This is a genomic window from Vibrio sonorensis (genome assembly GCF_001854765.1).
GTDB classification, from domain to species: Bacteria; Pseudomonadota; Gammaproteobacteria; order Enterobacterales; family Vibrionaceae; genus Vibrio; species Vibrio sonorensis.
This window is the reverse complement of record NZ_LJJE01000027.1, coordinates 1-88,854: the sequence shown is the minus strand read 5'-3', so window position 1 is coordinate 88,854 and position 88,854 is coordinate 1. Positions and strand designations below refer to the sequence as shown.

General features: G+C 45.1%; 73 protein-coding genes, 6 tRNA genes and 9 pseudogenes. 60 read left to right on the top strand and 28 right to left on the bottom strand.

Translation table 11 applies throughout. From position 1 onward, the window contains the following. The 28 genes and pseudogenes from BLO31_RS25120 to tldD all read left to right on the top strand — a co-directional run. Positions 1 to 104, top strand: a pseudogene (locus tag BLO31_RS25120) (single-stranded DNA-binding protein); the annotation flags it as partial. 337 nt (positions 105 to 441) lie between these two features. Then, a complete protein-coding gene (csrD, locus tag BLO31_RS05270; RefSeq protein WP_070963213.1) occupies positions 442 to 2,454 on the top strand; it encodes an RNase E specificity factor CsrD in 2,013 nt (670 codons plus the stop codon). A gap of 3 nt (positions 2,455 to 2,457) precedes the next feature. Then, positions 2,458 to 3,897 carry a type IV pilus biogenesis protein PilM gene (locus tag BLO31_RS05265; RefSeq protein ID WP_070963211.1) on the top strand — a complete coding sequence of 480 codons (1,440 nt, stop codon included), beginning with the start codon at positions 2,458 to 2,460 and terminating at the stop codon, positions 3,895 to 3,897. After that, positions 3,894 to 4,538, top strand: a complete 645-nt coding sequence (pilO, locus tag BLO31_RS05260) for a type 4a pilus biogenesis protein PilO (RefSeq protein WP_070963209.1) — start codon at positions 3,894 to 3,896, stop codon at positions 4,536 to 4,538. Before BLO31_RS05265 ends, pilO begins: the two co-directional genes overlap by 4 nt. Next, positions 4,531 to 4,845 carry a hypothetical protein gene (locus BLO31_RS05255; protein ID WP_070963206.1) on the top strand — a complete coding sequence of 105 codons (315 nt, stop codon included), beginning with the start codon at positions 4,531 to 4,533 and terminating at the stop codon, positions 4,843 to 4,845. The genes pilO and BLO31_RS05255 overlap by 8 nt, the downstream gene beginning before the upstream one ends. Positions 4,846 to 4,860: 15 nt before the next feature. Continuing rightward, positions 4,861 to 6,534, top strand: coding sequence for a pilus (MSHA type) biogenesis protein MshL (gene mshL, locus BLO31_RS05250; protein ID WP_070963203.1), 1,674 nt, complete (start codon positions 4,861 to 4,863; stop codon positions 6,532 to 6,534). Between the two features lie 2 nt (positions 6,535 to 6,536). Further along, positions 6,537 to 7,385 (top strand): ExeA family protein, encoded by an 849-nt coding sequence (locus BLO31_RS05245; protein ID WP_070963201.1) that lies wholly within the window; start codon positions 6,537 to 6,539, stop codon positions 7,383 to 7,385. After that, the gene (locus BLO31_RS05240; protein WP_070963199.1) at positions 7,382 to 8,584 is read left to right on the top strand and encodes a tetratricopeptide repeat protein; all 1,203 of its coding nucleotides are present in this window, start codon (positions 7,382 to 7,384) and stop codon (positions 8,582 to 8,584) included. Before BLO31_RS05245 ends, BLO31_RS05240 begins: the two co-directional genes overlap by 4 nt. Beyond that, positions 8,574 to 10,298, top strand: a complete 1,725-nt coding sequence (mshE, locus tag BLO31_RS05235; protein WP_070963197.1) for an MSHA fimbrial ATPase MshE — start codon at positions 8,574 to 8,576, stop codon at positions 10,296 to 10,298. Before BLO31_RS05240 ends, mshE begins: the two co-directional genes overlap by 11 nt. A 13-nt stretch (positions 10,299 to 10,311) precedes the next feature. Further along, the gene (locus BLO31_RS05230) at positions 10,312 to 11,532 is read left to right on the top strand and encodes a type II secretion system F family protein (RefSeq protein ID WP_070963195.1); all 1,221 of its coding nucleotides are present in this window, start codon (positions 10,312 to 10,314) and stop codon (positions 11,530 to 11,532) included. Positions 11,533 to 11,620: 88 nt separating this feature from the next. Further along, a complete protein-coding gene (locus BLO31_RS05225) occupies positions 11,621 to 11,992 on the top strand; it encodes an MSHA biogenesis protein MshF (RefSeq protein WP_217495101.1) in 372 nt (123 codons plus the stop codon). A 78-nt stretch (positions 11,993 to 12,070) separates the two neighbouring features. Continuing rightward, complete coding sequence (locus BLO31_RS05220; RefSeq protein WP_070963224.1) at positions 12,071 to 12,643, top strand: prepilin-type N-terminal cleavage/methylation domain-containing protein; 573 nt, start codon at positions 12,071 to 12,073, stop codon at positions 12,641 to 12,643. A 38-nt stretch (positions 12,644 to 12,681) separates the two neighbouring features. Beyond that, positions 12,682 to 13,158, top strand: coding sequence for a type II secretion system protein (locus BLO31_RS05215; RefSeq protein ID WP_070963192.1), 477 nt, complete (start codon positions 12,682 to 12,684; stop codon positions 13,156 to 13,158). 51 nt (positions 13,159 to 13,209) lie between these two features. Then, positions 13,210 to 13,734 carry a type II secretion system protein gene (locus tag BLO31_RS05210; protein ID WP_070963191.1) on the top strand — a complete coding sequence of 175 codons (525 nt, stop codon included), beginning with the start codon at positions 13,210 to 13,212 and terminating at the stop codon, positions 13,732 to 13,734. Positions 13,735 to 13,795: 61 nt separating this feature from the next. After that, entirely contained in the window at positions 13,796 to 14,275 is a 480-nt protein-coding gene (locus BLO31_RS05205; RefSeq protein ID WP_245688394.1) for an MSHA biogenesis protein MshD, read from the top strand. Next, positions 14,275 to 14,982 carry a PilW family protein gene (locus BLO31_RS05200; RefSeq protein WP_070963190.1) on the top strand — a complete coding sequence of 236 codons (708 nt, stop codon included), beginning with the start codon at positions 14,275 to 14,277 and terminating at the stop codon, positions 14,980 to 14,982. Before BLO31_RS05205 ends, BLO31_RS05200 begins: the two co-directional genes overlap by 1 nt. Then, positions 14,972 to 15,388, top strand: coding sequence for an MSHA biogenesis protein MshP (locus BLO31_RS05195; RefSeq protein WP_070963189.1), 417 nt, complete (start codon positions 14,972 to 14,974; stop codon positions 15,386 to 15,388). The genes BLO31_RS05200 and BLO31_RS05195 overlap by 11 nt, the downstream gene beginning before the upstream one ends. Positions 15,389 to 15,390: 2 nt before the next feature. Next, positions 15,391 to 16,131, top strand: a complete 741-nt coding sequence (locus BLO31_RS05190) for a hypothetical protein (protein ID WP_070963188.1) — start codon at positions 15,391 to 15,393, stop codon at positions 16,129 to 16,131. 17 nt (positions 16,132 to 16,148) lie between these two features. Further along, positions 16,149 to 16,421 (top strand): hypothetical protein, encoded by a 273-nt coding sequence (locus tag BLO31_RS05185; protein WP_070963187.1) that lies wholly within the window; start codon positions 16,149 to 16,151, stop codon positions 16,419 to 16,421. 65 nt (positions 16,422 to 16,486) lie between these two features. After that, positions 16,487 to 18,379, top strand: coding sequence for a DUF6701 domain-containing protein (locus tag BLO31_RS05180; RefSeq protein WP_070963186.1), 1,893 nt, complete (start codon positions 16,487 to 16,489; stop codon positions 18,377 to 18,379). Between the two features lie 152 nt (positions 18,380 to 18,531). Then, a pseudogene (locus BLO31_RS05175) lies at positions 18,532 to 19,574 on the top strand (rod shape-determining protein). Positions 19,575 to 19,631: 57 nt separating this feature from the next. Next, entirely contained in the window at positions 19,632 to 20,522 is an 891-nt protein-coding gene (gene mreC, locus BLO31_RS05170; RefSeq protein ID WP_070963185.1) for a rod shape-determining protein MreC, read from the top strand. A 4-nt stretch (positions 20,523 to 20,526) separates the two neighbouring features. Beyond that, positions 20,527 to 21,000 carry a rod shape-determining protein MreD gene (gene mreD / locus BLO31_RS05165; protein ID WP_425425266.1) on the top strand — a complete coding sequence of 158 codons (474 nt, stop codon included), beginning with the start codon at positions 20,527 to 20,529 and terminating at the stop codon, positions 20,998 to 21,000. Between the two features lie 6 nt (positions 21,001 to 21,006). Beyond that, positions 21,007 to 21,564 carry a Maf family protein gene (locus BLO31_RS05160; RefSeq protein ID WP_070963183.1) on the top strand — a complete coding sequence of 186 codons (558 nt, stop codon included), beginning with the start codon at positions 21,007 to 21,009 and terminating at the stop codon, positions 21,562 to 21,564. 20 nt (positions 21,565 to 21,584) lie between these two features. Continuing rightward, positions 21,585 to 23,054: a ribonuclease G gene (rng, locus tag BLO31_RS05155; protein ID WP_070963182.1), complete on the top strand. Its 1,470-nt coding sequence runs from the start codon at positions 21,585 to 21,587 to the stop codon at positions 23,052 to 23,054. A gap of 10 nt (positions 23,055 to 23,064) precedes the next feature. Then, positions 23,065 to 26,939: pseudogene (locus BLO31_RS05150) on the top strand (YhdP family protein). Positions 26,940 to 26,961: 22 nt separating this feature from the next. Continuing rightward, positions 26,962 to 27,786 carry a carbon-nitrogen hydrolase family protein gene (locus tag BLO31_RS05145; protein WP_070963181.1) on the top strand — a complete coding sequence of 275 codons (825 nt, stop codon included), beginning with the start codon at positions 26,962 to 26,964 and terminating at the stop codon, positions 27,784 to 27,786. 2 nt (positions 27,787 to 27,788) lie between these two features. After that, the gene (tldD, locus tag BLO31_RS05140; RefSeq protein WP_070963180.1) at positions 27,789 to 29,234 is read left to right on the top strand and encodes a metalloprotease TldD; all 1,446 of its coding nucleotides are present in this window, start codon (positions 27,789 to 27,791) and stop codon (positions 29,232 to 29,234) included. Positions 29,235 to 29,298: 64 nt separating this feature from the next. On the opposite strand, the gene arcA is transcribed toward tldD, so the two are convergent. Further along, positions 29,299 to 30,522: an arginine deiminase gene (gene arcA / locus BLO31_RS05135; protein ID WP_070963179.1), complete on the bottom strand. Its 1,224-nt coding sequence runs from the start codon at positions 30,520 to 30,522 to the stop codon at positions 29,299 to 29,301. Between the two features lie 563 nt (positions 30,523 to 31,085). Between arcA and rraB the strand changes: the two genes are divergently transcribed. Both rraB and BLO31_RS05125 read left to right on the top strand, forming a co-directional pair. Then, positions 31,086 to 31,496, top strand: coding sequence for a ribonuclease E inhibitor RraB (gene rraB, locus BLO31_RS05130; protein ID WP_070963178.1), 411 nt, complete (start codon positions 31,086 to 31,088; stop codon positions 31,494 to 31,496). Positions 31,497 to 31,601: 105 nt separating this feature from the next. Further along, positions 31,602 to 32,401 (top strand): annotated as a pseudogene (locus BLO31_RS05125) (glycosyl hydrolase 2 galactose-binding domain-containing protein). On the opposite strand, the pseudogene BLO31_RS05120 reads toward BLO31_RS05125, so the two are convergent. The 5 genes and pseudogenes from BLO31_RS05120 to argR all read right to left on the bottom strand — a co-directional run bounded on the left by BLO31_RS05120 (position 32,398) and on the right by argR (position 38,105). Continuing rightward, a pseudogene (locus BLO31_RS05120) lies at positions 32,398 to 32,771 on the bottom strand (DUF2061 domain-containing protein). The pseudogenes BLO31_RS05125 and BLO31_RS05120 sit on opposite strands and share 4 nt — an antisense overlap. Before the next feature lie 144 nt (positions 32,772 to 32,915). Beyond that, entirely contained in the window at positions 32,916 to 33,353 is a 438-nt protein-coding gene (locus BLO31_RS05115) for a universal stress protein (RefSeq protein ID WP_070963177.1), read from the bottom strand. A 138-nt stretch (positions 33,354 to 33,491) separates the two neighbouring features. Beyond that, positions 33,492 to 36,071: a TRAP transporter permease gene (locus tag BLO31_RS05110; protein WP_070963176.1), complete on the bottom strand. Its 2,580-nt coding sequence runs from the start codon at positions 36,069 to 36,071 to the stop codon at positions 33,492 to 33,494. Positions 36,072 to 36,333: 262 nt separating this feature from the next. Continuing rightward, a complete protein-coding gene (locus tag BLO31_RS05105; protein ID WP_070963175.1) occupies positions 36,334 to 37,302 on the bottom strand; it encodes a TAXI family TRAP transporter solute-binding subunit in 969 nt (322 codons plus the stop codon). Positions 37,303 to 37,634: 332 nt separating this feature from the next. Further along, positions 37,635 to 38,105 (bottom strand): transcriptional regulator ArgR, encoded by a 471-nt coding sequence (gene argR, locus BLO31_RS05100; protein WP_070963174.1) that lies wholly within the window; start codon positions 38,103 to 38,105, stop codon positions 37,635 to 37,637. Positions 38,106 to 38,593: 488 nt separating this feature from the next. Here argR and mdh point away from each other — a divergent pair, with 488 nt between their 5' ends. Further along, on the top strand, positions 38,594 to 39,529 hold the full coding sequence (gene mdh, locus BLO31_RS05095; RefSeq protein ID WP_070963173.1) for a malate dehydrogenase: 936 nt from the start codon (positions 38,594 to 38,596) through the stop codon (positions 39,527 to 39,529). A gap of 96 nt (positions 39,530 to 39,625) precedes the next feature. Continuing rightward, entirely contained in the window at positions 39,626 to 39,817 is a 192-nt protein-coding gene (locus BLO31_RS05090) for a hypothetical protein (protein ID WP_070963172.1), read from the top strand. 47 nt (positions 39,818 to 39,864) lie between these two features. On the opposite strand, the gene ispB is transcribed toward BLO31_RS05090, so the two are convergent. Next, positions 39,865 to 40,836 carry an octaprenyl diphosphate synthase gene (gene ispB / locus BLO31_RS05085; protein ID WP_070963171.1) on the bottom strand — a complete coding sequence of 324 codons (972 nt, stop codon included), beginning with the start codon at positions 40,834 to 40,836 and terminating at the stop codon, positions 39,865 to 39,867. A 272-nt stretch (positions 40,837 to 41,108) separates the two neighbouring features. Here ispB and rplU point away from each other — a divergent pair, with 272 nt between their 5' ends. The 6 genes from rplU to folA all read left to right on the top strand — a co-directional run bounded on the left by rplU (position 41,109) and on the right by folA (position 44,925). Beyond that, positions 41,109 to 41,420, top strand: coding sequence for a 50S ribosomal protein L21 (gene rplU / locus BLO31_RS05080; RefSeq protein WP_070963170.1), 312 nt, complete (start codon positions 41,109 to 41,111; stop codon positions 41,418 to 41,420). A gap of 21 nt (positions 41,421 to 41,441) precedes the next feature. Beyond that, the gene (rpmA, locus tag BLO31_RS05075; protein ID WP_004401772.1) at positions 41,442 to 41,699 is read left to right on the top strand and encodes a 50S ribosomal protein L27; all 258 of its coding nucleotides are present in this window, start codon (positions 41,442 to 41,444) and stop codon (positions 41,697 to 41,699) included. A gap of 206 nt (positions 41,700 to 41,905) precedes the next feature. Then, on the top strand, positions 41,906 to 43,078 hold the full coding sequence (gene cgtA, locus BLO31_RS05070) for an Obg family GTPase CgtA (protein WP_070963169.1): 1,173 nt from the start codon (positions 41,906 to 41,908) through the stop codon (positions 43,076 to 43,078). Positions 43,079 to 43,193: 115 nt separating this feature from the next. Continuing rightward, positions 43,194 to 43,961 carry a threonine/serine exporter family protein gene (locus BLO31_RS05065; protein WP_070963168.1) on the top strand — a complete coding sequence of 256 codons (768 nt, stop codon included), beginning with the start codon at positions 43,194 to 43,196 and terminating at the stop codon, positions 43,959 to 43,961. Next, complete coding sequence (locus BLO31_RS05060; protein ID WP_070963167.1) at positions 43,958 to 44,431, top strand: threonine/serine exporter family protein; 474 nt, start codon at positions 43,958 to 43,960, stop codon at positions 44,429 to 44,431. The genes BLO31_RS05065 and BLO31_RS05060 overlap by 4 nt, the downstream gene beginning before the upstream one ends. 14 nt (positions 44,432 to 44,445) lie before the next feature. Next, positions 44,446 to 44,925, top strand: a complete 480-nt coding sequence (gene folA, locus BLO31_RS05055; protein WP_070963166.1) for a type 3 dihydrofolate reductase — start codon at positions 44,446 to 44,448, stop codon at positions 44,923 to 44,925. A 25-nt stretch (positions 44,926 to 44,950) separates the two neighbouring features. Here the strand turns inward: folA and BLO31_RS05050 are convergent, their stop codons facing one another. From BLO31_RS05050 to lptD, 12 genes and pseudogenes are all read right to left on the bottom strand, one after another. Further along, entirely contained in the window at positions 44,951 to 45,235 is a 285-nt protein-coding gene (locus BLO31_RS05050) for a hypothetical protein (RefSeq protein ID WP_070963165.1), read from the bottom strand. After that, positions 45,232 to 45,567: a YidH family protein gene (locus BLO31_RS05045; protein ID WP_070963164.1), complete on the bottom strand. Its 336-nt coding sequence runs from the start codon at positions 45,565 to 45,567 to the stop codon at positions 45,232 to 45,234. Before BLO31_RS05045 ends, BLO31_RS05050 begins: the two co-directional genes overlap by 4 nt. Before the next feature lie 11 nt (positions 45,568 to 45,578). Then, positions 45,579 to 46,244, bottom strand: coding sequence for a MurR/RpiR family transcriptional regulator (locus BLO31_RS05040; protein ID WP_245688392.1), 666 nt, complete (start codon positions 46,242 to 46,244; stop codon positions 45,579 to 45,581). Further along, positions 46,223 to 46,423, bottom strand: a complete 201-nt coding sequence (locus BLO31_RS24260; RefSeq protein WP_245688391.1) for a MurR/RpiR family transcriptional regulator — start codon at positions 46,421 to 46,423, stop codon at positions 46,223 to 46,225. Before BLO31_RS24260 ends, BLO31_RS05040 begins: the two co-directional genes overlap by 22 nt. A gap of 62 nt (positions 46,424 to 46,485) precedes the next feature. Next, on the bottom strand, positions 46,486 to 47,853 hold the full coding sequence (locus tag BLO31_RS05035; protein ID WP_070963163.1) for a PTS transporter subunit EIIC: 1,368 nt from the start codon (positions 47,851 to 47,853) through the stop codon (positions 46,486 to 46,488). Between the two features lies 1 nt (position 47,854). After that, the gene (gene murQ, locus BLO31_RS05030) at positions 47,855 to 48,757 is read right to left on the bottom strand and encodes an N-acetylmuramic acid 6-phosphate etherase (protein ID WP_070963162.1); all 903 of its coding nucleotides are present in this window, start codon (positions 48,755 to 48,757) and stop codon (positions 47,855 to 47,857) included. Positions 48,758 to 48,958: 201 nt separating this feature from the next. Continuing rightward, a complete protein-coding gene (locus tag BLO31_RS05025) occupies positions 48,959 to 49,765 on the bottom strand; it encodes a symmetrical bis(5'-nucleosyl)-tetraphosphatase (RefSeq protein ID WP_070963161.1) in 807 nt (268 codons plus the stop codon). 30 nt (positions 49,766 to 49,795) lie between these two features. Next, positions 49,796 to 50,176 carry a Co2+/Mg2+ efflux protein ApaG gene (apaG, locus tag BLO31_RS05020; RefSeq protein ID WP_070963160.1) on the bottom strand — a complete coding sequence of 127 codons (381 nt, stop codon included), beginning with the start codon at positions 50,174 to 50,176 and terminating at the stop codon, positions 49,796 to 49,798. A gap of 33 nt (positions 50,177 to 50,209) precedes the next feature. Further along, on the bottom strand, positions 50,210 to 51,037 hold the full coding sequence (gene rsmA, locus BLO31_RS05015; RefSeq protein ID WP_070963222.1) for a 16S rRNA (adenine(1518)-N(6)/adenine(1519)-N(6))-dimethyltransferase RsmA: 828 nt from the start codon (positions 51,035 to 51,037) through the stop codon (positions 50,210 to 50,212). A 13-nt stretch (positions 51,038 to 51,050) separates the two neighbouring features. After that, positions 51,051 to 52,043 carry a 4-hydroxythreonine-4-phosphate dehydrogenase PdxA gene (gene pdxA / locus BLO31_RS05010; RefSeq protein ID WP_070963159.1) on the bottom strand — a complete coding sequence of 331 codons (993 nt, stop codon included), beginning with the start codon at positions 52,041 to 52,043 and terminating at the stop codon, positions 51,051 to 51,053. Further along, on the bottom strand, positions 52,033 to 53,328 hold the full coding sequence (surA, locus tag BLO31_RS05005; RefSeq protein ID WP_070963158.1) for a peptidylprolyl isomerase SurA: 1,296 nt from the start codon (positions 53,326 to 53,328) through the stop codon (positions 52,033 to 52,035). Before surA ends, pdxA begins: the two co-directional genes overlap by 11 nt. 42 nt (positions 53,329 to 53,370) lie before the next feature. Beyond that, a pseudogene (gene lptD, locus BLO31_RS05000) lies at positions 53,371 to 55,733 on the bottom strand (LPS assembly protein LptD). A gap of 149 nt (positions 55,734 to 55,882) precedes the next feature. On the opposite strand from lptD, the gene djlA reads away from it, so the two are divergent. Then, entirely contained in the window at positions 55,883 to 56,749 is an 867-nt protein-coding gene (gene djlA / locus BLO31_RS04995) for a co-chaperone DjlA (protein WP_070963157.1), read from the top strand. A gap of 45 nt (positions 56,750 to 56,794) precedes the next feature. On the opposite strand, the gene BLO31_RS04990 is transcribed toward djlA, so the two are convergent. From BLO31_RS04990 to BLO31_RS04970, 5 genes are all read right to left on the bottom strand, one after another. Then, positions 56,795 to 57,184, bottom strand: coding sequence for a RidA family protein (locus BLO31_RS04990; protein WP_070963156.1), 390 nt, complete (start codon positions 57,182 to 57,184; stop codon positions 56,795 to 56,797). A 158-nt stretch (positions 57,185 to 57,342) separates the two neighbouring features. After that, entirely contained in the window at positions 57,343 to 57,804 is a 462-nt protein-coding gene (gene pyrI, locus BLO31_RS04985; protein ID WP_070963155.1) for an aspartate carbamoyltransferase regulatory subunit, read from the bottom strand. A 16-nt stretch (positions 57,805 to 57,820) separates the two neighbouring features. Then, a complete protein-coding gene (pyrB, locus tag BLO31_RS04980; protein WP_070963154.1) occupies positions 57,821 to 58,750 on the bottom strand; it encodes an aspartate carbamoyltransferase in 930 nt (309 codons plus the stop codon). Between the two features lie 251 nt (positions 58,751 to 59,001). After that, positions 59,002 to 60,006 (bottom strand): ornithine carbamoyltransferase, encoded by a 1,005-nt coding sequence (gene argF / locus BLO31_RS04975; protein ID WP_070963153.1) that lies wholly within the window; start codon positions 60,004 to 60,006, stop codon positions 59,002 to 59,004. Between the two features lie 125 nt (positions 60,007 to 60,131). Further along, a complete protein-coding gene (locus BLO31_RS04970; RefSeq protein WP_070963152.1) occupies positions 60,132 to 61,508 on the bottom strand; it encodes a PhoH family protein in 1,377 nt (458 codons plus the stop codon). Positions 61,509 to 61,931: 423 nt separating this feature from the next. Here BLO31_RS04970 and rapA point away from each other — a divergent pair, with 423 nt between their 5' ends. The 5 genes from rapA (at position 61,932) to BLO31_RS04945 (ending at position 69,017) form a co-directional block, all read left to right on the top strand. Beyond that, on the top strand, positions 61,932 to 64,844 hold the full coding sequence (gene rapA, locus BLO31_RS04965) for an RNA polymerase-associated protein RapA (RefSeq protein ID WP_070963151.1): 2,913 nt from the start codon (positions 61,932 to 61,934) through the stop codon (positions 64,842 to 64,844). 43 nt (positions 64,845 to 64,887) lie between these two features. Beyond that, complete coding sequence (rluA, locus tag BLO31_RS04960; protein WP_070963220.1) at positions 64,888 to 65,625, top strand: bifunctional tRNA pseudouridine(32) synthase/23S rRNA pseudouridine(746) synthase RluA; 738 nt, start codon at positions 64,888 to 64,890, stop codon at positions 65,623 to 65,625. Between the two features lie 43 nt (positions 65,626 to 65,668). Further along, complete coding sequence (locus tag BLO31_RS04955; RefSeq protein WP_070963150.1) at positions 65,669 to 66,631, top strand: D-2-hydroxyacid dehydrogenase; 963 nt, start codon at positions 65,669 to 65,671, stop codon at positions 66,629 to 66,631. Between the two features lie 206 nt (positions 66,632 to 66,837). Beyond that, the gene (locus BLO31_RS04950) at positions 66,838 to 68,028 is read left to right on the top strand and encodes a YjgN family protein (protein WP_070963149.1); all 1,191 of its coding nucleotides are present in this window, start codon (positions 66,838 to 66,840) and stop codon (positions 68,026 to 68,028) included. After that, the gene (locus BLO31_RS04945) at positions 68,028 to 69,017 is read left to right on the top strand and encodes a M48 family metallopeptidase (protein ID WP_070963148.1); all 990 of its coding nucleotides are present in this window, start codon (positions 68,028 to 68,030) and stop codon (positions 69,015 to 69,017) included. Before BLO31_RS04950 ends, BLO31_RS04945 begins: the two co-directional genes overlap by 1 nt. 40 nt (positions 69,018 to 69,057) lie before the next feature. Here BLO31_RS04945 and BLO31_RS04940 read toward each other — a convergent pair whose 3' ends face one another. The 3 genes from BLO31_RS04940 to pepA all read right to left on the bottom strand — a co-directional run bounded on the left by BLO31_RS04940 (position 69,058) and on the right by pepA (position 74,042). Then, entirely contained in the window at positions 69,058 to 71,916 is a 2,859-nt protein-coding gene (locus BLO31_RS04940) for a valine--tRNA ligase (RefSeq protein WP_070963147.1), read from the bottom strand. Between the two features lie 108 nt (positions 71,917 to 72,024). Next, positions 72,025 to 72,474, bottom strand: coding sequence for a DNA polymerase III subunit chi (locus BLO31_RS04935; protein WP_070963146.1), 450 nt, complete (start codon positions 72,472 to 72,474; stop codon positions 72,025 to 72,027). A 59-nt stretch (positions 72,475 to 72,533) separates the two neighbouring features. Continuing rightward, positions 72,534 to 74,042 carry a leucyl aminopeptidase gene (gene pepA, locus BLO31_RS04930; protein WP_070963145.1) on the bottom strand — a complete coding sequence of 503 codons (1,509 nt, stop codon included), beginning with the start codon at positions 74,040 to 74,042 and terminating at the stop codon, positions 72,534 to 72,536. 191 nt (positions 74,043 to 74,233) lie between these two features. On the opposite strand from pepA, the pseudogene lptF reads away from it, so the two are divergent. Beyond that, positions 74,234 to 75,333 (top strand): annotated as a pseudogene (lptF, locus tag BLO31_RS04925) (LPS export ABC transporter permease LptF). A gap of 2 nt (positions 75,334 to 75,335) precedes the next feature. Beyond that, a complete protein-coding gene (gene lptG / locus BLO31_RS04920; RefSeq protein WP_070963144.1) occupies positions 75,336 to 76,406 on the top strand; it encodes an LPS export ABC transporter permease LptG in 1,071 nt (356 codons plus the stop codon). A gap of 51 nt (positions 76,407 to 76,457) precedes the next feature. Here the strand turns inward: lptG and mutS are convergent, their stop codons facing one another. Then, complete coding sequence (mutS, locus tag BLO31_RS04915; RefSeq protein WP_070963218.1) at positions 76,458 to 79,019, bottom strand: DNA mismatch repair protein MutS; 2,562 nt, start codon at positions 79,017 to 79,019, stop codon at positions 76,458 to 76,460. Between the two features lie 85 nt (positions 79,020 to 79,104). On the opposite strand from mutS, the gene BLO31_RS04910 reads away from it, so the two are divergent. The 14 genes and pseudogenes from BLO31_RS04910 to oadA form a co-directional block, all read left to right on the top strand. Next, on the top strand, positions 79,105 to 79,590 hold the full coding sequence (locus tag BLO31_RS04910; protein ID WP_070963143.1) for a CinA family protein: 486 nt from the start codon (positions 79,105 to 79,107) through the stop codon (positions 79,588 to 79,590). A gap of 193 nt (positions 79,591 to 79,783) precedes the next feature. Beyond that, positions 79,784 to 80,824, top strand: coding sequence for a recombinase RecA (gene recA / locus BLO31_RS04905; RefSeq protein WP_070963142.1), 1,041 nt, complete (start codon positions 79,784 to 79,786; stop codon positions 80,822 to 80,824). A 71-nt stretch (positions 80,825 to 80,895) separates the two neighbouring features. After that, complete coding sequence (gene recX / locus BLO31_RS04900; protein WP_070963141.1) at positions 80,896 to 81,363, top strand: recombination regulator RecX; 468 nt, start codon at positions 80,896 to 80,898, stop codon at positions 81,361 to 81,363. Between the two features lie 131 nt (positions 81,364 to 81,494). After that, positions 81,495 to 84,076: pseudogene (alaS, locus tag BLO31_RS04895) on the top strand (alanine--tRNA ligase). Between the two features lie 177 nt (positions 84,077 to 84,253). Next, a pseudogene (locus BLO31_RS04890) lies at positions 84,254 to 85,440 on the top strand (aspartate kinase). A 90-nt stretch (positions 85,441 to 85,530) separates the two neighbouring features. Next, positions 85,531 to 85,728, top strand: a complete 198-nt coding sequence (csrA, locus tag BLO31_RS04885; protein ID WP_004415691.1) for a carbon storage regulator CsrA — start codon at positions 85,531 to 85,533, stop codon at positions 85,726 to 85,728. 183 nt (positions 85,729 to 85,911) lie between these two features. Beyond that, positions 85,912 to 86,004, top strand: a tRNA-Ser gene (locus BLO31_RS04880). A gap of 28 nt (positions 86,005 to 86,032) precedes the next feature. Continuing rightward, positions 86,033 to 86,109: transfer RNA gene (locus BLO31_RS04875), tRNA-Arg, on the top strand. Between the two features lie 24 nt (positions 86,110 to 86,133). Further along, a tRNA-Ser gene (locus tag BLO31_RS04870) sits at positions 86,134 to 86,226 on the top strand. Between the two features lie 66 nt (positions 86,227 to 86,292). Further along, positions 86,293 to 86,369, top strand: a tRNA-Arg gene (locus tag BLO31_RS04865). A gap of 68 nt (positions 86,370 to 86,437) precedes the next feature. Further along, a tRNA-Arg gene (locus tag BLO31_RS04860) sits at positions 86,438 to 86,514 on the top strand. Between the two features lie 36 nt (positions 86,515 to 86,550). Next, a tRNA-Arg gene (locus BLO31_RS04855) sits at positions 86,551 to 86,627 on the top strand. 395 nt (positions 86,628 to 87,022) lie between these two features. Then, positions 87,023 to 87,280, top strand: coding sequence for an oxaloacetate decarboxylase subunit gamma (locus BLO31_RS04850; protein ID WP_070963140.1), 258 nt, complete (start codon positions 87,023 to 87,025; stop codon positions 87,278 to 87,280). Between the two features lie 29 nt (positions 87,281 to 87,309). Beyond that, positions 87,310 to 88,854: sodium-extruding oxaloacetate decarboxylase subunit alpha (oadA, locus tag BLO31_RS04845; protein WP_070963139.1), on the top strand; the 1,545-nt coding region annotated here is incomplete at its 3' end.

Genomic DNA, 88,854 nt, shown 5'->3' with positions numbered 1-88,854 from the left:
CTAAGCAGCAAGTCGCTCCGCAGCAGCCAGCACCTGCGCCGCAACAAGCTCAGCCTCAGTACAATGAGCCGCCAATGGATTTTGATGACGATATTCCGTTTTAATAAGCAGAATGTTAAATCCGAAAACCAGCCAAGTCAGGCTGGTTTTTTTGTGTTGAAAGCTAATAGAGCAACGAGAGAGCACAATTTGCTGCGATAATGTTAGTACACTTTAATATGTTATGAGGTGTGGTTAACTATTTAAGAATAATGTTTTCAAAAAATAAACGCAGCATATTGAGGTTTTCTATATAGTTATATTATAGATACCTCGAAATAAGAGCATTTTACTTCACGTGTTTGTTAAATCGCTAAAAAGTGCTTAACGCAGTGAGGGAGTACATCCAACTGATAGTAGAGCTATAGGTTGTTGTCATTAGAGAAAAGGAACGTCCAATCAATGAGGTATACGCCTACCTTAAAACTCAGCACTCGCTTGGTGGCATTTGTTACTATGATTGTTATCAGTGCGATGTTTATCCTTTTCTTGGGAGGTACCCTTTCGTTTAAACGACTTGGACAAGAATATTTGGATCACTCTCTTCAAGGTATTGTGGAAGTGTTGGATAAAGAAATGGAAGATCCCGATGCCGCATACTCTTTGCAGCGCTGGATGCCGAAAATGCTTCAATCTTCAAATATCGTTGAAATGGAATTACACTCACAAGCCGGCACTGTCTATCGATTTAAAGACACCGGGTCAAAAGTTGATAAAAATCGCCTTTATCAAGCGCGTTTTGATCTGGAAAGGAACCCTGGTTACTCCATTACTTTTAAAGCGATTCCCCCTTATATCGGTTATGGATATTCCATGCAGGCCCTCTGGTCTATCACACTTGCAGTTGTTCTTATTGTTTTCTGCTTAATGCGTGGAGTTCGCTGGTTAAAGTCTCAGCTACACGGTTCTGAGTTGTTAGAAGAGCGAGGGAGAATGATTCTAGCGGGCAGAGTCGAAGAGTATGCTAAGGGCTCTGAGCTAGAGTGGCCTTATACGGCAAGCGAAGCTCTGGACCTTTTAATAGAAGAGCTTCAAGACGCCCGTCAAGAAAGAAGTCGCTTTGATACCTTTATTCGAACGCAGACCTTTCTCGATCAGCTAACGGGCACAGCTAATCGAGTGTTGTTTGATAGCAAACTAGAGTCAGCGCTATCAGAAAGTGGCTCCCGTGGTGGCGTGTTGTTGCTCAAAGTAGACGATTGGGATCAAATAGAAGAAGAACAGGGAAAAAAGGTCGCCAATGACTTTATTGTCGAGGTGGGTGAGGCACTGTCTAATAGTGTCGCGCGCTACCCAGACGTTATCCTTTCTCGTTACTATCAATCTGAGTTTGCTATTTTTGCCCCACACTTGACCAGTAAAGATGTTTCTTCCATTGCTATTCAATGTTTGAAGCAACTATCCCATATCTCACCTCCCGCTCCTTTAGAAAAAGATAATTGGTCACACATCGGCATGACTATGTATCAAGAAGGGGAACGACAAGGTCGTATTATGGATGAAGCTGAAACCGCACTAAAAAGTGCGCAGCTTCAAAAAGTGAATACTTGGAATCGCTTTGAAAAGCAGTCATTAAGGGAGGATGAGCGAGGAAGTGTACGCTGGAGAACCCTGTTTGATCAGGTTCTAAAGCCAGAGAGGCTGCATATTTACCAGCAGAGCTGCTATCTTCTCGACAAGCAGCAAGAAACATTGCTCGATCACTATGAGCTATTCGTTCGTATTGAAGACCCCGACAAGGGAATCATTAAAGCTTCTAGATTCAGCGCCGCTATTGAAACAGTGGGTTATGAACAAGCGTTAGACCGTGCGGTTTTTGTTAATGTTATCAAATTACTAAAAGAATCTACGGATAGGTTATGCTATTCTGTAAATTTGTATGTAACGCCATTTAGCGATAGAGAATATTTTAAATGGATCCGAGATGAGCTTCTTCAGCTAACCGCTGCGCAGCGAAGTTATTTGGTTGTTGAGTTCCCAGAGGCTAGGCTGGTGAAACACCTGGATTATATGAGACCCGTTGTGAAAATGATTGCTGGGTTGGGATGTAAAGTTGCCGTAAGCCAGGCTGGAAGGTCGATAGTTAGCACTCACTATCTAAAAGAGCTTCCAATCAGTTTTGTTAAGTTGCATCGCAGTTTGATTAAGCAAATTCATCAAAGACACGAGAATCAGCTCTTTATCAGAAGCTTGTTAGGTGCCTGCGCTGGTCTCAATACCTCCTTAGTCGCGGTTGGTGTCGATAGCAAGCAAGAGTTAAATACCTTGCTAGAGCTCTCTATTGATGGTGTTCAAGGGCGATACTTCTCCCCCGAGCAAGCGATACAATCAACGCAAGTTGTAAAACTGAGTAGTAAAAAGCCCGTGTCAGCAGTGCAGATTGGACGACGTAATCGTTGGAAGAAAAGTAGGTAAACGATGAAAGTGCAAACTTTGCTAAATAAATTCAAATCAAATAAAAAAGCTGCAAACCGAATTGTCGCTGTCATCCAACCTAAAGCTGTTTATTTTTATAGCGATAACGACCTGAACTTAGAGCAAAGTCTTCCTATTGGTAATCGCTCTTGGCAAGAGACATTAGTTGAAGCTCTGAGCCACATAAGCGCAGGTTCTGCTGAGCTCGACCTTGTGTTGGATCACGATAGCTATCAAATATTCCAAATTGAAAAACCGAACCTACCCGAAGAAGAATGGCCAAGTGCACTGCCGTTTTTACTCAAAGATCTGATAACCGAAAAAGTAACGGATATCGTTGCGCAGGCGGTCGCTCTACCAACGGGAAACAAGATTCAGGCGTTTGTCACCTCAAAAAAAATGATCTTGGACTTAGTGGCAAAGTTAACTGGTCTTCATATCTCGTTAAATCGCATCCTCGTTGAAGATGAAGTTTGGGGGTATTGCAGCAAAGATTTTCCCAACTTTTTAATGTTGCAGCGAGGGACTGGGGGCGCGTTTAAGATAAGCGCTTATGTCAATCAAGTTAACGTTTTTCAGCGTTCTATTCGAGGCGTGGTTCCACCTCTTACTGGTGCAGCTGCAATGGCGCTGCAAATTGATAGTATGGCTCTCGAATTACAGCGTTCTATTGACTATTTATCTTCTCAATATCGCAGTACGCCTATTCATCATCTTTTAGTGTGTTGTGATGAAGAGGAACAAAAAGAGCTTGCGGAACTATTGGGCCAAAGTATCAGTGTATCTGTTGTCGCTCTGGACGAGGCTTCTCGGCTATCAGGGGAGATCCTTGCAGAAATAAGCGCAACAGTTGCACCTTTTATCGACCTCTATCCAGAAGAGCTCAAACCAGTTACGGAAGTAATTACGTTACCGAGAGTGGTTTCAGTTTGGGCTCTGGTAGCAGTTGTTTTTACCGCGACGAGCTTGTATTTAGGCAACCAAGCAACGAACTTACACAATGAACTGACAGGAGTCAGTGGTGTTAGGGCTCGTTTAACTGCTGAAAAAGAAGCCTTGTCTGCTCAATTGCGTCAACACCAACCTTCTCCAGAAAAAGTCGCTGCAATTGAGCGGTTGAAAAAACGAATTCAAGAAATGGAAAGTACTTTAGAAACCGTTGATGAGATTGAAGGTAATCAGGCCTTTGGTTATTCAGGGGTTATGATGGCATTGGCTGAACTCAGTCGAGACGATATTTCTCTAAATTACATTGCAGTAGAACAAGACCTGCTTGATTTAAAAGGACTGGCATCAGAAGCTAGAGCGGTTCCAAATTGGGTTAATCAGTTTAAGCAGGAGTTGAATCTCGTTGGTCGTACTTTTGATAAACTGACTCTGGGCACTGACGATAAAGAACGAGTGACTTTCGAGTTGCTGACGCGTAAGGAGGAAGAGCAGTGAACTTATGGTGGCACAAGCTTTCAGACCGTTTTTCTTCTTTTTCACAACGAGAGAAATTGTTGATATCTCTTTGCGGATTGGTCGCTATAGGCTTTGGTTTATATGTATTTTTGTTAGAGCCACGCGTTCTCTCAATTCGAGATCTCAATCGACAATTACAGATAGTTAAGGCGCAAAATCAACAACTTCAAGGCGAAATTCTGGTATTAACCGCTAAACTGAAGAAAGATCCTGATCGAGATATTGACCTACAGCTAGAAGAGCTTGAAGCTGAAAGTGATGCCATTTCACAACAACTGACACAGAAAGTAGAAAACTTGGTTTCGCCGGAGAAAATGGCAGGTCTTCTAGAGGAAGTTTTGTCAGATATCGATCAGCTCAGACTAAAAACACTGCAGTCGATGCCAGCCAAGCCGATATTAACCAAAGAAGGCAACTCGACGGGTTATTATGTGCACCCAGTTCGAATCGAAATATCAGGTGGTTACTTCGATATTCTCCGCTATTTAGAACAATTAGAGAACGTCTCAGTAAAGTATTATTGGCAGAGGTTTAAGTATGAAGTGACCGATTACCCGCAAGCCGAAGTGGTGTTAGAAGTATATACCTTAGGTTCTGGGCAGGAGTTTATCAGTGGTTAAGTGGATTCCTATTATCGCCGTTTTTATCTCGACCGCAGTGTGGGCTAAACAAGACCCGACGGCACCTTTAGGGTGGAGTAAAATGCAATCGAAGCTCGAAGCTAAAAAAAATGATACGCCGCCGACATTGAATGCAATCACGTGTGGGTTGGCGGATTGTGTTGCTGTTATCAATGGCAAAGTAGTGAAACTTGGCGATTCGGTAGATGGGTTTAAGGTGACTAATATTGGTGATGATCTAGTTAAGGTCACCCGTTCGGGTAAAGTTTGGCAACTTACTCTGTTTTCAAAAGATGTAAAACAATAGGATTCATGGACTAGTATGCGTAATCTAATCTTAGCTTTAGTAGTAGTGAATATAGCAGGATGCTCGCTAGGACATCGTGATCCTGTCGAGGCGAAAAATGCGTTAAATGAAGCCATTAATGACTCAAGTAGTCGCGCCGTTAACGAGCTGCCACCCGAAGTGGAAGCCGACTTGATGCCGAGCTTGGATTCACAATTGGGCAGTGAAGAACAAACCTTAAAGCGCTTTAGAATCCAATCCAAAGATGTCGATGCCAAAGCCTTCTTTACCAGCTTGGTTAAAGGAACGGAGTACAGCGCAGCCATCCATCCTCATGTTGCCGGCCAAATTACCTTGAATCTCACCGATGTCACTCTCGACGAGGTCCTAAGTGTCGTGAGAGATATTTACGGTTTTGAAGTTCAGAAAACAGGTAAGGTTATTCAAGTCTTTCCGGCGGGTTTAAGAACCGTGACAATCCCCGTGGATTACCTTCAGTTTAAACGCTCTGGTCGCTCGTTAACCTCTATTACAACAGGGACAGTGACGAGTACTGATAGCTCTAATCGCACGGTGTCAGAATCTACAAATGGCTCTAACTCTACGACTAGCTCATTGAAGGGTGGAACGGAAATCGAGACGATAAGCGAAAGTGATTTCTGGCCACAGCTTCAACTCGCCGTTGGGCAACTGATAGGAGGCGGAGATGGTCAGTCAGTGGTGGTGACGCCACAAGCGGGTGTGATAACAGTGAGAGCCTTTCCTGATGAGATACGAGAAGTTCGCGACTTTTTAGGAGTATCTAAAGAGCGGATGAATCGTCAGGTCATATTGGAAGCAAAAGTGTTGGAAGTCACTCTAAGTGATGGCTACCAGCAAGGCATTAACTGGTCTAAAGCGTTCACCTCCAACGGTACGGAATACAAATTTGGACAAGGGACCACAAATTTAGCTTCGACTCCTGGTGTTTTGCCTTCTTTGGAGCAGACGGTCGGTACGGTAGTATCGGCACTACCAGGACTCGATGCAATTGGTACCTTGCTACCTAATGGTCAGACTAACTTGGTGATTCAAAGTGGTAGTTTTGAAGCCGTACTCAGCTTTATGGCAACACAAGGCGATTTAAATGTTTTATCCAGCCCAAGAGTGACCGCTTCTAACAACCAAAAAGCCGTGATTAAAGTGGGTACAGATGAGTACTATGTCACTGACTTCTCAAGTGTTACCGGCAACGGTGACAACTCTAATGTGTCACCAGAGGTAGAGCTGACACCATTTTTCTCCGGTATCTCTTTGGATGTGACTCCTCAAATCGATGATGAGGGCAATGTTTTACTCCACGTTCACCCAGCAGTGATTGAAGTTAACGAACAAGTAAAAGAGATTGGTTACGGTAGTGTGAAGATCAGCTTGCCCCTTGCTCGAAGTTCTATTCGCGAATCGGATTCAGTGATCCGTGCTCGTGATGGAGATGTCGTGGTTATAGGGGGGTTAATGAAATCCAATGTTATCGACCAAGTTTCTAAGGTGCCTGTGCTGGGTGATTTACCAGCAATCGGACAGTTGTTTAGGCATGAAACCAAGTTAACGCAAAAAACCGAGTTGGTTATTCTACTAAAGCCTACGATTGTAGGGGTAAACACTTGGCAAAATGAGCTAGAACGTTCGCGAGATTTACTCAATGAATGGTTCCCAGAGGCACAGAAGTAGTTATGTATCTAGAGCATTTTGGTTTTAGACAATATCCATTTCATTTAACACCAGACACTGAGTTATTTTTAGGCCTGTCACCGCATTATGAAGCAATACAAACAGTTTGTGCTGCTCTCGATATGGGAGAAGGTATTGTAAAAGTGACGGGGGAAGTGGGAACGGGTAAAACGATGGTTTGCCGAATGTTGGTTAAGCAGCTGGCAGAAAAGTCCCAGCTTGTTTACTTGCCCAACGCGGCGCTGGGTGCAGAAGAGATGCGACTGGCAGTCGCAAAAGAACTCGATGTGGATACCAGCGATACTGCCGATTCGGTGATTGATATGATTCAACATCGATTGATTGATTTAGCAAAGCAGAATCGACCTGTTATCGTTCTTGTAGATGAAGCGCAGGCGCTGGAGGATGGCGCTTTAGAAGTATTAAGGCTGTTTGGTAACTTAGAAACAGAACAGCAAAAATTGATGCAGATTGTTTTATTTGGACAGCCGGAACTCGATTATCGGCTTCAGCAGCAACACCTTCGCCAGCTTAGGCAGCGTATTACGTTTAGCGCTCAATTAAGGACCCTCAGTTTATCTGAAGTCGTGGCTTACATTGACAACCGCCTGCAAAAAGCCTCGCCGGGAAGTGAGCCTTTTTCACTAGCCCAAAAAAAAGTGATTAGTCGAGCGAGTAATGGTGTACCAAGGTTGATTAACCAAATTTGTCATAAAGCTATGGTATTGGCGTGTGTCAATGGTCAACGGCGAGTCGAAAATCTTCATCTGTTTGAAGCCATCCACGATACATTTGATAGTCGGAAACCTAAGTTTATGCGGCCAGTTATCTGGGGATGGAGCCGAGTATGAGTAAAATTAATAATGCTCTGTCAGAGCTTGCAGATAAGCAACGTTCGATAGCCGAACCTCTAGAGCGAGCCGAGATAAAAGAAGTGAAAAAGACCTCGGTATTACCTTGGGTGATATTACTCGTGACGGCAAGTCTTGCCGTTGGCGGTTGGGCGCTGACGATGGGAAGCGCTAGTGAGTCAAAAAATGAGGCACTTCAAACTCCAGTTACTAACCAAAAGATGGAAAAAACGCCTGTTGTCTCAGACTCTGTTTCTGACATAACGATCGAGGCGGAACTAAGTGTGGCAAGCTCTCCGACCAGTAAAACGACAGTCACACAAGCTAAACTTTATTCTCCAGAACCCAAGGTACAAGAAGCGCCAACAGTTAAGTCTAACGTCGCTAAGCCAAAACCAGTCAAAACGACGGTTGCTGCCGTTCCTAAGCCCGCCCCAATAATACCGAAGAAGGTTGCGGCTAACCCAGCCCCAGTGGCTCAGGAAAGTTCATCAGTTGTTCAAGCTCAACCACTACAAGAACTCGCCCCTTTAAAATTGGCTAAGAGTAGCGCAGTTAAAGAAGTGGTTTCGGAGGCTGGTATCCAAATTGAACAAGTGGAGTTATCTCCGAAAGAGTTAGCCCTTCAAGCACAAGTGCGGGGCAAAAAAGCACTTGAAGCGAATAATTTAGACCTTGCCATTGAAGAGTATCACAAGGCGCTTCGCTACTTTCCTGAGGGAGATAATATTCGCCAACAGTTAGCGGCGCTCTACTACGGAATAGGTGATGTGCGAATGGCGGCAGAGCTTTTGCAAAAAGGTATTCAGAACAACCCAGATGGTGAGACATTGAGAGTTGCCCTTGCCAAGTTACTGTTGCGTGAGAATCAGCAAGAAGCTGCGCTTACAGCATTGGTCCATTTGCCAAATAGTCCGAGCCTAGATTATCTATCGTTAAGAGCGGCACTCGCTCAGAAGGTTGGACAAAATGAACTCGCCTTAGATAGCTATCAAAAGCTGGTTACTATGGATCCTCATAGTGGACGATGGTGGATGGGCTTAGCAATACAACAAGAACGAGCACTTGATTTTAAAGGGGCTCACAAGTCCTATATATCAGCACAAGGAAAGCTAGGCCTCTCTGCTCGTTCCCAACAGTTTATCACAGATAGGTTGCAACTTTTGAAAAGTGTGCAAGGAGTCTCCGATGCAAATTAAGCTGCGTAAGCGTTTGGGTGACTTGCTGGTCGAAGAAGGTATCATCTCAGAAAGTCAGGTTGAACAGGCCTTGGCGGCACAAAAAACAACGGGATTAAAGTTGGGCGCTGCTCTGATAGAACTGGGTTTTCTAACAGAACATCAAATGCTGACCTTCTTGTCTCAGCAGTTGGGACTACCACTTATCGACATTAGCCGCGCCAATGTCGATATGGATGCAGTTCCTTTGTTGCCAGAAGTTCACGCTCGACGTTTAAGAGCGCTGGTTATTGGTCGCTCTGGCGATACGCTAAGAGTGGCGATGAGTGATCCGGCGGATCTTTTTGCTCAGGAAGCCTTGTTCACTCAGCTAGCTCGTTATTCAGTTGAGCTGGTCATCGCTCCTGAAAAACAACTTGTAGATGGGTTTGATCGCTATTATCGACGAACCAAAGAAATTGCGTCATTTGCAGAACAGCTCCAAGCAGAACACCAAGTCACTGAAGCCTTTGACTTTAATATTGAAGGGCAAGATAGTGAAGAAGTTACGGTTGTAAAACTGATTAACTCTCTCTTTGAAGACGCTATTCAGGTTGGAGCATCGGATATCCATATTGAACCCGATGCCAATGTGTTAAGGCTTAGACAGCGTATCGATGGAATACTGCATGAAACGCTACTAAACGAAGTGAACATCGCTTCCGCACTGGTTCTAAGACTCAAGTTGATGGCGAATCTCGATATTTCAGAGAAGCGCATTCCCCAAGATGGCCGATTTAATATTCGCGCTAAAGGTCAGTCCGTCGATATTCGTATGTCGACAATGCCCGTTCAGCACGGTGAATCCGTGGTAATGCGTTTGCTAAATCAATCAGCCGGAGTTAGGCGACTGGAAGAGTCAGGAATACCGCCGCTTTTGTTGGAAAGGTTGCGCAGGCAGCTTAAGCGTCCACACGGAATGATTTTGGTAACCGGACCTACTGGTTCTGGTAAAACCACAACGCTTTATGGTGCACTAAACGAGCTCAATGAACCGTCAAAGAAAATTATTACCGCGGAAGATCCCGTCGAATACCGATTAGAGCGCGTGAATCAGGTACAGGTTAATCCAAAAATCGACTTGGATTTTTCAACAGTACTGAGAACATTTTTACGTCAAGACCCAGATATTATCTTAGTGGGTGAGATGCGTGACCACGAAACGGTTGAAATCGGCTTGCGGGCTGCCCTAACTGGTCATTTAGTATTGAGTACACTCCATACTAATGACGCTGTCGACAGCGCGCTTCGCATGATGGATATGGGGGCTCCCGGTTATCTTGTTGCGAGTGCAGTGCGAGCAGTGGTAGCGCAAAGACTGGTAAGAAAAGTGTGTCCTAACTGTAAAGTTGAAGATGACATCGATGAAGCGAGAAAACAGTGGTTAGCCCAGCGCTTTCCCAATCAAACCGCGTCTACTTTTGTGAAAGGAAGAGGCTGCCAAGACTGCAATTTAACGGGCTATAAGGGCCGAATTGGTGTGTTTGAAATGTTAGAACTCGATCAGGGCATGATGGACGCGCTTAGAGCCAACGATGCCGTCGCTTTTGCGATTGCAGCGAGAAATAGCGAGCAATATAAGCCTCTGCTCGCATCCGCGATGGAGTTGGCGCTCAATGGAACCGTTAGTTTAGACGAAGTGATGCACTTAGGGGAGGGCGATGCCTCTGGTGTGATTCAAGCTATCTATCTGTAAGAATTAATTGCCTATGCCACTATTCTCTTATCAAGGAAGAAGCTTAGACGGAAGTAAAGTTTCTGGTGAAGTTGAGGCTGCGACACCTGAGATCGCGGCCGAATCCTTGATGAACAGAGGGATCATTCCAACGAGTGTATCGGAAGCGAAAAGCAAATCGGCTCTATCGTTTGATATAAAAGCCCTATTAACTCCTTCAGTTCCATTAGAAGTTCTGGTGATCTTCTGTCGTCAAATGTATAGCTTGACCAAAGCGGGTGTACCTCTTCTGCGAGCGATGCGCGGATTGACTCAAAATTGTGATAACAAGGTACTCGCCAAAGCGCTAGAAGAAGTGACACTAGAGTTGACTAATGGACGCAACCTGTCTGGCTCCATGCAGCTTCATCGCAACGTATTTAGTCCGCTTTTTGTCTCAATGATTGCAGTAGGTGAAAATACCGGTCGACTTGATCAGGCCTTGTTACAGCTTGCGAACTACTACGAACAAGAGGTTGAAACGAGAAAACGCATAAAAACAGCGATGCGTTATCCAACTTTTGTCATTAGTTTTATTACCATTGCTATGTTCGTTTTGAATGTGAAAGTAATACCTCAGTTCACAACCATGTTTAGTCGTTTTGGTGTAGACCTGCCCTTGCCAACTCGAATATTGATCGCGACATCAAATTTCTTTGTCAACTATTGGGACCTGATGGCGATTGCACTGGTGATTGCATATTTCGCATTTAAAGGATGGACCAATACCTCGAAAGGGCGTGAAAAGTGGGATCTGTTCAGGCTCCGCATGCCTATAGTGGGTGGTATTATTAATCGTGCTCAACTCGCTCGATTTTCTAGAACGTTTTCATTGATGTTGAAAGCAGGAGTGCCACTAAACCAATCGTTAGCACTGTCCGCCGAAGCGTTAGATAACAAGTTTCTGGAATATAGATTATTAGATATGAAATCTTCAATTGAAGCGGGGGGCACGGTTTCTTCCACAGCTATACAAAGTAAAGTATTTACTCCCTTGGTGATCCAAATGATTTCGGTCGGTGAAGAGACAGGCCGTATAGATGAATTATTGCTAGAAGTAGCAGACTTTTATGACCGAGAAGTGGATTACGATCTTAAAACACTGACGGCGCGGATCGAACCCATTTTGTTGGTTATTGTTGCAGCAATGGTATTAGTACTTGCCTTGGGTATATTCTTACCTATGTGGAGTATGCTTGACGTGATGCGGGGATAGATAGGGATTGATGCGTAAGGGCAATTGGTTTATCTGGTTACTGGTTGTGGTCACGCTTCTCGCCTTGATGTTTTCACACTGGCAGAGAATGGAAAGGCAAGCTTTAATCACCGCGATGGATCTTGCCAAGCAACGCATAGCAGAAAGAACCAGCTTTTATCGGCAAGAGTGGCTGCTAAATGGTCAGCCCGAAACCTTGGATATTGATGGGCAGAGATTGACTTTTACTTCCAATGGTTGGGTTATAGCATTGAATAGAAATAGTGAACTAGATTGCCAATTGTGGTTTCATCAAGTTTACCCTGATAATAAGCTGTTAGGGTTGAGCGTAGAAAAGAGTTTAAACACTTCAGTAGGACAAGATTATCAATGTGACTACAATTATGGTGATGAAGCTCTAATAAAATTAAAACTAATAAACAATAATTTTTCAATTTATGCCGGGTTTAAGGCAGAGTAATCATATTGGTATATATCCTTTGCTGAGAAAGGGTTAGCTAAGTATAATATGCCGTACCGATTAGCAGGTGAAATTAACATGAAAAGCAGACAATCGGGATTTTCTTTAGTTGAGTTAGTGGTCGTCATTGTAGTCGTTGGTTTATTGGCGGTTGCCGCATTACCGCGTTTCCTTGATGTTACTGATGAGGCTAAAAAAGCGAGCATAGAAGGTGTAGCGGGGGGCTATGCTACAGGTGTGCTTTCAGCACGTGCTCAATGGGAGGCTGAAGCGAGACCTTCGGAAACCATAGACAGCGAAACTTATAATCGAGTGAATTACGATGGGGTCGATTTTTGGTTAACGCGCTCTAAGACAAACAGTGGTAGCGATACCACATTTAGAGATGGTTATCCGTTTGGTTTGGTTAGTGGTAGTAGTTTTCCTTCGGCATTAAACGATCAAGCTTGTGTCGATTTGATGAACAATCTATTGCAAAACCCACCTTCTGTAGGAACCGAAACCGAAGCGAGGAACGATAGCAACATCAAGTACTCAGCAACAGCTAATGGATCAGACGCGACTTGTACTTACATACAGCAGGAAGGTGGTACAGCGCACCAGTTTGTCTATGAAGCTAAAACGGGTCGAGTGACGGTAACTTTGCAGTAAGCTGCAGGTATAATTATAGAGCTTAGAGAGAATTAACTATGAAAAGACAAGGTGGTTTCACCCTAATAGAGTTGGTTGTGGTGATTGTTATTTTAGGTATTCTGGCAGTCACGGCAGCACCGCGTTTTTTGAATTTGCAGACGGATGCGCGTAATGCGACTTTAGAAGGATTAAAAGGCGCGATGCAAGGTGCGGCAAGTATTGTATATGCTCGTGCCGCATTAGATGGAAAAGATCCTGATATTAATCAACTCGTTTCCGGTGCTGGTAGTAATATTAAGACAGACCGAGGTTACCCAGAAGCAAGTACCGATGGTATTGGCAAAGCTATTGAAAACGCAGAAAACCCAAATGCGGAGTGGCTTCCCGTAACGGGTAACATGCCTAACAACTATACAATTAGGTATACATTTGCGGGTAAAGAAAGTGATTATACTAGCAACTGTTATGTCCAGTACGTTATGTCAGAGGCTGTGCGCTCTACACCACAAATCAGTGTAGTGGATTGCCAATAGCAACTTAAAAAGGCCGGTATTACCGGCCTTTTTGATCCATTTTAATATGGTATGAAAAACGATAAAGGATTTACCCTCGTTGAACTGATCGTCGTGATTTTACTGTTGGCGATCGTTTCTCTTTACGCTGCTAGCCGATACACGGGGAAAGGCAGCGTGTCAGCTTTTGCTCTGCAAGACCAAATGATCTCTGTGATTCGACAAGTACAAGTCAGTCGTATGCAATCCAATGTTACCAACCTCTACAACTACTGTTCTATCACCCCGAGCAACGATAAACAGCGGGAACTAAAAGCCCTTTGCCTAAAAAGCCGATTGAATCTTAGCTCTGATTGCGTAGGTAGCAGTGAAGCTTGCGGCCTTGCCAATGTCGATGGTATTAGCAGTGGAGTAAGAGGAGATGACGTGAGTTTTTCTTTTTTGCCTAACGGTTTAACTCAAGTAGAGTTCGACCTTTTAGGCAATCCACTTAATGCCGCTAGCAGTGGTGTAACCGTGAATATTTCCGGTACGCAAAGTAGCAGCAGTCTTTGTATAAACTCCCAAGGGTATGTTTCTGCTGGGGCTTGCCTATGAGAAATGGTAAAGGCTTTACCTGATAGAAAGCGTGATTGTTATAGTTGTGATGGGGATTGCGATGATCACCATTACCAACTTTCTCTCTCCTCAAGTTGCGCGTTCTGGCGACCCCCACTATCAATCGCGTGCAACCGCTTTAGGTCAGAGCCTAATGACTCATATCCTTTCAATGGAGTTTGATAGAGAAAGTGCGCAATACAGTGATGGCGGGGGGATTCGTTGCAGTGATACAAGACCGGAAATTACTGCTGTAGCTTGCAGTCCAGAAGATGAGTTTGGGGCAGAAGAATCAGACATCACACTATACAATGACGTTGATGACTTTCTGGGCTGTTGGAATCCAGGTGGAACCGGAGGCTGTAAAAACCTCAATACCTTGCTAAGACAGTCTTCAACGACCTATACAAATTTTAGAATTGATATTGCAGTCACTTATTCATCCGCATTTGCTACCCATACGATTAAAGAAGTGGAGATGACCATTACCGCTTCTAATCAACACCCGATTAAGTTGAGCGCTTATAAGGGGAATTATTGATGAATCATCGTGGTTTTACTCTTGTGGAAATGGTGTTAACACTGATTGTAGGTAGCATATTAGTGTTAGGCATTGCTGGCTTTGTGCAGCTGGGAGCCAAAGGTTACGCTGATACTGTTGACCGCCTGCGCCTACAAATGCAAGCCAAGTTTGTCATTGAAAAAATGGCTCGAGAAGTGAGGCATGCCGTCCCAAACGTATTTACCAACACGACTTCAGGTAGCGAGAAATGCATTGGATTTTATTCGATTAAATACAGTGGCTTTTACTCTGTTTCCGGTTCAGATTTGTCCTTTGTTGTTGGTCAATCGGGCGTTACATCTTCCGCTTTGTCGACACACAAATTGATTATTAACCCCACCAGTGAACTGACTACATCAAATAATGTGTACGATCTGGATTCTCTTGCGGTGTCGGGAGGCGTGTATACCATCACTAATGGTGGCAATAGTCTAGTGGGGGGGTCAGTTTCAAAAAGACATTACATTTACGACCCTTCTGGAGGGGTTAGGTACTGCCTCAATACCAGTAATGGGTTGATGACGCGAAACGATGTTATTGTCGCCGATAGCATAACCAATGGTGCCATGAGTTATTTGAGTGCGACGCTGCAAAGGGGTGGGTTGGTGCATTTGGATCTAACTTTTGAGCAAAACGGTGAATCGACGCGATATAGTCAAGATGTGCAGGTGCTAAATGTCCCATAGAAGAAAGCAAAATGGAAACCTGTTTGTGGTTGTGATCTTTGTTCTTGTGGTGATGGGATTTTTAGCATCGACACTTAACCGTATTAGCTGGTCGAATACCGATAATCTGACCCGTGAGCTTATCGGTACACAAGCGTGGTTACAGGCCCATTCCGCCAACGAATGGGTACTAACACAGATGTATCCACTTTCAACGGATTCTAACGTAGAGAGTTACTGTACATCGGTAAATGGGGCTGAGGTAGGTATGCCATCTACCGTAACCTGTCAGCCAGTAGAAATCAGTTGTACTAAACTGGACGGAGAACTCGAGGGGCAACAGCTGTTCAAGTTGGTTTCGACGGCGACATGCGGTGTAGGCATTAACTTAGTTCAGCGCAGTCAAGAGCTATGGCTTAGGGAGTAGATATGAGGCTGTATAAGTTATTTGTTCTCATTGTCATGAGTGTTTTTCCAACAATGTCATACGCGCTCACTCAGTCAGAGTTGAACGCAAAAATCTGCCAGTACGTGCCTACGGTTGCTCAAACCAATGCTTACAGCAACGGCGTCGTTTATGATGGTCGATTATTGCTTTCCGGCAACTCAAAAAACGTAATAAGAGTGCCCAAAGATGGGCAAGCACTGTCATTTCTAAGCAACGAAGGCGAGTTTCAATGTGAATACCCCACCGACCCTAAACAAGACTGTTTAGTCGACAGAACCATTACCTACCCCGGTTTTCCGTTTAATCTTCCAGAACTCTCTGATAGAGGGAATGACTACGAATGTTCAAAGTCAGCGTGCTCTATTAGTGCTGGTTACTATAAAGACTTAAAAATTGCCAAAAACCAAGCGGTATTAACATTGGGCAGCGGCGTTTATTATGTCAATGAACTTAACTTTGATGCGGTCGGAGCGCGGCTAGAAGTTGAAGGGCCTGTAGAAATTCATTTTAACAAAATCTTTTTTAAAGAAAATAATATTAAGTTAAATATGAATAACACACCTAATAACTTACTGCTGTTAGGCCACGGTGAAGACTCTTTTGTCCGACTGGATGATGTTAACAATGTCATCGTCAATGGATTTATCTATATTAGTGACGAAGCAACCAACCAGGGGGCTTCGCCATTGAAGGTAACAAGAATACTTTTACCGGCGGAGTAACGGCTTATAGCATTCAAGTGACAGGTAACACCAATGTTATTCAACACTATGGCGACTTTTCTTGTGATGCCCCGTCGACGGATATTGCGTCACTAAAAATAGAACCACAAAACTTTCATCTAACCTGCGAAAACAACAGACCTTTCTATGTCGTACCTTACAACAGTGACGGTGAAAGGCTTTACGATGTTGATGGGGCGACCATTACTTTTTCAGAAGTCTCTACCAATAAACTTTCCGTGAGTGGCGGTAGTTTCAACACCACCAATGGGCGCTTCGAATATAGCTAAATAGTAAATCAGATAATGTTTATGAAACGATATCAGTAAAGGCAACACTGGACACGGATAGCTCCGTGACTGATACCAGTGACTTTGTGTTTGTTCCCTTAAAGTTCGAAGTTAACAACGGCAGTACCATTCCGCTAGTGGCAGGGCAGGCGCAAACCGTCAATGTCAAAGCTTTAGCTTGTGACGCAACGGATAAGCCCATTGCGTTGAACTATAGTAAGAGTTTTGATGAAGGTGACGTTACCATCTCCGGATTCATTCCAAGTGCCGGGATATATAATGGACTATTGGACTTTAGTACCAGTATTAGTAACGGACAAGACCCCTCCGCTACCATTCGTTTTGATGAAACCGGCAAGTTTACGGGAAGTTTTAAAGACACAATTTCATGTGATGCATTGAGCGGAGTGCAAGGCTGCCCATCAGGTCAAAGCCAAGATATATTGGGCACTTTTGCCGTAGAAAGCCGGCCTTGGACTTTTGCTATTTGTAGTGGAGATACCATTACAGGAACTTCCTCAAGTGGTGCTGCCTATAAAGCTGCTTCATCAGAGTTTGATTTGCAAGTTTATCCTATCGCATACCAATCAGGGGCGACTGTCCAAGATGGTCGAGTCATAATTACTGAATCGGAATGTGTCGCTCCCCTCAATAATCCATCTTTGGCAGGTGCCTCTGCGTATGAAGTGAAACTAGACCATGAAGTCCACTCTCCAAGTGGTGGGGAGAAAGGTAATTTCTCGAATGTCAGTGGAAGTGAGTTAAAAAGAGAAAATACGGATGTAGATGGCAATAAAAAACATCAGTTTACTCAACTTAAGTGGGATGAAGTAGGCAGTATAAACGTGATTGCAGAGACGAAGTCGTCGGGCTATATGGTGGCAATCATGCCAAGTGAACGAAGTGTTGGACGCTTCTACCCAGCCTATTTCACGATTAACGAGTCCACTTGGGAACCGCCGGATGGGCAAGAAACGACATACCTGGAGCAACCTTATAAGCAAGCTTTAATTGAGGTTGGTGCTTTTAATCTCGACGATAACCCTGTTAAAAATTACCACGGTTTTGCACCAAGCTATCAAGCCAGTTTCAATGTCAAGCAAGATGACAACATTGCTAATGAATTGGTGTTAACCATATCGACGTCTCCCCCTTATCCTTTGAATGGCGCTTGGGGGGCAAAAAGTGTCGCAAACCCTATATCCATCTGGAAACTCGACGACGACGAGAGCACGCTTAAGCGGCATTACCCAAACCCAAGCGCTACTCCGTTAAAGAGTGTGCCTAATGGGCCTTTTAATGCATTAAGTGGAACCGCGACAGAGTTTGGTTTAAAAATGGTTAAAGGATCGAGTAGTGTGGATAGAGAAGCCTCTTTTTCAGCAACGGCGGTGGAAACCACGCAAGATTTTCCAACTCAACCGCCAGCCATCTATGGTCGTATGGTCTTAGACAGTGTAGGTGGAAACAGCGGTACGACTTTTAATGTCCCGCTAAGAATTGAGTATTGGAACGGAAATACGTTTGTATTGAGCGACATAGACAACAACTCCAAAGTCTCTACAGAAATCGTACATGTGTGTAAAGAAACGATTTGGCCATCTGGGGGGACCTCTAATGCCAAGTTATCAACCATGAATGCGGCAGGAGCCGTCAGCCAAGAGTCGAATGCGGTAACTAAAGGTCAACCCGTTTGGAGTGGTACCAATAAAAAAGCTTTGGTTGCCGTGGCAGATGGTACGGCCAATTTTCGAGAGCAAATCAGATTTTGGATGAGGCTTGATACTTCTGCGCCTAGTGGTGTGACCTGCTCCAATAGTCATAGTGATCAACCTTGGTTGCGTTACAATTGGCGTGATCTCGGTGACGAAGATCCTTCAGCAGTGATTACTTTTGGCATTTTCCGTGGAAACGACAAAGTAATTTTCCGCGGCGAATCTGGCATTTTTGGCCAGTGATTTCTGATAATTTCGAGAGTTAAGTAAGGAAACTGTTAGAAATTACAGATTTCAGTTCATGTTTGGATGACAATGCCTTGCTGTAATGGCAAGGCATTGGTACATTTAGTGCAATTTTCTATCTTCTAATTCTTTCAGGACGAGCGAAGAATATGTTCAAAAAACTTCGTGGCATATTTTCTAATGACCTATCAATTGATTTAGGTACTGCCAACACTCTTATTTACGTTAAAGGACAGGGCATTGTTCTCGACGAGCTTCTGTAGTTGCTATTCGCCAAGACCGCAATCGCGCGGGAAAAAGTGTCGCTGCTGTCGGTCATGATGCTAAACAAATGCTAGGACGTACGCCAGGTAACATTTCTGCTATTCGTCCAATGAAAGATGGCGTAATCGCTGACTTTTATGTAACCGAAAAAATGCTACAGCACTTTATCAAACAGGTTCATGATAACAGTGTGTTAAAGCCAAGCCCTCGCGTTCTAGTGTGTGTGCCATGTGGTTCGACACAGGTTGAACGTCGCGCGATTCGCGAGTCAGCACTTGGCGCTGGTGCGCGTGAGGTTTATCTGATTGATGAACCAATGGCAGCGGCAATCGGTGCAGGTTTACGCGTTTCAGAACCAACAGGTTCAATGGTGGTGGATATCGGTGGTGGTACCACTGAAGTTGCCGTCATTTCGCTTAATGGCGTGGTTTACTCTTCATCGGTACGCATCGGTGGCGACCGTTTTGACGAAGCGATCATCAACTACGTGCGCCGTAACTACGGCAGCTTGATCGGTGAAGCCACGGCAGAGAAGATCAAACACGAAATTGGTTCGGCTTATCCGGGTGATGATGTGGAAGAGATCGAAGTTCGTGGTCGCAACCTTGCGGAAGGTGTGCCACGTAGCTTTAGCCTCAATTCAAATGAGATTCTAGAAGCTCTTCAAGAGCCGCTAACAGGTATTGTTTCTGCGGTTATGGTTGCACTAGAACAGTGTCCGCCAGAACTGGCGTCTGACATCTCTGAAAATGGTATGGTGCTCACTGGTGGTGGTGCGCTTCTGAAAGATCTTGATCGCCTTCTAACAGAGGAAACGGGTATTCCAGTTGTGATCGCTGAAGATCCACTGACTTGTGTTGCACGAGGCGGCGGTAAAGCGCTAGAAATGATCGACATGCACGGTGGCGATCTCTTCAGTGACGAATAATCAGAACTCTGAGCTAGTTTTGCTCAGAGATTCCGATATTAAAGGGAACTCACGTTTATGAAGCCGATTTTTGGCCGAGGACCTTCGTTACAACTACGTCTGTTTTTTGCTGTGATCTTATCAGCCAGCCTCATGCTGGCTGATAGTCGTTTAGGCGCATTCGCTCAGGTTCGATATTTGCTGAATAGCTTGGTGTCACCTATTCAGTACTTAGCTGATCTTCCAAGAACCATGTTTGATGGTTTTTACGAAAGTTTTAACTCTCGGCAAGAGTTGATGGAATCAAGCCACAATTTGAAGCGAGAAGTACTCAAACTCAAAAATGATCTTTTACTTCTGGATCAGTACCGCGAAGAAAACCAACGCTTGAGAAAGTTACTGGGTTCCAATTTTGTTCGCGATGAAAAGAAGGTGGTCGCTGAGGTGATGGGCGTCGATAGCTCGCCGTATCGTCATCACGTGGTGATTGATAAAGGTCATGTTGATGGGGTCTATGTAGGCCAACCCGTTGCCAATGAAAACGGTATTGTCGGGCAAGTGACCTTTGTATCGGCCCACAATAGCCGCGTATTACTCCTGACAGATAGCAACAGTGCGATTCCTGTTCAGGTGATTCGCAATGACATTCGCGTTATTGCATCAGGCAATGGGCAAATTGATACCATTCATCTAGAGCACATACCCATCAGTACCGACATCCAAGAAGGCGACCTACTTGTGACGTCTGGGTTAGGCGGTCTTTATCCAGAAGGTTATCCGGTTGCTCATATCACAGTGGTGGAACGCGATAGTCGACGTGAATTCGCTTTAATCGAAGCAGATCCAGTGGTGGATTTTGAACGTCTGCGCTACCTGCTGCTAATTTGGCCAAATGATAGCCGCCAAGAAAAAGTAATGATGGCTTCACCTGAAAAGTTAGAAGAAGAGGAAGCAAGCAGTGGGCAATAGTGTGATGCATGGTAGAACGGTAATTTGGGGATCGTTTTTGATTGCCCTTATTCTTCAGACTATCCCTTGGCCAGGTTTTCTCGATTTACTCAGACCTTCTTGGCTGCTCCTTGTCACTTGCTACTGGGTTTTAGCTTTACCGCATAGAGTGAATGTAGGAACGGCGTTAATACTCGGGCTGTTATGGGATCTACTTATAGGTTCCACATTAGGTATTCGTGGGATGATGATGTCATTAGTTATCTATCTGGTGGCTTTAAACTTTCTCGTTCTACGCAATATGGCGCTGTGGCAACAGGCAACCTTTATCGGCATGTTATCCATAGTGCTCGACGGATTGATCTTTTTTGGCGAATACTTAATACGAGATGTTACTTTTAATCCCATGTCACTTTGGAGCGGTTTGATAAATTGTATATTGTGGCCGTGGTTATTCCTGTTGATGCGTCGATTTAGACGTCACTGGCATGTGAGGTAAACAACAATGAAAAAACTACTTCTCGCCTCTGGCTCACCAAGACGCAAAGAGTTATTAGAGCAACTTGGTTATCCGTTTACCGTTTGTAAAACCGATGTAGAAGAGCAGAAACAAGACGTTGAAAGTGCACGGGACTATGTTGCCCGTCTTTCGCTAGACAAAGCGTTGGCCGGATTGCAGCAACAACCTGACTCGGTAGTTTTGGGCTCAGATACTATAGTGGTAGTAGATGAAGAAGTATTAGAAAAACCAGATAATTTGGAGCATTGCAAAGTTATGCTCAGCAAGCTCTCGGGAAGAGAGCATCAAGTGATTACCGCAGTAAGTGTGGTTTCTAAACAAAGTAAGGAAACGCAAGTAATAGATACAAAAGTGTGGTTCAAACCCTTAGACGAACAAGAAATAGAAGCCTACTGGCAGACAGGGGAACCATGCGATAAAGCTGGCAGTTATGGAATACAAGGGATTGGTGGGCGTTTTGTCACCCGTATCGAAGGCAGTTATCACGCTGTGGTCGGTCTGCCCTTGTATGAAACGGATCAGCTTTTAAAACGATTTTTATAGATTTTTAAACGAGGTGCGCCATGAGTGCTGAATTGCTGATCAACGTAACGCCAAGCGAAACTAGAGTTGCGATGATCGAAGGGGGAGCTCTTCAGGAAATACACGTAGAACGCGAAGCGAAGCGCGGAATTGTCGGTAACATCTACAAAGGTAAAGTGAGCCGAGTTTTACCTGGAATGCAGGCTGCATTCGTTGATATTGGTTTAGAAAAAGCGGCGTTTTTACACGCTTCAGACATCGTTCCTCACACCGAGTGTGTCGCCGAGAATGAAAAACAGCAGTTCCAAGTGAGGGATATTTCTGAGTTGGTTAGGCAAGGGCAAGATATTGTCGTTCAAGTGGTCAAAGATCCACTTGGAACAAAAGGTGCTCGCTTGACCACAGATATTACTTTGCCTTCGCGTTACCTAGTCTTTATGCCGGGTGCGAGTCACGTTGGCGTTTCTCAACGTATCGAAAGTGAAGTGGAGCGCGAAAGGCTAAAGAAAGTCGTTGCTCACTACTGCGATGAGAACGGTGGCTTTATTATCCGAACCGCAGCGGAAGGTGCGGATGAAAAAGAGCTTTCTCAAGATGCCGCGTTTTTAAAGCGACTTTGGTCAAAAGTAATGGACCGCAAAGCGAAATACAAAACACGCTCTACGCTCTACGGCGAACTCGGTTTATCTCAACGAATTCTTCGAGACTTTGTCGGTACAGAGCTGACTAAGATCTTGGTCGATTCAAGACTAGAGTATGAAAATCTCGCGGAGTTCACCTCTGAGTATGTACCTGAATTAACGGAAAAGTTAGATCTATACGAAGGTGACAAACCCATCTTCGATATGTATGACACCGAGAATGAAATACAGCGCTCGCTAGAGAGAAAGGTTGACCTCAAGTCTGGTGGCTATTTGATTATTGATCAAACCGAAGCCATGACGACTGTTGATATCAATACCGGGGCTTTTGTTGGCCGCCGCAATCTCGAAGAGACAATTTTTAATACCAATATCGAAGCTACCCAAGCGATAGCTCGCCAGCTCAGACTGAGAAACCTTGGTGGGATTATTATTATCGACTTTATCGATATGTCTTCAGATGAACACCGGAATCGAGTGCTCTCTTCGCTTGAGGCGGCATTGGATAAAGATAGGGTAAAAACCAACATCAATGGGTTCACTCAGCTCGGTTTAGTTGAGATGACTCGCAAACGAACTCGCGAAAGCATTGAACATATTCTCTGTTCTACTTGTCCAACTTGTGAAGGACGTGGAAGTGTGAAGACCGTGGAGAGTGTGTGCTACGAAATTCTGCGAGAAATTACCCGAGTTAACCGTGCGTATGACGCAGATAAGTTTGTGGTATATGCCTCACCAGCAGTGGCTGATACTCTGCAAGGTGAAGAGTCTCACGCGTTGGCTGAATTAGAAGTCTTTATTGGAAAAGAAGTTCGAATTCAAGCGGAACCACTTTATATCCAAGAGCAGTTTGACGTCGTAATGATGTAGTAGGAACCCGGTGAATCCAAACTTAGAAAACATTGTTAAGTGGTTGCTATGGCTGGTGGCCAGTGCTTTCGTTTTGGTAGCGATAGCTGTGACTACCTTGCGTGTCACTCTGCCAAATCTCAACCATTTTCAACCAGAGATACACCAGTGGATCAATAAAAGCGCTGGTGTTGAGGTTGAGTTTGGTGAACTTGGCGGCTTTTGGCGCAACACACACCCTTCCCTTTATCTTCAAGATGTCAAAACTAAGGTGGTTGATGACAGTTCAATATCAGTCGGTGCTGAAAGGGTAGAAATTGAATTTGATTTGATTCAGTCCATACTGCAAAGACAACCCGTCGTTGCAGACCTTACTGTACACAAGCTGGCTCTAGACCTCAGTGATATCGATTTTTTTGCCACTGAGGATACCGATAGTAGCCAAACGATTTCGCCTTCAAACGACAATCAACCTGTTATTGATCAAATCAACCAAATCTTGCTCAGACAACTCGACGAGTTTGCTGTGTTAGATTCTCAGATTGTTTACCGCGGTATTGACCAAGAGGTTAGACGTCTTGATGTAGAGAGACTTCGCTGGCGTAATAACGAACGCTTTCACGAAGCAGAAGGGGTGGTTAGTGTTGCGGGAACGACATTGAACTCCTTACTGATCAAATCAAAGTTTGTCGATCACGGTTCGCTGAGAGATATCAGTGGTGAGATTTTTGTATCGGCGGAAAACGTAGAAGTTACCCATTGGGTAAAGAGCTTTCTCGCTCAAGATACCGGAATTCAGAAAGGCCAAGTGAGCTTTAACGGTTGGTTAACCCTTTCTCGCAACCAGCCTACCGACGCCTATTTGGAACTCTTGCCATCTGAGTTATCTTGGAAACGATCAGAAGAGCACGAGTTGCTGCTTGAGTCTGGGATATTACAACTTAATCCCAAAAAAGAGGGGTGGGTTGTCAGTGCTCACTCAATTAACTTGCGAACCGATGACATCCCTTGGCCTGAGTTAGATATCGGCTTTGAATGGCTTAAAGAGGGGTGGCAACTCAATGTATCTCAACTGGATCTAGAAGCCATTCTGCCTTTAGTGCGTTTAGTTCCTGATATTCAGTCGACCAAGAGTTACTTGATCAGCTAGAGCCTGCTGGGCGGGTCGAAGATTTGCGCATTGGCATGGGGAAAGAGATCGAGTCGCTGCAATACTCTGGCAGTATTGAAAATGGTAAAATTTCTCAGTGGGAGTTATTGCCGGGTTTACACAAATTGCAGGCAGAGATTTCTGGCAGCTATGAACAGGCGAGAGCCAAAGTTCACTTGATCGACGACGTACTCCCCTACGGTGAGGTCTTCCAAGCACCACTCAACATACGACAAGCTGAAGTCGATGTGATTTGGGAGCAGTATGATGCCGGATGGCGGATGTGGGCGGATAAAGTCACCGCAGCCACGCCCGATCTTCAAGTACTTGGCGCCTTTCGTTTAGATGTTCCTGCAGAGCAAAGTCCTTTGCTCTCATTTTACGCAGAAGCAGACCTGTATAATGCCGGGGAGACATGGCGTTACCTACCAACACTTGCGTTGGGACGAACCTTAACTGATTACCTTTCCACTGCGATTCAAGCGGGAAAAGTCAATACCGCTAAACTGCTATGGTATGGTGAACTTGCTGATTTCCCTTACCGAAAGAACGATGGAATGTTTCAAGCTTGGGTTGGGTTAAAAGGCGGAAAGTTCAGTTTTGATACGGCGTGGCCGCCAATTACTGATTTACAGTTGGATCTTCTATTTCAGAACGATGCCATGTATCTCGATTCTCGCCAAGCGACGTTAAAAGACGTAAAAGCGAAGCGAATTACTGGGCGCATTCCAGAAATGGCTGAAAATGGTCATATTGAAATCGAGGCGAGCGCGACCGCTGAAGGTAAAGCGGTTCGCGATTATATGACGGCATCTCCACTGGTTGATTCGGTTGGTGCGGCATTGACGGCAATCGATATTAGCGGGCCAGTAAGTTCTGAATTTCAGTTGAAGATCCCATTTGATGAGACAGAAGCAAGAGCTTGGGGTTATGCAGACCTAAAGAACAATCATGTAGAGATAGACGCCCCCCCAATGACGTTAGAAAAAGTGTCAGGGCGTGTCGAGTTTGACAATGATGTAGTAAAAGCGGCGGGCTTGTCAGCCCAGCTACTTGAACAATTAGTGGCGATAGATTTTGCAGGCGAAAGTGAAGGTCTCGGTTACGATGTGGGTATAGACGTACTCGGTGATTGGGAGATTGAACCGCTCTATCCGTATGTCGGTGAACACTGGCTAGGTGATCTTAAAGGACATGCTCCATGGACGTCGAAAGTGGATATTCAGCTCAATGATGTCGGTTTTACTTATCAGATTGATACGGCCGCCGACCTGAGAATGATAGCCAGCACACTACCATATCCTCTTGGTAAAGCCATTGGAGAAAGTGGTAAAGCAAGAATGCAGGCGTCGGGCAATCAAGAGTCCATTACCGCCAGATTACAATTACCCAAGTTAAAGTACCAAACTGAAATTGATATTCGGCCAGACGTGCCTGTATTGAAAGCAACCTATTTATTGGTTGGGAACGGCAGCTTTAAAATGAGTCCAGTGGCGGGTCATCATGTTCAAGTTCGCACGGATAAGTTTGATTTAGACAGTTGGATTTCAGTACTTTCTCAACCAGAGCCGCAAACAAAAACCAAACTGTCAGAAATGAAAACACCAGAAATACCGTTGGCACAAAGAGTTGATTTGGATGTCAAAACCGCCACATTAGCCGGTATCGAATGGGATGACTTAAAGTTTAATGCTCGTCGAAAGAATTTGGGTTGGTACATGACGCTCGATAGCGATCAAGCAAGCGGTGAAGCCAGCTATATTGAGCCTTATGATCTTTCTGTGTCGTTGGACAAACTGCACATCTATCTGCCATCGCTGGATGAAGAATACAAAGACCGCTCTCTATTTGAACCAGATAAAGAAGATTTACCCTTAATTTCTGAATTTGATCGCGCTTTTCACAAATACGTACCCAATATGACAGTGGCGGTTGACGATTTTTGGCTGCAAGGTTATCGCGTCGGTAAAAGTAACTTAGATATGCAACGTCAAGGTACTAAACTTGAATGGAAGCGACTGAGTTTTCGCAGTGGTACGAGTGAAGTTGAGATGAAGGGATCTTGGACATTGGATGAGAATCTGAGTCATACGGAACTCGACATCAAAGTACAAGGTGAAAACAACAGCGATATCATGGAGCGATTTGGGGTTTCTACTGGTATTCAACAAGCACCCTTCGCGATGGAAGGTAAAGTAGACTGGCATGGCGCACCCTGGGCGATGAAGGTGTCTACATTAGAAGGAACGATGAACACTAAGTTGGGTAAAGGTGTCGTATCTGATGTCAGTGGTGCCGCTAAGTTATTGGGCTTGTTTAGTCTCGATTCCATCATTCGCAAGATGCAGCTCGATTTCTCGGATGTGTTTGATAAAGGTATGGCCTTTAACAGTATTACAGGTAGCGGAGAGATCCGTAATGGTATTTTCCTTACTAACGACATTAAGATGGATGCGGTTGCAGGGGAAATGACGATTAAAGGAATAGCGAACTTAAACACTCGTTATGTCGATGCCGAAGTGAACTTTGTTCCAGATATCACCTCGGGAATTCCGGTGTTGAGTGCCTTTGCCGTTACGCCACAAACGGCGCTTTACGTGCTGGCCATCACTACGGTTATTTCTCCGGTGGTAGAAGTATTTACTCAAGTGAACTACCAAGTAAAAGGGCCAATCGACGCACCTGAAGTACGAGAAATTTCTCGGAGTAAAGGGGAGTTTACTCTACCTAAATCGATGAAAGAAACGCTGGAGTAGTCAGATTAGTTAAGGGGTAGATATGGAAAGGATAGCCATTATTCAAATGACCTCGGGGGCGGACCCCGTAGAGAACCTCGATTACATCAGCCAACAGCTCTCGCTCGCAGCAGAGCAGAATGCAGATCTTGTCCTCATTCCGGAAAATGCATTGGTGTTTGGCAGTAAAGCGGATTATTACCGTCATGCGGAAGTATTCGAACAAGGTATTTTGCAAACGAGATTGAGTTTATTGGCTCAGCAGCATCAGGTGTATTTAGTGGTTGGAAGTATGCCAATTAAACGCGAGGATAAAGTCAGTACCAGTTCGATTGTGTTTGATGATACTGGAAAGACTTTAGCCATCTATGACAAACTGCATATGTTTGACGTTGATGTTTCGGATGGGCATCGACATTATCGGGAGTCTGAAACCTTTGTCGCGGGAAACGAAGTTGTGGTCTCACAAGGACCTGACTGCCGACTGGGGCTAACAATATGCTATGATCTTCGCTTTCCAGCCTTATACAGTGAACTAGTAAGGTTAGGAGCCAATGTCATTTTAGTACCAGCCGCGTTTACCGCTGTTACTGGTAAGGCACATTGGCTGCCACTACTGCGCGCAAGAGCAATCGAAACTCAAAGTTGGGTGGTTGCGGCCAATCAAACAGGTAAACACCCTTGTGGCAGAGAAACTTGGGGACATTCTATGGTGATAGACCCATGGGGTGAGGTAGTCGCCTCTCTTGACCAAGAGAAAGGTTTACTTCTCGCAGATATAGATTTAAAACAAGTGGATAAGGTAAGGCAGAGCATGCCAGTCTTAAACCATAATCGCTTTACAGCACAATTAATAAACAAGAGCTAACTATGACCATTAACCAAGTTGAACAAGCGCTATTAACTCCGTCGGGATTGACCGAGCAAGATATCGCTCAAACGCTTGAGAGCATTGCCACTCGTCAGATTGATTATGCAGATATCTACTTTCAATCTAGCTGGCATGAATCACTGGTGCTTGAAGACAGCATTATTAAAGACGGCTCATTCAATATCGATTGTGGTGTAGGTGTTCGAGCCGTAAGCGGTGAAAAAACAGGCTTTGCATATTCTGATCAGATCCAACTTGATGGCTTGAAGCAGAGTGCGATAGCGGCCCGTGGCATTGCACAGCAAGGTGCAAATGGTAAAGTTCAAGCGTTTAAACGCAGTGATAACCAAGTTCAATATGCGGCAGTCAACCCCCTTGAAAGTTGGGAAAAGAAGCAAAAAACGGAGCTCCTTCAAGCTCTAGACGCTTATATTCGTACTAAAGAGCCTTTGATTAAAGAAGTTTCCATTAGTTTGAGTGGCGTTCACGAACAGATGTTAGTTGCGGCGAGCGATGGTACCTATGCTGGAGATATTCGTCCCCTAGTTAGGTTGTCTATTAGTGTCTTGGCTCAGCGTGGTGACAGACGAGAGCGCGGTAGCTCTGGTGGTGGAGGTCGTTTTTCTTATGACTATTTCCTATCTGACAGCGATGGCACACAAGTCGCTTACCAATTTGCTGATGAAGCGATCCGCATGGCTTTGGTGAACTTAGAAGCGGATGCCGCACCTGCAGGGGCTATGCCGGTAGTTCTGGGGGCTGGATGGCCGGGTGTGCTTCTTCACGAAGCCGTTGGTCACGGTTTAGAAGGTGACTTTAACCGCAAAGAATCATCGGTATTCAGTGGTAAAGTTGGTGAGAAAGTGACCTCGGATGTGTGCACCATTGTCGATGACGGCACACTTAAAGACCTGCGAGGTTCGTTAAATATTGATGATGAAGGTGTAGCTGGTCAGTACAATACACTGATAGAGAATGGTGTGTTGAAAGGCTATATGCAGGATAAGTTGAATGCTCGCCTAATGGGTGTTAATCCTACGGGTAATGGCCGTCGAGAGTCTTATGCACACCTGCCAATGCCTCGTATGACTAATACTTACATGCTACCAGGTGAGCACACTCAAGAAGAAATTATCTCTACCGTCAAGAAAGGGCTTTATGCCCCTAACTTTGGTGGTGGTCAAGTTGATATTACCTCAGGAAAATTTGTTTTCTCTGCTTCAGAAGCCTACTTAATTGAAGACGGAAAAATCACACGTCCAGTAAAAGGGGCGACGTTGATCGGCTCAGGTATTGAGGCAATGCAGCAAGTGTCTATGGTAGGTAACGATCTTGCAATAGATAAAGGCGTAGGTGTTTGTGGTAAAGCAGGGCAAAGCGTGCCAGTAGGCGTTGGTCAGCCCAGCCTCAAACTTGACTCACTAACCGTTGGTGGTACAGAGTAGTAAACTCTACTGCAACGAAAAAGCAGCGCTAAGGCGCTGCTTTTTGCTTAGGGGAACGAGATACTTACTCAATCCCGTCTCTTTCTATTGGGCAGCTCATACAGCGAGCACCACCTCTACCACGACCAAGTTCGTTACCCGGAATTGTCAGTACCTCAATGCCCGCTTTATCGTACTTTTCATTGGTGTAGACATTGCGTTCGTAACCGATGACCACACCCGGTTTTACGGTAAGAACATTGTTGGCATCGTTCCACTGTTCACGTTCAGCTTCATAGCTGTCGCCACCGGTTGTGATGATTTTTAAATAGTCGACGCCTAGCGCCTCTTCTATCGCGTGAACATAGCTTTTCACATGATCAACTTGCATGGTGCCATCTTTCCGTGGCGAAAGACGCCAAGTCTCAAGATCTTTACGCATGATCTCTGGATACACTGAAAAAGTGTCCACATCCATATGGGTCATTACCGTATCTAAATGCATGCAAGACCTGTGTTTAGGAAGGTTAATGGCTATGACCTCTTTGGCCTGTCCATGTTTAAACAAGTTCGCCGCTAGATTCTCTACTCCTTGAGGTGAGGTACGCTCAGACATGCCCACCAGAACCGAACCTTTGCCAATCACTAATACGTCACCCCCTTCGATGTTGGCGTTGTCGTAATGAAGATCTTCATCACCAAAGTACTTGATAAAGTCTTGGCCGGCGAAGACTGGGTGCCAACGGTAGATCGCACGTAGGTGATTGGTCTCTCTTTGGCGGGCAGGCTTCATCATAGGGTTAAGTGAAACTCCACCATAAACCCAGCACGAGGTATCGCGAGTAAATAGGTGGTTGGGAAGCGGTTCAATCACAAAGTCGAGTGGTCGGTGCATGCTAGGAAGCATGGATGACGACTTGATTGGAAGTTCTGAGTAGGCAAGGCCGCCGAGAAGCACGGTTGCTAAGTGTTCATTGTCCATATCCGCTAAATAGCAGCGCAGGTCATTGGCGAATGTTGGGCCGTAGCGAAAATCAGAAATTTGTGTTTCTAACAACCACTGCTTGGCTTCTGCTATTGCTAACGTTTCTACCAGCATATCGTGTAAAAGTAACACTTCCACGCCTTGTTCACGCAACGTAGTGGCAAATTTATCATGTTCTTCACCCGCGGCTTCTACCGCTAATACATCGTCAAACAGCAACTCATGGCAGTTTGATGGTGTTAGGTGAGTCAATGCTCTTTCTGGGCGATTTAACAATACTCGCCTTAGTTGGCCGACTTCTGATCCTACGTACAGCTTACTCATAGTGTGTCCTTACTCTTATTCCAGCCCCTATTTATGGCAAGCTTGTAAACAAGTTTCAAGTTACCGCATTGGATATAAAGCCTGTTGATGAAGGGTTTGATAGCCTAATAGGCTTAAAAACTAGTTTTTTTGGATTAATGTTTCGATACGGGTCAGTGTTAGTCAATTTGCTTGAGTGAGCATCTATGCCTGATACAGTGGCCAAATTAGTGCAAACAAAGTGGTAAAAGTCGAATAGACATGCACAAATTAGTCGCTTTGCTTGTTTCTTCACCATTATTATTCAAGACAGAGCGAGAATGCTCTATGCACTCAACCACCATAAAAACGCACCTTATAATGAATTTGAGTATTGTGGGGTGGGAAAATAAAACTCTGAATATGGAAAATGAAAATAAAATGTTAAGTTTCTAGCGCTGTGATCGCGATCGGATCGACCTAGTGTCATTTAGAAGTAGAAAGCATGGATTTGATCGACTTTGCTAGTAGCAATTTTTAACGATCCATGCCATATTTCGTCGCGACAACCATAGATCAAACTTTTCAAATTTGGAGCGCCAACTATGTCTCATGAAGATGATTATCTTTCTGTAGAAGAACTAATTGAAATTCAAAAAGAAGACACACGAGATATTGTTCAGGCTCTGCTTGAAGATGGCAGTGATCCAGATGCTTTGTATGAAATCGAGCACCACCTTTTTGCTGAAGACTTTGCAACACTGGAAAAAGCGGTCGTAGAAGCATTCAAAATGGGCTTCGAGGTTTTAGAAGCAGAAGAGACAGAAGATGAAGACGGCAACAAGCTACTGTGCTGTGATGCTACGATGCAATCTGCTTTAAATCCAGAAGTCATCGATGAGCAAGTTGAGAAGCTGGTTCACCTCGCAGAAAAGTACGACATCATTTATGACGGTTGGGGTACCTACTACGAAGGTGAAGATGCCCTCTATCCAGAAGAAGATGACGAAGAATAAATCGCTATAATTCAAAATAATACCAGCTACCGTGCTGGTATTTTTCTATTCAATTGGTATCAGTTTCACTATAATGGGTCAACTTTGATCTAGCTCAATTTTTGTATGACCTATTCACTAGCAGGCCAGTGGCAACTTTCTCCCCTCACGGATCTTTCGATCCCCCAAGACGACATAACTTTTCCCGCTCCTCTAAGCGAGATTTTACCTGACGAGCTTTCTGAGGAATGCATTGCCGAACAAGAGTGGCATCTCATGCACGACATCGAAGTGGATCAAGCGATGTTGAACTTTCCCGCCGTAGATTTGGTGATTGGTGGTATTGATTATCACGCGGAAGTTCGAGTAAATGGAGTGGCAGTGTTTGATTGTGATGCCAGTCAGAGTGAGTATAGAAAAGATATACGTCCATACCTACAGCTAGGTCGAAATCGTTTTGAAATTTTGTTTTTGGAGGAAGAGGAAGATTTACTAATTTCTGATGAGCCTAAACAAATATGCCATTTAGGTGAAAGTGATTACACACTAACGGATAAGCGAATTGGTATTTGGAAAGAACCTTACTTACAGTTTATTCGCCATGTAAGACTCGAACACATCACAACAGAGCAAATCTGGCACCACGGTGGTGGGTGTGAGTTTTTAGTGGATATCCACTATCAAACTTATGCGGCGGGCTTAGTGTCTGCAATGGTCAAATTTAATGGTATGACTTATCATCTTCCATTGATGTTCGCAGCAACGAAGTCAGTGCGCTTTTTCAAGTTGAAGCTCCGATCTACTACGATCTCAACGACCCTGAACCAAGTAAGCTCTATCCATTGGAAGTGAGTCTAGATGGTCAAGCGCAGAAGTTTAATGTCGCTTTAACAGAAGGGAATTGTGTTTCTCATTACCCTATTTAAACGGGTTGAACGGCATGCTTTTTTTGCCAACTCAACTCGTGAAAGTAGTACGCTAAGGTATTAATACTAGGCTCTATGGCAGCAACAAGCCCACCGATAAAAATGCTTCCCGATAAAAGGTAAGCGACGCTAAACGCAACACTAAAATGGACAACGGCGAAGCTGGTGGTCTTTACTTTTGCACTTTTCCCCAACACCCGCAGCCGTGGGTGATTAGCCCAAACTTTCTCATGTACATAAAAGGCCACGGTATTGACCATTGGTTCTGTCATGGCAATCAAGCTACCAATCAAAACGTCGCCGGTTAATAAAAAAGCCACGCTGAATGCATGGTAAAATGAATAGCAGCAAAGCTTAGGGTCTTTTTCATAACACAGTCTCTTTAGTCACTTGGTATAGAGACAGTATTAAGATTATTTAAGCGTAAATAAAATGGGTATTGCAGATTTAATCAATAGGTAGTACCTATAAAAAAAGCACCGGCGAAGCGGTGCTTTATCCCAAAGCAAAGTCGTTAACCTTGCGGCTTAACAACCATTACGTTGACGGGCGAGTTCTGTACAACTTTACTCGCTACTGAACCTAGTACCACTTTGTCGATTTTTGAACGCTTGTGGCTTGGCATAATGATCAAGTCGGCGCCGAGCTTGTCGGCAAAGTCTAGAATCGTCGCATATGGTTTTCCTTCTGCAACGTGGACTTTGTAGACAACATCTTCACTAATATGCTCATTCGCAAACTGCTTTAATTGAGAAGCGACATCTTGCTTCATTTTGTTTGCCGCATCTTTTGGAAAGTAAGTAGCAACCATGGACATATGGATACCGGGCAATACATTGAGTAGGTGTACTTCTGCATTTGAGTGTTTAGCGTGCCAAACGGCAAGCTCAACTGCTTTATGAGAAAAGCCTTTTTCGTTTAGATCAACTGGAACAAGGATCTGCTTATACATTTTTATATTCTCTTTTAATGAAAAGATGCGTCCGTTGCGCTGCCTACTATTTTTAGTAGGTTTCTAATAAATCTTAGCCCCACCTTAGAGATGGGGCTAGGGAATGTCGGCTTTAAATTAAATCCAACACCCCCTTTACTATACGCTCAGTTGTTCCTTTTGAGCGCGTCGTCTCTGGTTCATGCCTAACAAGAACAGAATCAAGAGTGTTGGTACAAATACCCACTCTTTCATCGGTCGGTCTGCATCTTGAACAATGGTTTTAATTTCCCAATCGAAATCGACACCAGCGGCTTCAGCAGGGCTACCGAACTCAACCATGTCGACGATCATTTTGCCTTCGTTTTCAGTTAGCATTAAACCCATGGAAGAGAGTCGGTCGTCAGCACCGACAGCTTCATCATCAAACGGAAGTCGGACGGTTTTTTCAACCATATCTCCTTCCAAGTTTTCACCTGCGACACGAAGCTCTAATGATTCTCCAACATTAAGAGATTCCGTGATTTGCGCTATCTCAATACCTGGTGAAAGATCTTTTGCCGGATAGATCATATCCCACCAGAAACCTGGTCTAAAGAAGGAGAAGGTTAGTACCAATAGAAGAACAGTTTCCCACCATTTGTTACGCGTGAACCACCAACCTTGAGTGGCTGCCGAGAAGATCAACATGGCAATAATTGACGATACTACCGTTAGGAGAAGGTGCCACCAACTGTCGATGCCCATCATCAATAACTGAGTATTGAAGATAAACATAAATGGCAATATGGCCGTTCGAATATCGTAGGTAAAACCTTGAATACCTGTTCTGATAGGGTCAGATTTAGCAATAGCGGCCGCGGCAAAAGCAGCTAAACCAACAGGTGGTGTATCGTCAGCCAAGATACCGAAGTAGAAAACAAACAGGTGAACGGCAATCAATGGGATGATAAGTCCGTGTTGAGCTCCCAGTGTTACGATAACTGGAGCCATCAGTGTAGATACAACGATATAGTTTGCCGTTGTCGGTAGGCCCATCCCCAGAATTAAACTGATCACTGCGGTAAACAAAAGCATCAGGATAATATTACCACCGGAGATAAACTCGACGAAGTCTGTCATGACCAGACCGATACCTGTCAGGGTCACTACGCCAACAACAGTACCCGCTGCTGCGGTGGCAACACCGATACCAATCATGTTGCGAGCGCCGTTGACCAAACTCTCGGCAAGATCAACAAAGCCAGCTTTAGTTTGCTCAATCACATCACCTTGTTTAGAAAGCAGGGTGATAAGTGGTCGTTGCGTGATTAGGATAAAGATCATAAAGACCGTTGCCCAAAACGCGGACAGACCAGGAGAGAAGCGTTCAACGGTAAGACACCAAACCAGAACGACAATAGGTAGCAAGTAGTGTAAACCTGACTTGATAGTCGGGCCAGGATCTGGGACTTCGGTGATTTCAGAATCAATCTCGATAGCACCGTCTTCAATATGATTTGAAGAGACTTTCACCAGTAATACGTAAGCGATCAGGAGGGCTGCGGTCACGATCGATGTGGCTGCGTCGCCAAACACGTCTTTAGTCCAACCGACACCGTAGTATACCGCGGCACTGATTACACACAGGCCAAGGATAGTACCGGTAAATGACAATAAACCTTGGATCACGGTTGGGTTGTGGCGACGAGGAAGGCCAGTCATACCCGCCTTACAAGCTTCAAGGTGGACAATGTAGATAAGAGCAATGTAAGAAATCAACGCTGGAAGCAGTGCCGCTTTGATCACTTCCACATAAGAGATACCCACGTACTCAACCATCAGGAATGCCGCTGCACCCATAATTGGTGGTGTAAGCTGACCATTGGTCGAGGCGGCTACTTCTACTGCCCCCGCTTTGGTGCCGGGGAAGCCTACGCGTTTCATTAGTGGAATGGTAAAGGTTCCCGTCGTTACTACGTTAGCAATAGATGAGCCAGATACGAGACCAGATAAGCCAGAAGCGACAACCGCCGCTTTTGCAGGACCGCCTTTCATATGGCCAAGCAGTGAGAAAGCAACTTTAATAAAATAGGCACCAGCGCCTGCCCTTTCTAGCATTGCACCAAAGAGTACAAATAGGAATACAAAGGAGGTGGAAACACCCAGTGCAACCCCAAATACCCCTTCAGTGGTCAACCAAAGGTGAGACATAGCTTTGTTTAAGCTCGCACCTTTGTGGGCAATGACGTCTGGCATATGTGGGCCAGCGAAAGTGTATAGCAGGAATACCGCTGCTACCGCCATAAGTGGTGGCCCTAAAGCTCGACGCGTCGCTTCTAGTAGCAAAACCATACCTGCTACAGCGATAACGATGTCAAAAGAGGCTGGGGCTCCGGAGCGGTCTGCCAACTCGGTATAAAAAATATAGATATAGGCGGCGGAAAAACTACCCGCTAAGGCAAGTAACCAATCCAATGCCGGAATGTGGTCTCTTGGTGAATTTTTCATCGCCGGATAAGCGGTAAACGCGAGGAAAACGGCAAAAGTAAGATGGATTGCACGTGCTTCAGTGTCGTTTAGTACGCCAAAATTAAAAATGAACGGCAGGGGGGATGCGTACCAAAGTTGAAATAAAGACCAACAAAGTGGCACAAACCAAAGGATACGACCCGGAATACCACTAGGGTTTCGCGCGCCAGTATCTGCTTGTGCGACCATATCTTGCACATCTTGAGACGGTGATGTTGTCTGCGTCATGTACTTTATCCTTGTTATGTTCAGATCCATAGCTTGGATCTAATTTCGCATCTTACAGTTTAGTGCAGATGAGAAATTGCTCAATTGTTGAATAATTCTTAGGGTGTTTAAAAGAGTGGCTTCGAAATGGTAGAAGCCAAATTTGATATATGGCCAAAAAGTATTGGGCCATATGATTAGAAGGAGGAGCATTGCTCCTCCGTTCTTTACCTCGTGAACACCAAAATATTTGATGAGTGAGGCGATATGTCTATAGAAAAGGTTACTTAAGTAGACCGATTTCTTTGTAGTATTTTTCTGCGCCTGGGTGAAGAGGTACAGACAGACCTGCTGATACCATATCTTCTTTCTTCAGGTTAGCAAACGCAGGGTGTAGGCGTTTGAAAGTATCGAAGTTTTCGAATACAGACTTAGCGACGTTGTAAGCAACATCATCAGATACGTCCGAATTTGTTACTAGCGTTGCTGCCACACCGAAGCTGTTTACGTCACCATCTGTACCTCGGTACATGCCTGCCGGAACAGTGCTGTATGCGTAGTAAGGGTTATCCGCAACAATCTTGTCGATTTGAGCACCAGTAGCAGAAACTAGCTTAGCATCACATGAAGTGGTTGCTTCTTTGATAGATCCGTTCGGATGACCAACAACGTAGACAAATGCGTCGATTTTGTTGTCACAAAGAGCTTGTGAACGCTCAGAACCTTTAAGCTGAGAAGCCAGTTTAAAGTCTTCGTTGGTCCAACCCATTGCTTCCATTACCACACCCATAGTCGCAAGGTCACCAGAACCTGGGTTACCGATGTTAACGCGCTTGCCTTTAAGGTCGGTTACGTTTTCGATGCCAGAATCAGCACGAGCGATGATGTTGAATGGTTCGGTGTGCAAAGAGAATACAGCGCGTAGTTTGCTGTACGGACCTTGCTCTTCAAACTTACTTGTACCGTTGTAACCGTGGTACTGCCAGTCTGACTGAACGATACCGAAGTCTAGCTCGCCAGAGCGCATGGTATTCACGTTGTAGATAGAACCGCCGGTAGACTCTACAGAACAGCGGATGTTGTGTTCTTTACGGCCTTTGTTAACCAGCTTACAGATCGCACCACCAGTTGGGTAGTAAACACCAGTAACAGAACCGGTACCAATAGTAACGAACTCTTGTGCGTTAACAGCGCCAGCGCCCATTACAGCAGCGGCAATAGCACCGACTTTGATAAGTTTGTTTAATGCCATGAATTTCCCTTCCTTATTCATTATTAGCCCCTTTGCAAGTGTAGTTGCTCAGGGGGTTTCCTATATTGGAAACGGCATCTTTTTCAATCCGTGTGTTGAAAAAGTGGCTGAATCATAGCAAAAAAAACGGCACATAATTATACGATTGTTAAGAAATGTAGCAAATTACACTGAAATGTAAGGGAAGTATTGTTGGTAAAGTATTAGCTTGAGGCCTGATAAATCATGGGTTTATCAGTAAATGAAAATGATATGACTAGTTTGGTAAAAATGTGACATAAGTCACGCCAGTTATTTTGGCGTGACTGATAATCAGTGACAATAAATTGTCATTAGCCCGTGTATTCGAATAGGTCACAGACAGACTTAAATAATTGTTCTGTCGTTATATTCAAAGTTGGCGTGATAAAAATGGTGTCATCTCCTGCCACGACTCCTAAAATACCCTCCGCTTTGCCGAGCGAATCCAATAAGCGTGCAATAAGCTGCGCCGCACCGGGCCCAGTATGAATCACTACTAATGCTGCATTGTGGTCGATATCTAGAACAAGTTCTCGTAATGAACTTGAAACCGTAGGGACACCCAGTTCCGCTGGAAGGCAGTAAACCATTTCCATTTTTGCATTACGAGTTCTCACCGCACCAAATTTAGTTAGCATGCGAGAGACTTTTGACTGGTTGATGTTTTCGAAACCTTCATTCTTCAGTGCTTCGACGATATCACCCTGAGAGCCGAATCGTTCTTCTTTAAGGAGAGCTTTAAATGCACGGACGAGGTTATCTTGTTTTTCTGAATTACGCATGGTTCTTTTGCCCATTTATGTTTGGAAGTGAATATTTTCGCATAGCTATGCACTTTTAAACAAACGAAGAGGTAAAATCTGTCTGTCACATCACTGTAAATCCCGCCTGATGACAAACCGAATATTCTCTACGCGACTAATGTCATTCATTAAGTAAACAACTTGTTTCTTTCAGGTGATTTTATTCGTGAAAATGAAAGTTAAATGTTATTAATAAACCAGCCATTATAGAACCGCGAAAAGTTGGATTTAATCTCATAAAATCCCTGTTTTTTGTGGGATAAATAGGTCGAGAAAACTTTGTCAAAACCTGGGATTCAGTTAATAATCCTGCAGGGGGTCGTAGCACGTGAAGACTGAGTTGAGCGAAGTCGCAAAGATGAAGTTAAACGATTGTAATGGAGATGTGATTACTATAATTTTGAAACACATGATTACGAATCACCCTACAAGACATTTATAAGAGATTTATCTCAAGGAGAACTACGATGAAAGTAGCCGTAATTGGTGCCGCTGGAGGCATCGGTCAAGCCCTAGCTCTATTGCTAAAAAATCGCCTGCCTGCAGGTTCAGATCTTGCTCTATACGATATTGCACCTGTGACGCCTGGTGTTGCTGCTGATCTAAGTCATATCCCAACACCAGTGTCTATTAAAGGATACGCTGGTGAAGATCCTACTCCAGCACTAGAGGGTGCTGACGTGGTTCTTATCTCTGCGGGCGTTGCTCGTAAACCTGGAATGGATCGCGCCGATCTGTTTAACGTAAATGCCGGCATCGTTAAATCTCTAGCGGAAAAAATTGCGCAAGTATGTCCTAAAGCTTGTATCGGTATCATCACAAACCCTGTAAATACAACAGTGCCAATTGCTGCGGAAGTTTTGAAAAAAGCAGGTGTTTACGACAAACGCAAGCTCTTCGGTGTCACAACTCTAGATGTTATTCGCTCAGAGACGTTCGTTGCTGAGTTAAAAGGTAAAGATCCAGGTGACGTTCGAGTACCTGTTATCGGTGGCCACTCAGGTGTGACTATTCTACCTCTTCTATCTCAGGTAGAAGGTGTTGAGTTCACTGATGAAGAAGTGGCGGCGCTGACTAAGCGTATTCAAAATGCGGGTACGGAAGTTGTTGAAGCAAAAGCAGGTGGTGGTTCTGCTACGCTCTCTATGGGCCAAGCAGCATGTCGCTTTGGACTTGCTCTTGTTAAAGCGCTTCAAGGTGAAGAAGGCGTTGTTGAGTGTGCTTATGTAGAAGGCCCTGGCGATCACACGCCTTACTTTGCTCAACCAGTAAAATTGGGTAAAGAAGGTGTCGAAGAAGTACTTAGCTACGGTGCACTTAGCCAGTTTGAGCAAGCAGCACTGGACGGTATGCTTGAGACACTAAGTGGCGATATAGAAATTGGTGTCGATTTCGCAAAGTAGTCACACTATAACAAGATAGCTAAAGCCGATCCTAAGATCGGCTTTTTTGATCTTTCTATTTCTCAGTCCGTAATTTCCTATATAAAGGAGGAAACTATGGATATTGAAAATGTGAAAACGGGCATGTTTGTCGAATGCGATCGCAAAGTCGGCTTGGTATTGGCTGTCGATAGAGAAATGGGCACAATTTTGCTAGAAGAGCAGGCTTCCCATCAGCAATTCACTGCTGAAGCGAGAGAGCTCGAAGAGAACCTGCAACTTCACGGTGGTTGTCACCGCTACTACTAAAAAGGAAGGCAAATTGCCTTCCTTTGGTTTACTGCAACAGGCGAGCTTTACTTTGTTCTGTGAACCGACATATGTGCGAGCGTTATCAGGGCTTCTTTGTATGGCGAGTTAGGAAGAACAGAGAGGGCTTCTATTGCCTTATCGGCTTCTTGGTATGCTTTTTCTCTTGTGTACTCCAGAGAACCCACTTCGTTCATGACTGCGAGTATTGGGTCGAGTTTGTCCATACCATTGGATTTTTCAATCGCTTCTCTAATCATTGCACTTTGCTCTGGAGCGCTGTTGTGCATGGCGTGAAGTAAGGGAAGGGTTGGCTTGCCTTCTGCCAAGTCGTCACCGACGTTTTTACCCATCTCGTCGCCGTCTGAAGTGTAATCCATGACATCATCGATAAGCTGGAACGCAGTTCCTAAGTACTTGCCGTAATTTTGCAAGGCCTCTTCAATGTCATTGGGCGCGTCGCTGAGTATGGCGCCAATTTGAGTTGCAGCCTCAAACAACCTTGCCGTCTTCGAGTAGATGACTTGCATGTAACTCTCTTCGGTAGTGTTTGGATCGTTGCAGTTCATCAGTTGAAGAACTTCGCCTTCTGCTATTACATTTACCGCATCACTCATCAATTTGAGGATCTTCATTGATCCTAGCTCTGTCATCATTTGAAAAGAGCGCGTATAGATAAAGTCTCCGACCAGAACACTGGCCGCATTACCAAACGCGGCATTGGCCGTTGCTTTACCTCTGCGCATATCAGATTCATCGACGACATCGTCGTGCAACAGGGTCGCCGTGTGGATAAACTCAATAAAGGCAGCGGCTGTATTGTGGTGCTCTCCTTTGTAGTCGAGCGCACGGGCTGATAATACCGCCAACAGTGGTCTAATACGCTTACCACCGCTATTGACTATATAAAAGCCAAGCTGGTTAATAAGAGAAACATCTGAGTTCAATTGTGATTGTATAATTTGATTCACTTTTGCCATGTCATCGGCAGTAAGCGCTTGGATAGCTTTAAAATCCATTGTAAGTCCGGCTGAAGTTAGATCCTGCAAGGTGTTCTTGTCTGCTTTAGTTGTTGAATAATACACTAAAAAACGTTGATAAATACACGGTTAAAAGGCATGATCGGCGCACTTTTGTTTGGCGATTAGCTTTTCGCCATTTTTTTCAAAATATGGCTTGTCATAGGGACATCCTTTCTGTAGAATCTGCGCCCTATTGATGATTAGTTTAGCGCACACCCTGTTTGCACAAGATATACGCAAAAGGCTGTGCGGAAAAAGCGGAGTAAGATATGTACGCTGTTTTCCAATCTGGTGGTAAACAACACCGTGTAAGCGAAGGTCAAACTCTTCGTTTAGAGAAATTGGACGTTGAAACTGGTGCAACTGTTGAATTTGATAAAGTTCTTCTTGTTGCTAACGGTGAAGAAGTTAAAGTTGGCGCACCTCTTGTAGAGGGCGGCAAAGTTGTTGCAGAAGTAGTACAACACGGTCGTGGCGATAAAGTAAAAGTCGTTAAGTTCCGTCGTCGTAAGCACTCTCGTAAGCAACAAGGTCACCGTCAGTGGTTCACTGAAGTGAAAATCACTGGCATCAACGCTTAATTGATTTAGGAGAGTTTAACAATGGCACACAAAAAAGCTGGTGGTTCTACTCGTAACGGCCGCGATTCAGAAAGCAAACGTCTAGGTGTTAAGCGTTTCGGTGGTGAATCTGTTCTTGCAGGTAACATCATTGTTCGTCAACGTGGTACTAAGTTCCACGCTGGTAACAACGTAGGCCTTGGTAAAGACCACACACTTTTCGCTCTAACTGACGGTAAAGTTAAGTTTGAAGTGAAAGGTCCTAAGAATCGTAAATTCGTAAGCATCGAAGCTGAGTAATTTACCTTTCTCGCTGAATTCAAAAGCCCTGCCGATTCGGCAGGGTTTTTTATTGCGACTTAGGGAATATTGACAAGGATTCTGGCAAAGAGTTTTTGTCCATTTTTCCAGAGCGGCGATCCAAGATCACAGGTGATCGATCCGAAAGTGGGATCTGCTAGAATTGATAGCATTGCAATAGAGCAACGCAAATTGCGGAGTATCAAATGAAATTCGTTGATGAAGCGGTAGTAAAAGTCCAAGCTGGCGATGGTGGCAACGGCGTTGTTAGCTTCTGGCGCGAAAAATTCGTAGCCAAAGGTGGCCCAGATGGTGGTGATGGTGGTGACGGCGGTGATGTATATATCCAAGCCGATGAAAACCTAAACACACTGATCGACTACCGATTCCAGCGCTTCTATGAAGGGGAGCGCGGTGAAAATGGCCGTGGCGGTAACTGTACAGGTAAGCGCGGTAAAGACAAGGTATTACGCGTTCCTGTCGGAACTCGTGCCGTCGATATCCACACTAACGAAATCGTTGGTGAAGTGGCGGAGCATGGCAAAAAAGTCATGGTTGCAAAAGGTGGCTGGCATGGCTTAGGCAATACGCGATTTAAGTCATCGGTAAACCGTGCTCCACGTCAGAAAACGTTGGGCACTAAAGGGGAAGTTCGCGAACTTCGCTTAGAACTACTGCTACTTGCTGATGTGGGTATGCTAGGTCTGCCTAATGCGGGTAAATCGACATTTATCCGCGCCGTATCTGCGGCAAAACCCAAAGTGGCTGATTATCCTTTCACTACTTTGATCCCAAGTCTTGGTGTAGTGAGCGTTGTACCAGAAAAAAGCTTTGTGGTAGCTGATATCCCAGGTCTTATCGAAGGTGCTGCTGATGGTGCTGGCTTAGGCATTCGATTCCTTAAGCACTTGGAGCGCTGTCGAGTGCTGCTGCATATGATCGATATCTTACCGATTGATCAAACGGATCCTGCTCAGAACGCTTTAACCATCATTGATGAGCTAGAGCAATACAGTGAAAAGTTGGCTGATAAGCCCCGTTGGCTGGTATTTAATAAAGTAGACCTAATGCCTGAAGAAGAGGCTGACGCAAGAATTCAAGAAATCTTGGATGCGCTCGCTTGGGAAGGGGACTATTTTAAAATCTCTGCGGTTAACCGAAGTGGTACTAAAGAGCTGTGTTACAAGTTAGCAGACTTTATGGAGAACCTACCTCGCGAAGAAGAAGAGGTGGCCGAAGAAGACAAAGTTAACTTTATGTGGGATGACTACCACAAAGACGCTATGTCGGGTAAGGATGTTATCACTGAAGATGACGACGACTGGGACGATTGGGATGATGAAGAAGACGACGGACACGTTGTCTACGTTCGCGATTAATCGATCTTAGACATAAAGCCGCAATTTTATTGCGGTTTTTTTGTGTCTAAATCAAAGGTTTCTGTATTTTATCTGTCAGAATACGGTTTAATGGAAAGGTACATTGGGAGTAAGGATGGCTTCTAAGCAAAGGGCAGTGTCGCGCCTCATTGCACAATCTGGACAAATGTTACTGGCTCATGGTGCGGAAAGCACTCTAGTCGGAGACATTATTAGACGTATAGGACTGGCTTGCGGAATGGATGAAGTGGAAGTTTCGCTATCTGCGAGTTCACTCGTGGTCACTACCGTTTATCAAGAACACTGTATTACAACAGCACGGCGCAGTCCTGACCGCGGGATTAACATGCGTGTGATAACCCAAGTCCAACGCATTTGCATTATGTTGGAGCGAGGCATTCTCGATGCTTCTATGGCACAAGAAAAGATCAATGAGATCAGTCCAGAGCGCTACAATCGCTGGCTGGTAGTGCTCATGATTGGCCTGTCTTGTGCTGCTTTTAGTCGTTTGGCAGGTGGGGATTGGGCCATTTTCTTTATGACGTTTTTCGCGTCTGCAATTGGAATGATTGTACGACAAGAAATTGGTCATCGTCACTTTAACCCTTTGATGAACTTTGCTGTTACTGCGTTTGTAACAACGGTGGTATCGGCTCAGGCAGTCATCTTCGACATTGGCAATACTCCCTTTATAGTCATGGCTTCTTCTGTGTTGATGTTAGTTCCGGGTTTTCCCTTAATCAACTCGGTGGCGGATATGCTTAAGGGGTACATCAATATGGGTATTGCCCGTTTTGTGATGGCAAGTCTTCTCACTCTGGCTACTTGTTTGGGTATTGTTGCTGCGATGAGCTTGGTTGGTGTTTGGGGGTGGGTGGCATGATTTCTTTTGGCTTGTTACTCGGTCTGCTTAACGACATGTTTTTTGCCGCCATTCCTGCAGTTGGTTTTGCCTTGGTGTTCAACGTACCGCAAAACGCATTAAAGTACTGCGCTATTGGCGGGGCACTAGGGCACGGTTCTCGATATCTAATGATGCATTATGGCATTCCTATCGAATGGGCAACGTTTTTTGCCGCAACACTAGTGGGCATGGTTGGTGTGCATTGGTCTCACCGTTTTCTGGCTCACCCAAAAGTGTTTACCGTAGCGTCAGTTATTCCCATGATTCCAGGGGTGTTTGCCTTTAAAGCGATGATCGCTCTAGTGGAGCTTAATCAACAAGGTTATTCTCTTGAGTTAATGTCTTCTTTGATGGAAAATTTTCTCAAAGCCATGTTTATTATCGCAGGATTGGCGGTTGGTTTGGCAATGCCCGGTTTGTTGTTTTATCGCCGCCGACCGATTGTATAAATTGAAGGAGTCAAATGAACATTAGTATGATTGCCGCGATGGCGAAAAATAGAGTTATTGGTAAAGACAATCAGATGCCGTGGCATCTACCCGCAGATTTTGCTTGGTTTAAGCGCTGCACTATGGGTAAACCTGTAATTATGGGTCGTAAAACCTATGAATCTATCGGGCGACCATTGCCCGGCAGACCAAATATTGTCATAAGCCGAGACGCTTCACTTTCTATAGAAGGTGTTACGACAGTGACTTCCATTGAAAAAGCGCTTGAAGTCGCTGGGGATGTTGAAGAAGTGATGATCATTGGTGGTGGTGCAATATATAAAGCTTGCTTGCCTAAGGCAGATAAGCTTTACGTGACTTACATCGATGCTGATATCGACGGGGATACTCAATTTCCTGAGTGGGAACAAGAATACAAAGAAACATATTCCGAGCAGTACCTTGCCGACGAGAAAAACGCTTACAACATGCGTTTTGTCGTGTTAGAGAAGTAGCTTATATCGCTCTGGTTGATGATTCTTAATGAATCAGAACCCAGAGCGCACATAAGAAAATCGAAAAAGAGAGGGTAAGGTTTCTTACCAAAACACCGAGACTAAATACTTTCAACTGCTTACCAAGTTCTCCCTTTCTCACTGCGACTAGCTGGAGCAAAAACCAAAATAACAAGATCACACACGCCAGTTGAAGCAAGTTAAAACTGCCAAGTTTGATTAGCATTAGCAAGCCGGTAGTGATCACCAATCCACTTCTGGTCCAAGAGAGTTGGGTTCTTTCTCTTTGCAGTCCTTTGTCTTTTGTCATGCGATAGCGTAACCGATAAAACCAGCAAAGAAGACTATAGAGAGAGATAAGAAATAGAGCCCTTTTGTATAGTGGAGAGGGGCATCAAGGCGCATCGCTTTTTCGTTTTGGTACCAGCGAAATATCGCCCATACTGCTGTAGTACAAGAGAGTGCGGCTAAGCCCTTGCTCAACCATTCGCTGTGTTGCAAAAGCTGAGTGTGATGAGTTTGGGCTAAGATATCGATTGCCACTGAGGTGGCAAGAAATGCGAGAGAAGTTCGTATCCACGCAAGAAATGTACGCTCGTTAGCAAGGGAAAATCGATAGTCTGGGTCATTGCCTATTTTCATTGGTTGAACTCCTACTGCTGAACCTTTTTGATAGAGTCTATTGCGGTGGCCATGTTGGTCGAATCTGCCAGTGTACTGAGTTTAAAAAACAGAACATCAAAGGCGATCATCTGCAATAGCTGAGGAGTGACCATACCCAATTGTGAGTGCTCCTCGTTGTAGTAATAGGGGATGACAAAATCGGCTAGCTTGGCGACTTTACCTTTCCCGTAGCGCGTTAACGCTACCACCTTGGCACCTTTGTGCTTTGCCACTTCCATGGCCGAAATGACTTCTTTGGTATTGCCTCGGGCAGAAATAACAATGAGCACGTCATCTTCTTTCAGCAGTGAAGCCTGAACAATCTGAGTGTGGTAGTCGGTATTGAAATGTACGTTGAAACCCATGCGAATGAGTTTGCTATTGATATCAGATGCCACTAATCCAGACGTACCAATACCAGACAAGACAATTTTTGGGGCATTAAGGAGCAGTGATGCACACTCTTCTATCGTTTCCGGCTCGATCAAACTGAGTGATTGTTCGATCTTTTTAGTAAATAGCAATTTAGACTTAGCGACGATCTGTTCAGCTGAATCATCGGCGTGAATTTCGGCGTAAATGGATTGTGTTTCTCTGTTTTTCACCTGCAGAGAAGCAGCTGAAATTTTTAGTTTTAGGTCGGGGAAGCTTGGCATCCCAGCTGCTTCGCATAACGGATAACGGAAGAGTCGCTAAGGCCAAGTTCAGCACCTACTTTAGTGGCACTATAGCGGGAAAGATCAAAGTTTTGGTCAATGATAAATTGTGAGATCTTTTGCTGGTTAGTATTAGCGGAGTGCGCAAGTGACTTTATTTTGTTGATTAATCTGTCCATCTAAACCTCATACAGTGAATATTCCCGCCATACACGAGTATGACGGGATGATATTAACGGCTTTAGGCAGATTTTTCGACAGGATCCGTAAATCCTAAAATCATAGATGCCAAGAAACCAACTCCCCACGCGCTGAGAACGGCGATTAAGAAGGAGAGGATTTGCCCTTCACCAACTAAAGGGATCAGAGACAAGCCCGCTGTACCAAATGGGATGATGATACCGACTTTGAATGCAGCCATAACTGCGCCACCGGCAAAGCCACCAATACAGCCAGCGACGAAGGTTTTACCCAGTGGTAAAGAAACACCAAACAGCAGTGGTTCGCCGACACCTAGAATACCAACAGGCAGAGCACCAGTGATGGTTTTTCTCAGACGTTCGTTCTTGGATCTAAGATACACATACGCTGCTGCACCTACTTGTCCCATGCCACCCATCGCTAAGATTGGGAATAAGTAGTTCAGACCAAAAGTTTCTAGGATCTGAGCGTGAATAGGGATCAAGCCTTGGTGTAAACCTGTCAAAAGTAGGAATAGGAAACCGCCACCTAGTACACCACCAACGGCGACTGAACCAGCAGATTCGTTGAGTAGGGCTACTGATACTAAGTTACCTAGCCAAACATTAACGCTGTGTGCGATAGGTTGTAGGATAAATAGCGCTACCGCTGATGAAACTAGAATGGTCAATGTCGGAGTGAAGATAAGATCCAAACTCTCTTTACAGTGACTTCTAAACCAAACTTCAAACTTAGAAGAGAAAATACACACAAGAAGCACGGCAAACATACCACCGCCACCAGGAACCAAAGTGTTTCCAAAAAGTTCAATATTGGCAAGGCCCGGTGAGGTAAGGACGGCAGCCATTACTGCGCCAATGGCTGGTGAAGCGTGAAGTTCTTTCGCGGTATTCATACCAATCATAATTGATAGAACGGCAAATACGCCTTTACCAACTAAAGTGAACAGCGCAAAGATATCGGGATTGGCAGCGACAAATTCTGGTGCCATTAGCTTAAAAATGTTCACCATTCCAAGCACTAAACCACAACCGATTAACGCAGGAATAGTAGGAACAAAAATAGCAGCAAGTGTGTTTAACGCTCGTTTGATAGAGAAGGGTTGCTTTGTTGGTTGACTAGAAGCTTGAGGCGTTTCACCCGAGGCGTTCTGTCTTTTATTTAGCACGCTAACGACCTTAGCAGCAGTTCCCATACCCACGATAATTTGGTATTGCTCACCTGCATCCACGACGCCGTTAACACCTTCCACTTGCTTTAACGCATCGGCGTTAAATAGGGAACGGTCTTTTACCACTAAACGAACCCTAGTCATACAGTTTGTTAAAGTGATGACATTACTAAATCCGCCAATGTGTTTTTCGATACCATCGGCGATTTGCTCTAAGTGTTCTATTTTCTTAGCCATACTATATTCCTTGCAGCAGTTGTTGGTTCAATGAGCAGAATGGTTGTGATGCGATAGTCATTGCTTGAGAAGACGTAATATCCAAACTGTGCAGTAGGACTGCTGCACGGACATTGTACTCTACAGAGTCCAAAAGTACTTCTGCATCCTTCTGCTCAACTTGGCAAATGGTGCTCACCATATGTTGTGCACGGATCCGCAATTTTTCGTTGGTCGCTTTTACGTCAACCATCAAGTTTCCGTGAACTTTTCCCAATTGGATCATGACGGTGGTGCTAATCATCCCAAGTAGCATTTTTTGCGCAGAACCACTTTTCATTCGTGTTGATCCAGCAAGTACTTCGGCGCCTACATCCGGAGCAATAGAAACATCGGCAAGTGCAGAAATGATACCTTCACCACGAGTGCTTAGTGCGATGGTCTTAGCGCCCATTTTTCGTGCGTACTCAAGTGAAGATACGACAAAAGGCGTACGGCCACTGGCGGCAATACCAAGAACAACATCAAGATGCGATAGCTGACGCGTCTCCAATTCGAGAGGGCCAGACTTGGTGCAATCTTCAATGTTTTCTACTGCGGCTAGCATGGCATCTAAGCCCCCAGCAATCACAGCTTGAACTATTGAAGGGTCGGTTCCGAAAGTAGGGGGGCATTCAGCCGAGTCCAATACACCAAGTCGGCCGCTGGTTCCTGCTCCGACGTAAAATAAGCGTCCTCCTTGCTTCAATTGCTCTGCAATGATCTTAACGGCGGCAAGCACATCTGGAAGTACCTGAGCAATCGCGGCAGGTACACTTTGATCATGGCTATTAAGTAGCTTGAGTATTTCGATTGTAGGTAGTTCTGATAACCCATTTGTTTCAGGGTTCTGCTCTTTTTGGATAGTGGAGGATAACTCACTCATATTCTTTCTCTGTTGATATTCGACATTTAAATAATAATTAATTGTCGAGACCCGACAATTAATTTGAGCGAATTACGTGCATTTGATCACGTAGAACATCGTGTTGATTGATTTTTTTCTCAACAAACAGGGCAAGAATTGAAGTGATAAATATGAGTTATTGGAGTAAAAAAAGAGCCTAGCGGGTGCTAGGCTCATGTGTTAAGAGATGGCTGGCTGAGTAAAGATTTGCTTATCTTCCCACCGAATCATAGTCAACTCTCCGCCCCATACGCATCCGGTGTCTAATCCTATGAGTCCTTCGGAGTGATACCCCTCTAATGCGGCCCAGTGACCAAATAGTATGGTTTTGCCAATTGGCTTTCGGTTCGGGACTTCAAACCACGGAAGAAGTTCGTCTTTTGAAACCTCCGTAGGTGGCAGCTTGCATTGCATATCGAGTCGCCCGTCTGGAAAACAGAAGCGCATGCGAGTAAATGCATTGATAATGTATCGATATCTCTCTATGCCAGTTAGGTTATCGCTCCACTGATCAGGTTGATTGTCGTACATGTTTTCAATAAGCCAGTTCCAACGTTCACTAGATAGGATACTTTCAATTTCCTTAGCTGACTCTCGTGTTTGTTCTAAGTCCCAAAGCGGTGAAACGCCAGCGTGGCAGATAATAAAATCGTCTTTTTCTATAAGAAGAGGTTGCCGCCTTAGCCAAGTGAGCAGGGCTTCTCTATCGTCTGCTTGGAGGATGGGGGCGGTTTTATCTTTGCTTTTTACTTTGTGTATTCCGAGAGATACGGCGAGTAAGTGGAGATCATGGTTGCCCAAGACACAGTGTATCGAGTCCTTGTGCTTCATCGCAAAACGCAATGTTTCTAAAGACTTTGGACCTCTAGCAACAAGATCACCAGCAATGTATAGCTGATCTGAATCGTGATTAAAGCGGGCTTTTTCGAGTAGTAAAATGAGCTCATCAAAGCACCCTTGGATATCACCGACGATGTAGGTAGCCACATTTTCTCCTAGGTTCTGCAACGAGTAGATTTAGTTAAGGATATTGGGAATCGCCAAGTTAAAGGGATCGATCTCGGCTTTAAACTCGTTACCATGTGAATCAAGCATGACGTAATGGCCCTGCATTACTCCAACAGGGGTTTCCAAAGCCGTTCCAGAGTTATAAGTGTACTCGTCGTTGGCGTGAATGATGGGTTGCTGCCCAACGACACCTTCCCCTTCCACTGTCATTTGCTTACCGTTGGCATCAGTGATTAACCAGTTTCGTCGAGTGAGCTGTACGTCCTGATTACTTAGATTTTTAATCGTTATTATGTAGGCAAATACATACCGTTTTTGCTCAGGTTCAGACTGCTCACGTATGTATTGAGTGTGAACCTGTATTTTGATGCAAGGGGTTTTGAAATCCATTATTCATCCTTACGTCGCTATCAAAAGGGAGGGTTACCCCTCCCGTATTAACTGCTTATTTTTGTTTGGCGTCCAGCAATTAGCCATGGCAACAAATTGCTCCAGCGTTAAGTTCTCTGGGCGAATTGTCGGGTTGATACCCAACTTTTCTAAGGTTTCTACTGAGAGCAAACCTTTATAACAGTTTCTAACGGTTTTACGTCTTTGGTTAAAGCCTTCTCTACATACGCGATCCAGCCACTTTAGGCTAGTTGCTGGGTGCGGCAGCTCTTCGTAAGGGACAAGGCGTACAACCGCAGAGTCGACTTTTGGTGGCGGTACAAAAGCGGTAGGTGGCACTTCTAGTACTGGTACCACTTTACAGTAGTATTGCGCCATGACCGTTAGGCGACCATATGCTTTACTACCAGGGCCCGCTGATAAGCGATTGACCACTTCCTTTTGAAGCATAAAGTGCATGTCTTGAATATCTTTATGGAATTCAAAAAGATGAAACATTAAAGGGGTCGAAATATTGTACGGCAGGTTACCGAATATACGCAGTTTGTTGTTTGGCTTAACCAGTTGGGCGAAGTCGAAGCGCATCGCATCACCTTCGTGTATGGTTAGCTTTTCTCCCAACTCTGGGTGATTGCGCAAGCGTTCTGCCAAGTCTCGGTCAAGCTCAATAACAGTAAACTTATCGACTTCTTTACCTACAGGCTCAGTGATTGCACCAAGGCCTGGGCCTATTTCTACTAGGTTTTGGCCTGGTCTTGGGTTTATCGATGAGACAATGCCATCGATAATATATGGGTCGTTCAGGAAGTTTTGACCAAAACGCTTACGCGCTTTGTGTCCTAAATGGACATCGTTTCTCATAGTTCTCTCAAGATTATTTCGATTTTTTATCAACAAGCTCTACTGCATGAGCAAGTGCGGTGCTAAAGCTCCCTGTATCTGCTTCCCCCGTTCCAGCCAAATCTAGCGCTGTACCGTGGTCAACAGATGTTCTGATAAACGGTAATCCCAGCGTAATATTCACTGAGCGGCCGAATCCTTTATATTTTAATACAGGAAGTACCTGATCGTGGTACATTCCGAGTACCGCGTCAGCTTCCTGTAGGTATTTTTCATTGAAAATGGTGTCTGCGGGTAAAGGGCCAATTAAGTCAAAGCCCTTTTCTTCTCTAATACGAGCTAGTGTCGGAGTAATGGTTTCTATCTCTTCCATACCCAAACAACCATCTTCTCCAGCGTGCGGATTTAGACCACACACATAGATTTTAGGCGAAGTTATACCAAATTTAACCACTAAATCTCGATGCAGTATCTCTACGATACTTTCTAGCCTCTCCGACGTAACAGCCTTAGAAACATACGCTAGAGGTATATGCGTGGTGACTAAGGCTACTCTTAGTCCTTCAGTAGCTAACATCATCACCACTAGAGGGGTGTTGGACTTTTCAGCAAAAAACTCCGTATGTCCACTGAAGGCAACACCAGCTCGGTTAATCACCCCTTTGTGCACTGGGCCGGTGACAATAGCATCAAACTCACCATTCATACAGCCTATCGCTGCTCTTTCTAGTGTTTTTAACACATAGTGGCTATTTGCTTCGTTGAGTTCCCCCGCTACTGCTGGTTCAACGAGTGGGATGTGGTCTATCAGTAGGGTGCCTTGTTGTTGGGGCTGCAAAGGAGTGTCCGGCTTGTATTGCTCCAATGAAACGACAATGCCGAGCTGCTTGGCACGCTCGGCAATCAAAGACTTATCTGCACAGACGACAATTTGATGAGGCCAGTTTTGCTCCGCAAGTGCGAGAACTAAATCTGGACCGATGCCTGCCGGCTCACCGGCAGTCACCACTATGCGTTTAGTTGACATCTGACTCCTCGTCTAAGACTTCTACGTAAGCTGCGGCACGGATCTCTTGCAGCCATGCACTCGCTTCTTCGTTGAACTTGCGATTAAAGAGTATTCTGTAAGCGCGATTTTTCATTGCTGAATCGGTTCGGTCTACTTCTCTGCGATCGATGACTTCGACAATGTGCCAACCGTGGACGGTTTTAAACGGCTCACTGATTTGACGCTTAGGTAGCGTATCAACTTGGTGTTTAAATTCTGGAACATAAAGATCAGAGGTCTGGTAGCCCAATTCTCCGTCTTGCGCGGCTGAACCTGGATCTTGGCTGTAACGCTGTGCCATTTCTCCAAAGGTGGCTTCGCCATCTTGAATGCGTTTGGTAATATCAAGCAGCTCTTTTTTAACGCCTTCATCACTGAGGATGACCGTTGGTTTAATCAAAATATGACGAGCATTGACTTCAGTGACTGCAATGGTATCAAGGCCTTTTACGTCAGTAATTTTAAGAATATGGAAACCAACACCACTGCGGAATGGGCCAATAACAGTGCCTTTTTGCTCTAGCTTAATTTGGTCTGCGAAGATCGTCGGCATCTCTTCTTTACGCATCCAGCCCCAATCACCGCCTTCTAACGCTTTTGGGCCTTTAGAGTAGGTGTAAGCCATTGTGGCAATGTCCGCTCCTTCACCTAACTTGCGAACTAAAAGGTTAGCCAACTTTTCAACTTCTGCTTTTTGTTCTTCATTCTCAACGCGCAATTGAATGTGCGAAACTTTGTATTGAACCGTTGCGCTTGTCTCTTGAGCCAAAACTTCAGCCAAGTTTTCCACTTCGGCTGGCAAAATATTGATTCGCTGGCGAACTAAGGCGTTACGCGCTTCACTGGCGGCGATTTCTCGACGAATTTGCTCGCGGAACTCTGCGTAACTTAGACCCTCCTGAGAGATGGTTTCACGCAGCTGTTCTATGCTCTTCTCGTTGTTCTTTGCGATCTCTTCTATAGCAGTGTTGAGCCTGTTATCGTCAATGCGAATTCCCAGACGTTCAGCTTCTTGTTGCTGAATAGTATCTACGATCAGTTTCTCTTTCACTTGCTGCTTGAGTACATCGTAACTCGGTAACTCTGCACCGTTCTTTTTTGCATTGAGCTTTAAAGTTGAGATAGCTGAATCAATGTCACTTTGAAGTACAACACCGCTGTTGACGATAACAGCGACTTTGTCCAAAGGTTTAGGTGCTGCAACTGCATAAAACGCTGATGTAATAGCGAGTAAACCCAAGATTAAATTTTTATACCAATTCATATCTTACCCTGTAAATAATTGCAGTCGTGCAATCAGTATTAATTAGTTGTTTAGGAAAAATGGACGGCCGTAACCCAAAGAGTTATCCGCATTATCTAACTCAGCCATGCTGAACCTGCCCCAATATTGGTACCAAACCCTATTATTCCGAAGTTTAAGCTAAAGTTGTTCTCGTATACCGGCACTGCGGAAGATGTATTAATATAATCACCCTCCCACTCTTTAAGCTGTTTGCTGTAGGTAAAGCCGATATACCAGCAATCGGAGGTGTAATTAAGAGCTGCTAACCACTCCAGTGCTTCATCTAATGTGTGGTCATAGAAGTACTGGCCCCTTGCATGCCATTTGTTAGTTAAACGATAAGAAGCCAAAATGCCAGACTGGGAAATACCTTCTTTCGTGATTGAACTGGTATCGAAGTTTACCGTCTCTTCAATATACTCTTTGGTCACATAGCGATAGTTAGCTTGGATATAGCCTCTATTAAACTTGTATTCAAGCGTACTGTTACCAAGTTGTAGATCACTACTATCTACATCGTACTGGACGCCACCGTGATAGAATAGATAGTCGTTAAAGTTGAAGTCCATCTCTACAGCCCACGCTGAGTAGTTGGTGTTCTCTTCTGACTTATCAAATTCAGATTGGCTCTTGTGTTTCTTGTCCAAGTAAAAAATTTGGCCAAATGAGATATTTAACCTTTCTTTGTACTCATCATCAAAAAATCGCGTTGAGGCGCCATAGCTAAACTGGTTCGCAGCGGCGATTCTATCTACCCCACTGTACTTGCGGCTCCTAAACAGTCCGTAATAATCAGATTGCAACAGAGTGGTGTCATACAGATAGATTTCGCTTTGATCTTTCTCTGGTACGTATAGGTACTGTACTTGAGGTTCAAGTGTCTGCCTGTAGTCACTAAAGATTACCGTGTCGCGCTCTAGTACTATGCCTGCGTGAGTTCTAAACTCGGGAATGACTCGGGAAGTGGTCTCTTGAAGATTAAAGTCATCATACGCCGAACTTGTAAGATCGATATTATCTAAATCTTGCTGATAGTAAGTACCCAGTAAACGAGTTTCTGTCGTCCAAGTTCCCCACGTGGAGCCAAGAGGAAGAGCTATCCCAGGCTCTACATGGACACGTGTTGCTGATGGTTTTTTGCCATCATCGGTGTCAAATACGGAGACGTGGCTTTTAACATCAAAATCTAAGTGGCTTAACACTCGTGGAGCGTAATAGTTAAACTCAAGCTGAGGTAATAAGCGATAAGGCATATTTCCGGCTTTGGTCAATACCTGAAAATCTCTCGTTAACAGCGAAGCGTCCCAAGAGTTTGCTCGGTAAGATACTTTTCCTTCCTGAACTAGCTGACCATCTTCTCGATTACCAATATTTGAGCTAACATCAGAAAAATACTCGACGTCACTAACTTTTGAGTAATCGACTTCAAACTTCCAGTTGTCTCTGTAAATACCGTCGTGCTGGTATTGCATACCCCAGCGCTTGCCTTTGTCAGTGTGCTTTTGATCGTCAACTAAATACTCGACATCTATAGACCCTTCGCCCAAAGCGGTTAGATATCTAAATTTATTGTCTACCTGCAGTCCGCGTTCTTGCATGTGCTTGAACGTGGTTTCGAGATCGTAATTTGGCGCTAAGTTCCAGTAAACGGGAACCTCAACTTGAAAACCGTCTCTAGTGCCATAGGAAACCGTGGGGTATAGAAAACCGGTTTTTCTGGTATCTCCAATTGGCACGACTAGGTAAGGTAGATAAAAAACAGGAATGTTTTGAATTTCAAAACGAGGGTTGTAGAGGGTCGCCTCTTCTTCGTTTTGATCGATTTCAATGCTGGTGGCACTCATACGCCACGCATTGTTGTCTTCGGGACAAGAAGTAATAGTACCGTCTTCGATCTCGTACATAGCTTTGCCTGTTTTCGCTATGTAAACCGCATCTCCTCGTCCAGGCGCACACAAAAACTCGTAGTCAGTGTTTTCTAACTGTACTTCTTCGGTTGTCATGTTGTGGGTGGCTTTATCGGAAACGGATTTAAGTTCCCCATCACTAAAGCGAACGTTGCCTTCTGCAACGGCAATGTTCTCTTCTTGGTGCATGGTCACAGTATCCGCTTCTAATCGCTTCTTGCCCTGTGTAACAATAACACTTCCGCTGTATGTCGCCTTATCACCATTGATGGCTTCTAGAGAGTCAGCCTCAACGTTAATCGGCAGTTGGTTCGGATTATCAGCGGTAGGCTCGTTAATCAAACATTGATCTATAGCGGGCAGTTCCTGCACACTATCGTCTAGGATGTTGTCTTTTAAAGCTTCTGCTTGAGTCTGAGGCACAAATAAAGCGGCACTAATTGAGGCAGCCAGCAAGGAGCGAGGAAAACGTGACATCGAGTTTTACTATCCTGTTTAACTTGATATATCCGGTCATGATAAAGACCAGAGCTTCTATAAAACGGCCTTTATCATAAATGAAATTAACCCTTACGGCACTATAAGACCGCAAGTGGATGTAAAAATTCATAGATTGAGAGCACATAATGCATATTTTTGGCAAAATTCTTGGCCTATTTTTTGGTTTTTTATTCGGAGGCCCACTGGGTGCCCTGTTTGGATTATTCCTTGGGCATCAGTTTGATAAAGCCCGTCGACTAAGTCAGGCTGGTTTTAATACTGGTACTTTTGGGGCTGGGCCAAGCCAAAGTGAAAAACAGGAAGAATTTTTTAAATCTGCGTTTGCAGTAATGGGGCATGTTGCTAAGGCAAAAGGGAAAGTCACCAAAGAAGAGATAGCTTTGGCCATCACTATGATGGATAGAATGAACCTTCATGGAGAGCAACGCAAAGCGGCGCAAGAGGCATTTCGCGAAGGAAAGAGTTCGGATTTTCCGTTGGATGAAATACTTGAACGGGTAAAAATTTCCACTGGTGGACGCTTTGATTTATTGCAGTTTTTCTTAGAACTGCAAATTTCTGCGGCCTTTGCCGATGGAGATATTCACCCAAGCGAAAGAAACGTATTGCACCGCATTGCGCGGGGGTTAGGTTTTTCTTCAGATCAGCTAGAGCAAAGGTTGAGAATGCAAGAAGCGGCCTTTCGCTTCCAGCGACAAGGTGGCTTTGGAGGTGCTTCCAGCCAACACCATTCTGGGTCACACCAGTCATCAGGGTGGCAGCAAGCAGCGCAAGGGAATCAGTTATCAGATGCCTATGAGGTACTGGGCGTTGAAGAAGGTGCAGATGGTAAGACGGTAAAGCGTGCTTATCGCAAACTTATGAATGAACACCACCCAGATAAACTGATGGCGAAAGGTCTACCGCCAGAGATGATGAACGTGGCAAAAGAAAAGTCACAAGAGATACAAAATGCATACGACCTAATTAAAAAGGTCAAAGGTTTTAAGTAAAAAAACGGCGAGCAGTTAGCTCGCCGTTATTCTTTTAAGCCTAGTCTATTTGCGAACCGCAATGGCTTCAATTTCAATACCTACATCTTTAGGTAAACGGGCCACTTCAACACAAGAGCGCGCAGGGTAGTTGGCTACTTGGTGCTCATCAAAGAACTTGCCATATACGTCGTTTACCGTGCCGAAGTCGTTGAGGTCTTTAACAAATACCGTCATTTTAACAATATCGGCAACCGTTAGACCGGAAGATTCAACCACCGCCTTTACATTTTCTAGAGACTGACGAGCTTGTTGAGCGATATCTTCAGAAACTTCACCAGTAGCAGGGTCGACAGGGATCTGGCCAGAGGTGAGTACCATGTTACCCAAGTCAACACCTTGAATATACGGGCCAATAGCAGCAGGAGCAGCATCAGTATGAAGGACTTTAGTCATTTTCAGTTCCATTGTTATTAGAGAGTTGAAGGGATCAGTGTGCCGATAAACTCGTGTGCCGTAAAGCAATAATCCACAGAGGTGCTAAGTATTCCAGACGCCGTAATGGGCGCCTGAAGTATCCATAAGCCGAGTCTAATTGTAACGGCGAAATGTCACTAACGCTCTGTCACTACTTCTCTAGAAAACACTTTTTCGCAATATTTACACTTGAGGCGAATATCATCATTTTTCTCAAACACTTTAAAGCTACTTTCTACTGGCTCATCATGAGTGATGCAGTTGGTGTTAGGACAAGCGAAGACATTGTTTACCTGATCAGGCAGTTCTAAAGGTAGCTTTTTAACTACCTTGTAGTCTTCGATTTGGTTTACCGTCGCATGTGGTGCATAAAGGGCAAGTTTGCTCGCTTGTTCTTCACTAATAAATACATTTTCTATTTTGAGAAGGTCTTTGTGGCCCAGTGCCGACGAAGGAAGATTTAACCCAATAGTCACTTTCTGCTCAGAGCGGTGCATATCAAAAAGTTTGAGGACTTTGATACCAATTTGAGCTGGGATGTGGTCGATTACCGTGCCGTTGCAGATGGCTTCTACTTGAAGTTGAGTTTCTTTTGACATCTTTTTTCTCTCCCAGTTACAGCGTTTCATTTAGAACTAATGCAAGCAAAGCTTCTCGTGCATAAACGCCGTTTTCTGCTTGCTCAAAGTAATAGGCATATGGGGTTTTATCGACATCCGTAGTAATTTCATCGACACGAGGCAGAGGGTGAAGCACCTTTAGGTTTTCTTTGGCGTCTTTTAGCAGGGCTGCAGTAAGTATGTATGCAGACTTAATATGCGCGTACTCAGACTCATCAAAACGCTCTTTTTGAACGCGCGTCATATACAGAATATCTAGGTGAGGAATCACCTCTTCCATATCAGTGTGCAAGCTATATTCGATGCCGGCCTCGTCGAGTTCTTCACAAATGTACTCGGGCATAGCGAGTGCTTCAGGGGCGATAAAGAAAAAACGCACTTTGGTAAACTTGGCTAAGGCTTGCGTTAGTGAGTGCACGGTTCTGCCGTATTTTAGGTCGCCGACAAACGCCACGTTAAGCTCATCCAAACGGCCTTGAGTTTCTGCGATAGAGAACAGATCCAGTAGGGTTTGAGTTGGGTGTTGATTAGCACCGTCACCCGCATTGATGACAGGAACGCCGTTAGAAAATTCGGAGGCAAGTCTTGCAGCCCCTTCTTGTGGGTGACGCATAACAAAGGCATCTACGTAAGAAGAGATGACTTGCACCGAATCCGCTAAAGTCTCACCTTTTTTGGCTAGCGACGTGTTACCGCCGCTGTCAAAGCCAATCACATCACCACCAATGCGTTGAATGGCGGTTTCAAATGAGAGACGAGTACGAGTAGAAGGTTCAAAGAAACAGCTGGCAACCACTTTGTTTTTAATCAGCTCTGGCTTTGGGGTAGATTTTAGTTCACCAGCGGTTTTGACAATAAGCTCCAGCTCTTGGCGTGAAAGCTCGGGTATAGAGATAATATGCTTTTTGTACAGCGTGTTCGTCATCATCATCTTCCTTAGCTGAGTATATTTAGGCCATAAAAAAGCCCCCCAAACTGGGAGGCCTTAAAATTGGTGGGAGATAGTAAAACAAAAGGCCAGTAAGCCAACGAGCTTACGAATGTAAAAGCGCAGATTGAGGCACAGTTTACAAGGCATTTATTACTATCTCCGGACAAATTGTCGAGCATTATACGCCGAAGAGTTGTGAGCGCAAGCGATTACCTCGCGCTTTTAATTGTCTAATTGTGTCGAGATTAATGACCCAAAGTGGCAACCATCACAGCCTTGATGGTATGCATCCGATTCTCAGCTTGATCAAAGACGATCGAATGGGGAGATTCGAACACTTCTTCAGTCACTTCCAAACCCTGCATACCATATTTCTCGGCAACTTCCGCGCCAATGGTAGTTTCTTCATTATGGAAGGCGGGCAAACAGTGCATAAACTTCACTTGCGGATTGTTTGTCTGTTTAATCACGTCCATATTTACTTGGTATGGCTTCATAATGGCGACGCGATCATCCCAAGCCTCTGGTGCTTCACCCATGGAAACCCAAACGTCCGTGTAAAGATAATCACAATTTTGCACACCCTCTGAGACATTTTCTGTCAAGGTAATCTTACCGCCAGACTCAGCGGCAAGTGCTTGACAGGTTTCGACCAGCTCTTGGTTTGGCCAGTAATCGCTAGGACCAACAAGTCTAATATCTAAACCCATAATGGCAGCACCGACCATCAGCGAGTTACCCATGTTATTTCTAGCGTCACCGAGGTAAGCAAATTTGATTTCGTGAAGCTGCTTACCCTTGCCGTGTTCAATCATGGTCAAAAAGTCAGCTAAAATCTGTGTCGGATGAAACTCGTCAGTTAACCCGTTCCAGACTGGGACATTAGCATGAGCGCCCAGTTCTTCGACGACCTCTTGCCCAAAGCCTCGATACTCAATTCCATCATACATACGGCCCAATACGCGAGCCGTGTCTTTCATCGACTCTTTGTGCCCAATCTGAGAACCGGAAGGACCGATATAAGACACCTGAGCACCTTGGTCAAAGGCTGCTACCTCGAAAGCACATCGGGTTCTAGTGGAAGACTTTTCAAAGATCAATGCGATGTTTTTTCCGATCAATCTTTTTTGTTCTGTTCCTGCATATTTTGCTTTTTTAAGATCAGCAGAGAGTGCTAATAGAAACTCAATTTCCTTGGCATTGAAATCAAGTAATTTGAGAAAGTTGCGATTGCGCAAATTGAAAGCCATGTTCCGAACCCTTGTTAGACAACGATAAGTTTTACTATGGATTCAGTAAAACATAAAAAACTACCCTTTGTGAATAATTATTTTTAAAAATAGGCGATATGTGAATTTTATCTCGCCATTTGTGATTATAAATTCTCTTCGGCAAATTCGGCGAGTCGACTTCTGACCACGCCATTGAGGTGTATGTTGGCGCTTCCTTCAAAGTTTTTAAATCGCTCTACCATGTAGGTCAGGCCCGAGGTTACAGGGGTTAGATAGTGGGAGTCGATTTGGGCGAGATTGCCCGAGCAGACAATTTTAGTGCCCTCTCCACAACGTGTGATAATGGTTTTGATTTGGGAAGCGGTTAAATTTTGGCATTCGTCGAGCAGTACAAATGCATTTTGAATCGAACGGCCACGCATAAAGTTAATCGATTTAAACTGGATATTAGCCTTGTCGCAGATGTATTTAAGCGAGCCCTCAGTACAATGGTCGTTTTTGTGCAAAGCCTCTAGTGTATCGGTGACTGCCGCTAACCAAGGCATCATCTTCTCTTCTTCCGTTCCGGGAAGGAAACCAATGGCTTCACCGATATCCGGTGTATTTCTGGTGACAATGATCTTGTCGAAAATGCCTTTTTCAATGGTTTGCTCTAAAGCCGAAGCCAGTGCAAGCAGTGTTTTACCACTACCGGCCGCCCCCGTTAAAATAACGAGATCAATATCAGGATCGAGCAGTGCATCCATCGCCATTCCCTGATAGATGTTTTTTGGGGTGATATCCCAAACCTTGCGACTGGTCAGACGCTCCCTGCTCAAATCTCGTATGGTGATCGTATCTGAATTGATCTCCTCGACTCTTGCGGCAAAGTCACTTTTTTCATCAATGATATATTGATTGATATAAGTGGGTTCAAAAGGCTCTCTATCAAGGGTGTGAAAAACTCTACCCAAGCGATTTTCTGTTTCAACTTGGTCAATATTACTCCAGAAGTCCCCTTCAATTTGTTGGAACCCTTTGGTGAGGTATTGGACATCGTCAATCAGTTGGTCGGTGCGATAATCTTCAACGAACCTGACACCTGCGCCCTTGGCTCTCAGACGCATATTGATATCTTTGGTGATCAATACCACTTCTCGTGGAGCGCGTTTATTCTGTAGGTACAAGACCGCGTTGAGTATTCGGTTGTCCCCCGCTTTATCGGCGAAGGCCTTGACGGTTTCTTGCAGCTCAAAGTCAGCGAGAATGGAAATATGTCCGGTAACTTCACTCTCCCTATTCATGGGGATGCCTTCGGTGATCTCGTCAGGTGTGGCATCTTTAAAGAGTGCTTCCAATGCTCGAATGGCTACGCGTGCATCCCGAGCAACGTCTCTTTTGCTGTCTTTAATCCTGTCGAGTTCTTCGAGTACTGTCATAGGTATGACAACATCGTGTTCTTGAAAAGAGTAGATGGCTAGAGGTTCGTGAAGAAGAATGTTGGTATCTAGAACAAAGAGTTTCCGATCTGAATCACCCATGAGCGTCTCCTCGCCGCAACGCGGCTGCTTAGCTGTCGTTGCTTGCTGAATGTAGCCTGCTACATCTCTCGGAGATCGCTGGGTTGACTACATTCGCAAACCCGGTTTGATCTTCTTACTGACGATGCATCTCTTGTGCCAACGGGATCTTGACGCAGAGAATACACCTTCAATTTCAGTATATGATCATACCTCTATAGGTGTGACACCTTTTTCTTACACTTTGATGTCAGCCAGAAGACGACGAAATATTTGTTCTCTTTTGAGGTCTTTGTGCGTGACCAAAATCACAGCTTAAAGTAGAATTGTCGGCCTTTTTTACAGTTAGAGCGCTTCCTGTTTCTATGGTGAGTTTTCTGTTTTCTAGCTGTGGAAGAACTAATATAAATAGACATTGAATTACATTGTTGAGGTAGTCGATTCATGACATTTGCTTTGGGCCAGCGCTGGATAAGCGATACAGAAAGCGATTTAGGTTTGGGAACGGTAGTGGCAATAGATGCACGGACAGTCACACTTATGTTTGCCGCTAGTGAAGAAAATCGCGTCTATGCCCGAAATGACGCCCCCGTTACGCGAGTGGTGTTCCATCAAGGAGATACCATCGAATGTCAACAGGGGTGGTCGCTAAAAGTAGAGCAAGTCGTTGAACAAGATAGCTTATTCTCTTATGTAGGAACGAGAGAGGATACTGGTGAGCAAGAAGTCGTGGTACGAGAGATAATGCTCAGCAATCAAATTCGTTTTAATAAGCCTCAAGACAAGTTGTTTGCGGGACAAATTGATCGCATGGACAATTTTGTGCTGCGTTACCGCGCGTTGAGTAATCAATATGAACAACACAAAAGCCCGATGCGCGGATTATGTGGCATGCGAGCAGGGCTTATTCCACATCAGCTATACGTAGCTCATGAAGTGGGACGACGCCATGCGCCTCGAGTTTTACTCGCCGATGAAGTCGGTTTGGGTAAGACCATTGAAGCTGGCATGATCATCCATCAGCAGGTTTTGGCAGGACGAGCAGAAAGAATCCTTATCGTCGTACCAGAGACACTTCAGCATCAATGGTTAGTAGAAATGATGCGCCGCTTTAATCTGCATTTTTCTATCTTTGACGAAGAGCGTTGTATCGAAGCTTATGCCGAATCAGATAATCCATTTGATACGCAGCAATACGTGCTTTGCTCCCTCGACTTCTTGCGAAAAAGCCGCCAGCGTTTTGAGCAGGCACTGGATTCCCAGTGGGACCTATTAGTGGTCGATGAAGCTCACCACTTGGAATGGAGTCCAGAAAAACCGAGTAGAGAGTACCAAGTCATAGAAGGTCTTGCTCAAGCCACGCCTGGTGTACTTCTACTTACCGCAACCCCAGAGCAGTTAGGTCGAGAAAGTCACTTTGCCCGCTTGAGACTACTCGATTCAGATCGATTTTTTGACTACCAAACTTTTGTCGAAGAAGAAGCGCAATATGCGCCTGTTGCTGATGCGGTTAGCGCACTGTTTTCTGGGAAAAAGCTTCCTAATGACGCAAAAAATCAAATTACAGAGCTGCTGTCAGAGCAAGATGTTGAACCCTTATTCCGCATTATTGAAAGCGATATTGACGATCAATCGAAAGCCTCTGCCAGACAAGAGTTGATCGATAACCTAATGGACCGACACGGTACGGGGCGAGTCTTGTTTAGAAACACTCGTGCTGCGGTAAAAGGCTTCCCTGTTCGCAACGTACATTTGTTGCCATTGGAGATCCCATCTCAGTACAGTACTTCCATGCGTGTTGCGGGCATGATAGGCGGACAGTCCACCTCCTTGGAAGAGAAGGCATTAAAAAACCTATATCCAGAAGAAGTTTTCCAAGAGTTTGAAGGCGATAGTTCAAGCTGGTGGCAGTTTGACAGCCGCGTCAATTGGCTAATCGAAAAAGTCAAAGAAAAGCGCAGTGAAAAGGTCTTAGTGATCGCATCGCGCGCGGGAACTGCACTTCAGCTAGAGCAAGCTTTGCGCGAGCGAGAAGGCATTCGTGCGACGGTTTTCCACGAGGGAATGTCGATTCTTGAGCGCGATAAAGCGGCGGCTTATTTTGCTCAAGAAGAAGGTGGCGCTCAGGTTCTTATCTGTAGTGAGATTGGCTCAGAAGGGCGCAACTTCCAGTTTGCGAATCAGCTAGTCATGTTTGACTTACCGTTTAACCCAGACTTGCTTGAACAACGCATCGGTCGTCTCGACAGAATCGGTCAGAGCCGAGATATCGATATTTACGTTCCTTATCTTCAAGGTAGTGCGCAAGCGACGCTTGCTCGTTGGTACCACGAAGGCCTAAACGCCTTCGCCGAGACTTGTCCAACAGGTCGAACTGTTTATGACCAGCATTCACAAGCTTTGGTCGAGATGCTCGCCAGTGGGGAGAACGACGGGCTAGATGAAATGATCGCAGAGTCAGAAAAATTGAATCTGTCGCTAAAAGCAGACTTGGAACAAGGTCGAGATCGCTTGTTAGAAATGCATTCAAACGGCGGTGAACGAGCGCAAAAAATAGTAGAAACAATTGCCAGTACGGATGGGGATACAAACCTAGTCACCTTCGCGCTTAACCTCTTTGATACCATAGGTCTTAATCAGGATGACAAAGGCGAAAATGCTTTGGTCGTGACGCCTTCTGAGCACATGATGGTGCCGAGTTATCCTGGATTGCCCTATGAAGGTGCGACCATTACTTTTGACCGAGACACAGCCCTATCTAGAGAAGATATGCATTTTATTAGCTGGGAGCACCCTATGATTCAAGGGGGCATCGATTTGCTAATGAGCGAGGGAGTGGGGACGACGGCGGTTTCTTTGCTAAAAAATAAAGCGCTCCCCGTAGGAACCATGCTGTTAGAACTTATCTACAAAGTAGACGCACAAGCTCCTAAGCGCAGTGGCATTGCTCGATTTTTACCTCAAACCCCGATTCGTCTGATGATGGATGGAAATGGTAATGACCTTTCGGAGCAAGTTGAGTTTGAAAGCTTTAACCGCCAATTGAGTCCCGTCGGCCGACATATTGCGACTAAGCTGGTTTCTTCGGTACAGGGTCAAGTACATCAGTTGATAGCCGCAGGTGAAAAGCTAGTGGTCAGCAAGGTGGAAAGTGTACGTGAGCAGGCCCAGAGGGACATGCAAAGTAGCCTAAATGCAGAGTTGGAAAGACTACAAGCGTTGAAAGCGGTCAACCCGAATATCCGCGAAGAAGAAATTGAAATGATAGATGAGCAAATAAAAGAGCTGACGGGTTACATTGGTCAGGCTCAATATCAGCTAGATTCATTGCGAATGATCGTGGTTTCTCATAACTAATGATATGGGCTGGCAACAGCCCTTTTTCTTTTCAGGTAGTCAAATGGCAATGCACCAATACCATCCCCCGACAGAACCTTGGGTGGATATTGTTTTTGAAGACGAACACATATTGGCGGTAAACAAACCCGCAGGCTTACTTTCTGTTCCTGGTCGATTAGAAGAACACTATGACAGTATGTGGAGCCGGTTAGTTGAAATTTATCCAGATATTCAAGTGGTTCACCGCCTTGATATGTCAACGTCTGGCTTGATGTTGTTGGCCAAAACTAAGAGTGCTGAACGCTCATTGAAAAAGCAGTTCCAATACCGGCTCACCCACAAAGTCTACTACGCTAGGGTCTGGGGGCCCGTGTCTGCCGAAGAGGGAACCGTCGACTTACCTTTGATATGTGATTGGCCAAACAGACCTAGGCAAAAAGTGTGCTTTGAGAGTGGTAAGCCTGCCAAAACAGACTTTCAGGTAGTAGAAAGAGACGAAAAAACGACCTTAGTTCGCTTATTGCCTATCACTGGGCGCTCGCATCAACTCAGGGTTCATATGCAGGCATTGGGGCATCCTATTGTGGGTGACGAGTTCTATTCCGAAGGCGAGGCTTTTCAATACTCTTCCCGATTGGAATTGCATGCCAGTGAGCTCAGTTTTTACCACCCAGATACAGAGATACTGACTAGTCTTTTTGTCCCTTGCAACTTCTATTCTGAAACGAGCGCCATGATCTTTGACCACTTTGACCCGGAGCGCCTTTTGCCGGATTATAAGTCTCTGCCCCAACCTTAAATCAAACGCATTTCTATTCGGGGCGGTAGAAAGGAGAGATACCATGTCACTGCCCCATATCGTTTTTCTCGACAGAGCCACTATCCCAGGCCATATAGATATTCCTCGCCCGCAAAATGAGCACACATGGACAGAACACGATCTCACCCGACCAGATCAGGTTACGGAAAGGCTAACAGATGCCACTATCGCGATTACCAACAAAGTTGTGTTAGATGCAGACGTATTGGCAGCACTGCCAAATCTTAAACTTATTGCGGTCGCTGCCACGGGCTTTAACAACGTTGATATCGAATATTGCACGCAAAACCAAATCGCAGTGGCCAATGTCCAAGGTTATGCAACGCAGTCGGTTCCCGAGCACGTGATAGGCATGATGTATGCCTTGCGCAGAAATCTGTATGGCTACCATCAAGACATTGCCAATGGCGAATGGCAACGCAATAACCAGTTCTGCTTTTTTACCCATCCCATCAATGATGTTGCAGGCGCTACTTTGGGGATTATTGGCAGTGGAGCGTTAGGTCAGTCAGTAGCAAAACTCGCTCAGTCAGTAGGAATGAAGGTAGTGTTTGCGGAGCGAAAAGGAGCCTTAGATTGTCGAGATGGCTACATTCCCTTTGAACAGGTTGTTCGAGACTCTGATGTCATTTCTCTACATTGTCCTTTGTCGCAAGAGACGCTCAATTTGATTTCAACTCAAGAATTTGAGGCGATGAAACCGACGAGCATACTTATCAATACCGGGCGTGGTGGGCTTGTTGACGAGTACGCTTTAGTAGAAGCGCTAAGCAGTGGACAGATATCTGGCGCTGGTGTGGATGTATTTACTCAAGAGCCCGCCGATAAATCGAATCCCTTGATAGCTAATATGCACTTACCAAATTTGCTGTTAACACCGCATGTGGCTTGGGGTAGCGATTCATCAATAAGCGGTTTGTGCCAAATCCTAATCGACAATATCGATGCCTATTTATCCGGAAAGGAACGCAACCGACTGGTTTGATTGTCTTATTTGCGTTTTAGTAGCACTAAAACAATCTGTGATTTGCTTTGTTAATCTCTCGATATTGAAGTTTTTATCAATGTCGGAGTTTGTCGTGAAGTGACTCTAGATAATTGATTTTAATAACTAATTTTTAATGTTATCTTGATAATGTTAATTTGCAATGTTTTGCATATTGTTTTTTTTAACATCAGAGTAAGTAGATTATGGAAGAGCCAATACAGATTAATGGGGATCAGGAAAACCCAATACATTTTCACGGAAAATCTGGAGAGTTTTTCTCTATCTGGATAGTGAACATTCTCTTGTCAATTGTGACATTAGGTATCTATTCAGCATGGGCAAAGGTACGTACTAACCGCTACTTTTATGGAAACACCGAACTAAGTGGAGACCGTTTCGACTATCACGCCAAACCTATGCAAATTTTGAAAGGCAGAATTGTTGCTGCTTTAGTTGTTATTTTATGGGTGATAGCGACCGAATTTCTCGATCCCGCTATTGGCGGAGTGGTTGTATTAGCGTTTTATTTGGCATTGCCATGGCTGTTATGGGCCAATGCGCGTTTTGATGCCGCGATGACGAGTTACCGCAACGTTCGCTTCTCTTTTCAAGGGCGCTTGATAGATGCGTATAAGACATTGTTGGGAAGAGGGATTATCGTTTTTGCCCTTGTGATAGGGCTTATTGTTTGGTGGGTGTTTGCCCTTCAGTCAGGAAGTTCTGGAGCTGCTTTTAACGTTACGGTTGTTATTGGCGCGGTTATCATTGGTTTTATTGGGCAGGTTTGGATTATTCACGGGGCATGGCAGTACTTTATTAACGGCTATCAGTTTGGAGAGAATAAGGTCTCCGCAACGTTAAAGTTAGGCAAGTTTTTCCAAATCTACCTAATTTCAGCAGTTTTGGGGATAGTGAGTTTGCTCGCACTGGCTATTGTGGGTGGCTTGCTAGTCTTTAGCGGCAGTATTGCTCTGGATAGCTTAGATTTTGACTCTTTACTGTTTAGCATCGGTAGCGTTGCGGTTGTTTTTGCCGTCTATTTTGTTGTCTTGTCAGTCACCTTAGTAGTCACGTCATATATAGTGTCGCAAACGAGAAACTATGTATTTTCCCAAGCGCAATTGGAAAATGGTGAGACTCCTCTTCATTTCCGCTCTACGTTGTCTGCGCTAGGCTATGCTGCGCTTATCATTACCAACCTTTTGGCACAGCTGTTTTCTATTGGCTTGGCTAGACCTTGGGTAAAAGTGCGAACAGCGCGTTACGTCGCTAAGCACACTTTTGTTCTGGGAGACGTTGAGAATTTCATTACTCAAAAGCAAGCGCAAGGTGTGAAATCAGCCATCGGTGACGAAGTAGCGCAAGCGTTTGATGTAGGGATAGGTATCAACTAATGTCAGTTGAAGGGGTTGTCTATTCAGCCGAAAGCTCACAAAAAGAAACTGCTTCACTGGTGGTATCTAGCAGTGGGCACTTTTTGCTAAGTACTAAACACGACGTAAATGAGTACTCTCTAAAACAGGTAGAAATAAGTGAGCAGCTAGGAAACTTGCCTATGCGAATACGTTTTCCTGATGGGCGTGTGTTTGCTACCGAGCAGAAGCGAGATTTACAACTCCTACTACAGCGCAACAAACCGGTTAGCTGGATAGCAAAGCTTGAAGGGAATGCCATCGCGATTTTGTCTTGTCTATTCTTGACGATAGTCTTGCTTTTCTCGTCGTATAAGTATGGTGTTCCTTTGGTTTCTGACCTTATTGTTGAACGTATACCAAATCAAGCACAGGTCTATTTTGGAGAACAAGTTTTAGATAGCTTGGATTCACAGTTCGAGCCGAGTCAACTGTCTCTAGAGCAGCAAACGGCTATTCGAAAGCGCATTGAAAAAACGCTAGGTGAGCTTCCCAACTTGCCGTTTAACATTGTGATTGAGTTTCGTTCACTTGATAACTATGCCAATGCTTTTGCCATGCCTGGTGGTAAAGTCGTTCTGCTCGATGGTTTAGTGAAACTTGCAAAAACACCCGCTCAACTTGATAGTGTTATCTACCATGAGATTGGGCATGTGTATCATCAGCACGTTATGCACAGTATCGTAGAGTCGAGTCTGATCGCGATGGGTGTCGCCGTTTTAACGGGCGAAGCGACGGGCGCGCTGGATAGCTTGGTCGGTGGTGGTGTCTTTTTACTTAATTCTAGCAGGTCAAGGGATGCCGAGCGTGAAGCGGATGAGTTTGCCGTCGATGCGATGAAGCGTATTTACGGTACATCAGAGCCTATGGTCAAAATGTTTACTCTTTTAAATCAACAGGGTGACGATCACCTTCCCGAGTGGTTAAGTACGCATCCCGACATGCTAGAAAGAATTAAAGCCATGCAATAAAAAGGCAGCCTTCTGGCTGCCTTTACACTATTTATCTCTTTTAAAGGGCTGCAATTGTTGCTTTCTGCTCTTCGAGTTTTGTCAGTGTTTCTTTATACCCATCAAGCTTTTCGCGCTCTTTAGCAACGACAGCCTCTGGCGCTTTAGCTACAAACCCTTGGTTGCCGAGTTTGCCTTCAATGCGTTTGATCTCGCCGTGAGTCTTTTGGATTTCGCCATCTAGACGCGATAGCTCAGCATCTTTATCAATCAGACCTGCCATAGGGATCATAAGTTCAGACTTAGCTACCAGTGACGTTGCACATGCAGGTGTGTCTTCATCAGCAGCAAGCACGCGCACAGATTCAAGCTTGGCGAGAGACATCAGTACTTGCTTGTTTGCTTCAAGACGTGCCACGTCCTTATCACTGGCCGCTTTTAGCATCACTTCTAGTGGCTTGCCTGGGTTGATATCGTACTCAGCACGAAGGTTGCGAATACTTGTGATAAAGGCTTTAACCCACTCGATGTCGTCCAACGCTTCTTGGTTGAAGTTCGCTTCGTCGAATTGAGGCAGGGCTTGCAACATAATAGTGTCGCCTTCAACACCGTCAACCAACGGTTTGATGCTTTGCCAAATCGTTTCAGTGATGTAAGGGATCACTGGGTGAGCCAGACGCAGAGTTTTCTCAAGTACGGTAATCAGAGTACGACGAGTACCGCGTTGCTGTGCTTCGGTTCCTTTCCATAAAACAGGCTTGGTGAGCTCTAAGTACCAGTCACAGAACTGGTTCCAGATAAACTCGTAAAGCGTGTTAGACGCCATATCTAAACGGTAGTTGTCGATATGGTTATTAAATGCTTTCGCCGCCAGTTCAAACTGAGATTCGATCCACTTATCCGCTAGTGAATATTCGATCTCTCCACCGTTGAAGCCGCAATCTTGCTCTTCGGTGTTCATCATTACATATCGGCTAGCATTCCAAAGCTTGTTACAGAAGTTGCGGTAACCTTCTAGTCGCTTCATATCCCAGTTGATATCGCGACCTGTCGAGGCCATGGCTGCAAGTGTGAAACGCAGAGCGTCGGTACCGTATGCTTCAATACCGTTTTCAAATGTTTTACGAGTGTTCTTCTCGATCTTTTTGGCTAGCTGAGGCTGCATCATATTGCCAGTGCGTTTCTCAACTAGAGATTCGAGATCGATACCATCTATCATATCGATAGGATCGAGGACGTTACCTTTGGACTTCGACATCTTATCGCCGTTTTCGTCACGGATAAGGCCAGTCATATAAACGGTTTTGAATGGTACTTGCGGTTTGCCATTTTCGTCTTTTACAAAGTGCAGCGTCATCATTATCATGCGCGCAACCCAGAAGAAGATAATATCAAAGCCCGATACAAGTACATCTGAAGGGTGGAAAGTTTTCAGTGCTTCGGTGTCTTCTGGCCAGCCTTGAGTGCCAAAGGTCCACAACGCTGAAGAGAACCAAGTGTCCAGTACATCGTCATCTTGGCGAAGAACGACAACAGGATCTAAGTTGTGTTTGGTACGAACTTCTTCTTCGTCGCGACCAACATAGACTTTTCCTTGGTTGTCATACCAAGCCGGGATGCGGTGGCCCCACCATAGCTGACGAGAGATACACCAGTCTTGAACGTCTCGCATCCAAGCAAAATACATGTTTTCGTATTGCTTAGGAACGAACTGGATATCGCCATTTTCAACGGCTTCAACCGCTGGCTTTGCAAGAGGAGCAGTGCGAACGTACCACTGGTCCGTCAGCAGTGGTTCGATAACTACACCACCGCGGTCACCATAAGGAACTTGCAGATCGTGATCTTTTACTTCATCAAGCAGGCCTAGTTCGTCGAACTCGGCAACGATTGCTTTACGGGCAGCGAAGCGTTCCATACCGTGGTATTTCGCCGGAAGTTGAGTGCTGTACGCGTCGCTCTCTTCGCCATTGGTGTTGAACACTTCTGCAGCATCGCGAATGTTGGCATCGAAGGTCAGGATGTTGATCATTGGCAACTGGTGGCGCTTACCAACTTCGTAATCGTTGAAGTCGTGAGCGGGTGTGATCTTCACACAACCAGTGCCTTTTTCCATATCGGCGTGTTCATCGCCTACGATTGGAATACGGCGGTCAACAACAGGTAGGATTATCTCTTTGCCGATAAGATCTTTGTAGCGAGGATCTTCAGGGTTAACTGCAACACCAGTATCACCCAACATAGTTTCAGGACGCGTGGTAGCTACGACAATGTGGTCCTTACCGTCAGCGGTTTTTACTCCGTCTGCCAGTGGGTAGCGGAAATGCCACATTTTGCCTTTGGTATCTTTGTTCTCTACTTCGAGATCGGAGATAGCGGTGTGAAGTTTAGGATCCCAGTTTACTAGGCGCTTTCCACGGTAGATCAAATCTTCTTCATATAGGCGTACAAAGACTTCTTGGACAGCATTAGATAGGCCATCATCCATAGTAAAGCGTTCGCGATCCCAATCAACGGAAGCACCAAGACGGCGTAACTGTTTAGTAATCGTGCCACCAGATTCGCCTTTCCATTCCCAAATTTTGTCGATAAAGGCTTCACGACCGTAATCGTGTTTGGTTTTTCCTTCTTGAGCAGCAATTTTACGCTCTACGACCATTTGAGTAGCGATACCAGCGTGGTCAGTACCGACTTGCCACAGGGTATTTTTACCCTTCATTCTTTCACAACGGATCAGCGTATCCATAATGGTGTCTTGGAACGCATGGCCCATATGTAGGCTGCCAGTGACGTTTGGTGGCGGGATCATGATGCTGTATGAATCTTTGGTCGTGTCACCGTGTGGCTTAAAGTAGCCTTTTTCTTCCCAGGTCTGGTATAGAGCCTGTTCAATTGAAGTTGGGTTGTATGTCTTTTCCATAGCGCTCTTAAATGGATACGTTGATGGTTAAAATCTTAGTCAATCTTTATAAGTGAGCTCTCTAAAAACCAGAGGGCTGAAGTATAAGGATTGACTGTATAAATTTTGCTAGGCGTGCTGAATTTCTATCGTCTGTAGATTGTATCCAGCTTGACGGTAAATTTTATACCTTTCTCGAGCCTGTTGCTTTGCTTTTTCTTCACAAGGGACGAAGTCTACCACCTCTGTAAACTTGTTCGCAAAGGTTGTCGAACTATCCGCCAAATTAATTGCGATTTGTCGATTCCAAGTGGGTTTAACACCTTGATAGCCAATTTCGATGTTAGTCGCGTATTTTGGGCCTTCACCGACTAGGTTGTGAGCCATGTATTGCTTGGGATCTACTTGCCAAAACAGTTCTGCAACTCGTTCGGCATGGGCTTTGTCTCTGCAGTGTAAGTACAGTTTAGCGCCTTGCTTTACAAAGTGACGTGTCAGAAAAAGCAAATAGTCGTCAAAGCCTATCGGCGTAGCCTCGGGGGAATCTGGGCGAATTAGATAAAAGGTCGCGTTGCTCATTTCTGCTCACTGTAAAGGCATTAAAAAAGGGCCTTACGGCCCTTTTAAACTGTTGAGGTTTATTCCTCTGCGTCTTGGCCACTGCGGTTGAGCAGGAATTGGACAAGCATTGAGACTGGTCGTCCCGTAGAGCCTTTTGCTGCCCCTGACTTCCAAGCGGTACCTGCAATATCAAGGTGTGCCCAGTGGTACTTCTTAGCAAATTTGGATAAGAAACAGCCAGCAGTAATAGTACCAGCTGGTCGGCCACCAATGTTTGCCATATCGGCAAATGGGCTCTTAAGTTGCTCGTGGTACTCGTCGGCCATTGGCATACGCCACGCTCGGTCACTGGCTTGCTCTGATGCGTTAACCAGCTCGTGAGAAAGTGGGTTGTGATTAGAAATCACCGCACTGATGTGATGGCCAAGCGCCATGACGCAGGCACCTGTTAGTGTTGCGACGTCGATAACGCACTCTGGTTCAAAGCGTTCCGCATAAGTCAGGGCGTCACATAGTACTAGGCGGCCTTCCGCATCGGTGTTTAACACCTCAACTGTTTGACCTGACATAGTGGTGAGAATGTCACCTGGACGGTAAGCGTTACTGCCTGGCATGTTTTCACAACCCGCTAAGACACCGGTTACATTAATCGGTAGGTTTAGCTTAGCAAGTGCTTTCATTGTACCAAAGACAGAAGCAGCGCCACACATGTCGTACTTCATTTCATCCATGCCTTCGCTCGGTTTAATTGAAATACCACCTGAGTCAAAGGTTAGGCCTTTACCAATAAGAACGATAGGCTTGGCTTCTGGATCTGTGCTGCCCTTGTACTCCATGATTGACATCATAGATTCGTTCTTTGAACCGCGGCCAACAGCTAGGTAAGATGTCATACCTAGTTTTTCCATTTCTTGCTCACCAATGATCTTAGTGGTGATCGTCTCGTAGTCGTCTGCTAGGCGACGCGCTTGAGAAGCTAGGTAAGCAGGGTTGGCGATATTAGGCGGCATATTGCCTAAGTCTTTACTCGCGCGAACACCAGAAGCAACAGCAAGTCCGTGTGCAATGGCCTTTTCACCAAGGTTAAGCTCGCGACGAGTCGGTACGTTAAATACTAACTTGCGAAGAGGGCGACGAGTTTCTGGCTTGACGCTCTTAAACTGATCGAAGGTATAGAGACCATCTTTGGTGGCTTCAACAGCTTGACGTACTTTCCAGTATGTATCTCTACCTTTTACATGAAGCTCTGTTAAGAAACATACCGCTTCCATCGAACCTGTTTCGTTTAGAGTGTTGATGGTTTTTTGAATGATCTCTTTGTATTGACGTTCGCCAAGTTCGCGCTCTTTACCACAACCAACTAACAGTACTCGTTCTGATAAAACACCTGGCACTTGATGAAGCAATAGCATTTGTCCTGGCTTACCTTCCAGATCACCACGACGAAGCAGTGAACTGATGTAGCCATCGCTGATTTTATCAAGTTGCTCTGCTACCGGAGAAAGGCGGCGTGGTTCGAACACCCCAACGACAATACATGCACTGCGTTGTTTCTCAGGGCTACCACTTTTTACACTGAACTCCATGCGTACTCCTACATCCTGAAGACAAATAGAACTAAATGTTAGATAATGTCATCTTACTAGTTGGATTCTTTATCCAAAATGCTTTTAAATAAGCTGACTAACAGTTAGTTAAAAATTTAAATAAATAAGGGTTCAACGGGAAATTATAGTGATTCGACCAAAAAAACAAGTTTTGTATAGGTAATTTCAGCGTGATTATTGTTAGATATTTGATCCGCGAAACACTCAAGAGCCAATTAGCTATCTTTTTTGTGCTCTTTTTAGTGTTTGTCAGTCAAAAAATGATACGTGTTTTGGCGGACGCGTCCGATGGTGAAATTCCCGCTGGCTTGGTCATGCACTATGTCGCTTTAAGCATGCCTTCGATGGGACTGTTAATGCTGCCGCTTAGTCTGTTTCTCGGCATCCTTCTCACTTTTGGCCGTCTCTATGCAGAAAGTGAAATCACCGTAATGAACGCCACGGGTATCGGCAACAAGTTTTTGATTCGTGCAGCCTTGTACTTGGCGGTGATAACCGGAGCGTTAGCGGCATATAACTCTTTTATTTTGTCTCCTTGGAGCCAAGACAAGTTGGCGCAGTTGTCAGAGGAAGTCGCCGCGGAAAACCGTGTTGACTTGCTGCAAAAGGGACAATTCCAGGGTACGCCCGATGGATCTTCTGTTGTATTTATCGACGATATTAACGACAAGCAACTAAGCAATGTGTTTGTCGCCCAGATGCGCCCTAGAGATAATATTTTGCCGAGTGTGATGTACGCGACTTCGGGTGACGTCAAAGAAACCAGCGATGGCCGTCAAGTGATTACTATGTATAACGGTGTTCGTTACGAAGGGATACCGTCGCGTATTGATTATATGATCACTGAGTTTGAAGAGTACGACGGCGTAATCGGTCAACGCGAAGTTCGCCGTAAAGGAAGAGATTGGGAAGCCGTCCCAACGTTAACACTGCTACAGCAAAACGATCCTAAAGCAACGGCAGAGCTACAATGGCGGATTTCATTAGTTATCTGTATACCATTGCTCACTATGCTTGTTGTTCCCCTTTCGGCCGTTAACCCTAGACAAGGCCGTTTCGCCAAAATGGGACCAGCAATTTTGGTTTATCTCGCTTACTTCTTGGCGATCAGTGCCACCAAATCAGCTTGGAAGATCAAGCCATCCCAGCTGTGATTGGTATGTGGCCAATCAATATCGCTCTGTTACTCGTTGCTTTGATGGCTAACTCGACGGACAGTGTGACGGTAAGACGATTGAAAGAAAAATATAAGCGTAAGAAGGTTGCTTAAACGTGTTTAAAATTCTGGATTTATACATAGGCAAAACCATTATAGCGACCACCTCTTTGGTACTTGCTACGTTTGTTGGTTTGTCTGCAATTATTAAGTACGTTGAGCAGCTCCGAAAAGTGGGTGAAGGCACATACGACTTATTACAAGCCTTGATGTTTGTACTGTTGAGTGTTCCCCGTGACATCGAAATGTTTTTTCCTATGGCTGCGCTGCTCGGTGCATTAATTGGTCTTGGCATGCTGGCTTCGAGTTCCGAGCTGGTGGTAATGCAGGCATCGGGTTTTTCTAAGTTAGATATCGGTCTGTCGGTACTAAAAACCGCCGTTCCACTGATGATTATCGTAACCCTCTTGGGTCAATGGGGTGCGCCACAAGCACAAAAGGCAGCTCGCGATCTACGAGCATTTGCCACCTCTGGCGGTGCGATATTGTCGGTGAGAGCCGGTGTTTGGGCTCGTGATGCGAACGATTTTATTTTTATCGGAAAAATCGATGACGATATGCTTTATAGCTTGAACATGTGGCGTTTTGACGATGAGAAAAAATTAGAAACCGTGGTTTTTGCCAAAGAGGTTAACTATCTGGGTGAAAACGAGTGGCAGATGAAAGACGTTACTATCACAGATATGCGTGACAATATTGAGTTGAGCAAAGAGCAAGTGGATGAGTTTCACTGGACCACATCTTTAGAGCCCGACAAGTTAGCCATAGTAACGGTTAAACCTGAGGAACTGTCTCTTGGAGGCTTGTACGAATACGTTCAGTTTTTGAAAGCTTCAGAACAGGACTCCTCGCGATACGAACTGGCATTTTGGCGTAAGGTGACTCAGCCGGTATCTATCGCTGTGATGATGTTAATGGCGCTCTCCTTTATCTTTGGCCCACTGCGTAGTGTGACTATGGGCGCACGTATATTGTCGGGGGTGATAGCAGGGTTTACCTTCTATATCTCTAGTGAGTTCTTTGGTCCGTTGAGTCTGGTATACGGTATACCGCCAGTATTTGGTGCTTTGGCACCAAGCGTGGTGTTCCTCTCAATCGCTTTGATGTTATTAAGACGAAAACTATAAAACAAAAAAGCTGCCCCTTGAAAGGCAGCTTTTTTTGATGAGAGCAAAATACTAAATCATCTGTTTTAAGCGGTAGAGAGCATCCAGCGCTTGGCGCGGTGTTAACTCATCGGGGTCTATACTCGACAGCGCTTCTTCTACTTCGCTAGGCTCTGGAATTAAGCTGAGTTGATTGGCTATATCTACTTTCGGAGAGTCGGGCTGCTGAGTATCGGTGCTCAATTGCTCCAATTGAGATAACTTAGCTCTCGCTTGGCGAATGACACTTTTTGGTACGCCTGCTAGACCTGCAACGGCTAGACCATAGGACTTGCTAGCGGCACCTTCTTGAACGGCGTGCATAAAGGCGATGCTATCCCCGTGCTCTACCGCATCTAAATGGACGTTAGCCAAAGTAGAGATCTGATTCGGCAACTCAGTCAGCTCAAAATAGTGGGTCGCAAACAAGGTCATTGAACCCAGTTCTTTGGCTAGCCACTCTGCGCTAGCCCAAGCAAGCGATAGACCGTCATAGGTACTTGTTCCTCGGCCAATCTCATCCATTAACACAAGGCTATTCGCGGTAGCGTTATGTAGAATGTTGGCGGTTTCTGTCATTTCGACCATAAAGGTAGAACGGCCAGAAGCAAGATCGTCTGAGGCGCCAATTCGCGTAAATATGCGGTCGATGGGCCCAATAACTGCGGACTCCGCGGGAACAAAACTACCAATGTGAGCCATTAGCGCGATAAGTGCTGTCTGACGCATGTAAGTGGATTTACCACCCATGTTTGGACCCGTTATGATCAACATCTTACGCTGGCTGTGAAGCTCGATAGGATTAGCAATAAATGGCTCATCCATTACCTTTTCTACCACGGGGTGACGACCCGATTGAATCTTAATTCCGATCTCTTTTGAAAGAGTAGGACGACAGTAATCCAAGGTATCTGCCCGTTCCGCCATGTTTTGTAAAACGTCTAACTGAGAAGCCGCAGAGGCTAAGTTTTGCAACTTCTCTAAGTGAGGAAGCAACAAGTCAAATAACTGTTCCCAAATTTGTTTTTCTAGAGCAAGTGCTTTGGATTTTGAGTTGAGAACCTTGTCTTCGTGCTCTTTGAGTTCAGGTATAATATAGCGTTCTGCATTTTTAAGAGTCTGACGACGAACATAGTGCGGAGGAACAAGGTGGCTTTGACCGCGGCTGACTTGAATATAGAAGCCGTGAACATTGTTGTAGCCAACTTTTAGCGTATCTATATCGTGGCGTTCGCGTTCGTCTCGTTCTAGTTTTTCTAGGTATTCAGTTGCGCCATCAGCAAGGGCACGCCACTCGTCAAGTTCTGCGTTGTAACCCTCTGCAATAACCCCTCCATCGCGAATGACCACTGGTGGATTCTCTTTTATCGCTTGTTCGAGTAGATGACAAACCTCATCGATTGGAGCGACATAATCTCGGATCTTTTTCAGGTAAGGGTGAGTAAGAGATTGCGCGACTTGTGATAACTCGGGAAGTTGTTGCATCGCGTGTCTGAGCCTAGCGAGATCTCTTGGTCGAGCACTGCGCAGCGCCAAGCGAGCCAGAATGCGTTCAATATCACCAATCTGCTTTAGCACTGGCTGTAGATCTGAGTAAAGTGCGCTCTCTTTAATTTCGCTAATCGCATCTAGCCTTTGGTTAAGAGTTTCAACACAACGCATAGGTTGATGTAACCAACGCTTAAGCATGCGACTTCCCATTGGCGTGGCGGTGTGATCCAGCACTTCCGCTAGAGTATTGTCTAAGCCACCGGATAGGTTATGAGTGATTTCTAGGTTGCGACGAGTTGCCGCATCCAAAATAACCGATTGGTCTTGGTTGTCCAAAGTAAGTGAACGTATATGAGGTATCGCGGTTCGCTGAGTATCTTTTACGTATTGGATCAAACAGCCAGCTGCGCACAGGCCAAGTTCTGCATGCTCAACGCCAAAACCTACCAGATCACGAGTCCCGAACTGTTGATTGAGCTGCTGTTTTGCGGTTTCTAATTCGAACTCCCACACAGGACGGCGACGGTTGCCATTGCGAGTCTCCATAAGATGAACTGGTTCAAAGTCTTCTGGAAACAGTAGCTCTCTTGGTGACGTGCGCTGAAGTTCCGCTGCCATGGATTCTTCACTCTCTGGCTCCATAAGCTGGAATCGACCGGAAGTGAGATCCAGTGTGGCATAACCAAACTTGTTGTTGTGGTGATAGATAGCAGCAATTAGGTTGTCCACCCGTTCAGAAAGCAAAGCCTCATCAGTGACTGTACCTGGAGTGACTATTCGAACCACTTTACGCTCTACAGGACCTTTGCTTGTCGCAGGATCGCCAGTCTGTTCACAAATAGCGACTGACTCCCCCAGTTGAACCAGCTTGGCAAGATAGCCTTCTACCGCGTGGAAAGGAACGCCTGCCATAGGAATAGGCTCCCCAGCTGAAGCTCCACGTTTTGTTAAAGATATATCGAGCAGCTGAGAAGCTCTTTTCGCATCATCATAAAAAAGTTCGTAGAAGTCGCCCATGCGATAGAAGAGCAAAATATCTGGGTTTTCTGCTTTGAGCCTCAGATATTGTTGCATCATAGGAGTGTGTTTTTGTTCAGCTTTCACGAGTAATATCTTTTGTTTGATCAGATAGCGGCTTAGGATACGTGAATACGCGTGAGGCGAAAAGAGCAGGGTAGGGGATTTAGATATGGATAACATTGAAACGCTGTCAGCAGAGCTGGGTAAGGCTCTATTAAAAAAAGGTCTGATAGCCACCACGGCGGAATCGTGCACTGGGGGCGGAGTGGCCAGTGCCATAACAGAAGTTGCGGGTAGCTCAGCTTGGTTTGATCGTTCTTTTGTTACTTACAGCAATGACGCCAAGATGGAAATGCTTGAAGTTAAAGAGAAGACATTACAATCCGTTGGCGCCGTTAGTGAAGAGGTAGTCTGTGAAATGGCACGAGGAGCACTGCGCTTTTCAAAGGCCAACATTTCAGTTGCGATAAGTGGTATCGCGGGCCCTAGTGGGGCAACGGAAACTAAGCCCGTTGGTACGGTATGCTTTGGGTGGGCTTGCGAAGACGGCTGGCTTAAAGTGGAAACCCAGTGGTTTAAAGGTGATAGGTCTCAGGTAAGAGAGCAAGCGGTCGTCCATGCTCTTACCGAGATGTTAGATTATTTAAACCAGTGAGCGGTTAGCTTGGTTTTGTAATTTATCTCACAATAAAACAAGGCATTGGAAAATGAGTCGAAAAAAATGTCATACAGGTATAGACACTGTATGAATCAACAGTATAATGGCTGTCATTAACGAATCGCTCGTACGCCAAAATCAAAATGAATATACGCTCTCTCAAAGTCGAGTGAGTTGTTTGGAGAAAGTGATGGACGATAATAAACAGAAAGCTCTCGCCGCTGCGCTAGGTCAAATTGAAAAGCAGTTTGGTAAAGGTTCAATTATGCGCCTTGGTGATAACCGCGCAATGGATGTTGAAACTATCTCTACGGGTTCACTTTCTCTAGATATCGCACTTGGTGCTGGCGGTCTGCCAATGGGTCGTATTGTTGAGGTTTACGGTCCTGAATCATCAGGTAAAACGACGCTTACACTAGAACTGATTGCTGCTGCTCAGCGCGAAGGTAAAACTTGTGCGTTTATCGATGCAGAGCACGCGCTAGACCCTGTTTACGCTAAAAAATTGGGCGTAGATATCGATGCACTTTTGGTTTCTCAGCCAGACACGGGTGAGCAAGCGCTAGAAATTTGTGACGCATTAGCACGTTCTGGCGCAATTGATGTCATGGTTGTTGACTCTGTTGCTGCATTAACACCTAAAGCGGAAATTGAAGGTGAAATGGGTGATAGCCACATGGGTCTTCAAGCTCGTATGCTTTCACAAGCGATGCGCAAACTGACTGGTAACCTTAAACAGTCCAACTGTATGTGTATCTTCATCAACCAAATCCGTATGAAGATTGGTGTGATGTTTGGCAACCCAGAAACCACAACCGGTGGTAACGCACTTAAATTCTATGCATCGGTTCGTTTAGATATCCGTCGTACTGGCGCTATCAAAGAAGGTGATGAGGTTGTTGGTAACGAAACTCGAATTAAAGTCGTTAAGAACAAGATTGCAGCACCATTTAAAGAAGCCAATACTCAAATCATGTACGGTCAAGGCTTTAACCGCGAAGGTGAACTAGTAGATTTAGGTGTTAAGCACAAGCTCGTTGAAAAAGCGGGTGCATGGTACAGCTACAATGGCGATAAGATTGGTCAGGGTAAAGCGAACGCTTGCAAATATATGCGTGAGAACCCAGAAGTGGCACAAACTATCGATGCTAAACTTCGTGAGCTTCTACTGGTAACGGCGACACCTGAAGAGCCAGAAACTGGTGAAATGCCAAAAGAAGAAGAATTCTAAGCTGATAGCTTGAGTTCAAAAGTTGTATAAGCCTCGCAGTGCGGGGCTTTTTATTATCTACACACCGAGCTATGTACCGAAAAAATACGACTTCACACTTGTCTAGTAGAGAAGCTGCAATCCAGTTACTCAGCCGAAGAGATCACGGCGAACAGGAGCTTTATCACAAGCTAGTTGCCAAAGGCTATAGTGACGATCAAGTAACAGAAGCGATCGCTTTTTGCTTAGAACACAAATATCTCGATGACCTCAGATATGCGAAAAGCCAAATTCGTCAGCACGTCTATAAAGGGCATGGCGAACGACGCATTCGACAAGAGTTGGCGCAAAAAAGAGTCGACGCAAACAACATTGAGCTTGCCATGTCAGAAGAGCCTCAAGATTGGTTTGATCTTGCAAAACAGGCAGCAGAGAAAAAATTTAAAGGTATCGCGGCAAAAGATCACAAAGAGAAAGCAAAGCAGGTGAGATTTCTCCAATACCGAGGTTTTAGTTTTGAACAGATCGAGTACGCGCTTTGCGAAATCGACCCTGATTAAATAGATAAATCCACTGTTTTACCTATCATTCTTCCCTCCAAGTGCTCTTTTCTACAAGAAAGCTAGTCGAAGCCTTAACCATGATCTACAATACGGCAAAATTCTAACTCGACTATTTCAGGAAGAGCTGCATGTACATGAGCACTGATGAGGTTCGTAACGCGTTCCTCAAGTTCTTTGAAAGCAAAGGACACCAAATCGTAGACAGTTCATCGTTGGTTCCCCATGACGATCCAACACTACTGTTCACTAACGCTGGGATGAACCAATTTAAAGATTGTTTCTTAGGCCTTGAGAAGCGCGCCTACACCCGAGCGACTACGGCTCAGCGTTGTGTACGTGCAGGTGGTAAGCACAATGATTTGGAAAACGTTGGTTTTACCGCCCGTCACCACACCTTCTTTGAAATGCTAGGCAACTTCAGTTTTGGTGATTACTTCAAAGAAGACGCCATCGCTTTTGCTTGGGAGTTTTTGACCGAAGTTCTGCAACTGCCAAAAGACCGTTTATTGGTAACGATTTACGAAACCGATGATGAAGCCTTTGATATCTGGAACAAAAAAGTAGGTGTTCCGGCAGATCGCATCGTTCGTATTGGCGACAAAGAAGGCGGTAAACCATACGAGTCAGATAACTTCTGGCAAATGGGTGATACTGGTCCTTGTGGCCCTTGTACAGAGATCTTCTACGATCACGGAGAACATATCTGGGGCGGCCGTCCGGGTACTCCTGAAGAAGACGGTGACCGTTTCATCGAGATCTGGAACAACGTATTTATGCAGTTTAACCGCCATGCGGATGGCACTATGGAGCCCCTTCCAAAGCCATCAGTGGATACGGGAATGGGAATTGAGCGTATCTCAGCTATTATGCAGGGCGTTCACTCAAACTATGAAATCGACGTTTTCCAGAAGCTAATCAAAGCGACCTCAGAAGTGATTGGCTATGAAGATCTGTCTAATCAATCGTTGCGAGTAGTTGCTGATCACATCCGTTCTTGTGCTTTCTTGATCGTAGATGGCGTGATGCTTCAAACGAAGGTCGCGGTTACGTGCTGCGCCGAATTATCCGTCGTGCGGTTCGCCACGGAAACAAGCTAGGTGCACAAGGAGCATTCTTCTACAAATTGGTTGGCATTTTAGCTCAAGTGATGGGCAGTGCAGGTGAAGAGCTGAAAAAACAGCAAGCGCTTGTTGAAAAAGTACTTCGCATCGAAGAAGAGAACTTTGGCCGCACACTTGACCGAGGCATGACTATCCTAAATGAAGCTCTGGACAGCCTTGAAGGAAAAGAGCTAGATGGTGAAACCGTATTTAAGCTATACGATACTTATGGTTTCCCTGCAGATTTGACCAACGATGTTGCCCGTGAACGCGACTTTACTATTGATGAAGCTGGCTTTGAAAAAGCGATGGAAGCACAGCGCCAACGCGCTCGCGAAGCGGGTCAATTTGGTACTGACTACAACGATGCAATCAAAGTTGATGCGCAGACAGAGTTCTGCGGTTACGCTGGCACTCAAGGCCAATCTTCAGTCGTCGCTATGTTTGTCGATGGTGAAGAAGTTGAAGCGCTTTCCGCTGGGCAAGCGGCTATCGTCGTATTAGAAGAGACGCCTTTCTATGCGGAATCCGGTGGTCAGTGTGGTGATGCAGGTGTGTTAAAAACAGCATCGGGTCTATTTAAAGTTCAAGACACACAGAAGCTTGGTAATGCCATCGCACACCACGGCGAACTGGCAGAGGGTGTATTAGCGAAAGCGGATCAAGTTGAAGCAAACGTTGATGCCGAGCGCCGTGCCGCTATTTCTCTAAACCACTCAGCGACTCACCTGCTTCACGCAGCGCTTCGCCAAGTCCTTGGTGAGCATGTAGCGCAGAAGGGTTCTTTGGTAAAACCAGACAATTTGCGTTTTGACTTCTCACACCTTGAAGCCGTGACGGCTCAAGAGCTAAAAGAAGTTGAGCGCTTAGTAAATGCTCAAGTTCGTCGCAATCACGTGATTCAAACTGACATCATGGACATCGAATCGGCTAAGCAGAAAGGTGCGATGGCACTGTTCGGCGAAAAATACGATGACGAAGTACGCGTATTATCTATGGGCGATTTTTCGACAGAGCTTTGTGGTGGTATTCACGCTGCCAACACCGGTGATATCGGCCTTTTCAAAATCACTTCTGAAGGTGGTATTGCAGCGGGTATTCGTCGTATCGAAGCGGTTACTGGCGAATCAGCATTGGATGTCGTTGACGCTCAAACACGTAATTTTGAAAGCAAGCTTAACGATGCTGCTAGTAAAGCGAAGGCGCTAGAAAAAGAGATCCAGCAATTGAAAGACAAGCTTGCGTCTCAAGCCAGCGCGAGTTTGACTGATCAAGTAAAAGACATTGCGGGTATTAAAGTTTTAGTCGCTCAACTTGACGGTGCAGACAATAAAGCGCTGCGCGGTATGGTTGATGACCTCAAGAACCAACTGGGTAGCGGCGTCATCATGCTTGGTAATGTGGCAGGTGACAAAGTTGGCCTGATCGCAGGTGTTACCAAAGATCTTACCGGTAAAGTGAAAGCTGGTGAACTGGTTAACATGGTAGCTCAGCAAGTTGGTGGTAAAGGCGGAGGACGCCCAGATATGGCTCAAGCAGGTGGCTCAGATGCAGGAGCTTTGCCAGCTGCTCTAGAGTCAGTAGATGCTTGGCTAGCTGAGCGTCTTTAACAGATAAATAATTTTACGCTCAATCAACAAGCTTGATTGAGCGTAATTTTTTCTGCATCAAGTCGGTATATTGAGCTCAATAAGTTGAGAGAATCTACCGGCTTGTTTTTTGTTTAACGACCCATAAATCTTTAGTTGGGTCACAAGAAGACTTTAGTCTTGGGAAGGTGAAGACTGGTGAAAAAGCCCCTTATCGTGCAAAAGTTTGGCGGAACGTCTGTTGGAAGTGTAGAACGCATTCACAACGTAGCTAAACACATCATTAAAGCGAAAGATGATGGTAATCAAGTAGTAGTTGTCGTTTCGGCGATGTCAGGTGAAACTAATCGCCTGATGGGATTGGCCAAAGAAATTGACAGCGTCCCGACAGCTAGGGAACTTGATGTTTTGCTCTCTGCAGGTGAGCAAGTGTCGATGGCATTGTTGGCGATGACACTGAATAAAATGGGTTACAACGCCCGCTCTCTAACCGGAACTCAAGCCGGTATTATCACCGATAATCAGTACAATGATGCTACGATTAAACAGGTGAATAGTGAAGTGATCCTGAACCTAATACAAAGTGACGAAATCGTTATTGTCGCGGGGTTTCAGGGGATCAACGATAATGGGGATATAACTACCTTAGGGCGAGGTGGCTCAGATACCAGCGCCGTTACCTAGCGGGGGCCTTAGGGGCTGACGAGTGCCAGATATTTACTGATGTTGATGGGATATATACATGTGACCCAAGAGTTGTTCCAACAGCAAGTAAGTTAGAGATTATCGATTTTCCGTCAATGGAGAAGATGGCACAAAAAGGGGCGAAAGTTCTGCATTTACCTTCTGTCCAATATGCGTGGCGCAACAATGTACCTCTTAGGGTGTTATCTAGCTTTGAATCAGGTAATGGCAGTTTAGTCAAAGGTGAAGTTTGTCAGTCGGATGTTTGTGGTCTCGCTATCGCGCGCGATATGTGTTTGATAAAAATACACAATGAGCAGTCCAGTGCCGTCATCAAGCAGGCTAAAATGCTCGGCATTGATATTTGGAATGTGATCGAGCGAGCAGAATGGACAGACATTATTATAAAACAGGACAGTGTTGCTAAATTGGCTCTGGTGTTCGAAGACAAAATCCGTAATAGTGAAGCGGTAAGTTTGCTTACAGCAGTAGGGCTGCAAGCCGAAGGATTGGTTGAGCATTCATATGAATTACTCGCAGCGCACGGTGTTGAAGTTAGGCATAGTGCACTCGATAAGCAATCATTAATGTTAGTGGTCGCGCCAGATCAGATAGATCGCGCTGCCAATATTCTCCATGATGCTTACATTACCTCAAGCGAAATGCCAACTATTGGTAAAAAACAGCTTATTTTAGGCTGATCTCAGTCAGATTGAGTTTACGTAACTGGTTTTTTTATTGGATAATAGCTTGGTAGAAAGATAAGTCAGAGATTACTCAAGGAGCAAAGAATGCTAATTTTGACTCGCCGCGTAGGCGAAACTCTAATGATCGGTGATGAAGTGACAGTTACCGTTCTAGGTGTTAAAGGTAATCAGGTACGCATCGGTGTTAATGCACCTAAAGAAGTATCCGTACACCGCGAAGAAATCTACATGCGCATTCAAGCAGAAAAAGGTAATGGTAACGTTGCATCGGGCAACTACTAATTACAGGAAAAAGGCTGACATTTGTCAGCCTTTTTTATTGCCATTTGTTTTAAAAAACAGGTGAAAAGGGCGATTTCACGTCGCTTTGATTAAATAGCCAACGGTTGGCTGTTTTTTTACTGATTTTGCCAAGAAAATGTTTGACATATTTTCGGTAAATCGTAATATGTGCCTCCGCAAGACGGTGAGGTGGCCGAGAGGCTGAAGGCGCTCCCCTGCTAAGGGAGTATACGGTTTGTAGCCGTATCGAGGGTTCGAATCCCTCCCTCACCGCCATTCTTGCTGCTTTGAAACAAAGCAATGCGCGCTCGTAGCTCAGCTGGATAGAGTACCTGGCTACGAACCAGGCGGTCGAAGGTTCGAATCCTTCCGAGCGCGCCATATTTCCTTACCAGGGAATAAAACGGTGAGGTGGCCGAGAGGCTGAAGGCGCTCCCCTGCTAAGGGAGTATACGGTTTGTAGCCGTATCGAGGGTTCGAATCCCTCCCTCACCGCCATTAATTGGCCTATGGTCAATTTTTTTGTTTCAAAGATAATAAAGTGTGATATATTTCACATCCTGCGCGCTCGTAGCTCAGCTGGATAGAGTACCTGGCTACGAACCAGGCGGTCGAAGGTTCGAATCCTTCCGAGCGCGCCATTTCTTCTTTATTGAGGAAGACAATACAAGGGTATTGCCCTGATATCGTTTGAGATATTAAAAATCACGCGTCCTTAGCTCAGCTGGATAGAGTACCTGGCTACGAACCAGGCGGTCGGAGGTTCGAATCCTCCAGGACGCGCCACATTCTTGTTTCTTTCAAAAGAAAGTGACAATCAGCGCGCTCGTAGCTCAGCTGGATAGAGTACCTGGCTACGAACCAGGCGGTCGAAGGTTCGAATCCTTCCGAGCGCGCCATCATTACTAGAGCCCTGCAAATGCGGGGCTTTTTTGCATTTAACATTTTGTTATCTTTCTTGTAACCTACGTATTACAACTAATTGTAATTAAAGGGAAATTTCTGGTTTTTTTAACCCACTCTCAGTAATTCATATCAATATCGATTAAGTTCAGATAATCGTCAGTTATTTATGCTTCCATGCACGTATATTACAGAGTTATGTGATTTGTGTGACGATTATTTCCCTAGATGTGTGCTTTATCATCAAGTGTACATTAAACAAAATTGACAAACTTTAACCAATCGAGATAATCCTACACCACTTGTCAGGAATTAAAGCACGTCTGTGTGCGGCAAGTACGCGGCAAAATGAATTTGACGCTTGTCAGGATGACACTGAAAGGAAACAAAAATGGATAATATTGGAAGTCTGCTAGTAGATGCGGCGACCCTGATGGCAACAGGTATGGTCGTTGTATTTCTTTTCCTCACTATTCTTGTATATCTCGTGCGGCTGATGTCTTCGCTAGTACCAGAAGAAACGCCTGAGCCGATCGCGACACCAAACCAAAATAATAGGGCACAAGCCCCATCTTCTGCTGTTAGCCCAAAGGTAGTTGCGGCCATTTCCGCTGCGGTACACCAATATCGTACCTCTACCGCTAAATAGCATTTTAAATTTAAAAGGAGTTAATGAGCATGTCTAAACCACTAGCTATTACCGATGTGGTACTTCGTGATGCGCATCAATCACTGTTTGCTACACGTATGCGTATTGAAGATATGTTACCAATAGCCGCTGAACTGGATAAAGTTGGCTACTGGTCTTTGGAAACATGGGGCGGAGCAACATTTGATGCTTGTATTCGCTTTTTGGGTGAAGATCCGTGGGAGCGTTTGCGCGAACTAAAAAAGGCGATGCCAAATACGCCAATGCAAATGTTACTTCGCGGTCAAAACCTATTAGGTTACCGTCACTACGCAGATGACGTTGTTGAAAAGTTTGTTGAACGCGCGCACGCAAATGGTATGGATGTATTCCGCATTTTTGATGCGATGAATGACGTTCGCAACTTCCAAAAAGCAGTGAAAGCAGCGGTTGATGTAGGTGCACATGCTCAAGGTACCCTTTCTTATACTACTAGCCCTGTACACAACACTGAAACTTGGGTTGATCTCGCTAAGCGTCTAGAAGACTTAGGTTGTCACTCTCTTTGTATTAAAGACATGTCTGGCTTGCTTAAGCCTTACGAAGCTGAAGAGCTTATCGGCCGTATTAAAGAATCGTGTGATGTGCCTCTAGCGCTTCACTGCCATGCGACAACAGGTCTGTCGACAGCAACAGCAGTAAAAGCGGTTGAAGCTGGCGTTGATATCTTAGATACCGCCATCTCTTCAATGAGCTGTACTTACGGCCATACGCCGACAGAAACTGTAGTAGCAATGCTGCAAGGGACTGAACGCGACACCAATCTTAACCTTGATCAGATTGAACCAATTGCTGCTTATTTCCGCGAAGTTCGCAAAAAGTACGCGAAGTTCGAAGGTCAGCTTAAAGGTGTGGACTCTAGAATTCTTATTGCGCAAGTACCTGGTGGAATGTTGACTAACATGGAAGGTCAGCTAAAAGAGCAAGGCGCAGCGGATCGACTAGATGAAGTGTTAGAAGAGATCCCACGCGTTCGCAAAGATCTGGGTTTCATTCCTTTAGTGACACCTACGTCTCAAATCGTCGGTACTCAGTCAGTCATTAACGTACTTACTGGTGAGCGCTACAAGAGCATCACTAAAGAAACGGCTGGCGTTCTAAAAGGTGAATACGGGGCAACGCCAGCAGAGGTTGATGCCGAGTTGCAAGCGAAAGTTCTGGATGGTGGAGAGGCGATTACTTGTCGTCCTGCAGACCTGCTTGAAGCTGAACTGCACACCTTAACTGACGATCTGCTAGCTAAAGCCAAAGATGAAGGTATCGCGCTGGCAGAGGAAACAGTAGATGACGTATTAACTTACGCCTTGTTCCCTCAAGTGGGCCTTAAGTTCCTTAAGAACCGTAACAACCCAGAGGCTTTCGAGCCTGCTCCGGGTAAAGAAGAAGCACCAGTTGTTGCACCGGCAGCCGCTGCTCAAGGTGGTATTGAAACTTACAGCGTGAAAGTTGACGGTCAAGTGTACGACGTTGAAGTTGGTCCGCAAGGTCAAATCAGCGCAGTGGCTCCAACAGGTCAACCGGCGGCGCCAGCAGCT

Coding starts and splice junctions, on each gene's coding strand:
- BLO31_RS05205 (WP_245688394.1), top strand. CDS start 13,796: ATGATCACCATTACCAACTTTCTCTCTCCTCAAGTTGCGCGTTCTGGC.
- rapA (WP_070963151.1), top strand. CDS start 61,932: ATGACATTTGCTTTGGGCCAGCGCTGGATAAGCGATACAGAAAGCGAT.
- mreD (WP_425425266.1), top strand. CDS start 20,527: ATGCATGGTAGAACGGTAATTTGGGGATCGTTTTTGATTGCCCTTATT.
- murQ (WP_070963162.1), bottom strand. CDS start 48,757: ATGAGTGAGTTATCCTCCACTATCCAAAAAGAGCAGAACCCTGAAACA.
- BLO31_RS05230 (WP_070963195.1), top strand. CDS start 10,312: ATGCCACTATTCTCTTATCAAGGAAGAAGCTTAGACGGAAGTAAAGTT.
- BLO31_RS05195 (WP_070963189.1), top strand. CDS start 14,972: ATGTCCCATAGAAGAAAGCAAAATGGAAACCTGTTTGTGGTTGTGATC.
- mshE (WP_070963197.1), top strand. CDS start 8,574: ATGCAAATTAAGCTGCGTAAGCGTTTGGGTGACTTGCTGGTCGAAGAA.
- csrD (WP_070963213.1), top strand. CDS start 442: ATGAGGTATACGCCTACCTTAAAACTCAGCACTCGCTTGGTGGCATTT.
- BLO31_RS05035 (WP_070963163.1), bottom strand. CDS start 47,853: ATGGCTAAGAAAATAGAACACTTAGAGCAAATCGCCGATGGTATCGAA.
- BLO31_RS05225 (WP_217495101.1), top strand. CDS start 11,621: ATGGAAAGGCAAGCTTTAATCACCGCGATGGATCTTGCCAAGCAACGC.
- BLO31_RS05240 (WP_070963199.1), top strand. CDS start 7,382: ATGAGTAAAATTAATAATGCTCTGTCAGAGCTTGCAGATAAGCAACGT.
- rplU (WP_070963170.1), top strand. CDS start 41,109: ATGTACGCTGTTTTCCAATCTGGTGGTAAACAACACCGTGTAAGCGAA.
- BLO31_RS05090 (WP_070963172.1), top strand. CDS start 39,626: ATGGATATTGAAAATGTGAAAACGGGCATGTTTGTCGAATGCGATCGC.
- BLO31_RS04950 (WP_070963149.1), top strand. CDS start 66,838: ATGGAAGAGCCAATACAGATTAATGGGGATCAGGAAAACCCAATACAT.
- ispB (WP_070963171.1), bottom strand. CDS start 40,836: ATGGATTTTAAAGCTATCCAAGCGCTTACTGCCGATGACATGGCAAAA.
- recX (WP_070963141.1), top strand. CDS start 80,896: ATGTACCGAAAAAATACGACTTCACACTTGTCTAGTAGAGAAGCTGCA.
- BLO31_RS05200 (WP_070963190.1), top strand. CDS start 14,275: ATGAATCATCGTGGTTTTACTCTTGTGGAAATGGTGTTAACACTGATT.
- BLO31_RS05110 (WP_070963176.1), bottom strand. CDS start 36,071: ATGACGCAGACAACATCACCGTCTCAAGATGTGCAAGATATGGTCGCA.
- BLO31_RS05265 (WP_070963211.1), top strand. CDS start 2,458: ATGAAAGTGCAAACTTTGCTAAATAAATTCAAATCAAATAAAAAAGCT.
- BLO31_RS05210 (WP_070963191.1), top strand. CDS start 13,210: ATGAAAAACGATAAAGGATTTACCCTCGTTGAACTGATCGTCGTGATT.
- rluA (WP_070963220.1), top strand. CDS start 64,888: ATGGCAATGCACCAATACCATCCCCCGACAGAACCTTGGGTGGATATT.
- BLO31_RS04910 (WP_070963143.1), top strand. CDS start 79,105: ATGGATAACATTGAAACGCTGTCAGCAGAGCTGGGTAAGGCTCTATTA.
- pyrB (WP_070963154.1), bottom strand. CDS start 58,750: ATGACGAACACGCTGTACAAAAAGCATATTATCTCTATACCCGAGCTT.
- BLO31_RS05065 (WP_070963168.1), top strand. CDS start 43,194: ATGGCTTCTAAGCAAAGGGCAGTGTCGCGCCTCATTGCACAATCTGGA.
- mreC (WP_070963185.1), top strand. CDS start 19,632: ATGAAGCCGATTTTTGGCCGAGGACCTTCGTTACAACTACGTCTGTTT.
- rraB (WP_070963178.1), top strand. CDS start 31,086: ATGTCTCATGAAGATGATTATCTTTCTGTAGAAGAACTAATTGAAATT.
- cgtA (WP_070963169.1), top strand. CDS start 41,906: ATGAAATTCGTTGATGAAGCGGTAGTAAAAGTCCAAGCTGGCGATGGT.
- BLO31_RS05045 (WP_070963164.1), bottom strand. CDS start 45,567: ATGAAAATAGGCAATGACCCAGACTATCGATTTTCCCTTGCTAACGAG.
- BLO31_RS04990 (WP_070963156.1), bottom strand. CDS start 57,184: ATGACTAAAGTCCTTCATACTGATGCTGCTCCTGCTGCTATTGGCCCG.
- BLO31_RS24260 (WP_245688391.1), bottom strand. CDS start 46,423: ATGGACAGATTAATCAACAAAATAAAGTCACTTGCGCACTCCGCTAAT.
- pepA (WP_070963145.1), bottom strand. CDS start 74,042: ATGGAGTTCAGTGTAAAAAGTGGTAGCCCTGAGAAACAACGCAGTGCA.
- pyrI (WP_070963155.1), bottom strand. CDS start 57,804: ATGTCAAAAGAAACTCAACTTCAAGTAGAAGCCATCTGCAACGGCACG.
- csrA (WP_004415691.1), top strand. CDS start 85,531: ATGCTAATTTTGACTCGCCGCGTAGGCGAAACTCTAATGATCGGTGAT.
- argR (WP_070963174.1), bottom strand. CDS start 38,105: ATGCGTAATTCAGAAAAACAAGATAACCTCGTCCGTGCATTTAAAGCT.
- mshL (WP_070963203.1), top strand. CDS start 4,861: ATGCGTAATCTAATCTTAGCTTTAGTAGTAGTGAATATAGCAGGATGC.
- BLO31_RS05040 (WP_245688392.1), bottom strand. CDS start 46,244: ATGCCAAGCTTCCCCGACCTAAAACTAAAAATTTCAGCTGCTTCTCTG.
- arcA (WP_070963179.1), bottom strand. CDS start 30,522: ATGAGTAAGCTGTACGTAGGATCAGAAGTCGGCCAACTAAGGCGAGTA.
- folA (WP_070963166.1), top strand. CDS start 44,446: ATGAACATTAGTATGATTGCCGCGATGGCGAAAAATAGAGTTATTGGT.
- BLO31_RS04955 (WP_070963150.1), top strand. CDS start 65,669: ATGTCACTGCCCCATATCGTTTTTCTCGACAGAGCCACTATCCCAGGC.
- BLO31_RS05105 (WP_070963175.1), bottom strand. CDS start 37,302: ATGGCATTAAACAAACTTATCAAAGTCGGTGCTATTGCCGCTGCTGTA.
- BLO31_RS04945 (WP_070963148.1), top strand. CDS start 68,028: ATGTCAGTTGAAGGGGTTGTCTATTCAGCCGAAAGCTCACAAAAAGAA.
- rng (WP_070963182.1), top strand. CDS start 21,585: ATGAGTGCTGAATTGCTGATCAACGTAACGCCAAGCGAAACTAGAGTT.
- BLO31_RS04940 (WP_070963147.1), bottom strand. CDS start 71,916: ATGGAAAAGACATACAACCCAACTTCAATTGAACAGGCTCTATACCAG.
- BLO31_RS04935 (WP_070963146.1), bottom strand. CDS start 72,474: ATGAGCAACGCGACCTTTTATCTAATTCGCCCAGATTCCCCCGAGGCT.
- BLO31_RS05190 (WP_070963188.1), top strand. CDS start 15,391: ATGAGGCTGTATAAGTTATTTGTTCTCATTGTCATGAGTGTTTTTCCA.
- BLO31_RS05160 (WP_070963183.1), top strand. CDS start 21,007: ATGAAAAAACTACTTCTCGCCTCTGGCTCACCAAGACGCAAAGAGTTA.
- pdxA (WP_070963159.1), bottom strand. CDS start 52,043: ATGTCAACTAAACGCATAGTGGTGACTGCCGGTGAGCCGGCAGGCATC.
- surA (WP_070963158.1), bottom strand. CDS start 53,328: ATGAATTGGTATAAAAATTTAATCTTGGGTTTACTCGCTATTACATCA.
- apaG (WP_070963160.1), bottom strand. CDS start 50,176: ATGGATTTCAAAACCCCTTGCATCAAAATACAGGTTCACACTCAATAC.
- BLO31_RS05220 (WP_070963224.1), top strand. CDS start 12,071: ATGAAAAGCAGACAATCGGGATTTTCTTTAGTTGAGTTAGTGGTCGTC.
- argF (WP_070963153.1), bottom strand. CDS start 60,006: ATGGCTTTCAATTTGCGCAATCGCAACTTTCTCAAATTACTTGATTTC.
- recA (WP_070963142.1), top strand. CDS start 79,784: ATGGACGATAATAAACAGAAAGCTCTCGCCGCTGCGCTAGGTCAAATT.
- BLO31_RS05245 (WP_070963201.1), top strand. CDS start 6,537: ATGTATCTAGAGCATTTTGGTTTTAGACAATATCCATTTCATTTAACA.
- BLO31_RS05060 (WP_070963167.1), top strand. CDS start 43,958: ATGATTTCTTTTGGCTTGTTACTCGGTCTGCTTAACGACATGTTTTTT.
- djlA (WP_070963157.1), top strand. CDS start 55,883: ATGCATATTTTTGGCAAAATTCTTGGCCTATTTTTTGGTTTTTTATTC.
- BLO31_RS04970 (WP_070963152.1), bottom strand. CDS start 61,508: ATGGGTGATTCAGATCGGAAACTCTTTGTTCTAGATACCAACATTCTT.
- BLO31_RS05050 (WP_070963165.1), bottom strand. CDS start 45,235: ATGACAAAAGACAAAGGACTGCAAAGAGAAAGAACCCAACTCTCTTGG.
- BLO31_RS04850 (WP_070963140.1), top strand. CDS start 87,023: ATGGATAATATTGGAAGTCTGCTAGTAGATGCGGCGACCCTGATGGCA.
- BLO31_RS05115 (WP_070963177.1), bottom strand. CDS start 33,353: ATGTATAAGCAGATCCTTGTTCCAGTTGATCTAAACGAAAAAGGCTTT.
- mdh (WP_070963173.1), top strand. CDS start 38,594: ATGAAAGTAGCCGTAATTGGTGCCGCTGGAGGCATCGGTCAAGCCCTA.
- rsmA (WP_070963222.1), bottom strand. CDS start 51,037: ATGAGAAACGATGTCCATTTAGGACACAAAGCGCGTAAGCGTTTTGGT.
- rpmA (WP_004401772.1), top strand. CDS start 41,442: ATGGCACACAAAAAAGCTGGTGGTTCTACTCGTAACGGCCGCGATTCA.
- tldD (WP_070963180.1), top strand. CDS start 27,789: ATGACCATTAACCAAGTTGAACAAGCGCTATTAACTCCGTCGGGATTG.
- BLO31_RS05215 (WP_070963192.1), top strand. CDS start 12,682: ATGAAAAGACAAGGTGGTTTCACCCTAATAGAGTTGGTTGTGGTGATT.
- BLO31_RS05145 (WP_070963181.1), top strand. CDS start 26,962: ATGGAAAGGATAGCCATTATTCAAATGACCTCGGGGGCGGACCCCGTA.